This window comes from Pseudomonas sp. TH37, from assembly GCF_016650735.1.
Lineage (GTDB): Bacteria > Pseudomonadota > Gammaproteobacteria > Pseudomonadales > Pseudomonadaceae > Aquipseudomonas > Aquipseudomonas farris.
In genome coordinates, this window is the sequence record NZ_JAEKFD010000006.1 from 57,672 (window position 1) to 173,014 (window position 115,343).

Sequence of the window (115,343 nt, forward strand, 5' to 3'; positions counted from 1 at the left end):
TGCGCGACAAAGGTCGCAACGTGTACCAGGTGGCCATCGCCAACAGCGAAGAAGTCAAACGCGGCACCTTCGTGATGCCGACCCTGATCGAACTGGAAAGCTTCGACGAACTGCAACGGGAGATCTTCGGCCCGGTTCTGCACGTGGTTCGCTACAAGCGCAAAGAGATCGATCAACTGATCGGCCAGATCAACGCTTCCGGCTACGGCCTGACCCTGGGCGTACACACTCGCATCGACGAGACCATCGCCAAGGTGATCGACAACGTCAACGCCGGTAACGTCTACGTGAACCGCAACATTGTTGGTGCTGTGGTCGGCGTGCAACCGTTCGGCGGTGAAGGCCTGTCGGGTACTGGCCCGAAAGCCGGTGGTCCGCTGTACCTGTACCGCTTGCTGTCGACACGTCCTACCGATGCGATCGAACAATCCTTCGCCCGCGGCGACGCTATCGCTGCACCGGACGTCCGCCTGCGTGATGCCATGAGCAAACCGCTGACCGCGCTGAAAGCCTGGGCTGACAGCAATAAGTTCGCAGACTTGAGCACCTTGTGCGTACAGTTCGCGGCGCAATCGCAAAGCGGGATCACCCGTGTTCTGGCGGGCCCGACCGGTGAGCGCAACAGCTACGCCATCCTGCCGCGCGAACACGTGCTGTGCCTGGCGGAAGTCGAAGGCGATTTGCTGACCCAACTGGCTGCGGTATTAGCCGTGGGCGGCTCGGCGATATGGCCGGACGCTGAACCGGCCAAGGCCCTGTTCGCACGCCTGCCGAAAGAAATCCAGGCGCGGATCAAGCGGGTTACCGACTGGACCAAGGACGAAGTGGTGATTGATGCGGTTCTGCATCATGGCCATTCCGACCAGTTGCGTGCGGTCTGCCAGCAAGTGGCCAAGCGTGGCGGTGCGATTGTTGGGGTTCATGGTTTGTCGCAAGGCGAGACCAACATTGCGTTGGAGCGTCTGGTGATCGAGCGTGCATTGAGCGTTAACACCGCTGCGGCGGGGGGTAATGCCAGTTTGATGACGATCGGCTAAACCGCAATAAGACCGGGCACCTGCAATGGGTGCCTGGTTACACAATACCTGTGGGAGCGGGCTTGCCCGCGATAGCGATGTATCAGTCACTGATGATATTGACTGGTCTGACGCCATCGCGGGCAAGCCCGCTCCCACAGTTGCTTGTATCGCCTGCTAAGCCGCCGCTCTGCTCCACCATCACGCTCATCAATCATCCTTTCAGCCCACCCTCCTCCCGCCTAGACTCGGTCCATTCCAAAAAAAGGTAGGCCGCCATGTCCGAGACGTTGCTCAGTTCCCGTAATCTGGCTTTCGAGCTGTATGAAGTCCTTGATGCCGAGGGCCTGACCCAGCGTGAGCGGTTTGCCGAGCACAACCGCGAGACGTTCGACGCGGCCATTGGCACGGCCCGCAGCATTGCCGAGAAGTTCTTTGCCCCGCACAACCGCAAGGGCGACGAGAACGAACCGCGCTATGAGGACGGTCAGGCGATTCTGATTCCGGAAGTGAAACCGGCGGTGGATGCCTTCCTCGAAGCAGGTTTCCTCAACGCCGCGCGCAGTTTCGATGCCGGCGGCATGCAACTTCCTACGCTGCTGTCGCAAGCGTGCTTTGCGCACTTTCAGTCGGCCAACGCGGCATCGACCTCTTATCCGTTCCTGACCATGGGCGCGGCGAACCTGATTGAAAGCTTCGGCACCGAGGAGCAGAAACAGCGCTTCTTGCAACCGATGATCGACGGCCGTTTCTTTGGCACCATGGCCCTCACCGAGCCGCATGCCGGCTCGTCGTTGTCGGATATTCGTACACGCGCCGAACCCGCGTCCGACGGCACCTATCGACTCAAGGGCAACAAGATCTTCATCTCTGGCGGCGATCACCCGCTGTCGGAAAACATCGTGCACATGGTGCTGGCCAAACTGCCGGACGCACCGGCCGGGGTGAAGGGCATTTCGCTGTTTATCGTGCCCAAGTTTCTGGTCAACGATGACGGCAGTCTCGGCAAGCGCAACGACGTATTGCTGGCCGGGTTGTTCCACAAGATGGGCTGGCGCGGCACTACGTCCACCGCGCTGAATTTCGGCGACAACGGCGAGTGTGTCGGCTATCTGGTGGGCAAGCCGCACCACGGTTTGAGCTACATGTTCCAGATGATGAACGAGGCGCGGATCGGCGTCGGCATGGGCGCGGTGATGCTGGGTTACGCCGGTTATCTGTACTCACTGGAATACGCCCGCGAACGTCCGCAAGGTCGAGTGCCGGATAGCAAGGATCCGACCACCGCACCGGTGGCGATCATTCAGCATGCCGACGTCAGACGCATGCTGCTGACCCAGAAAGCCTACGTCGAAGGCGCGTTCGACCTCGGGTTGTACGCGGCGCGGCTGTTCGACGACACCACGACCCTTGAGAACGAAGCCGAGCGCAAACAGGCCCATGAGCTGCTGGATCTGCTGACGCCGATCGTCAAATCCTGGCCGTCGGAGTTTTGCCTGAAGGCCAATGAACTGGCGATCCAGATTCTCGGTGGCCACGGTTATACCCGTGAGTACCCGGTGGAGCAGTACTACCGCGACAACCGCCTGAACCCGATTCATGAAGGTACTCACGGCATTCAGTCGCTGGACTTGCTGGGGCGCAAGCTGGCCCAGAACGGGGGCGCGGGGCTCAAGCAACTGATCCGCCTGATCGCCAACACCGCCGAGCGAGCGCAGGCGTATGAATCACTGACGCCGCTGCGTGAATCGCTGGAGAAACTGGTGGCACGCCTGCAAACCGTGACCATCGGCCTGCTGACCGATCTGGCTCAGGGCAAGGTCAACAGCAGCCTGGCGAACTCGGCGCTGTATCTGAAAGTGTTCGGGCATATGGTGATTGGTTGGCGTTGGCTGGAACAGGCGATTCGCGCCGAGGAAGGATTGGCCAAGGGGAATGCGGCGGATGAGAGCTTTTATAAAGGCAAGCTGCAGGCGGCGCGGTATTTCCTGACGTGGGAAGTGCCGGGTTGTCACCATGAGCTGGCGATTCTTGAGGCGCGGGATGATGTGTGCCTGGCGATGCGGGATGAATGGTTCTGACCGAAGCTTTGTGGCGAAACTGGCATCCAATCGCGGGCAAGCCCGCTCCCACAGGGATCTCTGTTGTTCACAGATAATGTGTTCAACACCCAAATCCTGTGGGAGCGGGCTTGCCCGCGATGGCGTCAGTACAGGCAATACATTTATCAGCTCAACCGAAACCCACCCATCTGCCGCGCCAGATCATCCGCCAAGCGCTGCAACGTCTGACAGTCTTCCCGACAAGCCCTGACTTCCCCCGCCGTAGCCCGCGCCAAATCAGAAATCCCCTGCACGTTGCGGTTGATCTCTTCCGTCACCGCCGACTGCTCTTCCGTCGCCGTGGCCACCTGATGGTTCATGTCGCTGATGCGCTCGACCTGCCCGGTAATCGCCGTCAACGACGCCCCGGTGCGCTGACTCGACTCAACACCGGTGCCGGTCGCCGCTTGCCCGGCGTGCATGGAAGACACCGCATTCTCCGCGCCCTGCTTGAGGCTGCCGATCATCTGCTGGATCTCGTCGGTAGACGACTGAGTCCGCCGCGCCAGGGTCCGCACTTCATCGGCCACCACCGCAAACCCGCGGCCCATATCCCCAGCCCGCGCCGCTTCGATAGCCGCGTTGAGCGCCAGCAAATTGGTCTGCTCGGAAATCCCGCGAATCACCGCCAACACCTGATCGATTGACGCCACTTGGTGGGCCAACTCGCCCACCGCACCGGCAGCGATGCCGATCTCGTCGGACATGCTTTCGATATGCCGGATCGATCCGCCCACCACTTCCCGCGCCTGCAGCGCTTCATCCCGCGCGGTTTGCGAAGCGACGGCCGCGTTGCCGGCGTTTTGAGCGATTTCCTGCACGGTCAGGCCCATCTCGTGGACAGCGGTGGCGACCATGTCGGTCATTTCCTGCTGACGGCCTGAGCGTTCGGCCGTGTTGTCCACCACCCGCGCCACTTGGCCGACCGCCGTGCGCAAGCGCTCACTGGTGGCCAGGACTTCGCCGATCATGTCGCGCTGACTTTCCAGGAACCGATTGAAGCCGCGAGCGAGGTCACCCAGCTCATCGGCGCGGCTGGAATCTAACCTGTGGGTCAAATCTCCACCACCGCTACCGATGGCTACCAGCGCCGCCTTTACCTGACGAATCGGTCGCACCAATCCACGGGCCAGCAACACCACCAGCAACAGGCAAACCAGCGCCACCGCCAGACCGATGCCGCTGCTCATCCACATCGCGCGCCGGGCTTCGGCGTAGATCTGCGACTGCGGCACTTCGGCCACCAAGGTCCAGCCCAAATCACGCAGCGGCAGGCTCAATGCCAGAAAATCTTCGCCATCGCGGACAAAACTGCTGGTGGCGGACGCGGTGGAGGTAGAGAGCTGCCCCATGACCGCTTGCGCCGCCGGGGCGCCGATTTGCTCGACCAGCGTGCGTTTGCCGCTGAACTGCGTCTCGGGGTGAATCTGGATCAAACCGTCGGAGCGCACGAGATAGACCTTGCCGCGCTCACCGAAGTTGAAATTCTGGATCAACTCCGACAGCTCTTTCATGCTCAGGCCCAGCCCGGCGACGCCCACGACTTTGCCGGCCTGCTCGACCTTGAGGTCGATAAACAGCGCCAACTCACCGGTGGCGGTGTCATTGTCAATATTGAGGGTGCGCGGCTGGTTGCTGTCCAGGAAAGAATAGAACCAGGCGTCATTGGGATTGGAACGGCTGAGCGTCCGGTCCAGGCCTTTTTCAGTGATGTAATGGCTTGAAGCGGCCCCGATAATCAGCGCGGTAAAGGCTTTGTGCTCGGCGCGGATGCCTTCCAGATACTTCACAAATGTGGCGGTCTGGGCATTGTTCTCACCCCCGGCCAACCAGTCGCGCACCATGCTGTTACTGGCGATGTCCTTGGCGGCGGTGAGGGGTTGAACGAGGATTCGTTCGATGTCGTTGCGCATCGCCTCGATGCTCGACGGCAGCGCTTGTTCGACCAGATAGCGCTGGGCGAGGCGGTTGACCACGAGGGTATAAACGCCAACCACGATCAGAATACTGACCAGCAGGGCGGTGCCCATGCTCAGGATCAACTGCCATTGAATACTGCGTCGCCAGAAATGCATGGAGCACCCCCAAAGAATAAGAGGCTGAAACACTGCAACAGCCATGCCGATTGTATACAACGCAAGCGACAATTTATTCTTTGGTTGTGCGCAAAGCTGATCAGGCTTGATTGATTGTCTTGGCGATCACTTCAACCGTGGCGCTGACTTGCTCTTGGTAACGGTTGAGTTCCTCCTGATGACGCTTTTGCATTTCGATCTGCTGCGAGCACAGATTCATCGCCGCCAGCACCAGCAAGCGGTCACCGATCAGCGTCGGGTATTTCTTTTTAGTCTCGGCCAAGGCGGCCTTCAACATTAATGCGGCGTCCAGCAGGGTCTGCTCTTCCCCGGCCGGCGCCTTGATCGAATAGTCCTCCCCCAGAATCGAGACGACTTTTACCCCTGCGGCGCCGTAACTCATGCGCTGACAGGGCCGGCGCTGACGCGCTCAACCAAGGCCTGAATGCGTGCCGCGGTGGCGCCTTGCTTCTCTTCCTGTTCCATCAAGCTCAGTTGCAGGCTTTCGTTTTCATCCTTGACCTGGGCCAGTTCTGCACTCAGGGATTGATTGGTGCCGAGCAGGGTCTGGTTCTGCTGTACCAGGTCGCTGACCAGTTGTTCCAATTGGCTTAGGGATGCTTCCAACATTTTGATTTTCCGGGCATTTTCAAAGGGCGCGTACGATAAAGAAAAGTCACCACAGATGCCAGGGTTATGCAGGCGCAAGGCCTTGATTTTCCTGGCGGGCGACCTTCCTCGCGAGTTTTAAAGACTGTGATTGGCGGTTCTGGTTCCTGCACTTCGTCGCCGCGGCCCTTCTGCGACAAAAGCGCGCAGCGCCTCAAGACTTTAGTCGCATGACCGATAAGTCATGCATGCAACAGTCTCAGCCCCGCACAGATGTGCTTTTTTCGGTGAAAACCATGTCCTTACGAAATATGAATATCGCACCGCGGGCCTTCCTCGGTTTTGCCTTGATAGGCAGCTTGATGCTGGTTCTGGGGGTGTTCGCGCTGAACCAGATGAGCAAGATTCGCGGCGCCGCCGAGGAAATCACCTCGAACAGCGTACCGAGCATTAAAAGCCTCGACGAGTTCACTCAGCTAACCCTGCGCCTGCGTGTCCTGTCTTACCGTCTGTTGGTGAACCGCGAGCCGGACGTCCAGCAGAAAACCATGGACCTGCTGGAAACCCGTAACCAACAGATCCGAGCGGCTCAAGCCGTCTACGAAAAACTGATCGCCAGCCCGCAGGAACGTGCGGCCTATGATCAGTATGTGCAGCTGCTGGGGCAGTATCGCCAGATCGAAGACCGGATGAAGAGCCTGTCGCGCAACAATCAGCTCGACGAACTGCGCACATTGGTCAACACCGATTTGCTGAACAACTCTGAAGCCATCAACACCGTGCTCAACCGTTTGCTGGAGATCAACACTCAGCAGACCCTCGACACCAACCAGCAAGCTGCCGAGGAGTACTCATCAGCCTTCAACCTGACGGTGACCCTGCTGGTCATCGCCACCGGTCTTACCCTGCTGTTCGCCTGGCTGCTGACCAACAGCATCACCAAGCCAATTGCCAACGCCCTGAGCGCCGCCGAAGAAATTGCTGAAGGCAACCTGACACGCCCGATCATGGTCGATGGTGAAGACGAAGCCGGTCGCCTGCTGGCCGCGATGGCGAAGATGCAGGACAAACTGCGCGACACCCTGCAACGGATTTCCGGTTCGGCCACGCAACTGGCCTCCGCCGCGGAAGAGCTCAACAGCGTCACCGACGAAAGCGCCCGTGGCCTGACCCAGCAGAACAACGAAATCGAACAGGCTGCCACCGCCGTCAACGAAATGACCAGCGCCGTGGAAGAAGTTGCCCGCAACGCCGTGAGCACCTCCGAAGCCTCGAAAAACGCCACCACTTCGGCGGGTGACGGTCGTGACCTGGTACAGGAAACCGTGAGTGCCATCGAGCGCATGAGCGCCGACGTACAGAGCACCGCCACCCTGATCGGCGACCTGGCCAACGAGTCGCGAGACATCGGCAAAGTGCTGGACGTGATTCGCGGCCTGGCTGATCAGACGAACTTGTTGGCGTTGAACGCCGCCATCGAAGCAGCTCGTGCCGGTGAAGCCGGTCGTGGTTTCGCAGTGGTCGCCGACGAAGTGCGCGCCCTGGCCCATCGCACCCAGCAGTCGACCAGCGAAATCGAACGCATGATCGGCAGCATCCAGAGCGGCACCGAACACGCAGTGGATTCGATGCGCAACAGCACCGAGCGGGCTGAATCGACCTTGAATATCGCTCGCGGTGCAGGCATGTCGCTGGACACTATTAATAGCGCCATCGTCGAAATCAACGAACGCAACCTGGTGATCGCCAGCGCGGCCGAAGAACAGGCGCAAGTGGCCCGTGAAGTGGACCGCAATCTGGTGAACATTCGTGACCTGTCGGTGCAATCGGCCACCGGTGCCAACCAGACGAGCGCGGCCAGCAACGAGCTGTCGCGCCTGGCGCTGGACCTGAACAACATGGTTGGGCGGTTTAGTCTGTAACCCTGTGGCGAGGGGGCTTGCCCCCGTTCGGCTGCGCAGCAGTCGTAAAACCTGGGCCGCTACGCGACCCAACGGGGGCAAGCCCCCTCGCCACAGCAAGCTCCCTCGCCACAGTGGTCACACCCGGCTCAAGCGGGTGTACATCGTTAAAAGCTTTTTGACAGCATCACATTTCAACAGGTTAGAATCGCTGGCACGCAGACTGCATGGTCAGTTTGTGCCCGCCTTTAGCTTTCTGGAGTACTGCCTTTGAATGCGACGACCATCAACAGCCTGTTCTTGATCGGCGCGTTGCTGGTAGGTGCGAGCATTCTGGTGAGCTCACTTTCATCGCGCCTCGGTATCCCGATTCTGGTGATCATCCTCGCGGTGGGCATGGCGGCTGGTGTCGACGGTGCCGGCATTATTTTCGATAACTACCCAACGGCTTATCTGGTCGGCAACCTCGCCCTGGCAGTGATCCTGCTCGACGGCGGCTTGCGCACCCGGGTGGCGAGTTTCCGCGTGGCGTTATGGCCTGCGCTGTCGCTGGCTACAGTCGGGGTGTTGATCACCACGGGGCTGACCGGGATGGCGGCGGCGTGGTTGTTCGACCTTAATCTGATGCAAGGCCTGCTGATCGGCGCCATCGTCGGCTCCACCGACGCCGCGGCCGTGTTCTCGCTGCTGGGCGGCAAGGGCCTGAACGAACGGGTGAGCGCGAGCCTGGAGATCGAATCCGGCAGCAACGATCCGATGGCGGTGTTCCTCACCGTGACCCTGATCGACATGCTCGCCAGTGGCGAAACCGGGCTGCACTGGAATCTGCTCCTGCATTTGATGCGCGAGTTCGGCATCGGCGGTGTGATCGGCCTCGGCGGTGGCTGGCTCATGCTGCAACTGGTCAACCGTATCCACCTGGCCACCGGCCTTTATCCGATTCTGGTCATCGCTGGCGGTCTAGTGGTGTTTGCCCTGACCAACGCCCTGCACGGCAGCGGCTTTTTGGCGGTGTATCTGTGTGGCCTGGTGATCGGCAACCGCCCGGTCCGCAGTCGCCATGGCATTCTGCACATGCTCGACGGCATGGCCTGGCTGGCACAGATCGGCATGTTCCTGGTGCTGGGGCTGTTGGTTACGCCCCATGACCTGCTGCCGATCGCCCTGCCGGCGCTGGGCCTGGCGCTGTGGATGATTCTGTTTGCCCGTCCGCTATCGGTGCTGGTCGGCCTGTTGCCCTTCAAGGCGTTCCATGGCCGCGAAAAAGCATTCATTTCCTGGGTTGGCCTGCGCGGCGCAGTACCGATCATTCTGGCGGTGTTCCCGCTGATGGCGGGGCTGCCCAATGCTCAGCTCTACTTCAATCTGGCGTTCTTTATCGTCCTGGTCTCGCTGCTGGTGCAAGGCACAAGCCTGCCCTGGGTTGCCAAGCTCTTGAAAGTGACCGTCCCGCCGGAGCCATTGCCGATCTCTCGATCGGCGCTGGAAGTGCATGTCACCAGCGAGTGGGAGCTGTTCGTGTACCGCCTTGGTGCCGAGAAATGGTGCATTGGATCCCCTCTTCGCGAGCTGAAAATGCCCGAAGGTACCCGTATCGCAGCCCTGTTTCGTGGCCAACAACTGCTCCATCCGTCGGGTAGTACGGTGCTCGAAGTCGATGATTTGCTCTGCGTAATCGGCCATGAACACAACCTTCCGGCCCTCGGAAAACTCTTCAGTCAGGCACCGCAACGGGGTCTGGATTTGCGCTTCTTCGGCGACTTCGTACTTGAAGGAGACGCCCAGCTGGGCGCGGTTGCTGCCCTGTACGGGTTGAAAGTCGAAGGCATCGATCCGAACATGTCGTTGGGCCACTTCATTGCCCAGAAAGTGGGCGGTGCACCCGTAGTTGGTGACCAGGTGGAATGGAACAACACCCTCTGGACCGTCGCTGTCATGGAAGGGAACAAGATTGGTAAGGTAGGCGTCAGATTCCCCGAAGGAAGTCGCCCCGGACCGGGACTCTTCCTCTAAACTCCATTCTTCGCCTCGTTTTCGATCGGTCTCTATGTCAACCCTGCGCACTTTTATCATCATGGCCCTGCTGGGCTTGAGTCTTTCCATCAGCACGCTGCAAGCCGCCGAACCGCCGTCCAGCGAAGCCGTGCAGGCGAGCCTGAACAAGATCGCCGACCGCAAACTGCCGGAAGCCGATCAAAAGGCCCTGCAAGCGGTCTTGCAGAGCACGCTCACCCAACTCAACAACCAGAGCGATTACGATCAGAAGCTGGTTAATCTCAAGCAGCAGCTGACCAATGCGCCAAAGCAGAACATTGAGAACCAGCGCGAACTGACCCGTCTCAAGGCCACCAAAGTGGTTCCGGTGGCGCAACGCTATACCAAAGAGACCATTCAGCAGCTTGAGCAATTGCTGACCGAACGCTCCACCCAGCAAAGCGATCTGCAAAAAGCCCTGGCCGAGGCGAACAGCCTGATCATTACCGCCCAGACCCGCCCCGAGCGCGCCCAAGCCGAAATATCTGCCAGCCAGACGCGCATCCAGCAGATCAATAACATCCTCAAGCTTGGCAAGGACAGCGGCAAGACCTTGACCCCTGAGCAACGCGATCAGCTCAACGCTGAACTCGCGGCACTGAACGCCTTGATACCGTTGCGTCGCCAGGAACTGGCCGGCAACAGCCTGTTGCAGGATTTGGGTAACAGTCAGCATGACTTGCTCTCGGAGAAATCCGATCGCTTGGATCAGGAGATCCAGGAGCTGCAAACCCTGATCAACCAGAAACGCCTGGCCCAGTCGCAAGAGACAGTGACCCAGCAGTCCATCGAAGCGCAGAAGGCTGGCGGCAGCAGCCTGCTGGCTACCGAAAGCGCGGCCAACCTGAAGCTCTCCGACTACCTGCTCAAAAGCACCGATCGTCTCAACGAAGTCACCCAACAGAATCTGCAGACCAAACAGCAACTGGACAGCGTGACCCAGAGCGATTCGGCGCTGGACGAACAGATCAACGTGCTCAAGGGCAGCCTGCTGCTCTCCAAGATTCTCTACAAACAGAAACAGGCCCTGCCGCGCCTCAAGCTCGACCGCGATCTGGCCGACCAGATCGCCGACATTCGCCTGTATCAGTTCGAAGTCAGCCAGCAACGGGAACTGCTCAGCAACCCGACAACCTATGTCGATAACCTGCTGGCGACTCAACCGCCCGAGCAAGTCACCCCGCAACTGCGCAAGAGCCTGCTGGAACTGGCCACCACCCGCGCGGACCTGCTGGAGCGTTTGAATCGCGAACTGAGCGCGGTGCTCAACGAATCCATCACGCTGCAACTCAACCAGAAGCAACTGCTCAGCACCGCGCAAAGTCTGCGGGCTACGCTGGACGAGCAAATGTTCTGGATTCCCAGCAACAAGCCGCTGGACCTTGAGTGGATGCGCGGCGTGCCAGAACGCCTGGAACGTCAGGTCACCACCCTGCCTTGGGCCTCAAGCCTGAGCGAACTGACCGATGGCCTGACGCAGCGGCCGCTGCTGTTTCTGCCGCTGGCCTTTCTGATCGGAGCGCTGCTGTGGCGCCGCAAAAACCTCTATGCCCGCCTGAATAAAGTTCACCTGGACATCGGCCATTTCAAACGCGACAGCCAGTGGCACACACCGCAAGCGATTCTGATCAACATCCTGCTGGCGATGCCCGTCGCCCTGGGTTTGGCCTTGTGCGGCCTGGCGTTGCAAATCGACGCCCGCGGGCAGAACGCCAATATGGGCGCGGCGCTGCTGCAAATGGCCCAGGCCTGGCTGGTGTTCTATACCGCCTACCGTATCCTCGCGCCGGGCGGCGTCGCCGAATTGCATTTCCGTTGGGAAAAACCTCAGGTCGAATTCCTTCAAGGCTGGATACGCCGACTCGGCCTGGTGGTGATGGCTTTGGTGGCGGTAGTAGCAGTCGCCGAGTTGCAACCAGCGATTCTGGCCGATGACGTGCTCGGCATGCCGGTTGTGCTGACCTGCTACGCCTTGATGGCCTGGCTACTCAGCCGTCTGCTGGTTAGCAGCCCGACTCACCAGAACGCTTCACTGTTCCGCAAGGCCGTGGGAGTTCTGTTCACCGCCCTGCCAATCGCGTTGTTCGTCGCCGTGTGCTTTGGCTACTACTACACCGCGCTGAAACTCAGCGACCGGTTGATCAACACGCTTTACCTGCTGATGTTCTGGCTGGTGATCGAAGCGACCTTCGTGCGCGGCCTCAGCGTTGCGGCACGGCGCCTGGCCTATCAACGCGCACTGGCCAAACGTCAGGCAGCGAAAGAGGCTGGCGACGGCGAAGCGGTGATCGAAGAGCCGACCCTGGACATCGAGAAGGTCAACGAGCAGTCCCTGCGACTGATCCGTCTGGCCCTGCTCGGCGGTTTCATCGCGGCGTTGTATTGGGTCTGGTCCGATCTGATCTCGGTATTCTCATACCTGGACAACATCACCCTCTACGAATACACCAGCGGCACCGGTGCCAACATGAGCATGGTGCCAATCAGCATCGGCGACATGCTTGGCGCGTTGATCATCATCGGTATCACCTTTGCACTGGCGCGCAACTTGCCGGGTTTGCTGGAAGTGTTTGTGCTGTCGAAGCTGAACCTGGCTCAGGGCAGTGCCTACGCCACGACCACGCTGCTGTCCTATGTGATCGCCGGCATCGGTTTCGTTTCGACCCTGTCCACGCTCGGCGTGAGCTGGGACAAGTTGCAATGGCTGGTGGCGGCACTGTCGGTCGGTCTCGGTTTCGGGATGCAGGAGATTTTCGCCAACTTCATCTCCGGCATCATGATCCTGTTCGAGCGCCCGGTGCGGATCGGCGACACCATCACCATCGGCAACCTGTCGGGCACGGTGAGCAAGATCCGCATCCGCGCCACGACCATCACCGACTTCGACCGCAAGGACATCATCGTCCCGAACAAGACGTTCATCACCGGGCAACTGATCAACTGGTCCCTGACCGACACCATCACCCGGGTGACCCTCAAGCTCGGTGTCGACTACGGCTCGGACCTGGACCTGGTGAAAGAGCTGCTGCTCAAGGCTGCCCGGGACAACCCGCGCGTACTGAAGGATCCAGAGCCTCACGTGTACTTCCTGAACTTCGGCGAAAGCACTCTCGACCACGAGTTGCGCATGCACGTGCGCGACCTCGGCGACCGTAACCCGGTGCTCGACGAGGTCAACCGCTTCATAAATCGTGAGTTCAAGAAGCAGAAGATCAACATCTCGTTCCGGCAAATGGAGGTCTACCTCAAGAACCTTCACGGCCAGGAGTACAAGATGGTGCCGGTCGAGCCGGAAACCAAAACCATCGTGCCGCTGGCCGATGGCAAACCGCGGCACGAGCCGCCACCTGTCGAACTCGACTAACCGCTCTATCCCTAGCAGAATGCTCGGACATTCTGCTGGAGATGGCCGTTGAAAGCCCTCGACGAACTGACCTTCGACAATCGCTTCGCCCGCCTGGGCGATGCGTTCTCAACCCATGTGCTGCCCGAGCCCATCGCCGCGCCACGCTTGGTGGTCGCCAGCCCCGCCGCCATGGCGTTGCTGGACCTGGACCCGGCCGCGGCCGAAACACCGGTGTTCGCCGAGCTGTTCGGTGGCCACAAGCTCTGGGCCGAAGCCGAGCCTCGGGCAATGGTCTATTCCGGGCATCAGTTCGGTTCCTACAACCCGCAGTTGGGTGACGGTCGCGGCCTGTTACTGGGCGAGGTCTACAACGAGGCCGGCGAGCATTGGGACCTGCACCTCAAGGGCGCCGGCCAGACGCCTTACTCGCGCATGGGTGATGGACGGGCGGTGCTGCGTTCGTCGATCCGCGAGTTTCTCGCCTCCGAAGCCTTGCATGCCCTGAACATTCCCACCACTCGCGCACTGTGCGTGATCGGCTCCGACACGCCGGTCTGGCGCGAGAAACAGGAACGCGCGGCCATGGTCTTGCGCCTGGCACCGAGCCATGTGCGCTTCGGGCATTTCGAATTTTTCTACTACACCAAGCGCCCCGAGCAGCAGAAAGAACTCGGCAACCACGTGCTGGCCATGCATTTCCCACACTGCCTGGAACAACCGGAACCGTACCTGGCGATGTTCCGCGAAATCGTCGAGCGCAACGCCGAGCTGATCGCCAAATGGCAGGCCTATGGGTTCTGCCACGGAGTGATGAACACCGACAACATGTCGATCCTGGGCATCACCTTCGACTTCGGCCCGTTCGCCTTCCTCGACGACTTCGACGCCCACTTCATCTGCAACCATTCCGATGATCAGGGTCGTTACTCCTTCAGCAACCAGGTGCCGATCGGCCAGTGGAACCTCAGCGCCCTCGCCCAGGCCCTGACGCCATTCATCAGCGTCGAAGCCCTGCGCGAAACCCTCGGCCTGTACCTGCCGCTCTTTCAGGCCCACTACCTGGACCTGATGCGCCGCCGCCTCGGCCTCACCACTGCCGAAGATGACGACCAGAAACTGCTGGAACACCTGCTGCAACTGATGCAGAACAGCGGCGTCGATTACAGCCTGTTCTTCCGCCGCCTGGGGGATGAGTCACCCGAAATGGCCATCAGCCGCTTGCGCGATGACTTCGTCGACATCAAGGGCTTCGATACGTGGGGCGAGCTCTACATCGCCCGGGTTGCTCGTGAAGGTGGGGTTGACCAGGAACAGCGCCGCAAACGAATGCATGCGGTCAATCCGCTGTACATCCTGCGTAACTATCTGGCGCAGAAAGCCATCGATGCGGCGGAAAGTGGCGACTATGCAGAAGTTCGTCGTTTGCACGCGGTATTGAGCAATCCGTTCGAGGAGCAGCCTGGAATGGAGAGCTATGCCGAGCGGCCGCCGGAGTGGGGTAAGCATCTGGAGATCAGTTGTTCGTCGTAGGCGGGTCAGATAAACGTCTCCACTGACACACCAAAGCGTTCGGCTAACCAGCGGATCTGCCGCAGGTTGAGCTGACGCTTGCCGCTCAATATCTCGGAAACCACCGACTGAGTGCCAACGCCGGGCAGGTCGCTCTGGCTGAGGCCGTGTTCGCGCATCATATAGCCGAGAACCTCTGCACCAGAGGCCTCGCGCATGGGGTGATGCTTGCGATCCCACTCCGCAATCCAGTCACCGATGATATCCACCAAGCTCATCAACGGGTGCGACTCATCATCCCCGGTCATCTCAAGCAATTCATCGAGTGCCTGCGCCAACCTGTCGTAGTCGTCTTCGTTTTTCGGTTTTCGAAGCAATGGCGAGACGAACTCCCAATGCTCGGCAGCCTTTTTGATCAGAACACTCATGACCTTCCCTCCTTCCATTTACCGCGGTCATATTCGCGGTGATCCAGCACATGCTTGATATAAAGCTTTTGAGACCGATACCTGACGAAAGCGATCAGCCGCAACTTGTTGCCACCGATGTCGAACACATGAAACTCGCCGACTTTGTCAGTCGCGGGAAAAATCGACTTCATCGCCGCGAAGTCTCTTGGGTTACTCCCTTTGGCAAGTCGATACCACTGCTCCAGTGCATTGGCTGCCCGCGGCCACTTTTCCTTGGCCTCACGGACTGGTTTTTCGGTGAACACATGCATGCAACATCCTTATCGCATTCTGCTATGGAGGTTAATCACAGATAAAAAATATCGCAAGTTGCGATAATTCTAAGCAGACCAACGGTGTCGCTCAGTACAACCCAGCCTAGTTACATCGCAGGTCGCTGCACGATTGAAAACATGAGCAAACGTCTCCAAATAGAAGTAATCGGCTTCTTAACAGGACCATCCTCATGACTGACCCACTCCTCATCCCCTGCCCCCATTGCAACGGGCTGAATCGCATTCCCGCCGAGCGTCTCAATGACCACCCAAAGTGCGGCCGCTGCAAGGCCGAAGTCCTGCTCAACAAGCCGTTCGAATTGAAGCAAGGCGATTACGCCAGTCAGATCAAGGGCGACCTGCCGTTGCTGGTGGACATGTGGGCGGACTGGTGCGGGCCGTGCAAGTCGTTTGCGCCGGTGTTCGAGCAAGCGGCGGGTCAGTTGGCGGGCAAGTGTCGGTTGGCCAAGCTGGACAGCGAGGCGAATCAGCAATTGTCGGCACAGCTGGGGATTCGCTCGATTCCGAGCCTGATTCTGTTCAAGAACGGCCGGGAAGTGGCTCGCCAGAGCGGGGCCTTCCCGTTGCCGCAGTTGATGAGCTGGCTGCGTAGCCAAGGGATTTAGAGTCACCACAAATAAATGTGGGAGCGAGCCTGCTCGCGAAGAGGGCTTCACATTCAACATCTCTGTTGACTGGACTTCCGCTTTCGCGAGCAGGCTCGCTCCCACAGTGGTTCGGTGTTGTTTGCAGGAATCAGGCGTTTTCGAGAAGGTTGTGCAGGTCAACAAACTGCTGGGTCAGTTTGTGCCGCGGGTCGAGGTGGATCAGCGGCGTGTTGGCCTGGTGGGATTCGCGCATGCGCACCGAGCTGGCCAGATACACCGGCAACACCGGTAGCCCTTCGGCGATCAGTTCGTCGAGGATTTGCTGAGGCAAACTGGCGCGGGCCTGGAACTGGTTGACGACGATGCCTTCGACTTCCAGCCCTTCGTTGTGGTCTTCCTTCAATTCTTCGATTTCCGCCAGCAGGCCATACAGCGCCTGACGCGAGAAACTGTCGCAGTCGAAGGGAATCAGTACACGATCAGCGGCGATCAAGGCCGAGACGGCATAGAAATTCAGTGCTGGCGGCGTATCGAGGTAGATTCGGTCGTAATCGCCGTCCAGCTCCTCGAGCAATTTACGCAGCTTGTTGATCTTGTGCTTGGCCTCAAGCTTGGGCTGCAAGTCCGCCAGCTCGGCGGTGGCGGTGACGACGTGAAGGTTGTCGAATGGGGTTTCGTAAATGTCGACCTGGTTTTTCTTCGAGAACGGCCCGGAGGACAAAGTCTGCTTGAAGAAGTCAGCGATCCCCATCGGGATATCATCACCGGTGAGTCCTGTCAGGTATTGAGTGGAGTTGGCCTGAGCATCGAGATCCACCAACAACGTACGATAGCCTTCGCTGGCGCTGACCGCCGCCAGATTACAGGCAATGCTTGACTTGCCCACGCCACCTTTCTGATTGAACACCACGCGCCGCATGTCAAAACCTCCGTGTATCAAAGAATGACCGAGTGTAGTAGTCCACGGCGCTGCTTAGCTACCTCGCCGGCATCGGGACTACACAGTCATTGGTAAATATCCGTCGGAAAAAACCGCCAACTCGTCCATCGACAGCCGATAGAGCCGACAGACATGTCCGCTGCAACGTGGATAATGGCCAAACGACAGCTTTTTCGCGAACCAGACGGTACATTTCGTTGCGTAAAATGTAACCAGCATTTGCTACACGCCCGCCGCACCGGGATAATGCGCACCACTCGGCGTTAAGCGCCACGTAAGGTCAGCCGCGCTTTTTTGCGACTCACCGCGTCAAGGAAGCCCGCAGGGGCGGGATGAATGTCTGTGATCAATTTCAACATCGCCCAATGGCGCGCGTGGGCCCCTGGGCTTGAAAGCGTGGATGATTGGCAGGCCTGGAGCCGACAACCGGTCGTGCTCGAGCCCAGCGATGCCGCCCCCGATGTGTCGTTTTTGCCGGCTATGCAGCGTCGGCGACTCAGCCGTCTGGCGCGGATGGCATTCAGCGTTGGCTGGCCGTTGGCTGATGGTCGCCAGGACCTACCGTTGGTCTTTATTTCCCGCCACGGCGAAACCCCGCGCACTTTCGAAATTCTCAGCGATCTGGCGACTGACCAACCGTTGTCGCCCACTCAGTTCAGCTTGTCGGTGCACAACGCGGTCATCGGCCTATGGTCGATCATGCGCGGCGAAACCAGCGAAATGACCGCCCTCGCTGCGGCCGGTGATGGCCTTGAACACGGCATGCTAGAGGCGGCGGCATTGCTTGATGAAGGAGCGCCTGCGGTACTGCTGGTAGTGACGGAAGAGCAACCGCCCGCGGCCTACTCGGCCTGGATCGACGACGTGCCATTCCCTTATGCGGTCGGCCTGCTGATTACGCCCGGCAATCAGTGGCAGCTGTCGCTGAACAGCACCTCGCAAGCGTTGTCCAAAACCCACTGGCCCCATGCCCTGAATCTGTTGCGTACCCTGCTCGGCCAGCAGACCACCTGCCAACATGCCTGGAAAAATCGTCTATGGACCTGGCAACGCAACCTGTAACCGATAAAAACCGCGACGCCTATTACTGGCGCCTGCTGGCCACTGCCGCAAGCTTCACCCTGTTCGGGTTGGGCGGGCTATGCCTGCGACTGGTGGTGTTCCCGCTGTTGAGCTGCTTGCCGGGAGAAGCCCAAGCCCATCGTCAGCGGGCACGACAGACGGTGAGCCGCTGTTTCTGGTTTTTCATTCGGTTCATGGCTCGCACTGGCGTGCTGACTTATGACATTCAGGGTGCGGAAAAGCTCGGGCGCCCAGGCCAGATGATCGTCGCCAATCACCCTTCGCTGATCGATGTGGTGTTTTTGATCGGCCTGGTGGGCCACGCCAACTGCGTGGTCAAGAAAAGCCTCTGGGAAAATCCGTTCACCCGCGGCCCGCTACGCCGCACCGACTACATCAGCAACGACGGCAGCATGGACATGCTCGACGCCGCTGCCGACGCGCTGAAAAGCGGTCAGACCCTGATCATTTTCCCCGAGGGCACCCGCACTCAACCCGGCAAACCACCGGCATTTCATCGGGGAGGCGCGGCAATCGCTGTGCGCGGTGCGAAAATCCTCACCCCGGTGATTATCGAGGTCAATCCGACCACATTGACCAAGGCCGAACCCTGGTATCGGATTCCAAAACGCCGCGTGCACTTCAGTTTTCGTGTCGGGGCCGATATAGACCCACAGGCCTTCGCTACACAAGGACCTGCACCGCAGGCCTCGCGCAAGCTCAATGATTATTTGCACCATTACTTTATTAAGGAGCTCGCCGAAGATGAGCGATCTACACCGTGAAATCAAAGAACTGATCATTGACGCCCTGGGCCTCGAAGATATCAGCGTCGACGACATTGGCGATGACCAGACACTGTTTGGCGAAGGCTTGGGCCTGGACTCGGTAGACGCCCTGGAACTCGGCTTGGCGATTCAGAAAAAGTACGGCATCAAAATCGATGCCGACGCCAAGGACACCCGTAATCACTTCACCAACGTGGCGAGCCTTGCGGCGTTCGTCACTGCAAAACAGGCAGCTTGAGACCGGACCATGCAAACTCGTGACGATATTTTCAATACCCTGCGCGATGCTCTGGTCGAACTCTTCGAGCTGGAGCCCGAGCGCATCAGCCTGGGGGCCAACCTGTATCAGGATCTGGAAATCGACAGCATCGATGCGGTCGACCTGATCGATCACATCAAACGCCAGACCGGCAAGAAAATCGCCGCCGAAGAATTCAAATCGGTGCGTACCGTCAGCGACGTGGTCGAGGCGGTCTACCGTCTGGTTCAACCCGCCGCATGAGCCGATTGATCGGCCTGGGCCTGCTGCTGGCAGGCCTGTTGTACCCCTTTGCGGTGTATTTCGGCATGGAGCATTTTGCCCCGTGGCAGTTCGGTCTGCTGCTGGGTAGCCTGTGGCTGGCGCGAGCGCTGACCGGCGAGCGGCGCCCCGGAAGCCTGTGGATGGCCACGGTCGCCATCGGGTTTTGCCTGCTGCTGGCGCTCTTCGACAGCCCGGTACTGCTGCGCTGGTACCCGGTGTTGATCAGCGGATTCATGCTGGTGCTGTTCGGCCTGAGCCTGAAATACGGCCCACCGATGATTGAACGCCTGGCCCGTCTGCGAGAGCCGGAATTACCGGCCAGGGCCATTCGCTATACCCGCCAGGTGACGATTGCCTGGAGCGTGTTTTTTCTCTGCAACGGCTTGTGCGCCGCCGCCCTGACCCTTTGGGCGCCGCTGAGTTGGTGGATGTTGTACACCGGCCTGATCTCCTACGGATTGATCGGCCTGATGTTTGCCATTGAATGGCTGATACGACAACGGGTAAGAGGCCGCCCATGAATTGGATAACACTTGAGCAACTGTTGCTCAAGGCTCAGCCGGACCGTGCCGTGACGGCCGAACCGGCGTTGAATCACGCGCAATTGTGCGAACAGGCCCTGAGCCTGGCTGCCGGCCTGCAAGCACAAGGCGTGCAGCGCATCGCCGTGCACCTTGAGGACGCTGCCGACCTGGCCATTGCCCTGCTCGGCGCCTGGCGTGCCGGGGTCAGCGTGCTGCTGCCCGCCGACCTGCAAGCGCAGACTCGCCAGCGCTGGTCGACCGAGGTCGATCTGTGGCTGACCGATCAGGCCGACGATGCGCACCTGAGCGATTATCGCCATTCACCGCTGCCGGCCAGCCCGCTGGATCTGGATCGCTGTCAGCTGAGCCTGTGCACCTCCGGCTCCAGTGGCGAACCCAAGCGCATCGACAAAACCCTGCGCCAGCTGGCCAATGAAGTCGAAGCGCTGGAGCACCTGTGGGGCGCAGATTTGGGCGAGGCCTGCATCATCGGCAGCGTCGCCACTCAACACATCTACGGCTTGCTGTTTCGGGTGCTGTGGCCGCTGTGCGCCGGGCGCTCGTTCGTGCGTAAACAACTGGCCTTCCCGGAAGACCTGCAGCGCGCCAGCCGAGAACACCCGGCCTTCGCGTGGGTCGCCAGCCCAGCGCTGCTCAAACGCATGGGCGACAACCTCGACTGGCCAGCGCTGAGCGCGGTGCGCCGAGTGTTTTCCTCCGGTGGTGCGTTGCCCGTCGAAGCGGCGCAAAGCCTGCATGAACGCCTGCAACAATGGCCGACAGAAATCTTCGGCAGCTCGGAAACCGGCGGCATCGCCTGGCGTCAGGGCCAGAATCTCTGGCAGCCCTTCGCCGATGTTGCGCTGAGCCAGGACAGCGATGGCGCCTTGCTTATCGCCTCACCTTACTTGCCGGCCGGCCATATTGAACACACCGCCGATGCCGCGCGCATCGCCGCCGACGGCCGTTTCGAGCTGTTGGGACGGCTGGACCGAATCGTCAAACTGGAAGAAAAACGTATCTCGCTACCGATGCTCGAACAAGCGCTGATGACCCATGAGTGGGTCGCTGAAGCGCGGCTTGGCGTCGTCCAGGAAAACCGTGCTTCGCTGGGCGCGCTGCTGGTGTTGAGTGAGCAGGGTTTGCATGCCTTGCGCAATCAGGGTCGACGTACTCTTACTCAGGAGTTGCGCCAACACCTGAGCCTGCATTGCGAAGCACTCGCCCTGCCCCGTCGCTGGCGCCTGTTGCGACAATTGCCACTGAACGCTCAAGGCAAACTGCCTCAGGCCGAAGTGGAGAACATATTGCTGGCGCCACGCCCAAAGGCGCCGGAAGTGCTGGAACAGATCGACACCGATGGCGAGTGGAGCCTGCAACTGGCTGTCCCGCCAGACCTGGCGTATTTCAGCGGACACTTTCCCCGAGCGCCGGTATTGCCCGGCGTGGTGCAGGTGGATTGGGCGCTGAGCCTGGGTCAGCAATTGATGGACCTGCCGGCAAAATTCGCCGGTATGGAAGTGCTGAAATTTCAGCAACTGGTGCGTCCCGGTGATGAAATCCAGTTGCACCTGCGCTTCGACTCGGCGCGCAGCAAGTTGTATTTCGCCTATCGCAATGAAACCGCCACCTGCTCCAGTGGGCGGATTTTGCTGGAGGCCCCAGGCGATGCATAACCCCTGCGCCGTAATCCCGGTCTACAACCACGAAACCGCAATCACTGCCGTGGTCGATGCGCTGCTTGCCAGCGGCCTGCCGTGCATTCTGGTGGACGACGCCAGCAGCCCGGCCTGCGCCAAGGTCCTTGATCAACTGGCCCAGCGTGACCGGGTTTACCTGATCAGGCTCACCATCAATCAAGGCAAGGGCGGCGCGGTAATGACCGGTTTGCGGGAAGCCTCGCGCCTGGGCTTCAGCCATGCCTTGCAGGTGGACGCCGACGGCCAGCACGATCTGCAAGACGTAAAAGTCTTCATCGAGCATTCGCGCACCCATCCCGAGGCGGTGATCTGCGGTTATCCGCAATACGACGCCAGCGTGCCGAAGGGCCGGTTGTACGCCCGCTACCTGACGCACGTCATGGTGTGGATCAACACCCTGTCGTTGCAGATTCGCGACTCGATGTGCGGCTTCCGTGTCTATCCATTGCCGCCGACCCTGGCACTGATCGACTCGGCCAGGATCGGCAAGCGCATGGACTTCGACTCCGACATCCTGGTGCGCCTGGCCTGGCGCAATCTGCCGATGCAGTGGCTGAAAACCAGGGTCCATTACCCTTCGGATGGCGTCTCGCATTTCCGCCTGTTCCACGACAATGTACTGATTTCGAGCATGCACACCCGGCTGTTCTTCGGCATGTTGCTGCGGGCACCAGTAATCCTCTGGCGACGGTGGCGAGCATGAGCGACAACGCAGACAAACAGCACTGGGCCGACCGCCAGGAGCGTGGCAGCTTCTGGCTGATGAAGTTCACCGCGCTCTGCGCAAAAGTCTTGGGCCGTCGGTTGTTGAGCCCGCTGCTGTACGGCATCGTGCTGTACTTTTTCCTGTTCGGGCGCAACGCCCGCCAAAGCGCCTGGCAATACCAGCAGCGGCTTGCCGACTGGAGCGGTCGTAGCGAATTGCGCCCGAGCCATTGGCGGGTGTTCGGCCAGTTCATGGCCTTCGCCGACTCCATGCTCGACAAACTCGATGTGTGGAACGGCAAGCTGAGCATCGATCAGATCGAAATCATCGACCCGGCGCTGCTGCGCAATAAACTGCGCGGCACACGTGGGCAAATGCTGGTGGGTGCGCACCTGGGCAATCTCGAGGTCTGCCGGGCGCTGGCCGAGATCGGTGAGAAAGTCACCATGAACGTGCTGGTGCACACCAAGCACGCCGAACAATTCAACCGTCTGCTGGGCGAAGCCGGGGCGACCAATCTGCGGCTGATCCAGGTCAGCGAGCTGGACCCGGTGATCATGCTGCAACTGCATGAACGCCTCGAGCGCGGCGAATGGCTGGCGATTGCCGGCGACCGCGTGCCGCTGCATGGAGGACGCAGCGTGAGCGTGGATTTCCTCGGCCATCAAGCCGCGTTCCCTCAGGGCCCATGGTTGCTGGCCGGTCTGCTGAAATGCCCGATAAACCTGATGCTGTGCCTGAAGAAACCCGCTGGCGACTATCGGCTGACCCTCGAACCGTTCGCCGACGCCATCGTGTGGAAACGCAGCGACCGCGAACAGGTCATTCATCAGTGGGCCTCCCGCTACGCCGAACGCCTGGGTCACTATTGCCTTGAAGCGCCCCAACAATGGTTCAACTTTTACCCTTTCTGGAAGACCGATGACGACGCCAACGCTTGAGCCGGTAACCTTCGGCGAACTCCCTTTGCGCATCGAAGACGTGCTGGCCCTGGCCAACCGTCAGGTGCCGACGCAGTTGCAGGGCGACGCTGAGTTTCGCCAGCGCATCGCCAAGGGCCCGCAGTTCCTTGATTCCCTGTTGGACAAGGAAGGCGTGATCTACGGTGTGACCACCGGTTATGGTGATTCTTGCGTGGTAGCGGTGCCGCTGCACCACGTCGAAGCCCTGCCCCGTCATTTGTATACCTTCCACGGTTGCGGCCTGGGCAAACTGCTCGACGCCCAAGCCACCCGCGCGGTGCTGGCGGCGCGTTTGCAATCGCTTTGCTACGGCGTGTCCGGGGTACGCGTGGAGCTGCTGGAGCGTCTGCAAGCCTTCCTCGAACACGACATTCTGCCGCTGATTCCGGAAGAAGGTTCGGTGGGCGCCAGTGGTGATCTGACGCCGCTGTCCTACGTCGCCGCGACTTTGTCCGGCGAGCGCGAAGTGATGTTCCGTGGTGAGCGTCGACAAGCCGCCGATGTGCACAGCGAACTGGGCTGGGAACCGCTGGTATTGCGCCCCAAAGAAGCGCTGGCGCTGATGAACGGCACCGCCGTGATGACCGGCCTTGCCTGCCTGGCTTACGCCCGCGCTGATTACCTGCTGCAACTGGCCACGCGTATCACTGCGCTGAACGTGGTCGCTTTGCAGGGCAATCCGGAGCACTTCGACGAGCGCCTGTTCGCGGCCAAACCCCATCCAGGGCAGATGCAAGTCGCCGCGTGGTTGCGCAAGGACTTGGCGATCGATGCGCCGACCGCGCCGCTGCATCGCCTGCAAGACCGCTATTCCCTGCGTTGTGCGCCGCACGTGCTCGGTGTATTGGCCGACAGCCTGAACTGGCTGCGCTCGTTCATCGAGATCGAACTCAACAGCGCCAACGACAACCCGATCATCGACGCCGAAGCCGAACGCGTGCTGCACGGCGGGCACTTCTACGGCGGCCATATCGCGTTCGCCATGGACAGTCTGAAAACCCTGGTGGCGAACGTCGCCGACTTGCTCGACCGTCAGCTCGCGCTGCTGGTGGACGAGCGTTACAACCATGGCTTGCCGAGCAACCTGTCTGGCGCCACCGCCGACCGCGCAATGCTCAATCACGGTTTCAAGGCGGTGCAGATCGGCACCAGCGCCTGGACCGCCGAAGCCCTGAAAAACACCATGCCGGCTAGCGTCTTCTCGCGTTCCACCGAGTGCCACAACCAGGACAAAGTCAGCATGGGCACCATCGCCGCCCGCGACGCCATCCGCGTGTTGGAGCTGACCGAACAAGTCGCTGCTGCCACGCTGCTGGCCGCCAACCAAGGTGTCTGGCTGCGCGGCCAGGCTGAAGACGCGCGCCCGCTGCCACCAGCACTGGCCGCGATGCACGAAGAATTGGCCAAGGACTTCCCGCCGGTCATCGAAGACCGTGCCTTGGAAGGCGAGTTGCGCCTGTGCCTGCAACGCATCGCCGAACAACACTGGAGGCTGCATGCGTAGCAAGGGAGTGCTTCACACCGACACGGAAATCCTCGTACCGTTCTTTGACGTCGACACCATGAACGTGGTCTGGCACGGCCATTACGTCAAATACCTGGAAGTCGCCCGCTGTGCGCTGCTGGACAAGATCGGCCATAACTACGACGCCATGGTGGCGTCAGGTTACGCGTGGCCGGTGATCGACTTGCAGCTGCGCTATGTGCGTGGCGCCGTGTTCGGCCAGAAGCTGAATGTGCGCGCCAGCCTGGTGGAGTGGGAAAACCGCCTGAAGATCAGTTACCTGATCAGCGATCTGGCCACCGGCGAGCGCCTGACCCGCGCCTGTTCCGTGCAGGTCGCCGTCGACATGAGCAGCCGCGAAATGCTGTTGGCCTCACCGAAGGTGTTCACCGACGCGGTTGAAAGGATGCTGCCATGAACCTGCTGAAAACCCTCTGTAGCAGCTGGCGAAGCCTGCGTTCGGCGGCGCAGCAGTCGCCCTGCGTTTCTTCTGATGTATCGCATTTTCAGGTTTTACGACGGCTTCGCCGCCGGACGCAGCCTCGCAGGCTCGGCAGCTGCTACCGGATTGCGTTGGGCATGTTGATGGTGAGTTTTACTTCGCTGGCGCAGGCTTTCGATCTACAGCAACTCAGCGATCAACTGGCCAAACCCGATGTGATCCACGGCAGCTTCATCCAGGAAAAACACCTGCGCGCCCTGCCCCAGCCGCTGACCAGCAAGGGCACCTTCGTTTTGGCGAAGAATCACGGCCTGCTCTGGCTGCTGAAAACCCCGCTGCAACAGGACTATCGCATCAGCGACAAGGGCATTGCCCGGCGTGATGCCAACGGTTGGCAAATGCTGCCGAACAAGAGCGCCGGCGCCGAACAGAACCGCTTGTTCCTCGCGGTGCTGCAAGGCGACAGCAGTGGCCTGCAACGGGATTTCGAGCTTTCGCTGAGCGGCGACGCACAAAACTGGAAACTGACCCTGACCCCGCGTTCGATGCTGCTCAAGCAGGTGTTCAATCAGATCAACATTGACGGCGGCGAACTGGTGCACAGCATCGAGCTGCTCGAAACCCAGGGTGACCGAACCCTGTTGCGCATGCAGGACAGCACTAGCGCACAACCTTTGAGCGATGCGGAGCAACATGACTTTGCCGAGTGAACGGATGCTGCCGCGGCTGTTTCTGATCCTGCTGCTGGCAGTGCTCGCGCTCGCCGGCTGGCAATGGCGTGACAACGCGCCGCTGTCGGCCAACCTGATGGAACTGGTGCCTGGTACCGCGCCGGACGCGTTGGAACTGCGCGCCGAACAACGCATGCAAGAACCGCTGAACCGGGAAATGCTGGTACTGGTCGGCCATAAAGACCGCCAGCAAGCCATCGCCATGGCGCAAAAGCTGGGCGAGCAATGGCAGGCCAGCGGCGTATTCGAAAAGGTCCAGTGGAACCTGCAGGCCGACTTGCCGGCGCTACGCACGCAATTGCTGCAAGGCCGCCTGGCGATGCTGTCCGCGGCCGACCGGCAGCAACTCATCGAGCACCCCGACGCCTTTATTCAGCAACGGGTACAAGCCCTGTTCGACCCTTTCACCGGCTTCAGCCTGGTGCCGAGCCAGGACGACTGGCTCGGCCTGACCGGGCGCATCCAGAACAGCCAGCCACAGCACGGCTCGGTGCAACTGGACATCGGCAGCGGTGCGCTGGTTGCCGATGCCGACGGCATGAGTTGGGTGATGCTGCGGGCGCGAACCGTCGGCAACGCGTTCGACATGAACCTCCCACTGCAAGTGGCTGACCTGCTCCAGCACAGTCGTGAAGAAGCCGCCCGGTCGGACGTGCAACTACTCGCCGCCAGCGGCCTGTTGTACGCCGCCAGCGGTCAACGGCAAGCCGCTCGCGAAATGACCTGGGTCGGCGGCGGCGCCACGGTCGGGATTCTGTTGCTGCTGTTGCTGGCCTTCCGGCGTTGGCGGGTGTTGCTGGCGTTCGTCCCGGTGCTGGTGGGCATGCTGTTCGGTGCGGTGGCTTGCGTGGCGCTGTTCGGTCACATGCATGTGATGACGCTGGTGCTGGGCTCAAGCCTGATCGGCGTGGCGGTGGATTACCCGCTGCATTACCTGTCCAAAAGCTGGAGCCTGAAACCCTGGCACAGCTGGCCGGCGTTACGCCTGACCCTGCCGGGGCTGACGCTGAGCCTGATCACCAGTTGCATCGGCTACCTGGCCCTGGCCTGGACGCCGTTCCCGGCCCTGACCCAAATTGCCGTGTTCTCCGCCGCCGGCCTGCTTGGCGCCTACCTGTCGGCAGTGTGCCTGTTGCCGGCGCTGCTCAAGGGCGTGGTTCTGCGGCCAGCACAATGGCCGATGCGCATCGCCGAGAAGTTGCTGGAGCTGCGTGAAACGTTGCTCAAATACGTACGCACGCCGGTATTGCTGGCGCTGTTGATCGCCTTCTGTGTCGGCGGTCTGTTGCAGCTGCAGAGCAAAAACGACATTCGCCAATGGGTCGGCACGCCGCAGCAACTGACTGACGAAGCCCAGACCATCGCACGCATCACCGGCTATCAACCCACCAGCCAGTTCTTCCTGGTGCGCGCGACCAATCAGCAGGAATTGCTCGAACGCCAAACGACATTGAGCGAGCGTCTGGATCAATTGGTCAATCTGGAAAAACTCCAGGGCTATCTGTCGCTCAATCAACTGGTCAGCCAGCCGAGCGAACAGCGCAAAGTGCGTGAAGCATTGAGCAAGCTGCCGCAGTTCTGGCAACCGTTGCTCGACCTCGGCGTGCCGGCCGCCGCGTTGCAGGCCGAATTGGCAACGTTGCAGGCGCTGCCCATTGAAGACATCGACGCAGCGCTAGCCGGACCATTGGCGGAACCCTATCGCACGCTGTGGCTGGGGCCGACCGATGACGGCGTGGCTGCGATGGTCAGCCTGCAAGGCTTGAACAATCCCACGCTGCTGCGGGTCCAGGCGCTGGACTTGCCGGGCGTGGAACTGGTGGATCGCCTCGGCGAACTGAACCAGGTTTTCGCCGCCACTCAAATCAGCGCCGCTGAATTGAAACTCGCTTCCTGCGTGCTGATCGTGCTGGTGCTGATCCTGCCATTCGGTCTCGGTGGCGCGCTGCGAATTGTCTCTCTGCCATTGCTGGCGGCCCTGTGCAGCCTGGCAAGCCTCGGTTGGCTCGGTCAGCCGCTGACGCTGTTCAGCCTGTTCGGCCTGCTGCTAGTGACGGCCATCAGCGTCGATTACGCGATCCTCATGCGTGAACAGATCGGCGGCGCCGCGGCGAGCCTGCTGGGCACTTTGCTGGCAGCAGTGACTACCTGGCTGTCGTTCGGCCTGCTGGCGGTGTCCAGCACGCCGGCGGTGAGCAACTTCGGCCTGTCGGTGAGCCTCGGCCTGGCGTTCAGTTTCATCCTGGCGCCATGGGCAGGACGCCAAGTCCACATCGCACCGATTACGGAGCCGGCAGCATGATGGTCGCTGCGTTCTGGTTGATGGCCCTGGTGCTGTTCGCCATGGCCACCCGTATCGGTCGTCATTTCGGTCTGATTCCGATCGTCAGCCAGTTGCTGCTGGCGACCTTCGGCCTGCCGTTGCTGATGTACTTCTGGATCGAACCGGGCTGGCACTTGAGCGGCGCCGACCTGATCTCGCCGGACTGGCTGAAGAACCTCTACAGCCTGAGCTTTGCCTTGCTGCTGGGGCACATCCTCAGCGACGTGATTGACCTGCGACTGGAACGTCAGAGCCTGAAAATCGCCCTGCCGAGTTTCTGCATTCCATTTGCCTGCGGGCTGGTGACCGCGGTCTGGCTGTTGCCGCCGCAGCCATGGATCAGCTCGCTGGCGGTCGGTCTGCTGTTCGCCATCACCGCGATTCCGGTGCTGTATCTGTACCTGCGACACATCATCTACCCGCCCGCTGCCACCCGACGCCTGGTGCAGACCGCGATCCTGATCGACCTGACCTGCTGGACTCTGTTCGCATTCGCCCAGGGCAGCCTGCACCTGAGCAGCCTTTTGCTGCCGCTGGCCGGCGCCTGTCTGCCGTTGTTGCTGCGACTGCTCGGGTTGCGCCAACCGTTGCTGCACAGCGGCTGCTTCTTCGCGCTGCTGGTGGTCGCCGAACACTTCAAACTCAATGCGCTGATTTTCGGCATCGGCTATCTGCTGTGCATGGCCACGCTCAAGGTGCCATTGGTGCTGCCATTGTCGGCGGCGTGGATGAGCCGTTTGCAGACCTGGATCGCCATCCCGCTGATCCTCACGTTCGGCATCGTGCAGATCAACGTGCACAACGCCATCGACAGTCTCAGCGGGATGCAACTGGCCGCTCTCCTGCTGTTGCCAATCGCCAGCAAACTGTTGGGCAACTGGCTGGGCCTCGGCTGGGCTGGCGCCTCGTTTGAAGGTGCCAGCCGCTGGCGGGAAAGCCTTTTACTGAATATTCGCGGCTTGAGCGAGATCGTCTTTCTCAACCTGCTGCTGCAACAACAGCTTATCAGCCCGGCGTTGTATTTCGCGCTGATGTTGATGGGCCTGATCGCAACCCTGCTGCCGGCACTCGCCGGCATGCACCGAATCCCTTTGAACATCGCCGCCCCGGCAAGGAGCACCCGTGCCAACAGTTGAAATGGAACGTCGTCAGGTACTGGTGATCGGCGCAGGCCCCTCGGGCGCCATCGCCGCCGCGTTGCTCAAGCGTAAAGGTCATGATGTGCTGATGATCGAGCGTCAGCATTTCCCACGGTTTTCCATCGGTGAAAGCCTGCTGTCCCACTGCCTGGATTTCGTCGAAGAAGCCGGCATGCTCGAGGCGGTGAACGCCGCCGGTTTCCAGCGCAAGAACGGGGCGGCGTTCGCTTGGGGCGATCAATACAGCGCCTTCGATTTCGGCGACACGTTCAGCAACGGCAAGCCGACAACGTTCCAGGTCCAGCGCGCCGACTTCGACAAGCTGCTGGCCGATCAGGCTGAACTGCAAGGTGTCGATGTCCGTTACGGCGAAGCCATCGTCAGTGCCGATTTCAGCCTGCCGAAACCGCAGCTCGACGTGCTTCGCGAAGACGGTAGCCAATACCGCGTCGAAGCCGACTTCGTGCTCGATGCCAGCGGCTACGGTCGCGTGCTGCCGCGCTTGCTGAACCTTGAAGCACCGTCGAACTTCCCGGTGCGCCAGGCCGTATTCACCCACGTCGAAGACTGTATCGACAACCCGGCTTTCGACCGGGAGAAAATCCTCATCACCACCCATCCGACCCAGCGCGATATCTGGTTCTGGACCATCCCGTTCAGCAACGGCCGTTGCTCGGTGGGCGTGGTGGCAGCCGCCGAACACTTCGAAGGCCGCACCGAGAATCTGGACAACTGCCTGCGCGGCTTCATCGCCGAAACCCCAAGCCTGGCCGGTGTGCTGAACAACGCCGTGTGGGATACGCCCGCGCGGACCATCGGCGGCTATTCGGCCAACGTCAAAACCCTGCATGGCCAAGGTTTCGCCCTGCTGGGCAATGCGGCGGAATTTCTCGACCCGGTGTTCTCCTCTGGTGTGACCATCGCCATGCGTTCGGCGAGCATGGCCGCCGGTGTGCTGCACCGCCAACTGCAAGGTGAAAGCGTCGACTGGCAGACCGAGTTCGCCGAACCGCTCAAGCGCGGCGTCAACACCTTCCGTTGCTACGTCGAAGGCTGGTACGCGGGGACCTTTCAGGATGTGATTTTCTATCAGGGCGGCACAGCGGATATCCGCCGCATGATCAGCTCGATCCTCGCGGGTTACGCCTGGGATGAACGCAACCCGTTTGTCAGCGAACCCAAGCGTCGACTGCGGATGATCTCGGACCTGTGCGCACAGGATCCGACATGAGTTATTTGAGCGACAACTACGTCGAAGAAACCCGTTTCGGTTTCTGGTTCCTGCGCAGTCACACCTGGCAGCACCATGTATTGCGAGTGGCGATCAATGATTTGCGCGATCTGTTCAGCGCGCCATTGCCCGACAATCCGGTATTGCTGGATGCCGGTTGCGGCCAGGGCAAGTCGTTCCAGTATCTGCGCCAGACCTTCGCGCCTCGGCGCCTGATCGGGCTGGATGCCGACCCTCACAGCCTGAACCTGAGCGGCGAAGAAGCTGCCCGCCAGGGCATGGATGTAGAACTGATCGGCAGTGACTGCGCGAGCATCAAAATACCGGACGCCAGCGTCGATCTGCTGTTCTGTCATCAAACCTTCCATCACCTTGTCGAACAGGATCAGGCCCTGGCCGAGTTCTATCGAGTGCTCAAGCCGGGCGGCTATTTGCTGTTCGCCGAGTCCACCGAGGCTTACATTGATACGTGGGTGATTCGCTGGCTGTTCCGCCACCCGATGCACGTGCAGAAGAGCGCCGCCGGCTACCTGGACATGATTCGTCGGCAGGGTTTTGAATTCGGCCCGCAGAACGTGTCTTACCCTTACTTGTGGTGGAGTCGCGCCAAGGATTTCGGCCTGCTCGAACGCTTCGGCCTGCGCCAGCCCAAAACCTTTGGCCAACGGGAAGAAACCCTGGTCAATGTAGTCGCGCGCAAGCCCGTTGAAGGGTGTGCCTGATGATCCGTTTCCTGCTTCTGGGTTGTGTCCTGTTGCTGAGCGCTTGCGCCAGCCAGGCACCGCTGCCCGAGCAAACTCCGAACCTGGCATTGCCGCTGCAATTGCACATCGAACGGCAGATGGCCGAGCAACGTCAGGACTGGCTGCTGGTGATCCAGCGTGAAGACCCAGGCATTCGCTGGTCGATGATGGACCCTTTGGGGATTCCCGTGGCACGGCAGAAACTGATCGATGGCCAATGGCAGGCCGACGGCCTGCTGCCGCCCAATCCGGAAGCCCGGGAGCTGTTCGCGGCCTTATTGTTTGCGTTGACCCCTGCGGGCGAGTTGCATCGCAACTATCCCGCCGCCCGGCAGGATGGCGGGCAACGATCCTTGTCACCACGCTGGAACATCCGCTATTCACAACCACTGAGCTTTGAATTGAACGTATCCCAAGGCCCGCACTATCGCGTCACTCCGTTAGGCGAGCACACGCCATGACGGCTTATCTGAATGCCCTCGGGGTGGTCTGCGCCCTGGGCCGCGACAAGCAGGAAGTCGCCCGCAACCTGTTTGCCGGCGATTGCTCGGGCATGCGCAGCGAGGCCGACTGGGTGGCGGAACGCACGCTGCCGGTCGCGGCGGTGCGCGGTGAGCTGGCGCCGATTCCGGCTGAGCTCGCGCATCAGAGCAGTCGCAACAATCAATTGCTGCTGGAGTCTGCGCTGCAAATTCGCGAAGACATCGAGCAAGCGATCCAGACCTACGGCCGCGACCGTATCGGCGTCATTCTGGGCACCAGCACCTCGGGCATTCACGAGGCCAGCAGCGGTCTGGCCCATTACATCCGAGAGCATCAGTTCCCTGCCGATTATGACTATCAGCAACAGGAACTCGGCGCGCCGGCGACGTTTCTCGCCGACTGGCTGCAATTGAGCGGTCCGGCCTATGTGATTTCCACCGCCTGCACCTCCAGCGCCCGTGCGCTGATGAGTGCTCAACGACTGCTCGATCTGGGCGTGTGCGACGCCGTGTTGTGCGGCGGTGTCGACAGTTTGTGCAAGCTGACTCTCAACGGTTTCTCGGCCCTGGAAGCGGTGTCCGAGCAGCGCTGCAACCCGTTTTCAGCCAACCGTAACGGCATCAACATCGGCGAAGCAGCGGTGCTGTTTCTGATGAGCAAAAGCGCCGGCAATAGCCAACCGATTGCCCTGCTGGGCAGTGGCGCCAGCTCCGATGCACATCATATTTCCGCGCCGGAACCGACCGGCCGTGGCGCCCTGCAAGCGATGCGCAAATCCTTGAGCCGCGCAGGGCTGCAACCGCAGCAGATCGGTTATCTGAACCTGCATGGCACCGCCACGCAACATAACGACGCCATGGAAAGCCTGGCGGTGACGACGCTATTCCCGGAAGGCGTGCCCTGCTCGTCGACCAAACCGATGACCGGCCATACCCTCGGCGCTGCCGGTGCTCTGGAGGCGGCGTTCTGCTGGTTGAGCCTGAGCGCGGACAACAGCGAACATGCCTTGCCGCCCCACATCTGGGACGGCCAGCCCGACCCCGAATTACCGGCCCTGCATTGGGTGACCCCGACTGACCACCTGACGTCCATTGCACCTCGCTACCTGATGAGCAATTCCTTTGCCTTCGGTGGCAATAACGTCAGCCTGATTATCGGAGACGCCCCATGATTACCTGGCCGCTCGCCGAACTGCTGCCGCATGCTGGCGACATGATCCTCATCGAGCAGATCCTGTCGTTCGATGACGAGCAAATTCACACCCGACTCACCGTCAAACCCGACGGCCTGTTCAATCGCCCCGACGGCAGCCTGCCGGCCTGGGTCGGCATCGAGCTGATGGCCCAGAGCGTCGCCGCGTACGCCGGTTGCCATGCGCGCCAGAAAGGCAATGCGGTGGAGTTGGGTTTCCTGCTCGGCACCCGAAAATTCGAATGCAACGTGGAACACTTCCCCGCCGGCACCGAGTTGACCATCCATGGGATACGCTCGCTGGAAGACGACAACGGCATGGGTGTGTTCGAATGCCACCTCACCGCGCCCGGCATCCACGCCACCGCCCGGCTGAACGTGTTTCGCCCACCTCAGGCCGCGCAATATCTTCATGAACCCCAAGGAGTCGAGTGATGACTGAATCCGTACTGGTCACCGGCTCCAGCCGTGGTATCGGCCGCGCCATTGCGTTGCGTCTGGCCCGGGCCGGGCATGACATCGTGCTGCACTGCCGCAGCGGCCTTGCGGATGCCGAAGCCGTCAAGATCGAAGTCGAGGCCCTGGGCCGCAACGCGCGCATCCTGCAATTCGACGTGTCCGACCGTGCTCGTTGCAAAGCTATTCTTGAAGCCGATGTCGAAACCCACGGCGCCTATTACGGCGTGGTGCTCAACGCTGGCCTGACCCGCGACGGTGCTTTTCCGGCCCTGAGCGAGGAGGATTGGGATTTGGTGATGCGCACCAATCTCGACGGTTTCTACAACGTGCTGCACCCGGTGATGATGCCGATGATCCGTCGTCGCGCCGCCGGGCGGATTGTCTGCATCACTTCAGTTTCCGGGTTGATCGGCAATCGCGGCCAAGTCAATTACAGCGCGTCCAAGGCCGGTTTGATCGGCGCAGCCAAGGCGCTGGCGATCGAACTGGGCAAGCGCAAAATCACGGTTAACTGTGTCGCACCCGGCCTGATCGACACGGCGATGCTCGACGAAAACGTGCCGGTGGAAGAACTGATGAAAATGATCCCCGCACATCGCATGGGCACCCCGGAAGAGGTGGCTGGCGCGGTGAATTTCCTGATGTCGGCGGAAGCGTCGTACATCACCCGGCAGGTTCTGGCCGTCAATGGAGGCCTGTGCTGATGAAGCGCGTCGTCGTCACCGGCATGGCCGGCATCACCTCACTGGGCAGCGACTGGGACACCATCGCCGGCAACTTCGCCGCCAATCGCAGCGGCATCCGCCGTATGGACGAGTGGGATCGTTTCACTGAACTCAACACGCGCCTGGCCGGGCCGATCGATGACTTCAAAGTGCCAAGCCACTGGACCCGCAAGCAACTGCGCAGCATGGGCCGCGTCTCGCGGCTCGCTGTTGGTGCTGCTGAGCAAGCGTTGGCGGACGCCGGTCTGCTGGGTGACGAGTCGATCAAGGACGGGCGCATGGGCGTTTCCTGCGGCTCGTCCACCGGCAGCACCGACGAGATCAAGGCGTTCGGCAATATGCTGCTCAACTCGGTGGCCGAAGGCTTGAACGCCAACTCCTACGTGCGGATGATGCCGCACACCACAGCGGCCAATGTCAGCATCTTCTTCGGCCTCACCGGCAGGCTGATCCCGACCTCCAGCGCCTGCACCAGCGGCAGCCAGGGCATCGGTTATGCCTACGAATCGATCAAGTTCGGCCGCCTGCCGCTGATGCTCGCCGGCGGCGCCGAAGAGCTGTGCCCGACCGAAGCCATGGTGTTCGATGCGCTCTACGCCACCAGTCTGAAAAACGATGCCCCGCAAACCAGCCCTCGCCCTTACGACACCGGCCGCGATGGCCTGGTGATCGGTGAAGGCGGCGGCATGCTGGTGCTCGAAGAGCTCGAACACGCCCTGGCACGCGGCGCACATATCCATGCCGAGATCGTCGGTTTCGGCAGCAACGCCGACGGTCAGCACGCCACCCGTCCGGAGCAGCTCACCATGCGCCGGGCCATGGAGCTGGCGCTGGAAGATGCCGGGCTGCAGCCTTCCGACATCGGCTATGTGAACGGTCACGGCACCGCTACAGAACAGGGCGACATTGCCGAAACACTGGCCACCAGCGCGTTGTTCGGCGAACACATGCCAATCAGTTCGCAGAAGAGTTTCCTTGGTCACACCCTGGGAGCCTGCGGCGCGCTGGAGTCCTGGTTCAGCATCGAAATGATGAACCGCGATCAGTACGTGCACACTTTCAACCTCGATGAGGTCGATCCGAAGTGCGGCAAGCTCGATTACCTGCGCGGTGAATTCCGGCAGATGAGCAACCAGTATGTGATGAACAACAATTTCGCTTTTGGCGGGGTCAACACCTCGTTGATTTTTCGCCGCTGGTCGTAATCGAATTACTCAGGGTCAAGGAGACCTCCATGCACTTCAAGAAACTCGCTGCCGCCGCCACCCTGCTGATCTGCACGTTGCCGGGCATCAGCCAGGCCCGTGACACCGCGGTGTATCTGCCTTTTGACAAAGCAGTCGCCGAAGCAACCCGCGCCGGCAAAATCGATGGCAGCGTGAAGTTCTACCTGGCAGGCAACACACCGACTGGCAACGTCACCGTAGTCAGCTCGGGGGCCGTGACCAACAAGAAAACCAACGCCTTCAACAAGTCTGACGAAGTGGCCTGCGAATGGGTCGCGCAATCGGCAATCATCAGCCTGCACCAGGCAGCGAAGAATGCCGGCGCCAACGCCGTGACCAATATCGTCAGCTTCTACAAAAGCAACGAGCGCAAGGATGCCAAGAACTATGAGTGCCACGCTGGGGCGCTCATGGCGGGCGTTGCGTTGAAAGGGGATTTGGCGAAGGTTCAGTAACGCCTGACGCGGAGTAGCCGCGACACACTCAGGTATTACCGAGGATCAAAACATCGCAGCCTTCGGCAGCTCCTACATAGATCGGTGTAGGCGCTGCCGAAGGCTGCGATCTTTTAAACGCTTTACGCGCCAGCAACTTCTCGCCACATCTGAGTCCTCGGCACATAAATGAAACATAGGAAAACGGAGTGTATCACTTCGGAAAGTTCCTACAGCCAGCCTCGTGATTTCAATATATAGGCAAACCCAAACAACCAACACATCTAAAACAAGCGCGACGAAGTATTACTTCGAAAAAACGCCGAACCATTACAATTCATTACCCCGCTATTGCCCCCCTCACTCCCAGCCTATACTTTTCACGCATTGAATTTGGATAATCAATAGCGAGCAACCAACAAAAGCAGATAAGGAGTTATCCGCATGCAAAAGAACAATATTACTTCTACATGCCTACTTCTTGCGGCATTGTTCTGTCCCCTGGGTAGTTTTGCGCAACAAGCCCCCGCCACTGCCGAGACTCGGGCTCTGGCATCTTCTCCTCGATGGCTGACAACCAAGGTCTATATAGAGGGCGCACCACAAACGGACGTAAAAGCGAATTATCCTGGCGTGGTCGGAATATCGACGTGGGATCCCGAACGCAATCGCTATGAATTCTTTTACACCGATACGGGAAAATCAAAGTACGACAATGGAGGTGGAGGTTACTTCTTTGTCACTGGCGATCAAAAAAGCCACATTTTAGTGCCCGATGTCGGGCCAACCAAAACTGTAGTCAGGCGATTGGAAAAGTTGAATCCAAATGAATTCACCTATTCTCGCGAAGTGCCTCACGACATGATAGCCAATAACCCTCTGGTGCGTATCTATGTAGTTCATGCCCCCTACACTGGAACAGTGGAAACAAAGTCCACCATTAAGTCAGATACTAATATCACAAACTGAAACCAGTCGCCCATAGCACACTAAATGACTCAGGTAGTTCCGCTGGAGTAGCGTTACCGCTTGAAATCAATTTTGCCGCCTAATAAAACATGGAATTTCAACATGCAGAAATCACTCAAAACACTCCTTGCATCTACGCTTTTGATAACCTCGGCCTTCTGCGGCGCTGTCAATGCGCAGTCCACAACAAATTCCCCTGCAAAAAATGCCGTTGCCACGCCAGATAATGCCGTCATGCTGACCGTATTTTTAAAGCACGATCAATCACGGCCATTGGGCGAATTAAAGGCTCAACTTGCCAAACAAGGATTCTATAAGGCATTTCCACCTGCGGGAGTAGAGGTTGTCAGTTGGAACATAATGATGGGTATCGGACAAGTCGTCACAGTGCGCTTCCCGGCCTCCCGTCTTGCTGAAGTAAACCTTGCACTTGAAAATACAGCGTGGGGAAGTTACAAAACCGAGTTCTATCCGACCTATGACTTCAAAGCGATAGCACAGGCAGAACAAAACAAAGCGCAGCAAATGCAAACTGCCCAGTGATGCTAGTTGGCGCGAGTGTTAGCGAATTCAATGCGCGATGGTTGCGATTTGATGGATGTCATCGGGCGACGATTGCTGGTGCAGGTTTCGGTGTAGTGCCTGGTAAAAAAACGGGTGACCTCACTGGGGTCACCCGTAGTTACGGCTTCAAAGGTTCAACCTTACGCGTCAACAACTCCACAAACGCCCTGGCCATCGGCGATTTCTGATCCTTGCGCTGCACCAGCCACACTGCCGACACGGCCGTCGGATCGAGTAGAGGGCGGTAGACCACGCCATCGATGCGCATCCGCTGATACGACGCCGGCAATACCGACACTCCCAGACCTGCCGCCACCAGCCCGATGATGGTCATCGCCTCGCCAGCCTCTTGCGCGAAGTGCGGGCTGAACCCGACATCCCGGGCCAAGCTGAGCAGCTGTGCGTACAAACCACTGCCATAGCTACGTGGGAAAAATACGAAGGGTTCGAGGGCCAGCGCCGAGAGGAATAAACCGTCTTCGCTGCCGCTCACCAACGGATGCTTGGAGCTAAGCACCGCCACCAGTGGCTCGCGCATCAGTTCCACCACGCTGAGTGAGTCCGGCAAGCCCAGCGGCCGCATGATGCCGACTTCAATCGACTCGTCCACCAATGCATCGGCCACTTGGGTGCTGCTCATTTCCCGCAGATTCAGGTGCACCGCCGGGAAACTCTGGCGAAACGAGAAAATCGCCTGAGGAATGGTCGAGTTGAACGGGGCCGACGAGGTGAAGCCGATCTTCAGTTCACCCAACTCTCCGAGTTGTGCCCGCCGCGCAACGTCCGCCGCTTTGTCGACCTGAGCCAGCACCAACCGCGCCTCTTCCAGAAACAGCCGACCGGCCTCACTGAGTTCGACCCGACGATTGGTACGCTCGAAAAGCCGCGCACCGATCTCCTGCTCCAGCGCCTGAATCTGCTGGCTCAGCGGCGGTTGCGAGATGCCCAGCACTTGCGCGGCGCGGCCGAAATGCAGTTCTTCGGCGACGGCGATGAAGTAGCGCAGGTGGCGCAATTCCATGAAAACTCCATTAGGTCGTAAAACCTATCAAACAGGTCGAACAATATATTGGATTGAATCATTAGGCAGCTATATGATTTTTTCATTGCCTGACCGGCTGCGCCCCTCCGAGGTCTGAAGTGAAAACTGCTGCCGCTCCACTCGCCCATGAAATTCCGCCCACTCCGCTGGACGACGTCGTCACTGAGCTAAGCGAGATCTACATCGAGAAAGGCACACCGATGTTTATGCGCACGGTGCTGGCGCTGTTCTCGGGCGGTTTCGCGACCTTTGCCCTGCTGTATTGCGTGCAGCCGATGATGCCGCTGCTGTCCCACGAGTTTTCCATCAACGCAGCCCAGAGCAGCCTGATCCTGTCGGTCGCCACCGGCATGCTCGCCATTGGCTTGCTGATCACCGGTCCCATCTCTGATCGCATCGGGCGTAAACCGGTGATGGTCGCCGCGCTGTTCGCCGCAGCGCTGTGCACCATGGCCAGCGCAATGATCCCGAGCTGGCAAGGCGTGCTGGTGATGCGAGCGCTGGTGGGGCTGTCGTTGAGCGGTCTGGCGGCGGTCGCGATGACTTACCTGAGCGAAGAGATCCATCCACAGCACCTTGGCCTCGCCATGGGCTTGTACATCGGTGGCAATGCCATCGGCGGCATGTGTGGACGATTGATCGTCGGGGTACTGATCGACTTCGTCAGCTGGCACGCGGCGATGCTGGTCGTCGGTGGCCTGGCGCTGATTGCCGCAGCGGTGTTCTGGAAAATCCTCCCGGAATCGCGCAACTTCCGCGCCCGCTCATTGCATCCTCGCAGCTTGCTGGACGGCTTCAGCATGCACTTTCGCGATGCAGGTCTACCACTGCTGTTCCTTGAGGCTTTCGTGCTGATGGGCGCGTTTGTCACGCTGTTCAACTACATCGGCTATCGCCTGCTGGCCGAGCCGTATCACATGGATCAGGCCTTCGTCGGGCTGCTTTCGGTGGTGTACCTGTCGGGCATCTACAGCTCGGCGAAAATCGGCGCCCTGGCCGACCAACTCGGCCGGCGCAAAGTGCTCTGGGCAACCATTGTGGTCATGCTCGCGGGCATCGCCCTGACCATGTTCACGCCGTTACCGCTGGTGATTCTCGGCATGCTGATCTTTACCTTCGGCTTCTTTGGTGCGCATTCGGTGGCCAGTAGCTGGATTGGCCGTCGTGCGATCAAGGCCAGAGGACAGGCGTCGTCGCTGTACCTGTTCAGCTATTACGCCGGGTCGAGTATCGCGGGTACGGCGGGCGGTGTGGCCTGGCACTTGGGTGGCTGGAACGGGATCGGGTTATTTATTGGCGGGTTGTTGGTGATTGCGTTGTTGGTGGCGTTGAAGCTGGCGAAGTTACCGCCGTTGGTAAATTTGAAGGCATGACGCACAACCCTGTGGGAGCGGGCTTGCCCGCGATAGCGATGGTCGGTCCAGCACATGTGTTGTATGAGACGACGCCATCGCGGGCAAGCCCGCTCCCACAATGAATGGCATCCACTTCTCATTTTCTGAACCACAAACAAAAACGCCCGGCATATGCCGGGCGTTTTTTATTGGGCCACGATTACTCGTGATACTGCGCCGACAGTTCATGTACCGCGCGCAGGAAGGCGCCAGCATGCTCTGGGTCGACTTCCGGCGTGATGCCATGGCCGAGGTTGAACACGTGACCGCTGCCTTTGCCGTAGCTGGCGAGGATCCGGCCGACTTCGGTGCGGATGGCTTCTGGCTTGGCGTAGAGCACGGTTGGGTCCATGTTGCCTTGCAGGGCGACTTTGCTGCCGACGCGTTGGCGGGCTTCGCCAATGTCGCAAGTCCAGTCCAGGCCCAGCGCATCCGCGCCAGCGTCAGCGATGCTTTCCAGCCACAGGCCGCCGTTCTTGGTGAACAGGATGACCGGAACCTTACGGCCTTCGTGCTCGCGGATCAGGCCGCTGACGATTTTGCGCATGTAGGCCAGGGAGAACTCCTGGTAGGCCGCTGCGGAGAGGTTGCCACCCCAGGTGTCGAAGATCTGCACCGCTTGCGCGCCGGCCATGATCTGGCCGTTGAGGTAGCTGGTGACCGACTGCGCGAGTTTATCCAGCAGCAAGTGCATGGCTTGCGGGTTGTCATAGAGCATGGCCTTGGTCTTGCGGAAGTCTTTCGACGAGCCGCCTTCGACCATGTAGGTGGCCAGGGTCCATGGGCTGCCGGAGAAGCCGATCAGCGGCACGCGGCCGTTCAGTTCGCGACGGATGGTGCTGACTGCGTCCATGACGTAGCCGAGGTCTTTGTGTGGATCAGGAATCGGCAGGGCTTCGATGTCGGCCAGGGTGCTGATGACTTTCTTGAAGCGCGGACCTTCACCGGTTTCGAAGTACAGGCCTTGGCCCATGGCGTCCGGGATGGTGAGGATGTCGGAGAACAGGATCGCCGCGTCCAGTTGCGGATAGCGGTCGAGCGGCTGCATCGTGACTTCGCAAGCGAACGCCGGGTTCATGCACAGGCTCATGAAATCACCGGCCTTGGCACGGCTGGCGCGGTACTCAGGCAGGTAGCGACCGGCCTGACGCATCATCCACACAGGGGTGACGTCTACGGGTTGCTTGAGCAGGGCGCGAAGGAAACGGTCGTTCTTCAGGGCAGTCATGTCGGCATCCGGAAAAAAAGTGCGGGCATTTTCTCAGAGCGCGACGCAAAAGGCACGGCAAGAGCCGTTCCTTTTGTCTATCGGGTCAATTTGTCGCGGTTGAATGCCGTTTTGGCCACACCAAAAAACACTGTGGGAGCTGGCTTGCCTGCGATGCGGCCACCTCGGTCTTTCAGTTAGACCGAGGCAATGCTATCGCTGGCAAGCCAGCTCCCACAGGAATTGCATTCCAATGTTGGAATACGGTTAAACGCCCAGGTAATCCAGGATCCCTTCAGCGGCATTGCGGCCTTCGAAGATCGCCGTTACCACCAGGTCGGAACCACGAACCATGTCGCCACCGGCGAAGATTTTCGGGTTGCTGGTCTGGTGCTTGTACTGGCCTTGCTCCGGTGCCACCACGCGGCCCTGGCTGTCGGTCTGGATGCTGAACTGCTCGAACCACGATGCCGGGCTTGGACGGAAACCGAAGGCGATGACCACGGCGTCGGCCGGGATGATCTCTTCGGAGCCCGGGATCGGCTCGGGGCTGCGACGGCCACGGGCGTCCGGCTCGCCGAGACGGGTCTCGACCACCTTCACGCCTTCGACGCGGTCTTCACCCACGATAGCGATCGGCTGGCGGTTGTAGAGGAATTTCACGCCTTCTTCCTTGGCGTTCTTCACCTCTTTGCGCGAGCCCGGCATGTTCGCTTCGTCACGACGATACGCACAGGTCACCGACTTGGCGCCCTGACGGATCGAAGTACGGTTGCAGTCCATCGCCGTGTCGCCACCGCCCAGCACCACGACCTTCTTGCCTTTCATGTCGACGAAATCTTCCGGCGACTTTTCAAAGCCCAGGTTGCGGTTGACGTTGGCGATCAGGAAATCCAGCGCGTCATACACGCCCGGCAGATCTTCACCGGCAAAGCCGCCCTTCATGTAGGTGTAGGTGCCCATGCCCATGAACACGGCATCGTATTCTTCGAGCAGTTGCTCGATGGTCACGTCCTTGCCGATTTCGGTGTTCAGGCGGAACTCGATGCCCATGCCGGTGAAGACTTCGCGGCGATTGCTCAGCACGGTCTTTTCCAGCTTGAATTCGGGGATCCCGAAGGTCAGCAGGCCGCCGATTTCCGGGTTCTTGTCGAACACCACCGGGGTCACGCCACCACGTACCAGCACGTCGGCACAGCCCAGGCCGGCAGGGCCCGCGCCGATAACCGCGACACGCTTGCCGGTCGGTTTGACCTTGGACATGTCCGGGCGCCAGCCCATGGCGAACGCGGTGTCGGTGATGTACTTCTCCACCGAACCAATGGTCACCGCACCAAAACCGTCGTTAAGGGTGCAGGCCCCCTCGCACAGACGATCCTGGGGACAAACCCGGCCGCAGACTTCCGGCAGGGTGTTGGTCTGGTGCGACAGCTCGGCGGCCTGGAGGATGTTGCCCTCGGCCACCAGCTTGAGCCAGTTGGGAATGAAGTTGTGCACCGGGCACTTCCATTCGCAATACGGGTTACCGCAACCCAGGCAGCGGTGGGCCTGGTCGGCCGACTGCTGGGGTTTGAACGGTTCGTAGATTTCCACGAACTCTTTCTTGCGTTGACGCAACAGTTTCTTCTTCGGATCTTTGCGCCCGACATCGATGAACTGGAAGTCGTTATTCAGACGTTCAGCCATTGTTAAAACCTCATCAAACTCTTCAGGCGCATATCACTGCGGGTTGGCACGGGTGCTGGAAAGCAACGATTTCAGGTTGGCAGCCTTGGGCTTGACCAGCCAGAAACGACGCAGATAGTCATCGAGGTTTTCAGCGAGGTTACGACCCCACTCGCTGTCGGTTTCCTCGACGTATTCGTTCAGCACGCGTTGCAGGTGGCTGCGATAGGCTTCCATTGCCTCACCGCTGATCCGCTGGATTTCCACCAGTTCGTGGTTGACCCGGTCAACGAAGGTGTTGTCCTGGTCGAGCACGTAGGCGAAACCGCCGGTCATGCCTGAGCCGAAGTTGTAACCGGTCTTGCCCAACACGCAGACGAAACCACCGGTCATGTACTCGCAGCAGTGATCGCCAGTGCCTTCCACGACAGTGTGAGCACCGGAGTTACGCACCGCGAAACGCTCGCCCGCGGTACCGGCGGCGAACAGCTTGCCCCCGGTGGCGCCATACAGGCAGGTGTTGCCGATAATGGCGCTGTCCTGAGTCTTGTAGATGCTGCCCTTCGGCGGAACGATGACCAGTTTGCCGCCGGTCATGCCTTTGCCGACGTAGTCGTTGGCGTCACCTTCCAGGTACATGTTCAGGCCGCCGGCGTTCCACACACCAAAGCTCTGACCGGCAGTGCCTTTGAAGCGGAAGGTGATCGGCGCGTTAGCCATGCCCTGGTTGCCATGCTTGCGAGCGATTTCACCGGAGATCCGCGCGCCGATGGAACGGTCGCAGTTGCAGATATCCAGGGCGAAATCGGCGCCGCTCATGTCGTTGATGGCCGAAGTGGCCAAGTCGACCATTTTCTCGGCCAGCAGGCCTTTGTCGAACGGCGGGTTGCGGTCGACCTGGCAGAACTGAGGCTTGTCTGCCGGGATGTGATCGCTGCCCAGCAACGGGGTCAGGTCCAGATGGTTCTGCTTGGCGGTCTGGCCTTCGAGGATTTCCAGCAGATCGGTGCGGCCGATCAGCTCTTCGAGGGAGCGCACGCCCAGCTTCGCCAGCCACTCACGGGTTTCTTCGGCGACGTAGGTGAAGAAATTCACCACCATGTCGACGGTACCGATGTAGTGATCCTTGCGCAGCTTCTCGTTCTGAGTCGCAACGCCGGTGGCGCAGTTGTTCAGGTGGCAAATACGCAGGTATTTGCAGCCCAGGGCGATCATTGGCGCGGTTCCGAAGCCGAAGCTTTCAGCGCCAAGGATCGCTGCCTTGATCACGTCGAGGCCGGTTTTCAAGCCGCCGTCAGTCTGCACACGGACCTTGCCGCGCAGGTCGTTGCCGCGCAGGGTCTGATGGGTTTCGGCCAAACCGAGTTCCCACGGTGCGCCCGCGTATTTGATCGAGGTCAGTGGCGATGCACCGGTGCCGCCGTCGTAGCCGGAAATGGTGATCAAGTCCGCGTAAGCCTTGGCCACACCGGCAGCGATGGTGCCGACGCCCGCTTCTGCTACCAGCTTCACCGAGACCAATGCCTTCGGGTTGACTTGTTTCAGGTCGAAAATCAGCTGCGACAAGTCTTCGATCGAATAGATGTCGTGGTGCGGCGGAGGCGAAATCAGGGTCACACCCGGCACTGCGTAACGCAGCTTGGCGATCAGACCGTTGACCTTGCCGCCCGGCAGCTGACCACCTTCGCCGGGCTTGGCGCCCTGAGCAACTTTGATCTGCAGCACTTCAGCGTTAACCAGGTATTCCGGGGTCACACCGAAACGGCCAGTGGCGACCTGCTTGATTTTCGAGCTTTTGATGGTGCCGTAGCGTGCCGGGTCTTCGCCGCCTTCGCCGGAGTTGGAACGCGCACCGAGGCGGTTCATGGCTTCGGCCAGGGCTTCGTGAGCTTCCGGCGACAGTGCGCCCAAAGAGATGCCCGCGGAGTCGAAGCGCTTGAGCACCGATTCCAGCGGTTCGATCTCGCTGATGTCCAGCGGCGTATCCAGGGTCTTGACCTTGAACAGATCGCGGATCATCGACACCGGACGGTTGTCCACCAGCGCCGTGTATTCCTTGAACTTGCTGTAGTCGCCCTGCTGCACAGCCGCTTGCAGGGTGCTGACCACGTCCGGGTTGTAGGCGTGATATTCGCCACCGTGGACGAACTTCAGCAGGCCGCCTTGCTGGATCGGCTTGCGCGGGCTCCAGGCTTCGGTCGCCAAGGCTTTCTGCTCGGCTTCGATGTCGACGAAACGCGCGCCCTTGATGCGGCTTGGCACACCACGGAAGCTCAGGTCGCAGACTTCTTCGGACAGGCCGATAGCCTCGAACAGTTGCGCACCGCGGTACGAAGTAATGGTCGAAATCCCCATCTTCGAGAGGATCTTGAGCAGGCCTTTGGTGATGCCTTTGCGGTAGTTCTTGAACACCTCATAGAGGTCGCCCAGCACTTCACCGGTTCGGATCAGGTCGCCCAGCACTTCGTAGGCCAGGAACGGATAAACGGCAGAGGCGCCGAAACCGATCAACACTGCAAAGTGGTGCGGATCGCGCGCAGTGGCGGTCTCGACCAGAATGTTGGAGTCGCAACGCAGGCCTTTTTCGGTCAAGCGATGATGCACTGCGCCGGTAGCGAGCGAAGCGTGGATCGGCAACTTGCCCGGGGCGATGTGACGGTCACTCAGTACAATCTGGGTGCGACCGGCGCGAACGGCTTCTTCAGCCTGATCGGCAACATTGCGCACCGCCGCTTCGAGGCCAACGCTCTCGTCGTAGTTGAGGTCAATGATCTGACGCTCGAAGCCTGGGCGGTCGAGGTTCATCAACGAGCGCCACTTGGCCGGGGAAATGACCGGCGAACTGAGGATCACGCGCGAGGCGTGTTCCGGCGACTCCTGGAAGATATTGCGTTCGGCGCCGAGGCAGACTTCCAGCGACATGACGATCGCTTCGCGCAGCGGGTCGATCGGCGGGTTGGTCACCTGCGCGAACTGCTGACGGAAATAGTCGTACGGCGTGCGCACGCGCTGGGACAGCACGGCCATCGGCGTATCGTCGCCCATCGAGCCAACGGCTTCGTAGCCTTGTTCGCCGAGCGGACGCAGCACCTGGTCGCGCTCTTCGAACGTGACCTGATACATCTTCATGTATTGCTTGAGCTGATCGACGTCGTAGAAAGCCGAACCGTGATCGTTGTCTTCCATGGTCGCCTGGATGCGCAGGGCATTCTTGCGCAGCCATTGCTTGTACGGATGACGGGACTTCAAGCGGTTGTCGATGGCATCGGTGTCGAGGATCTGACCAGTTTCAGTGTCCACGGCAAAGATCTGGCCCGGACCGACACGGCCCTTGGCGATCACGTCTTCAGGCTGGTAGTTCCAGACACCGATTTCCGAGGCCAGGGTAATGAAGCCGTTCTTGGTGGTAACCCAACGCGCCGGACGCAGACCGTTACGGTCGAGCAGGCACACCGCGTAACGACCATCAGTCATTACTACGCCGGCCGGGCCGTCCCACGGCTCCATGTGCATCGAGTTGTATTCGTAGAACGCGCGCAGATCCGGGTCCATGGTTTCGACGTTCTGCCACGCAGGCGGAATGATCATCCGCACGCCACGGAACAGGTCGATGCCACCGGTGACCATCAACTCGAGCATGTTGTCCATGCTGGAGGAGTCAGAACCTACACGGTTCACCAGCGGGCCGAGTTCTTCCAGATCCATCAGATCGTTGGTGAACTTGGTGCGACGGGCCTGGGCCCAGTTGCGGTTGCCGGTGATGGTATTGATCTCGCCGTTGTGGGCGAGGAAGCGGAACGGCTGAGCCAGCGGCCATTTCGGTAAGGTGTTGGTGGAGAAGCGCTGGTGGAACACGCAGATTGCGGTTTGCAGGCGCTGGTCGCTCAGGTCTGGATAGAAGGCGGTCAGGTCCGCCGGCATCATCAGGCCTTTATAAATGATGGTCTTGTGGGAAAAGCTGCAGATGTAGTGATCGACGTCGGCGGCGTTGGACACAGACGAACGACGACGGGCGCTGAACAGCTTGATCGCCATGTCCTGATCGCTCAGGCCTTCCCCACCGATGAACACTTGTTCGATCTGCGGCAGGCGCTCAAGGGCCAGGCGGCCAAGGACGCTGGTGTCGATCGGCACTTTGCGCCAGCCGACCAGGGTCAGGCCTTCGGCCAGGATCTCGCGGTTCATGTTCTCGCGAGCGGCTTCGGCTTTGACCGGGTCCTGGTTGAAGAAGACCATGCCCACAGCATATTGCTTGGGCAGTTCGACGCCGAAGGTTTCCTGGGCAATCGCACGCAGGAATACATCCGGCTTTTGAATCAGCAAACCGCAACCGTCACCGGTCTTGCCGTCGGCGTTGATCCCACCGCGGTGGGTCATGCAGGTCAGGGCCTCAATGGCCGTTTGCAAAAGGGTATGACTGGGCTCGCCCTGCATATGGGCTATCAGGCCGAAACCGCAGTTATCCTTGAATTCATCTGGTTGGTACAGACCTGCTTTCATAGACACTTTCTCACCAGGCTGCCTCTTATCGAGGCAAATTTCTTTTCAATTCAGCCAGTTACCATCCACGCCGAACGTACGCCAGCTTTGCGGGGGCAAAAGGGAGGTCATTGTACACACCGACACTGAGGCTCACAAATTTGACGACGAACTGTCGCAAATCTATGTCGCATTTGTGAAAGGTTTAAAGCGATATGCTGTGCTAGTCAAAACTTTTTTAATTTTGACCGCAACGACTCAAAGACCACTGTGACGCAGACACCACAAGGCACGCGGCCTGTAGAGACGGCATGCGCTTGCAGAAATTTTGAGGTGCTTGGAGAGGCGGCCTGGGTAAGGCCGCCGAATCTTCAGCGAGTTGTTGCCAGTTCCTGTTGGACGCTGGCGACAGTGCGAGGCCAAGGTTTACCAGCCTGAACCTTCGCTGGCAAGGCCTTGATGGCGGTAACGGCTGCATCGCGGTTGGCGAAGCTACCGTAGGTGATGACGTAAAGCGGCTTGCCGTTGAGTACTTTCTTGAAATAACGGTACTCGCCGCCCTGCTCCTTGACGAAGCTTTGGGCGGCCGATTCGGAGCTGGTGCCAAGGATTTGCACCACGTAGTTACCCGGCGCCTGGCCTGCGTACCAGCTGCCACCGGCGGCTTTAGCCACGGTGGCTGGCTTCTCGGCAGGTTTGGCGGCGGCGACCGGCTTGGCGGGCGCTGGAGCCGGTTTGGCAGCAGGTGCAGGTGCTGGCTTGGCTGTCGCGACCTGAGTCGGCGCTGGAACCGGTTTGGCGGCAGGTGTTGGCGCAGGTCCCGGCTGGATGCCGGCAGGTGGTGCAGTGGTGGTCACGGTTGGCGGTGTAGCGCTGGAACCTTCGACCGGCACGCCGTCGTCGCCTTCGGTGATACCACCGGCCGCTTCAGCCAATGGGCCTCGCATCACCGGCTGCGAGTTGCCGACCAACGGCAACGGCATCGGTTGCGAATTACCGGCGAATTCGACGGATGGAGCGCCACCGCTGTCAGGTTGTGGCGTGCCCTGGCCCAGCGGCAGTTGCGCCTGTTCGTTGGCAGGTGCGCCGGTGGTCGGCGCTTTGCTGCGACCCGGCATCAACCAGGCGGCGGCTACCGCGACCACGACAACGGCGGAAATCGCCAATACGTGTTTCTTCGGCATGTTGAACCCCATACTTGGACGCTTCACCGCTGAGCGGCTGGCAATCATGGCTTCGATCATTGCATCGCGGGCGACCTGGTTGATGGTGCCAGGCCAGCCGTCGGAGCTTTCGTGAATATCAGAGATCTGATCCGCGGTAAAAAGTTCGATACCCCGACCGGCGCCTTCAAGACGCTGGTCCAGGTATTCGCGGGTTTCTTCTTCGGTATAAGGCTGCAATTCGATGACGTGGAAGCGCTCTTCCTCAAGGCTCAGCGCTTCAAGTTGGGCAATCAGCGAGGACTCCCCGAACAGAAACACGTGCGGGCGACCTTCCGGTGCACCAGCGGCCAACGCCAGCAAGGCTTCCAGGGCAGATTCATCGAGTTGCTCGGCATCATCCAACAGCAAATAGACTTCCTGCCCCGTGAGGGCAAGCTGTACCACTTGGGCCAGGATCGCGCCGATTTCGGCCTGCTCGACGTTCAGCGCCTGAGCCACCTGACGCAGCACACCGGCTGCATCGCCGGCGCCACGGGCGGAAACCACCACGCTCTGCACTGACTGTTTGTTGGTGCTGGCCACCAGGGCCTGACGCAACAGGGTCTTGCCACTGCCTTGCGGACCGGTGACCACCAGCAACAACTGGCTATAACGGGCCAGATGATGCAGCTGACCCAGCACCGGTTTGCGCTGAGCCGGGAAAAATTTGAAGCCAGGCACCCGTGGAGCGAAAGGGTCATGACTTAACTGGTAATGGCCGAGGAAAGCCTCGTCGGCATGCAAACTAGTCATCGGGATCTTATTAACCTTTAAGCTGAGCCAGGGCGCGGTAATCCGCTCCCAGCGTGGCCTGTAAAATCTCTTTCGGATAATCGTCGGTCACCACTGCTTCGCCCATGTGGCGCAGCAGCACCAGGCGCAAACGACCGTCGATCACTTTCTTGTCAATTGCCATGTGTTCGAGAAAATCGGCTTCGGTCATCTCTTCCGGCGGAATGACCGGCAGGCCGGCACGCTGGAACAGACGAATACCGCGATCACGTTCCTGTTCGCTGATCCAGCCCAGGCGCGCGGACATCTCCAAAGCCATTACGGTGCCAGCAGCAACTGCTTCACCATGAAGCCAGACACCATAGCCCATATGGGTTTCGATCGCGTGGCCGAAGGTGTGGCCCAGGTTCAACGTGGCACGTACGCCCGTCTCTTTTTCGTCGGCACCGACCACCGCAGCCTTGGCCGCGCAGGAGCGTTCGATGGCGTAAGTCAGGGCGGTCTGATCGAGCGCTCGCAAGCGATCGACGTTTTCTTCGAGCCAGGTCAGGAATGGCTCGTCGCAGATCAACCCGTATTTGATGACTTCCGCCAGCCCGGCAGACAGCTCACGGGGCGGCAGGGTGTTGAGGGTGGCGGTATCGATCAGCACCACGTTGGGCTGATAGAAGGCGCCGACCATGTTCTTGCCCAGCGGGTGATTGATCCCGGTTTTGCCGCCCACCGAGGAGTCGACTTGCGACAACAACGTGGTCGGTATCTGGATGAAATCGACGCCTCGCTGGTAGCAGGCGGCCGCAAAACCGGCCATGTCACCGATTACACCGCCACCGAGGGCGATTACCGTGGTGCGGCGATCATGCCGTGCAGTCAGCAGGCCGTCGAATATCAGTTGCAGGGTTTCCCAGGTCTTGAAGGCTTCGCCGTCGGGCAGCACCACGGAAATCACCGAGAACTGCGCAAGACTGCGGGTCAGACGCTCGAGGTAGAGCGGCGCGACGGTCTCGTTGGAGATGATCGCCACCTGCCGCCCGCGGATATGCGGGACCAGCAGCTCAGGCTGATCCAACAAACCTTCGCCAATATGAATCGGGTAGCTGCGCTCGCCTAGATCGACCTTGAGTGTCTGCATGTGTCCCCACAGTGAAGATGGAATCAGGCATCCCGCCTTGAGTTTACGAATTCCATGGCGTCTGCTGGTGTGACGCCGTTCGGTAGCCAGCCGCCACAACCTTGAGCGGCTGCGACAGGACGCCGAGGATAGCGCATTTCGCGCCGCACATTAACGGGGCGGTAGTTGCTGCAAGCGGTCGAGAATATCAAGTACCACCATTCGCGGCGGCCGCTCATCGGTTTCCACCACCAGGTCGGCGATCTCCCGATACAGCGGATCACGGATCGCCAGCAAGTCCCGAAGGGTCTTGGCCGGATCAGCGGTGCGCAGCAGTGGCCGATTGCGGTCGCGAGCGGTTCGGCCGACCTGCTGCTCGACAGACGCATGCAGATAGACCACCCGACCACCGGCGTGCAGCGCTCGACGATTGGCTTCGCGCATCACGGCGCCGCCACCGGTCGCCAACACCACGCCGTCGAACGCACACAGCTCGGCAATCATCGCCTGCTCGCGGTCACGAAAGCCCGGTTCGCCTTCCTTATCGAAAATCCACGGGATATTGGCGCCCGTGCGCAATTCAATTTCCTTATCGGAATCTTTGAACGGCAGGCGCAGCTCTTTGGCCAGCAAACGGCCGATGGTGCTTTTTCCAGCCCCCATCGGTCCAACAAGAATCAAATTTCGCACAGAATCAATGACTCACAGCAATCGCCTGATTGTTCATGATACGCGGAGTGAGAAATACCAGCAGCTCGGATTTTTTCTCCGAAACCACGTCACGCCGGAAAAGGCGGCCAAGATACGGCACATCACCGAGAAATGGCACCTTATCTACAACCTTGCTCTGAGTATTTGAGAAAACCCCACCAATGACGATGGTCTCGCCGTCGTTAACCAACACCTTGGCGTTGACCTCGTTTTTCTTGATCGGCGGTACATCCTGCACTTTGTTCAGGTAGTCCGGTTCGTCCTTGGTGACCTTGACCTCCATGATGATGCGGTTGTCTGGGGTGATCTGCGGGGTCACTTCCAGGGACAGCGAAGCTTCCTTGAACGACACCGAGGTGGCGCCGCTGGAGCTGGCTTCCTGATAGGGAATCTCAGTGCCCTTGAGGATTTTCGCGGTTTCCTTGTCGGACGTGACCACCTTGGGCTGCGAGACGATTTCCCCGTTGCCGGTTTTCTCCATGGCCGAAAGCTCAAGGTCCAGCAGCACGTTGTCGGTAATGAAGGCGATACCGATCCCCGAAGTATTGCCAGAGGTCCCCAAGTCGACGAACGGCGAGTTGGTACTGGTGCTGCCCGGCGTACCAATGGTGGTCGAAGAGCCGTTGACCCCGGACGTGTTCCAGTTGCCCTTCTGCGCCGAACCGCCCCAGCGTACGCCAAGACTTTTGTCGTAATCGACGTTGGCCTCAACGATGCGCGCCTCGATCATCACCTGACGCACCGGAATATCCAGTTGCGCAACGATACGACGCAGTTCGTCGAGCCGATCCTGGGTCTGGTAGGCAATGATGTTGTTGGTTCGCTCATCGACAGTGATTGATCCTCGCTCGTCGACTTTCGCTTCGGCGCTGGTCACTGACTGGAACAGCTTGGCGATATCGGCGGCCTTGGCGTAGTTGACCTGTAACAGCTCGCGACGCAGAGGCGCCAGCTCGGATATCTGCTTCTGCGACTCCAGTTCCTGACGCTCTCGGGCAGCGATTTCATCAGCCGGCGCCACCAGCAGCACGTTACCGATCTTGCGTTTATCCAGACCTTTGGTTTTCAACACCAGGTCCAGCGCCTGATCCCACGGCACATTCTGCAGACGCAACGTGATGCCGCCCTGCACCGTGTCGCTGGCCACCAAATTGAGGTTGGTGAAATCGGCGATCAGTTGCAGCACCGAGCGCACATCAATGTCCTGAAAATTCAGCGAGAGTTTTTCGCCGGTGTAGGCAAAGCGTTCAGTGTTGCGCTTCTGCAAGTCATCGACAGTCATCGGCCGGATGCTGACGGTCAATTTGTTGTCGGTCTGATAGGTCGAATAATCGAAGGCGCCACTGGGCTCGATACTGATAATGGCCCGGTCGCCCGTGGCGCTGGCGTTGACGAACTGCACCGGCGTGGCGAAATCCTTGACGTCAAGCCGTACACGCAACCGTTCAGGCAGTTGGGTCTTGGTGAAACCGACGATGATTTTGCCATCGCGTTCCTGGATGTCCGGGGCGATGGACGGATCCGACAGATCAATAACCACATTGCCCTCACCCTGGGTGCCGCGCTGGAAATCCACGCCCCGGATGGCTTTGCCCACCGGCGCACTGACCCTGGCCGGTGCTGGCGTCGCAGTGGCTGTGCGCGGTGCGACGGCGGCCGGCTTAGGCGCCTTGTTACCGGCCCCTTGTCCGACGACCACGAACAGATTGTTGCCTTCGACGCGGGCGTTGTATGGCGTTAATTGAGTCAGGCTGATGATCAGCCGTGTGCGGTCCTTGGCCTCCACCACCGTGGCGCTGCGGGCATTGCCGCCGCCCAGGTCCCGACTCTTGTTCGCCAGCTGACTGGTGACCCCCGGCAGGTCCAGCGCAATCCGCGCAGGCTGCTCTGTCGTGTAACCGTGAGGCTGCGGCGGCGGCCCATCGAACGACAACTTCAACTCGACACGGTCACCGGGCAGCGCGGCGACATCCAGCGCTTTGAGGTTGGCCGCCACTACCATCGGCGACAGAAACGCTATCCATAGCGAAATACCGAAGGTTGAGAAAATCCTGTTCATTATTCGAGTTCCACTATGAGTGCTCTTTCAAAGGGATGGTTCGCGGCCGTTCCAGCCAGGCACCTTCGCCATCGGGAACGATTTCGACCACGTCAACTTGCGAACCGCTGATGGCGACGATCCGCCCATCGTTACGCCCCAGGTAATCGCCGACTTTCAACCGATGTACGCCGCCCGCCCCGCGCAACAGCGCAAAGGAACCGGTTGCATTGGAGATGGTGCCGACCATTTCAAATTGCTCGATGTTGAAACCTTCGAGGTACTGCTTGACCCGGTTGGGGTCGGGTTTGACGTTACGCGAGCCGTGCTTCTGGCCGGCCAGATCGACTCTGACCTGCCGGGAGAACGGGCTACGCAGGTTGGCAGCGTTGTAGGTGAATGTCGGGTAAGAGCGGAATGTCGGCGTTGGTTCAATTTTGCCGGGGGCACGCAGGCGCACTTCGTTCAAATAGGCGTCCAGGTCGCTGAAATCATTGTCGCCGCCACAACCGGCCAGGATGACCAGACACATAACCATCGACAGGCAACGAATCGGGCTCATTTCTGCACCCCCTTGTCGTTGTAGCGATAGGTCTTGGCCAGGATGCTCATGCGCAACTTCGGACTATCAGGATTGGCTGGCGCCAGGTCGAAGTCATGCAGAGTGACGATCCGCGGCAACCCGGCCACGCCGCTGACGAAAGTCGCCAGGTCGTGATAGGCGCCGGTGACGGTGATCCGGATAGGGAGCTCGATGTAGAACTGCTGGGTGACCTCCGGGAGCAGCTTGATTTCTTCGAACTCCAGGCCGCTGCCCAAGCCGGTGCGGGTGATGTCCTCCAGCAGGCCGGGCACTTCGGTGTCGCTGGGCAATTGCCGTAATAGCATGCCGAAGGAGTTCTCCATTTCCTTCATCTGCTGGGTATACAGCTCCAGATTCGCCGCCATATTGGCCTTGGTCGCGAATTGCTCCCTGAGCGTCGACTCTTCCTCGCGCCTGAGCTCCAGATGGTTTTGCAGATCGCTGATCAAGAAGGTGTAGCCCAGGGCCAGCACCAGAGCCATCAGCAGGACACTCGCCACGACCTTGATCGCAGGTGGCCAGGACCCCATGTTGTTGGTATCCAGATCGTTGATGTCGATCTGACGTAACCCTTCGAACCATTCGGACAGCTTCATTTCACACCCCCCACAACGGCGGGCTGAGTCTGACGGACGGTCAACTGAAAAACATTGGCCTGATCCAGCTGACCGGCGGTGGTCGCTTTGACTTCCGTGAGGTTGGGCGCATCGAACCAGTCGGAAGCATCAAGATTGCGCATCAGATCCGAAACACGATTGTTGGACTCCGCCGCGCCGGTGATGGACAACGTCTTGCCGACCATTTTCACTTCGGTGAAATAAACTCCGTCCGGCAAAGTACGCGCCAATTGATCGAAAATCCTCCCACTGATCGGCCGGTTGCCTTGCAGATCCTGAATAATGCGCATGCGCTCGACGAGTTGCTGTCGACGGGCCTTCAGGTCGCTGATCTGTTTGATCCGCTCGTCGACCACGGCAATCTGCTTGCTGATGTAATCGTTACGGGCGACTTGCCGATTAATGGCAGTGCTAATGACCTGGTCCGCGATCAGCAGCGCACCCACCGACCCCACCAGCACACCGACCAACGCCAGTAAAAAGCGTTTGCGACGCCCTTCACGCAACTCTTCGCGCCAGGGTAAAAGATTGATCCGCGCCATCAGTCGAAACTCCTGAGGGCCAGCCCGCAGGCGATCATCAGTGCCGGGGCATCGCTCGCCAAGGCACCGGCGTTGACCTTGCTGCTCAGGGTCATGTTGGAGAAAGGATTGGCGACCTGGGTCGGCGTACCCAGTCGCTGCTCGATCAATCGCTCCAGTCCCGGGACCGAGGCGGTGCCGCCGGCCAGGAGGATGTGATCGACTGAGTTGTACTGGCCGGAGGCAAAGAAGAACTGCAATGAACGCGACACCTGCTGCACCAACGCATCACGAAATGGCTGCAAGACCTCGCTGACGTAATCGTCCGGCAAACCGCCCTGCTTCTTCGCCAGCCCCGCCTGCTCGACGGTCAGGCCATAACGACGCTGGATCTCTTCCGTCAGTTGACGGCCGCCGAACAATTGTTCGCGGGTGTAGATGATCCGCCCGTTGTGCAGCACGCTCAGGGTGGTCATGGTGGCGCCGATATCGACCACCGCCACGGTCAGACGCTCCTGAGAAGCGGCCAACTGGGTTGCCAGCAGGCCGAACGATCGCTCCAGGGCATAGGCTTCGACGTCGACCACGCGCGCGGTCAGCCCGGCCAGAGCCAGGGCCGCTTCACGGACTTCGACGTTTTCCTTGCGACAGGCCGCCAGCAGTACATTGACCCGCTCGGGGTTGCGCGCCGACACGCCCTGCACTTCGAAGTCGATCGCCACTTCGTCCAGCGGATAAGGGATGTACTGATCGGCCTCGATCTTCAGCTGGTTTTCCATCTCGTCGTCGGAAAGACCGGCATCCATCTCGATGGTCTTGGTGATCACCGCCGAACCGGCCACCGCCACGGCAACGTTCCTGAGGCTGGTTTTGGCCTTGGATAGCACCCGCGCAAGAGCCTGCCCCACGCCTTCGAGCTCGGCGATATTTTTCTCGACCACAGCACTGGCGGGCAGCGGTTCGACCGCATAGGCCTCGACCCGATAGCGGTCGCCCTGGCGACTTAGCTCCAGTAGCTTCACCGACGTGGAGCTGATGTCGATCCCCAAAAGCGTATTGGCTTTTTTATTGAAGAGTCCTAGCACTACCAATTCCCTATGACTATCCGTGAGTTACGGACTCTGTAATATCCATTGCGTTCAATACCCCCCGTCTTGACAGAAGCGCAAATGACGCCCCCGGCGGAAAAATGCTTATAATGCCGAGCGTTTTTTCCGCTTTCACTGCAAGCGCAGGTCATTCTCTGTATAGCCTGAACCCTGATGCCTAATTCATTCTTTGCCCTGGATATCCAAAAGCCTTGATTCGTCTGCTGAAATTTTTCGGTTGGTCCATCGTCGCCGTTTTCTGCGGACTGCTCCTGGGTCTGAGCGGCGCTTTTCTTTACCTTAGCCCCGGATTGCCATCCGTGGAGGCGCTGAGAAGTATTCAGTTGCAGATTCCTTTGCGGGTGTACAGCAGCGACAACAAATTGATCGCAGAATTTGGCGAAATGCGCCGTACGCCAATCCGTTTCGCCGACATTCCCCCCAATTTCATTAATGCGTTACTAAGTGCTGAAGACGACAATTTCGCCAACCACTACGGCGTCGACCCCAGCAGCCTGATGCGTGCCGCTACCCAGCTGGTAAAGAGCGGACACATTCAGTCCGGCGGCAGCACCATCACCATGCAGGTGGCGAAGAACTTCTTCCTGACCAGCGAACGCAGCTTCTCGCGCAAAACCACCGAAATCCTCCTGGCCCTGCAGATCGAACGGCAGTTGACCAAGGACGAGATCCTCGAGCTGTACGTCAACAAGATCTATCTGGGCAACCGCGCCTATGGCATCGAGGCGGCGGCACAGGTCTATTACGGCAAGTCGATTCGTGACGTCAGCCTGGCGCAGATGGCGATGATCGCCGGCCTGCCAAAAGCCCCGTCACGCTTCAACCCGCTGGCCAACCCGGCCCGCAGCAAGGAGCGTCGCGACTGGATCCTGGGGCGCATGTATAAGCTCGGCAAAATCACCGAAGCCGACTACACCACTGCGATCAATGAGCCGCTGAACGCCAGCTACCATGTGCCGACGCCGGAAGTGAACGCACCGTACGTCGCCGAAATGGCCCGCGCCGAAATGGTCGGCCGCTATGGCAGCGATGCGTACACCGAAGGTTTCCGTGTCACCACCACCGTGCCGAGCGATCTGCAGGAAATGGCCAACACCGCGGTTCACGAAGGCTTGATGACCTACGATCAACGGCACGGTTATCGCGGCCCCGAGTCACGCCTGCCGGGTAAAACCCGAGAGGCCTGGGCCCTGGAGCTGACCAAGCAGCGGACCATCAGCAGCCTGGAACCGGCGATCGTGACCCAGGTCGACAAGAACGGCGTGCAGGTGTTGACCCGCACGGGTACCGGCGAAGAGCACATCGCCTGGGACACCATGAAGTGGGCTCGTCCGTTCCTGAACACCAACAGCATGGGCGCCAATCCGAAGCAGCCGTCGGATGTCGCGCAGGTCGGTGATCTGATTCGCGTGCAGCGTCAGCCAGACGGTTCGCTCAAATTCAGCCAGATTCCGCAGGCCCAGGGCGCACTGGTCTCCCTCGATCCGCAGAACGGTGCCATTCGTTCGCTGGTCGGCGGTTTCGCCTTCGAGCAGAGCAACTACAACCGCGCCATGCAGGCCAAGCGTCAGCCGGGTTCGAGCTTCAAGCCGTTCGTCTACAGCGCCGCCCTGGACAACGGCTACACCGCCGCCAGCCTGGTGAACGACGCACCGATCGTGTTCGTTGACGAATACCTGGACAAGGTCTGGCGTCCGAAGAACGACACCAACACCTTCCTCGGCCCGATCCGCATGCGTGAAGCGCTCTATAAGTCGCGCAATCTGGTATCGATCCGCCTGCTGCAAGCGCTGGGTGTCGACCGCACCATCGACTACATCAGCAAGTTCGGCTTCAACAAGCAGGACCTGCCGCGCAACCTGTCCCTGGCCCTGGGTACCGCGACCCTGACGCCAATGGAAATCGCCACCGGCTGGGCTACCTTCGCCAACGGCGGCTACAAGATCACCCCGTACATCATCGACAAGATCGAAAGCCGCAACGGCGACACGCTATTCGTCGCCAACCCGCCGAGCGTTCCGAAAGGCACCGTAGTCAGCGATGGCATCGCCATGCCGGCCTCCGACACCTTCACGGTCAACGCCACCCCAGGCGAAGCACCGAGCGCCCAACCAGCACCACAAACGCCGGCCGTGGCCGAGCGCATCGTCGATGGGCGCACCACTTACATCCTCAACAGCATGCTTGAGGACGTGATCAAACTCGGTACCGGCCGCCGTGCACTGGCCTTGGGTCGCAGCGACATCGCGGGCAAGACCGGCACCACCAACGAATCCAAGGACGCCTGGTTCTCCGGCTACAACGCCGATTACGTGACCACCGTCTGGACCGGCTTCGACCAACCGGAAAGCCTGGGCAAACGTGAGTTCGGCGGCACCGTTGCCTTGCCGATCTGGATGAACTACATGGCGGCGGCCCTTAAAGACAAGCCGCCTCACACCCAGGCGGAGCCGGAAGGCATTCTCAGCCTGCGAGTTGACCCGATCAGCGGCCGTGCAGCCACCCCAAGTACGCCAGGCGCCTACTTCGAACTGTTCAAGGCCGAAGACACACCACCGTCGGTGAACGAGCTGGGTAACGGCAATGTGCCGGGCAGCCCGCTGCCAGCGGATGAGGCAGCGCCGATCGATTTGTTCTGATCCCGTAGCGCAACGCAAAAGCCCCGTTCTTCTCTAGAAGACGGGGCTTTTTGTTGCGCCTGGAATTTAGGGTTGCCTGTCAGGCCGCCTTCGCGAGCAAGCCCACATTGGAATGCATACCCCTGTGGGAGCGGCTTGCTCGCGAAGAGGCCCTCAAAGACACCACAAAAACCGCAGACAATAAAAAGCCCCGACTCGCGAGAGCCGGGGCTTTTGGTTGAAGCGTTACAACGGCTTAGCCGTTGAACACGTCATCCACGCTTTTCAGCGGGTAGTTCTTCGGATACGGCAGGGTCGCCACACCGGTCTCGATCGCAGCCTTGGCCACGGCATCGGAGATCAGGGTGATCAGACGGGCATCCATTGGTTTCGGAATGATGTACTCACGACCGAATTCCAGCTTGATGCCGCCGTAGGCGTCGCACACTTCCTGAGGCACTGGCAGCTTGGCCAGTTCACGCAGGGCGTTGGCGGCAGCCACTTTCATTTCTTCGTTGATGCGCTTGGCGCGAACGTCCAGGGCACCACGGAAGATGAACGGGAAGCCCAGTACGTTGTTGACCTGGTTCGGGTAGTCCGAACGGCCGGTGGCCATGATCACGTCGTTACGGGTGGCGTGAGCCAGTTCCGGGGAGATTTCCGGATCCGGGTTCGAGCACGCGAACACGATCGGGTTGGCCGCCATGGATTTCAGGCCTTCAGCGCTCAGCAGGTTCGGACCGGACAGGCCAACGAACACGTCAGCGCCTTCCAGCGCGTCAGCCAGGGTGCGCTTCTCGGTCGCGTGAGCGAACACAGCCTTGTACTGGTTCAGGTCGTCACGGCCGGAGTGGATCACACCGGTACGGTCAACCATGTAGATGTTTTCGATGTTGGCGCCCATGCTCACCAGCAATTTCATGCAGGAGATGGCCGCAGCACCGGCGCCCAGGCAGACGATCTTGGCGTCAGCCAGGGTTTTGCCAGCGATTTCCAGGGCGTTGATCATGCCGGCCGCAGTAACGATTGCGGTGCCGTGCTGGTCATCGTGGAATACCGGAATATCGCACTGCTCGATCAGAGCGCGTTCGATCTCAAAGCACTCAGGTGCCTTGATGTCTTCCAGGTTGATGCCACCGAAGGTAATGGAGATACGCTTGACGGTGTCGATGAAGGCTTGCGGGCTTTCGGAGTCGACTTCGATGTCGAACACGTCGATGCCGGCGAAGCGCTTGAACAGCACGCCCTTACCTTCCATAACCGGCTTGGAAGCCAATGGGCCGAGGTTACCCAGGCCGAGAATCGCGGTGCCATCGGAAATGACTGCAACCAGGTTGCCCTTGCCGGTGTATTTGTAGGCCAGTTCAGGATCGCGGGCGATTTCGCGTACTGGTTCGGCTACGCCGGGGCTGTAGGCCAGCGACAGATCGCGGGCGGTAGCGGTGGCCTTGGTGAGCTCGACACTCAGCTTCCCTGGACGGGGATGGGCGTGATATTCGAGAGCGGCAGTTTTCAAATCAGACATATGGGCATTCCGCTTTTTACTGTTGGACAGACGGACCGCCGAGGATACTCGCCTCGCAAAGTCCTCACAAGACTGACCAGTCACCCCTGTCAAGCGCCCGGCCCTACGACTTTGGGCCAAGAGCCACGGAACACAAGGGATAGACTGTTCACAATCGATAGAAAAAATGTCTACAACTTTTTCTTACGGCGCCGTCTGCAACATCGCCGGATCGGTCAGCGACAGAAGCCAGCGCGCCTGCCCCGGTTTCAACCCACCGCGGCGCGAACGATCCACCACCCAGCCACGAGCCTCGATTTGCTTGCCTTTGAGCTTTTCAAGCGATGCAACATCGAATTGGTCCAGCATATTGGGTGCAACCCGCAATACAACCGAATCCTGCAACTCGATCCAAACCCCGCCGCGATTGCGCTGAACCTTGCTCACACGACCACTGAGCACGGCGAAGCCGGACGCGCTGATCTGCTCCGCTTTCAGTACAGGTGATTGTCGCCATAGCCCAAGACCGGCCCGACGAGCACTGCGTTCTGCCGCTTGCTGGCAGGCGACCAAATCGACATTCGGTGCTACCGCCACCTGAAAACCGAGGCCCTCGGCGAGCATCTGCGCTTCGAGGTTGGCACCATCGACGCCATAGACATGGGCCAGAGTCCGGCCGTAATGGTCCTTGCTTTCTTTACCCGGCAGCAAACCGACCTGCCCGTCGCTGGCGGCCACCAGTGCTTCAAGGCGTTTGCGCGCGGCCACGGCGAAAGGCTCGTCTGAACGCCCCTGCTTGCCCAGCTCCGGCGTATTCAAACCGATCATGCGCACGCTGCGGCCATCGCGCAGACGCAAGGTGTCGCCATCCACTACCCGCTGCACCGCGACCGACGTCAGCCCGCTCGGCACCGGGCAGAAGGCCTGGGCACCGGAAAGCCAAATCGCGGACACAAAAAAGGCGCCCGCGAGGGACGCCTTTTTCATCAGCAAGGAAAAGCCCATCGGGCCCTTCAACCTTACTCTGCAGCAGCTGGAGCTTTCTTGCCGAAAGCGCCGAAACGGTCTGCAAAGCGCTGTACACGACCGCCAGTATCCAGAGTCTTCTGCTTACCGGTGTAGAACGGGTGGCATTCGTTGCATACGTCGATCGCCAGAGGCTTGGCCAGGTTCGAACGAGTTTCGAACTTGTTGCCACAGCTGCAGGTAACTGCGGTGATTTCGTATGTTGGATGGATATCGGCTTTCATGATGTATTCCTCAGGCTAGCGTGCCGCCACTCAACACCATTGTTGAATACCGCACGTAATTAGGCCGCGGATTCTACCAGACCTTTGCAATCACGCAAGCTGTCGCTTAAACCAGTCGTCTGCTAGGCTCCCGGCCTTCTTCATCGCCCTCTCATCGAGAAAACAATCGCGTGCCCAACGCCATTTTGCGCCTCGCCCTGCCTTCGCCCCTGCGCCGCCTGTTCGATTACCGTGCCCCGGCCGGAGTCCTGCGCGCCCAGTTGCACCCGGGCATGCGCTTGCGGGTGCCGTTCGGTCGGCGGGAGATGATCGGGATTCTGGTGGAGGTCACCGACACCAGCGAAGTACCGGCAGAAAAGCTCAAACCGGCCCTGGCGCTGCTCGACGTCACGCCGCCGCTACCGCCCGCGCTGTTCAAGCTGTGCCTGTGGACCTCTCAGTATTACCAGCACAGCCTCGGCGACACGTTGAGCTGGGCACTGCCGGTATTATTGCGTCAGGGTGAACTGGCCGAAGCACGCCAGGAACGCTTCTGGTCCGCCGCGCCCGGCGCCAGCCTTGATGACCCGCGCATCGCTCGTGCCCCGCGTCAACGCGAGGCCCTGGCAACCCTGGCCCAGCATCCCCATGGCGTCGCTCATCAGCTGTTGAGCAAACTGATGCTGAGCAAGGACAGCCTCGATCTGTTGCTGGCCAAGGATCTGGTGCAAGTAGAAATCCGCAAGCACGCGCCCGGTGTGCGCCACGAACACTGGCTGGCGCAACCGGAATTGCCGCTCAACCCGGAGCAGCGCGCCGCCTACGAAGCGATTCGCGCCGGATTCGACAGTTATCACGCGTTCCTGCTGGCCGGCGTCACCGGCAGCGGCAAGACCGAAGTCTATTTGCAGCTGATCCGCGAAACCCTCGAGGCCGGCAAACAAGCCCTGGTGCTGATCCCGGAGATCAACCTCGGCCCGCAAACCCTGGCGCGCTTCGAGCAGCGCTTCAATGCGCGCATCGCGCTGATCCACTCGGCAGTCAATGACCGCGAACGCCTGGAAGCCTGGCTGGCGGCACGGGATGGCGAGGCCGACATTATTATCGGTACCCGTTCGGCGCTGTTCACGCCAATGAAGAACCCTGGCCTGATCATCATCGATGAAGAGCACGACGGCTCTTATAAACAGCAGGAAGGCCTGCGCTACCACGCCCGCGACCTGGCGCTGGTCCGCGCCCGGCAGGAAAACATCCCGATTGTCCTCGGATCCGCCACGCCTTCGCTGGAAAGCCTGCAAAATGCCTACACCGGTCGTTACGGCCTCTTACGCCTGAATGAGCGGGCCGGTGGCGCCAAGCAACCGCGCTTCCTGCGTCTGGACGTGAAAAGTCGCCCGCTGGACAGCGGCATTTCAGGACCGATGCAGCAAGCCATCGGTCAGACCCTGGCCGCCGGCCAGCAAGTGCTGGTGTTCCTCAACCGCCGAGGGTTCGCCCCGACGCTGCTCTGCCACGACTGCGGCTGGATGTCTGAATGCCAGCGCTGCGACGCGCGAATGACCGTGCACCAGCGCTCCGGCGAACTGCGTTGTCACCATTGCGGCTACGTTGAACGCGTGCCCCGCCACTGCCCTAAGTGCGGCAAGGTCGATTTGCGACCCGTGGGCGCCGGTACCGAGCGCGCCGAAGAACGCCTGGGGATTCTGTTTCCAGACGTCCCGGTGCTGCGAGTCGACCGCGACAGCACTTCACGCAAAGACGCGATGAATCAACTGTTCGCCACCATTCAGAAAGGCCAGCCATGCATTCTGGTCGGCACACAGATGCTTGCCAAAGGGCACCACTTCCCTCGGGTAACGCTGGTGTCGATTCTGGATGCCGACGGCGGACTGTTCTCCGGCGACTTCCGCGCCAGCGAACGCATGGCGCAATTGATCGTCCAGGTCGCCGGGCGCGCGGGGCGGGCCGAAGAGCCGGGCAAAGTGATCATCCAGACGCATTTGGCAGACCATCCACTGCTGGTGCAACTGACTGAGCAAGGCTATTTCGCCTTTGCCGAACAGGCGTTGAGCGAACGCCGCTCCGCAGGGCTTCCGCCGTTTGCGCATCTCGCGCTGCTGCGGGCCGAAGCGCATAAACCGGGGCAAGCCGAAGGTTTTCTTGATGAGGCCTGCAGTGAGGCCGAACGTTTGCTGGCCGAGCAGAACTTGACCGGTATTGAGTTGCTGGGGCCAGTGCCTGCGCCGATGGAGCGCCGAGCCGGGCGATATCGTGCACAGTTGTTGCTGCAAGCCACGGCCCGGGCGCCGCTGCATCGTTTGCTGAGCAGTTGGTTGCTGGTTTTGGAGCAGATGCCGAGTGGGCGGGCGGTGCGTTGGTCGCTGGATGTCGATCCGGTCGATTTGTATTGAATTCAAGATCGCTATCGCGGGCAAGCCCGGCTCCCACAGGGATTTGCGTTGTTCACATGCTCTATGTCCTACCACTTACCCTGTGGGAGCGGGCTTGCCCGCGAAGGCGGCCGAATTGTCACCACATATCCATAACCTGCCCGCTATAGTTGGCAAGCCCGTCTTCGCCACGGATAATACCCAGTTTTTCCACTAGCGCATCGAAGCGCCGCCGCGCTTGCGGTCGACAGAGAACACCATGAAAGACACCATTCGCCAGCTGATCCAACAAGCCATCACCCAACTCGTCAACGAAGGTGTGTTGCCTGAAGGCCTGTCGCCGGCGATCCAGGTGGAAAACTCCCGTGACAAGAAAAACGGCGACTTCGCCAGCAACATCGCCATGATGCTGGCCAAGCCTGCGGGCATGAAGCCGCGCGACCTGGCCGAGAAAATCATCGCCGCGCTGCCGGCTGACGAGAACGTCTCCAAAGCCGAAATCGCCGGCCCTGGCTTCCTGAACTTCTTCCAGAACACTCAAGCCCTGGCGACCCGCCTGGACGCGGCACTGGCCGACGACCACATCGGCGTGCGCAAGGCCGGCCCGGTGCAGCGCACCGTGGTAGACCTGTCGGCCCCGAACCTGGCCAAAGAAATGCACGTCGGCCATTTGCGTTCGACCATCATCGGCGACGGCGTGGCCCGGGTTCTGGAATTCCTCGGCGACGAAGTGATCCGCCAGAACCACGTTGGCGACTGGGGCACCCAGTTCGGCATGCTGATGGCTTATCTGCAGGAAAACCCGATCACCAGCGATGAGCTGTCGGACCTGGAAAACTTCTACCGCGCCGCCAAGCAACGCTTCGACGAGTCCGAAGAATTCGCCGATCGCGCCCGTGGCCTGGTGGTCAAGCTGCAAGCCGGCGACCCGGACTGCCTGGCGCTGTGGACCAAGTTCAAAGACATCTCCCTGTCGCACTGCCAGAAAATCTACGAACTGCTGAACGTCAAACTGACCATGGCCGACGTGATGGGTGAAAGCGCCTATAACGACGACCTGATCAATGTGGTCAACGACCTCAAGGCCGCCGGCCTGCTGGTCGAAAGCAACGGCGCTCAATGCGTATTCCTCGACGAGTTCAAGAACGCCGATGGCGACCCACTGCCGGTGATCATCGTCAAGGCTGACGGCGGCTACCTCTACGCCACCACCGACCTCGCGGCAGTGCGCTACCGCAGCGGCGTGCTGAAGGCCGATCGTGCGCTGTACTTCGTCGACCAGCGTCAGGCCCTGCACTTCCAGCAAGTGTTCCAGGTCGCGCGCCTGGCCGGCTTTGTGACGCACCCGATGGAAATGGAGCACATGGGCTTCGGCACCATGAACGGCGCCGATGGCCGTCCGTTCAAGACCCGTGACGGCGGCACCGTGAAGCTGATCGACCTGCTGACCGAAGCCCAGGAACGCGCCTACACCCTGGTGAAAGAGAAAAACCCGACGCTTGCCGAAGACGAGTTGCGCAACATCGCCAAGGTCGTGGGCATCGGCGCCGTGAAATACGCCGACCTGTCCAAGCACCGCACCAGCGACTACAGCTTCAACTTCGACCTGATGCTGAACTTCGAAGGCAACACCGCGCCATACCTGCTGTACGCCTACACCCGGGTGGCCGGTGTGTTCCGCAAACTCGGCAAGGATTTCAGCGAAGTCGAAGGACAGATCGTCCTCGAAGCCGCGCACGAACATGAGCTGGCGGCGAAACTGGCGCAGTTCGGCGAAATTCTGAATAACGTGTCCGACAAAGGCACGCCGCACATCCTCTGCACCTACCTGTACGATGTCGCCGGCCTGTTCTCCAGCTTCTATGAGAACTGCCCGATCCTCGGCGCCGACACCCCGGCGCAAATGCAGAGCCGCCTGCGCCTCGCCGCGCTGACCGGCCGCACTCTCAAGCAAGGCCTGGAACTCTTGGGTCTGGAAACTCTGGAGCGTATGTAAGTTGGCTGCCAAGAAAAAACCTGCACCCAAGCGTGGCGCCAGCCGTTACCAAGCTCCTGCAAAGCAACCGATCCCGGGCTGGCTGTGGATGGCCATCGGCCTGACGGTCGGTGCGTTCATTGTATTCCTGATGAAGCTGGAGCCGGGCAAGGGCAGCGATACCGTCAAGCGCGAGAAGATCGAACAGCAGAAAGCCACCAAGATCGCCGAGGCCAACAAGACCCCGCCAAGCCCGACGCAACCGGTGAAGCCGAAGTACGACTTCTACACTTTGCTGCCGGAATCGGAAGTCATCGTGCCGCCGGACGCGGTGCCGGAGAAAACCCTGCCGACACCACAAGTGCCGGCCATTCCGACCACGCCGGTGACGCCTGCGGAAGCGGCGAAGATCGACACGGCCCGGGCTCAAGCGGCATTGGCCGGCATCACCCCGCCGCCAGCGCCACCCGTGGCGAAAGCTGCGCCGGTGACCAAGTTCTTCCTGCAGGCCGGTTCGTTCCGCAAGGAAGCCGATGCCGACAAGGTGCGTGCGCAGATCATTCTGCTGGGTCAGGCCGTGGCGGTTGAATCCGGCACCGTGAAGGACGAGACCTGGTATCGGGTTCTGGTCGGCCCGTTCAGCAACCGCGAACAGCTGACCACCGCTCAGAAACAACTGGCTGGCAGCGGCTTCAGCAACCTGTTGTTACAACAACGCCAGAGTCGCTGATTTCCCGACAGGGTAGCCGCGTCATCGTTCATCGCGGGCAAGCCCGCTCCCACAGGGTTGGCGCATATCCTGTGGGAGCGGGCTTGCCCGCGATGGCGTCATCAGCGACACCGCCTCCTCCACCTGCCCTACACCGCTCGTCCCCCGCCGCGTCCTACAGTTGAAAAACGATCCACCACCCCCATATGAGTTGGCATAAGGCATTTTCGCCCCGCTGCGTGGAGACTCTCCCTTGACCACCATCGTTTCAGTTCGCCGCCACGGCAAAGTCGTCATGGGCGGCGACGGCCAGGTTTCGCTCGGCAATACCGTGATGAAAGGCAACGCGAAGAAAGTTCGCCGCCTCTACCACGGCCAGGTTATCGCCGGTTTTGCCGGGGCCACCGCTGACGCCTTCACCCTCTTCGAGCGTTTCGAAGGCCAGCTCGAGAAACATCAGGGCCACCTTGTTCGTGCCGCCGTCGAACTCGCCAAAGAATGGCGCACCGACCGCTCCCTGAGCCGCCTCGAAGCCATGCTCGCGGTCGCCAACAAAGATGCCTCCCTGATCATCACCGGCAACGGTGACGTGGTTGAGCCCGAAGAAGGCCTGATCGCCATGGGTTCCGGCGGCGGCTACGCCCAGGCTGCCGCGAGTGCCCTGTTGAAGAAAACCGATTTGTCGGCGCGGGAAATTGTCGAAACAGCGCTCGGCATCGCCGGCGACATCTGCGTATTCACCAACCACACCTTCACCATTGAGGAGCAGGACCTCGCCGAGTAAGCCTGTTTCGGCCTAGTGCCACGGCTCACTTTTGCTTGAGGACCGCCAATTATTATGCCCATGACCCCCCGTGAAATCGTCCACGAACTCAATCGCCATATCATCGGCCAGGACGATGCCAAACGCGCCGTTGCCATCGCGTTGCGCAACCGCTGGCGCCGGATGCAGCTGCCCGAAGAGCTGCGCGTCGAAGTCACCCCCAAGAACATCCTGATGATCGGCCCGACCGGTGTCGGTAAAACCGAGATCGCCCGTCGCCTGGCCAAGCTCGCCAACGCGCCGTTCATCAAAGTCGAAGCGACCAAGTTCACCGAAGTGGGCTACGTCGGCCGTGACGTCGAATCGATCATTCGTGATCTGGCCGACGCTGCGATCAAGCTGCTGCGCGAACAGGAAATGACCAAGGTTCGTCACCGCGCCGAAGACGCCGCCGAAGAGCGCATCCTCGACGCTTTGCTGCCACCGGCACGCATGGGCTTCAGCAACGAGGACTCCGCCTCGTCCCAGGATTCCAACACCCGTCAGCTGTTCCGCAAACGCCTGCGTGAAGGTCAGCTGGATGACAAGGAGATCGAAATCGAAGTGGCCGAAGCGACCGGCGTCGATATCTCCGCACCACCGGGCATGGAAGAAATGACCAACCAGCTGCAGAGCCTGTTCGCCAACATGGGCAAGGGCAAGCGCAAAAACCGCAAGCTCAAGGTCAAGGAAGCGCTGAAACTGGTTCGCGACGAAGAAGCCGGTCGCCTGGTCAACGAAGAAGAATTGAAGGCCAAGGCCCTGGAAGCCGTTGAGCAGCACGGTATCGTGTTCATCGATGAAATCGACAAGGTCGCCAAGCGTGGCAATTCCGGTGGCATCGACGTGTCCCGCGAAGGCGTACAGCGCGACTTGCTGCCGCTGATCGAAGGCTGCACCGTCAACACCAAACTGGGCATGGTCAAGACTGACCACATCCTGTTCATCGCTTCTGGTGCGTTCCACCTGAGCAAGCCAAGCGATCTGGTGCCGGAGCTGCAAGGTCGCCTGCCGATTCGGGTCGAGCTCAAGGCCCTGAGCCCGGAAGATTTCGAGCGCATCCTCAGCGAGCCGCATGCATCGCTCACCGAGCAGTACTGTGCACTGCTGAAAACCGAAGGTCTGCTCATCGAATTCCTGCCGGACGGCATCAAGCGTCTCGCCGAGATCGCCTGGCAGGTCAACGAGAAAACCGAAAACATCGGTGCCCGTCGCCTGCACACCCTGCTCGAACGTCTGCTCGAAGAGGTGTCGTTCAGCGCCGGTGATCTGGCCAGCACCCACGAGGACAAGCCGATCCTGATCGATGCCGACTACGTCAACAGTCACTTGGGCGAATTGGCGCAGAACGAAGACCTCTCCCGTTATATCCTGTAGGTCACCTACTCTCCTGTGAGAACGTAACACCTGTAGGAGCTGCCGCAGGCTGCGATCTTTTCCGGCTGATGCCGAAGATCAAAAGATCGCAGCCTGCGGCAGCTCCTACACAACGTTCCACATAGACGGACGACCGGCCATGACCCAACTCCCCACCGACATCAAACTCCACAAAGCCTCAAAAACCCTGACGCTCAAATACGCGTCCGGCGAGGAATATCACCTGCCCGCCGAGTTCCTTCGCGTGCATTCTCCTTCCGCTGAAGTCCAGGGCCACGGCAAACCCATCCTGCAATTTGGCAAGATCGGCGTCGGCCTGAGCAAGGTCGAACCGGCCGGTCAGTACGCACTGAAATTGACCTTCGACGACGGCCACGACAGCGGCCTGTTCACTTGGGAATATCTGTACCAGCTGGCAGTGCGCCAAGAAGATCTCTGGAACGATTATCTTGCGGAACTCAAAGCGGCTGGAAAGACCCGTGATCCGAATGAGTCGGTCGTCAAGCTGATGCTCTAAATCAGCCCTCTGGCTATTTAGAGGGCATTTTCTAATTCCATCTGTTTGAATGCTTGGCTGCCGGGTCAACGATTGGCCCGCTTGCGAAAAAAATTAAACTCGGGTAACCAATGGAGCTGGCAAGTTCCGTGCATTTGTAGCTATGCGCAATTAACGGTCACCCGAGCAGTAGTACCTGGCGTTGTTGTGTGACTACACAGCTGGGCTCAGGTACTCGCCTCAGGACAATGGAGCGTCGTAGATGAGTAACAAGCAAAACGATGACCTGAAATTCCAGGCTTCAGAAAATACCTTGGGACTGAATCCTGTTGTTGGGCTGCGTAGAAAGGATCTACTGGGTTCTGCTCGAATGGTGCTGACCCAGGCCATCAGACAACCCATCCACAGCGCCAGGCACGTCGCCCATTTCGGCATCGAACTCAAGAACGTGCTGTTCGGAAAATCCGAGCTTCAACCGCAAAGTGATGACCGTCGCTTCCTTGACCCGGCGTGGAGTCAGAACCCGCTCTACAAACGTTATTTGCAAACTTATCTGGCGTGGCGCAAGGAGCTTCACGCGTGGATCGATGACAGCAACCTGTCGCCCAAGGACGTCGCTCGCGGTCATTTCGTGATCAACCTCATGACCGAAGCCATGGCCCCGAGCAACACGGCGGCCAACCCGGCGGCGGTCAAACGCTTCTTCGAAACCGGTGGCAAGAGCCTGCTCGACGGCCTCTCCCATCTGGCCAAGGATCTGGTGCACAACGGCGGTATGCCGAGCCAGGTCAACATGGGTGCATTCGAAGTCGGCAAGAGCCTGGGCGTGACCGAAGGCGCAGTGGTGTTTCGCAACGATGTGCTGGAGTTGATCCAGTACCGACCGATCACCGAGCAGGTGCATGAACGCCCGCTGCTGGTGGTGCCGCCACAGATCAACAAGTTCTACGTTTTCGACCTGAGCCCGGACAAGAGCCTGGCGCGCTTCTGCCTGCGCAACAACGTGCAGACGTTCATCGTCAGCTGGCGCAACCCGACCAAGGAGCAGCGCGAGTGGGGTCTGTCGACCTACATCGAAGCGCTCAAGGAAGCGGTCGATGTCGTCACCGCGATTACCGGCAGCAAAGACGTGAACATGCTCGGTGCCTGCTCCGGCGGCATCACCTGCACCGCCCTGCTGGGTCACTACGCAGCGATCGGCGAGAAGAAGGTCAACGCCCTCACCCTGCTGGTCAGCGTGCTGGACACCACCCTGGACAGCGATGTGGCCCTGTTCGTCGACGAGCAGACCCTCGAAGCCGCCAAGCGCCATTCCTACCAGGCCGGTGTTCTGGAAGGTCGCGACATGGCGAAAGTTTTCGCCTGGATGCGCCCCAACGACCTGATCTGGAACTACTGGGTCAACAACTACCTGCTGGGTAATGAGCCGCCGGTTTTCGACATCCTGTTCTGGAACAACGACACCACCCGGTTGCCCGCGGCGTTCCACGGCGACCTGATCGAGATGTTCAAAAACAACCCACTGATCCGCTCCGATGCCCTGGAAGTGTGCGGAACGCCGATCGACCTCAAGCAGGTGACCGCCGACATCTTTTCCCTGGCCGGTACCAACGATCACATCACTCCGTGGAAGTCCTGCTACAAATCCGCGCAGCTGTTCGGCGGCAAGGTCGAGTTCGTGCTGTCCAGCAGCGGACACATCCAGAGCATTCTGAACCCTCCGGGTAATCCGAAAGCGCGCTACATGACCAGCACCGAAATGCCGGTCAAAGCCGAAGAGTGGATGGAAAATTCCACCAAGCACACCGATTCCTGGTGGTTGCACTGGCAGGCGTGGCAGGCCGAGCGTTCGGGCAAACTGAAGAAATCCCCCGCCAACCTTGGCAACAAGGCCTATCCCGCGGGCGAAGCTTCGCCGGGTACCTACGTGCATGAACGTTGAGCTTCAAATAACTCGCAGTCCGCGGCACTGGGAGGTGCCGCGATCTCTATCGATTACTCTCGAGGCCAACCTCGAACATTCTGCGACGGCCCGGGACGGCTCGATCAGCGTTTAAAACCTACAGGGCTCTGTGCATGCCGCAACCGTTCGTCTTTCGTACCGTCAACCTGGATGGCCAGACCCTCCGCACCGCGGTACGCCCCGGCAAGCCTCACTTGACGCCCTTGCTGATTTTCAACGGCATCGGCGCCAACCTGGAGCTGATATTCCCGTTCGTCCAGGCTCTGGATCCGGACCTGGAAGTCATCGCCTTCGACGTACCCGGCGTCGGCGGCTCATCGACTCCCAACCGCCCGTATCGCTTTTCGGGCCTGGCGAAACTCACGGCGCGAATGCTCGACTATCTCGATTACGGGCAAGTCAATGTGATTGGCGTTTCGTGGGGTGGCGCTCTGGCGCAGCAGTTCGCCCATGACTATCCCGAGCGCTGCAAGAAGCTGGTGCTGGCTGCCACAGCGGCTGGCGCCGTGATGGTTCCGGGCAAGCCGAAAGTGCTGTGGATGATGGCCAGCCCACGGCGCTACATCCAGCCATCCCATGTGATCCGCATCGCACCAATGATCTATGGCGGCTCGTTCCGTCGCGATCCGACCCTGGCTGCCAGTCACGCCGCCAGGGTCCGCTCGGCAGGCAAACTCGGTTATTACTGGCAGCTGTTCGCCGGCCTCGGCTGGACCAGCATTCACTGGCTGCACAAGATCAACCAGCCAACTTTGGTGTTGGCCGGCGACGATGACCCACTGATTCCACTTATCAACATGCGTATGTTGGCCTGGCGAATTCCAAACGCCCAACTGCACATCATCGACGACGGCCATCTGTTTTTGATTACCCGGGCCGAAGCGGTGGCACCGATCATCATGAAGTTTCTTGAGGAGGAACGTCAGCGCGCAGTAATGCATCCACATCCGGCGCCATCGGGCGGTTAACCGACCCCGGCTTTTGTTTACTAAAAGGAGTTGGCAGGACGCCGTGCCGCGCAACAACCCGCAACAGCGTCTATGGTGTTTTGTTCGGGTGTGTTTGTTTTTGGCCTGACGACGAAGGAGTGTTAACTCATGCGCGACAAACCAGCGAAGGGCTCATTGCCCACTCCCGCTGCATTCATCAATGCACAGAGTGCGGTTACCGGTCTGCGCGGCCGGGACCTGCTTTCGACCTTGCGCAGCCTGGCCACCCACGGCCTGCGCAATCCGGTGTATACGGCCCGGCATGCCTTGAAGCTGGGCGGCCAGTTGGGCCGCGTACTGTTGGGTGAAACCTTGCACCCGACCAACCCGCAGGACAGTCGCTTTGCCGACCCGACGTGGAGCCTCAATCCTTTTTATCGCCGCAGCCTGCAGGCCTATCTGAGCTGGCAGAAAGAAGTCAAAAGCTGGATCGACGAAAGCAACATGAGCCCGGAGGATCGTGCCCGCGCCCACTTCGCCTTTGCCTTGATCAACGACGCCGTGGCGCCATCCAACACCCTGCTCAATCCGCTGGCGATCAAGGAATTTTTCAACTCCGGCGGCAACAGTCTGGTGCGGGGTATCGGCCATCTGCTCGACGACCTCCTGCATAACGACGGCCTGCCCAGACAAGTCACCAAGCAATCGTTCGAGGTGGGCAAAACGGTTGCCACCACTACCGGCTCCGTGGTGTTTCGCAATGAGCTTCTGGAGCTGATCCAGTACAAGCCGATGAGCGAAAAACAGTATTCAAAGCCATTGCTGATCGTGCCGCCACAGATCAACAAGTACTACATTTTCGACTTGAGCCCCGGCAACAGCTTCGTCCAGTACGCCCTTAAAAACGGTTTGCAGACCTTCATTATCAGCTGGCGCAATCCCGATGTGCGTCATCGCGAATGGGGGTTGTCGTCCTACGTCGAAGCCGCCGAAGAAGCGATGAATGTGTGCCGGGCGATCACCGGCGCTCGCGAGGTCAACCTGATGGGAGCCTGCGCGGGTGGGCTGACCATCGCCGCGCTGCAAGGGCATTTGCAGGCCAAGCGGCAGCTACGACGGGTGTCCAGCGCGACCTACCTGGTCAGCATGCTCGACAGCCAGATCGACAGCCCGGCCACCCTCTTCGCCGACGAACAAACGCTGGAAGCGGCCAAGCGCCGCTCATATCAGAAGGGCGTTCTGGAAGGTCGCGACATGGCCAGGGTGTTTGCCTGGATGCGTCCCAACGATTTGATCTGGAATTACTTCGTCAATAACTACCTGCTGGGCAAGGAGCCGCCGGCGTTCGACATCCTCTACTGGAACAATGACAACACGCGCCTGCCGGCGGCGTTTCATGGCGACCTGCTGGATTTCTTCAAGCACAACCCGCTGAGTCATCCGGGTGGGCTGGAAGTGTGCGGCACGCCGATCGACCTGCAGAAAGTCACCGTCGACAGTTTCAGCGTGGCGGGCATGAATGATCACATCACCCCGTGGGATGCGGTGTATCGCTCGGCATTGCTGCTGGGTGGCGAGCGGCGCTTTGTGCTGTCCAACAGCGGTCATGTGCAGAGCATTCTGAACCCGCCCCACAATCCGAAAGCCAACTACGTCGAGAATCCGAAACTGAGCAGCGATCCGCGGGCCTGGTATTACGACGCCAAGCGCGTCGACGGCAGTTGGTGGACGCAATGGCTGGGCTGGATTCAGGAACGCTCCGGCGCACAACATGAAACCCAGATGGCCCTCGGCAACCAGAACTATCCACCGATGGAGGCGGCACCCGGTACTTACGTGCGCGTGCGCTGACGTTCAACGAACCACGGCCGCCAATGGCCGTGGCATGACTCGACCATTAAGAAGACTGGATGAAAACCCGCGACCGGATTCTCGAATGTGCCCTGCAGTTGTTCAATCAGAAGGGCGAACCGAATGTGTCCACCATGGAAGTGGCCAACGAAATGGGCATCAGCCCGGGTAACCTCTACTACCATTTCCACGGCAAGGAACCGCTGATCCTCGGGCTGTTCGAGCGCTTCCAGGCCGAGCTGACGCCCTTGCTCGATCCACCGTCCGATGTGGAATTGGCACCCGACGATTACTGGCTGTTCCTGCACCTGATCATCGAACGCCTGGCCCACTACCGGTTTCTGTTCCAGGATCTGTCGAACCTTGCCGGCCGCCTGCCGAAACTGGCCAAGGGGATACGCAACCTGCTCAATGCGTTGAAGCGCACACTGGCGTCATTGCTGGCACAGTTGAAAGCTCAAGGTCAGTTGGTCAGTGACACCCAGGCGCTGGGGCAGCTGGTGGAACAAATCACCATGACGTTGCTGTTCTCGCTGGACTATCAGCGGATTCTCGACCGTGAAGGTGAAGTGAGGCTGGTGGTGTATCAGATCATGATGCTGGTGGCGCCGCACTTGCTGCCGCCGATCAAGGTCGCGACCGAGCGGTTGGCGTTGCAATACCTCGAAGAGCATTAAGATCAAAAGACAAGCGACCCAAATCTTGAATCTTCAAAACAAAAACGCCCGACCTTTGCAGGCCGGGCGTTTTTTTAGTCCTGAAATCAGGACTGACTGGTTGGCGTCGATGGAGCCGGCGTAGCAGTCGGGGTTACAGCAGGGGTCGGTGCAGTGGCGGAGTTCGCCGTGCTGACCGGGGTTACCGGCTTGGCAGCAGCCGCTACTGGTTTCGGTGCAGCCGCTTTCGGGGCGACCGGTTTTCTCACTGCTGGCTTCTTCGCTGCGGCAGGTTTGGCTGCTGCGGTTTTAGCTGCAGGTTTGGCCGCCGGTTTAGCAGCTGGTTTGGCGGCAGGTTTTGCGGCCGATTTGGCTGCAGGTTTCGCCGCGGCAGTTTTGGTTGCCGGTTTAGCGGCAGCCTTGGCCAATGGTTTGGCTACGCTTTTGGCCGCTGGTTTGGCCGCCGCGGTTTTCGCCGCAACAGGCGCAACCTTGGCACCGGTGAGTTTTTCGATTTGCTTGGTCAGGGTATCGACCTTGCTGTGCAGTGCCTTGACCTCATTGCGGCTCGGTACACCCAGGCGCGAAATGGCGCTGTTCAGACGCTTGTCGAAAGCCCCTTCCAGCTCATCCCATTTGCCCAGTGCACGATCTTTCACGCCGCTGATGCGCGACTTGGCCGACGAAGCGGAGTCCTTGGCGGCATCGACTTTTTTGCCGACAGCGCTCTTGGTGAGCTTCTCGGCTTTCTCGCCGTCCTTAACCAATGTATCGAAGAGCTTGCTGCCGTCAGTGTCAATCTTCGAGTACACGCCTAAACCAGCCAGCCAGATCTTGCGGGAGTAGTCTTCGACCTTCCCGATCCACGAGCTGCCTTCTTTTTCAGTATTCTTTTTACCAGCCATCCCGTTCTCCTTAAGATTTACGCGCGACACGTTCGAGCAATGCCGTCAGCTCATCGAGCTTAGCAGAGAGTGTCTCAACGTCATGTTTAGACGGAATGCCGATACGATTCAAGGCACTTGCGATACGTGTATCGAAAGCCCTTTCGACTTTGTCGAGTTGAAGTTCGACTTTGCCTTTGAAAGTGCTCACTTCACTCTTGGCTTCATCGATCTCGGCATTGGCCGCTTCAAGTTTTTCAGTGACTACTTTTTTGCCTTTCTTTTCAACAGCTTGACCAGCTTTGATCAGCTCTTGAACGTACTCGCTACCCTCTTGGCCGACCTTGGTGTAAGCACCCAGACCAGCGAGCCAGATCTTGCGGGCATACGATTTGACGTCGCCCAGGGCGTTAGTCTCAACGTCGACTTTTTTCTTCAAAATAACTTTGGCCATGGTGCACCTCACGCGCAGAAGGGTCGAGGAACTGCCCGCAGAGAGTCGGGCTCAGGCACAAAGTAGTGAGAATAATTAGAAACGGCACCCTAACAAGTGACATAAACCTTTGGGCGCACCACAAACAAATGTGGGAGCGAGCCTGCTCGCGAAGAGGCAGGCACATTCAACATTGATGTCGACTGAAAGACCGCTTTCGCGAGCAGGCTCGCTCCCACAGGGACCGCATTCCACAGATGGAAGTGGATCAGGTCAGTGCTTTATCGAGCGCCCTTTCGATTTCCGATTTGATGGTGCCGCTCATGGCGGACATCAACAGGCCCAATTCGACATCGACCTTGATCGAGTCCTCGCCCACATATACCGCCCCTTTTACACCCGAGCGTCTGAGATTCAGGGTGTCGCCGGACCACTGCGGCTCCAGGCCATACTGTTCGGACAGTTTCTGCGCCAACTTGTCGGCCTTCTCGCGGGCCGCTTCCTTACCCAGGCCGTGGGCACGCTCAACACTAATACGGGCCATCGAATGACTCCTGCTTTATCGTGACTTGCTCAAGACATCTTGACCCTGCATGCGTCAAAACGTCCCGGTAGTTGCCTATCTTACCTTCAGCCTTGCCAAGACAAAGCAGGCCACCGGGATTAGAATGTCCCGCATTCTCTTTTGGTGACAGCGATATGACTGATCAGCGCAAAGGCAGCGATGCCGAACCCACCACTCACTTCGGCTTCAAAAACGTTCCGGAAAGCCAGAAAGCGGAAAAAGTCGCTGAGGTTTTCCACTCGGTAGCCGCCAAGTACGACCTGATGAACGACCTCCTGTCGGGCGGCATGCACCGTCTGTGGAAGCGTTTCGCGATCGAATTGTCGGGCGTGCGCACCGGTAACCGCGTGCTGGACATCGCCGGCGGCACTGGCGACCTGACCCGCAAGTTCTCGCATCTTGTGGGACCGACTGGCCAGGTAGTGTTGGCCGACATCAACGAATCCATGCTCAAGGTCGGTCGTGACCGCCTGCTGGATCTGGGTGTGTCCGGCAACGTCGAATTCGTCCAGGCCGACGCTGAAAAGCTGCCGTTCCCGGACAACCATTTCGATTGCGTGACCATCGCCTTCGGCCTGCGCAACGTGACGCATAAAGAAGACGCCCTGCGCTCGATGCTGCGCGTGCTGAAACCGGGCGGCCGTTTGCTGGTACTGGAATTCTCCAAGCCGACCAACGCGCTGATGTCCAAGGCCTACGACGCCTATTCGTTCGCCTTCATGCCGTTGATGGGCAAGCTGATCACCAATGATTCGGAAAGCTATCGCTACCTGGCCGAATCGATCCGCATGCACCCGAACCAGGAAACCCTGAAGTCGATGATGGTCGAAGCCGGTTTCGACCGCGTGACGTACCACAACATGACCGCAGGCATCGTCGCCCTGCACCGCGGCATCAAGCCCTGATGTTGCTGGCCGGCCTGCTCGCCAGCGTTGAACTCGGTTTGAACCGGGTGCTGCGTCTCGACAGCACAGCGCTGCCGCGGCTGGCGCATTTGAGTGGCAAGGTGATTGCCGTCGACTGCCGCAGCCCGGCGCTGCAAGTGTTCATCCTGCCCAGCGATGAAGGCCTGATGCTCGCCTCCCAGTGGGAAAGCGGTGCCGATTGCACCTTGCGCGCACCGGCCTCAAGCCTGCTGAAACTGGCGACGAGCAAGGACAAGACTTCGGTTCTGCATGCCCCGGAAGTCGAACTCGACGGCGACAGCGGCGTGCTGCTGGAACTGGCGACGATCCTTCAGGACCTCGAACTGGACTGGGAGTACGAACTCTCGCGCTGGCTGGGACCTGTGGCCACGCAACTGGTCGGCGGTCACCTGCGCAGTCGCGCACGCTGGTATCAGCAAGGGTTCGCCAGCCTGAATCAGAACCTGGGCGAATACCTGGCCGAAGAATCGCGCGCCCTCGTCGGTCAGCGCGAAGCTGACGCCCGTTTTAATGAACTGGACCAGATCAAGCTCGATCTGGAACGTCTCGAGGCGCGTTTCGAGCGCCTTTTCCGATCCCTCGACCCAAGCGATAACGCATGAAGCTGCTTGCCGTCCGCCGTTTGTTGCGCATCCAGCGCGTTGTGATTCGCTACCGCCTCGATGACTTGCTGTTCGCCCTGCCACTGCCCTGGTTTCTGCTGGCGCTGCGCTACGCCTTGCCGTGGCGCTGGTTTCCGCGCAAGACGCTGGACCTGAGCCGTGGTGCGCGACTGCGCCTGGCGTTGCAGGACCTGGGGCCGATTTTCATCAAGTTTGGCCAGATCCTTTCGACGCGCCGCGACCTGCTGCCCGAAGACATCGCCGATGAACTGATGAAACTGCAGGACCGCGTGCCGCCATTCGACTCGCAAGTGTCGGTCCGGCTGATCGAAGAGCAGCTTGGCAAAAAAATCAGTGAAGTCTTCAGCCGTTTCGACGTCGAGCCACTGGCCTCGGCCTCGGTGGCGCAAGTGCATGCCGCGCAGCTGAAAACCGGTGAAGAAGTAGTGGTCAAGGTGATCCGCCCGGGCCTCAAACCGATCATTGCCCAGGACCTGGCGTGGCTGTTCATTCTTGCCCGCGCCGCGGAAAAACTCTCGGCCGACGCTCGCTTGCTACACCCGGTGGACGTGGTCAGCGACTACGAAAAAACCATCTACGACGAACTCGACCTGCTGCGCGAGGCGGCTAACGCCAGCCAGCTGAAGCGCAATTTCGAAGGTTCGCCGCTGCTCTATGTGCCGCAAGTCTATTGGGACTGGTGCCGGCCGAAAGTGCTGGTGATGGAGCGCATCTACGGGATTCAGGTCACCGACCTCGCGACCCTGGCCGACCAGCGCACCGACATGAAAATGCTCGCCGAGCGTGGTGTGGAGATTTTCTTCACCCAGGTGTTCCGCGACAGCTTCTTCCACGCCGACATGCACCCCGGCAACATCTTCGTCAGTACCGTGCAACCGTGGAGCCCGCAGTACATCGCGATCGACTGCGGCATCGTCGGCAGCCTGACCCCGGAAGACCAGGACTATCTGGCGCGCAACCTGTTCGCGTTCTTCAAGCGTGATTACCGGCGTGTCGCGCAGTTGCACATCGATTCGGGCTGGGTGCCGGCGGAAACCAAACTCAACGAGTTCGAAGCAGCGATCCGTACCGTGTGCGAGCCGATCTTCGAAAAACCGTTAAAAGATATTTCCTTCGGCCAGGTGCTGATGCGCCTGTTCCAGACCGCTCGACGCTTCAACATGGAAGTGCAGCCGCAATTGGTCTTGCTGCAAAAAACCCTGTTGAACATCGAAGGCCTGGGCCGTCAGCTGTACCCGGACCTCGATCTGTGGAACACCGCCCAGCCGTTCCTCGAACGCTGGATGCGCGAGCGCGTCAGCCCCAAAGCCTTGTTAGGCAACGTGCAGAGCCAGTTCGAGCAGATCCCGCATCTGGCCAACATGGCCCGCGACCTGCTCGAGCGCATGTCCCAGCCCCACGCCAATGACCCGCCACCCCCTTGGCACAAGCGCAAGGACGACTGGTTCCTGCGGTTGCTCGGCACCGCTCACCTGGCGGGTGGCACGATACTCGCAGCCGGTGGCCCACTGAACGAATTGGGGCATTGGCCCGCCGGAATCATGGTGGCGGTCGGCTTGTATCTGGTCGTTCGCCGATAGCCAGTTGGATGATCGGCTGGCACACTGTTTGAACGCTGAATTTGAACATTGGCCTCAACTATTGAAGTAGAGCCCGCTGGAGTCGAAGATGAAAAACTGGCTGGACGAGATCAAGTGGGACGCCGATGGCCTGGTGCCGGCGATTGCCCAGGATCACAAGACCGGACGCGTCCTGATGATGGCCTGGATGAACCGCGAAGCACTGGAATTGACCGCCGCCGAGAACCGTGCCATTTACTGGTCACGTTCCCGTGGCAAGCTGTGGCGCAAGGGCGAAGAGTCCGGCCACGTGCAAACCCTGCATGAGATGCGCCTGGACTGTGACGCTGACGTGATCATCCTGATGGTTGAGCAGATCGGCGACATCGCCTGCCATACCGGCCGTCAGAGCTGCTTCTACCGCGTCTTCGAGAACGGCGACTGGAAAACCGTCGACCCGGTGCTGAAAGACCCGCACGCTATCTATTCCGCAGGACACAAACATGAGTGACACTTTGACCCGTCTGGCCCAGGTGCTGGAAGAGCGCAAAGGCGCCGCCGCCGATAGCTCGTATGTCGCCAGCCTGTACCACAAGGGCTTGAACAAGATTCTGGAAAAAGTCGGCGAAGAGTCGGTCGAAACCATCATTGCCGCCAAGGATGCCGCCATCAGCGGTGACTGCAGCGATGTGATCTACGAGACCGCCGATTTGTGGTTCCACAGCATGGTCATGCTCGCCCAGCTGGGGCAGCATCCACAGGCTGTGCTCGATGAACTGGACCGTCGCTTCGGTCTGTCCGGACATGCCGAGAAAGCCTCTCGCCCGTCCGCCTGAACAACTATTTAGAGAGGAACGCAACATGGGCATTTTTGACTGGAAACACTGGGTCGTCATCCTGGTTGTCGTGGTGCTGGTGTTCGGCACCAAGAAACTGAAAAACCTCGGCACTGACGTGGGCGAGTCGATCAAGGGCTTTCGTAAAGCCATGAACGACGACGAGAAACCGGCTGACCCGACAGCGACCCCGGCCCAACCGGTTCCACCTGTTCAGCCACAGACCACACAGTCCGTGAACCCGCCGCACACCATCGACGTGCAGGCGCAAAAAGTCGAAGAGCCGATCCGCAAAGACTCGTGAGCACTGACTAATGTTTGGTATCAGCTTCTCTGAATTGCTGCTTGTCGGCCTCGTCGCCCTGTTGGTGCTGGGCCCCGAGCGTCTGCCGGGCGCTGCGCGCACCGCCGGCCTGTGGGTTGGGCGGCTGAAGCGCAGCTTCAACGCGATCAAACAAGAAGTTGAACGTGAAATCGGTGCCGACGAGATTCGCCGGCAACTGCACAACGAGCACATTCTGTCCCTGGAGCAGGAGGCGCGGAAGATTTTCACGCCAACTCAGCAGGAGCCGACGCTGGTGGAACCTGTCGCGACGCAGACGATTCATGCGCCAGCGGCTGAGGCTATGCCGGTGGCTGCAGCCGCTGAACCTGCACCTGCACCTGCACCTGCAACTCCAGTAGAACCTGTTGCTCCTGCCGCCGCGCCGACAACACCGGCGCCTCACGACACCACTTTGCCGCCGCGAGCCCCATGAGCGATCTCCCCGAAAACGACCAGCACATGCCGCTGGTTTCGCACCTCACCGAGTTGCGCACTCGCCTGCTGCGTTGCGTAGCGGCGATCTTCATCATCTTCGCCGGGTTGTTCGCCTTCACCCAGCAGATCTACACCTTCGTCTCCACGCCGCTGCGTCAGTACCTGCCGGCCGGTGCGACAATGATCGCCACCGACGTGTCCTCGCCATTCCTGACGCCGCTGAAACTGACCATGATGGTCTCGCTGTTCCTGGCGATCCCGGTGATTCTGCATCAGATCTGGGGCTTCATCGCACCGGGCCTGTACAAGCATGAGAAGCGCATCGCCGTGCCCTTGCTGGTATCGAGCATCATGCTGTTCTATACCGGCATGGCGTTCGCCTATTACCTGGTGTTCCCGCTGATCTTCAAGTTCTTCGCCGCCGCCACCCCGGCCGGCGTGGAAATGATGACCGACATCAGCAGCTACCTCGATTTCGTCATGACGCTGTTCTTCGCCTTCGGCGTGGCGTTCGAGATTCCGGTGGCTGTGGTGCTGCTGGTGTGGATCGGCGTGGTCAACGTCGCCTACCTGAAGAAAATCCGCCCGTACGTGATCATTGGCTGCTTCGTGGTCGGCATGATTCTGACGCCACCGGACATCTTCTCGCAGACGCTGTTGGCCGTACCGATGTGGCTGCTGTTCGAGATCGGCATCCTGTTCGGTAGCCTGATCAGCAAGCGCGGCGAACACCCGGACGATCAGCCGGCTGACGATCACAACGACCAGCCGCCAGCGACTCAAGCGTGAACCTGCTGCTCCTCGAAGAGGCCGACTTCATTGCGGCCGACCGGGCGATTCTGCGCGATCGCCGGTTGACTCATATGCAGGAAGTCCACCGCTCGGTGGTGGGCGACAGCCTGCGGGTCGGGCGTATCGGCGGCCTGATGGGCTCGGCCGAGTTGCTGCGCCTGGACGCCGATGAAGCCGAGTTGCGCGTCACCCTCGACCAGCCGCCACCGGCCAAGCTGCCACTGACTTTGGTGCTGGCGCTGCCGCGACCGAAAATGCTCCGTCGGGTGTTTCAGACCGTGGCCGCCATGGGTGTGCCGCGCATCGTGCTGGTGAACAGCTATCGCGTTGAGAAGAGCTTCTGGCAAACCCCATTCCTGGAACCCGAGGCGATTCGCGAGCAGTTGATCCTGGGTCTTGAACAGGCTCGCGACAGCGTGCTGCCGGAAGTCGTCATCGAGAAGCGCTTCAAGCCCTTTGTCGAAGATCGTTTGCCGGCCATTACCGAAGGCACCCTCGGTCTGGTCGGCCATCCCGGTAACTACCCGCCCTGCCCTCGTGGCCTGAACGAACCCGTGACCCTGGCCATCGGCCCCGAAGGCGGCTGGATTCCCTACGAAATCGATTTGCTGGGCAAGGCCGGCCTGCAACCGGTGCAACTTGGCGACCGCATCCTGCGAGTCGAAACCGCGGTCACTGCGCTGCTGGCACGCCTCTTCTAACCCCAGACACTTACCCTGTGGCGAGGGAGCTTGCTCCCGCTCGGCTGCGAAGCAGTCGTAAAACCGGTGAATGCGGTCTTGCTGGTAAAAAGCGGTGGCCGCTTCGCGCCCAAGCGGGAGCAAGCTCCCTCGCCACAAGTGTTTACTCGCCTACAGATCCCTGCCAGCCGGCCGATACAGTTCCCATAAAACCGATTAATGGTCCGAGGGAGTTGCAGCATGTACCGTTGGCTAGCCGAGAAACTGGGAAACGTAAGCGTCAATCGCAAACTAGGTATCGGCTTCGGTCTGGTGCTGCTTCTGACCTTGTTGATCACCTTCACCGGCTGGACCGGTCTGAGCGGTGTGATCAGCCGTGGCGATACGCTTGGGTTTATTTCCAGCCTCAATGAGCTGACCAAAGACCTGCGCCTCGCCCGCATGGATTACGACATGCGCCGTGGCGAACAAGGCCCGGGCGCTGTCAACGAGCTGATCGGCCAACTCGAAACCGGCCTGAAAACCGCCCGCACGCTGATCGAACAGCCTGCCGACGTGGCAATGATCGACCAACAATTGGCCGCGGTCAGCGAATACAAACGCGCCTTCGCTGATATGACTCAGGCCACCGCTACCCGCGAAAATGCTCGCAGCAAACTGGGCGCCACCGCCGATAACGCCGTGGCCCGTGTCGCCGAAGTCGAAAATTCCTTGTTGCAAGGCGACAGCGTCGCTCAGTTCAACAGCGTGATCGACCTGAGCAAGCTGATCCAGCAAGCGCGTTTCCAGGTCCGCGGCTATACCTACAGCGGCAAACCCGAGGCCGAGCAGCCTGCGCTGGACGCCATTGGCAACGCTCTGAAAAACCTCGAAAGCCTGCCGTCTCAACTGCCGGAACAACACATCGATAACCTGCAACAGGCGACCGACTCACTCAAAGCCTATCGCGCGGCTGTCAGCCAGTTCCGCGACTCCCAGGTCGCCAGCGCTGCCGCCCTCAAACGCATGAGCACGCAAGGCGACATTCTGCTCGACCTCAGCAAAAAGCTCACAGTCTCGCAAACCGTCGTGCGTGACACCGATGCGGCACACGCCAAAAACTTGTTGCTGATGGCCACCGTCCTCGCGTCGGCCTTTGGCTTGTTCGCGGCTTGGGCCATCACTCGCCAGATCGTCATTCCGCTGAGCCAGACCCTCAAAGTGGCCGAGCGTGTCGCCGCGGGCGACCTGACTCACAACCTGACGTCCGAACGCCGGGACGAACTGGGTCAGTTACAGCGCGCCATGCAGAGCATGACCCTGGGCCTGCGAGATCTGATCGGTGGCATCAGCGATGGCGTGACCCAAATCGCCAGCGCCGCTGAAGAGCTGTCCGCCGTCACTGAGCAGACCAGCGCCGGGGTCAACAGCCAGAAGGTCGAGACCGATCAGGTGGCCACCGCCATGCACGAAATGACCGCCACGGTGCAGGAAGTCGCGCGTAACGCCGAGGAAGCATCCGAAGCTGCCGTCGCCGCCGACCAGCAGGCCCGCGAGGGTGACCGGGTGGTTGGCGAAGCCATCGCCCAGATCGAGCGCCTGGCTACCGAAGTCGGTAACTCCACCGAAGCCATGGGGCATCTGAAGCGCGAAAGCGACAAGATCGGCAGCGTGCTCGACGTGATCAAGTCCGTGGCCCAGCAAACCAACCTGTTGGCGCTCAACGCCGCCATCGAAGCCGCCCGCGCCGGTGAAGCCGGGCGCGGTTTTGCGGTGGTCGCTGACGAAGTCCGCAGCCTGGCCCAGCGCACCCAGAAGTCCACCGAAGAAATCGAAGAGTTGATCGTCGGCCTGCAAACCGGCACTCAGCAAGTCGCGACCATCATGGACAACAGCCGCAGCCTGACCGACAGCAGCGTCGAACTGACCCGTCGCGCCGGCAGCTCGCTGGAAAGCATCACCCGCACCGTGTCGGCGATCCAGTCGATGAACCAGCAGATCGCCGCCGCTGCCGAGCAACAGAGCGCAGTGGCCGAAGAGATCAACCGTAGCGTGCTGAACGTGCGTGATGTGTCCGAGCAGACCTCGGCCGCCAGTGAAGAGACCGCGGCCTCCAGCGTCGAACTGGCGCGGTTGGGGACGCATTTGCAGATGCTGGTGGGGCGGTTCAAGGTTTGAGCTGATGCGGGCATCCCGGTTCGCTTGAAACCGGGGTGATGCAATCGCGGGCAAGCCCGCTCCCACAGGATCTGTGCCGAACACAAAGTTGGGTTCAGTCAGATCAACTGTATGAGGCGTTCCCGGCAGCGCGTGGGAATGATCATCAGCCAAAAAAAAACCCCGCTTTCGCGGGGTTTTTCATTAGGCCAACTGAGGCTGCACGCTCACAGGCTTGAGCGGCAGCAGCGGCGCATGGGGATCGGCATCCACCGATGTGCGCCAGGCTTGTAGCCACTCGGCATGACCTTCGTTCCAGACTTGCTCATGCAAGCGACCCAGTGCCACCGGATCGCTCAGCAGGGCCACACGCTCGTCGTTGGTCAACCCGGCAGGCCCGACCTTCATCGCATGGCGAACCCGCTCGATACGCAGCCATTCGATCGGCTCTGCCTGACGGTGACGGGACGTCGCCAGCGCGCACGCCAAGGCGTTCTGTTGTGGATCGACCACTGCCCGGACGAAGCCGTCGTTCAGCGCATGCCAACGGTTTTCGTGGGTGTACTTATCGGTCGCCAGCAACGCCTGTGGCGGATTGTATTCCTCAGGGATCAGGAACAGGCTTTCGTCACGGGACTTGAGGCCCAGGCCGACACGGCTGGAGATCACCGATACCGGGATCGACAGCATCAGCGAACCGACAATCGGCACCAGCCACCAGAGGAAGCTCGGGTTCAGCCAGATCACCAACAGCGCCCAGAAGAAGCCCAGCAAGGTTTGCGGACCGTGGCGTTTTACCGCTTCGCTCCATGGCGTGGAGTCATCGTCACGTTGTGGCGAGTTCCAGGTCGCGGCCCAGCCGAGGAACGCGGCGAGTACGAAACGGGTGTGGAAAATCATCCGCACCGGCGCCAGCAGCATGGAGAACAACATCTCCAGCAGCATCGACAGCGTCACCTTGAACTTGCCACCGAACTCTTTCGCGCCCTTGGCCCAGATCAGGATGATGCTCAGCAACTTCGGCAGGAACAGCAGCACGATGGTCGTCGAGAACAGCGCAATCGCCTTGTCCGGCTGCCATTGTGGCCACAGTGGATAGAGCTGACGCGGTTCCAGGAAGTATTGCGGCTCCATCAACGTGTTGACCGCCAGCAAGGCCGTCGACAACACCAGGAACAAGAACCACAACGGCGCAGACAGGTACGACATCACGCCGGTCAGGAACACCGCACGGTGCACCGGGTGCATGCCCTTGACCAGGAACAGCCGGAAGTTCATCAGGTTGCCGTGGCACCAGCGACGATCACGCTTGAGTTCGTCCAGCAGGTTCGGTGGCAGTTCTTCGTAGCTGCCCGGCAAGTCGTAGGCAATCCATACGCCCCAGCCGGCACGGCGCATCAGCGCAGCTTCGACGAAGTCGTGGGACAGAATCGCACCGGCAAACGCGCCTTTACCGGGCAACGGCGCCAGGGCGCAGTGCTCGATGAACGGCTTCATGCGGATAATCGCGTTGTGACCCCAGTAGTGGGATTCGCCCAACTGCCAGAAGTGCAGACCGGCAGTGAACAGCGGACCGTACACACGCGTGGCGAACTGCTGCATACGCGCATAAAGGGTGTCCATGCCCGACGCACGCGGCGCGGTCTGGATGATCCCGGCGTCCGGCGTGGCTTCCATCAGGCGCACCAGACTGCTCAGGCATTCGCCGCTCATCACGCTGTCGGCGTCGAGTACGACCATGTACTTGTAGTCACCGCCCCAACGACGGCAGAAGTCGTCGAGGTTGCCACTTTTACGTTTTACGCGGCGGCGACGGCGACGATAGAAGATCTTGCCGAAGCCTTTGCCTTCACGGCAGACATCCAGCCAGGCCTGCTGCTCGGCAACGCAGATGTCGGCGTCATTACTGTCGCTGAGCACGAAAAAGTCGAAGCGATCCAGATTACCCGAGGCCGCAACCGACTCGAAGGTCGCCCGCAAACCGGCGAACACCCGCGGCACGTCTTCGTTGCAGATCGGCATCACCAGTGCGGTGCGTGCGTCTTTGGCGATCGGCTCGTTACCGGCGCTGGCGCCGGAAATGCGGTACTTGTCACGGCCGGTGATCAACTCAAGGAAGCCCATCAGCGCGGTCCAGAAACCAGCCGAAACCCAGCAGAACAGAATCCCGAACATAATCAGAATGCTGGTTTGCAAGGCATATGGCAGCACCTGCGTGGCGGTTTGGGTCAGAGGTTGATGCAGGACTTCTTCAAGATCGACGAACGACCAACCCTGGTACGGCATGATGCCTTTCATGTACCAACCGGCGACGATCGTCTGACCGAGCATCAGCACCAGCAGAATGTAGCGTCGGATCGAACCGACGGTGCGCCAGCGAGCCGCTGGCAGCACGTTCTCATCCTTCGGCGGGGCCGGCGGATTGGTGCGCCCCGTCAGCCGACGCCAGCCACGCACCAGAATGTTGGTGCGCCACGGCTCGGGCACGACTTTGGTCCGACGGATCGGTGGGGTTGCCTTGAGGCAAACCCGACCGCTGGCGTCGAGCACCAGCATTTCTGCGTCCGCCAGTTCTTCGGCGGTGTTCAGGGTCAGGCGCCGGCCGACCGAGGCTTGAGCAGCCTCGGTCGGCGCGTCGAACGTCGAGGACGAAAGACGTTCGTGCAGTTCACTGAAAGACTTGCAGCCCGCGAGTTCCGCGCGCTGCTCGTCGCTCATCGGCAAATGCGCCAGATATTCGGCAAGCGTTTGTGGCTGTACTTGTGAATTACTCATCGGCGGGCAACTGATAGCTCCAGGTCTCGGTCAGGACTTGTTCAGTCGGTGCCGATTCCGTTGTGGCTGGGGCCGCTTCGGCAGCGACAGGCTGCTTGGCGTCTTTGTTGTCCTTGTCCTTTGTATCCTTGACTTGCTGGGCTTGTGTTTCAGCCTGCTTGGCTTCCTTGTCCTTCTTCTCCTGCTGCCGGGCGGCGATCTTGTCGGCCTTGGCAACGGAAGAACTGGACGCTGGTGCCGCGGTCTTGAGCGCCTCGGCAGGCGTGATGTTCTTGACCAGTGCTGCGCGCATCTCGGTGGACTTGCTTGGATCCTTGATCTTCATCCGCAGGGTCAGGCGCCAGCCCTTGGTTTCAGGGTTGTAACGGACGCTGTTCTCGACCAGTTCTGCGTTGTCACCAACACTCACCTGGCTACGCACTTCAGCATTTTCCGGCAGGACTTGCAGGGACGGGCCTTCGAAATCCACCAGATAGGCCACGCTGCCGTCCGGCTGACGAATCAGGTTCGACTGCTTGACGTCACCCGTGGAACGCAGGGTCTGTTGAACCCAGGCGCTGTCCGGCGAATGCAGGGAGGCTTCGTCGATGGTCCAGTGCATGCGGTATGCAACGTCCAGGGACTGGCCAGGCTCAGGCAGTTTTTCCGGGCTCCAGAAAGCGACAATATTGTCGTTGGTTTCGTCAGCGGTAGGAATCTCTACCAGATCGACGGAGCCTTTGCCCCAATCGCCTTTCGGTTCGATCCAGGCACTTGGGCGCTTGTCGTAGCGGTCATCGAGGTCTTCGTAGTGACTGAAGTCACGGCCACGTTGCAGCAAGCCGAAACCGCGCGGGTTCTCGATCGAGAAGTTACTCACGGACAGGTGTTTCGGATTGTTCAGTGGACGCCAGATCCATTCGCCGTTACCAGCATGAATCGACAGGCCGCTGGAATCGTGCAGTTCGCGACGGTAGTTCAGCACTTTCGACGGCTGGTTGGCGCCGAACAGGAACATGCTGGTCAGCGGCGCAACGCCGAGTTTGGCGACCTTGTCACGCAGGAACATCCTGGCCTTGACGTCGACGACCGTGTCGCTGCCCGGACGCAGGGTCAGGCGATAGGCACCGGTGGCACGCGGCGAATCCAGCAGGGCGAAGATCACCAGGTGCTTGTCGCCCGGCTTCGGCTGTTGAATCCAGAACTCGGTGAAGCGCGGGAACTCTTCGCCGGATGGCAACGCGGTATCAATGGCCATGCCGCGAGCGGACAGACCGTAGGTTTGCCCCTTGCCGATGACGCGGAAATAACTCGCGCCAAGCATCGTCATGATTTCGTCTTGCTTGTCGGCCTTGTTGATCGGGTACAGCACACGGAAACCGGCATAACCCAGCTGTTCAGTGGCTTTAGGATCGAACTTCACGTCGCCGAAATCGAAACGACTTGGGTCGTATTTGATCTCTTCGACGGTGTTGGCCGTGATTTCGTTGATCTTCACCGGCGTATCGAAGTGCATACCCTGGTGATAGAACGAAAGCTTGAAGGGGGTTTTCTGGTTCGCCCATTCGGCTTTTTCCGTGAGGAACCGAATTTTTTGATAGTCAGCGAATTTCATTTCGCGAAATTCATTCGGCAGGTTACTGCGCGGGGCTTCGTACTTTTGCCCGGCCAGCTCTTTTGCCTTGACCGATACGTCATCCAGATTGAATGCCCAAAGTTGGCCGGCGCTGAACAGGCAGAGCAGTGCAGAGCCTGCTACCAGAGCGCTTCGAAACCGTTTGGCAGACAATTTTGGTGCATTACAGGGACTAACAATCACGAGCAACCCTCGCCGAAAACAGATCAAAAAACCAACGGCCAGTTAAAGTGCCAGCACGGTGTGCGGTGGAAAAAAACCGACCCTGCGAACGACTCTTGCCAAGTTGGCGAGCATTGTTCCGACTCCTATGGGGCAAAATGATTCCCCAACAGGTCTCGGACAAGTCTCTACCTAAGTCAAAACGGACCAACGAACGCCGATCCCCGTAGCGCGCGATTATCTAGCAGGCCGCGTTACAACGCATCAGGGGGAACCAAGTATTTATCGGGAAAAGCCCCCGTTTTCAGTCGAAATGCCCTTAAAAAGATGTTTCAAGTGCTTTCACGTCTGTAACAGGAAGGTTACCGGGCCATCATTGACCAGGTGCACCTGCATATCCGCGCCGAATCTACCTGATGCCACAGTGCCATGCACCTGTTTCGCTTTACCCAATAGATAGTCGAACAGCTCCTCACCCAAAGCAGGAGGTGCCGCGGTCGAAAAACTGGGGCGCAACCCGTTTTTGGTGTCGGCGGCCAGGGTGAACTGCGAGACCAGCAGCAACCCACCGCCTACGTCCGCCAGGGACAGATTCATCTTGCCCTCGGCGTCACTGAATACTCGATAGTTAAGCAGTTTATGCAGAAGTTTGTCGGCGCTGGCCGGAGTATCGTCGGGCTCGACCGCCACCAGCACCAGCAACCCCTGATCTATCGCCCCAACCACCTCCCCCGCAACCTCGACTCGCGCGCCACGCACGCGTTGCAGCAGGCCCTTCATGCTTCGTCAGGCGACAAGTTGAGCATACGACGGGCCATCAGATCAGCGGCGCGTACCAAGGCATCGGTGATACCCGATTCGGACGCTGCATGACCGGCGTCGCGAATCACCTGCAATTCGCTGTTCGGCCAGGCCTGATGCAATTCCCAGGCGTTGTCCAACGGACAGATCACGTCATAACGACCATGGACGATAACGCCAGGCAGGTGGGCGATCTTGGCCATGTCACGAATCAGTTGGTTCGGCTCGAGGAAAGCATTGTTGGTGAAGTAGTGGCACTCGATACGGGCGATGGACAACGCACGCTGAGGCTCGGAGAAGCGGTCGACCACCAGCGGATTCGGCCGCAGGGTGGCGGTGCGGCCTTCCCACATGGACCAGGCTTTGGCCGCGTGCATCTGGGCGATCTGATCGTTGCCGACCAGGCGTTTGTGGAACGCCGAGAGTAAGTCGTGGCGTTCGTCCTGCGGGATCGGGGCGATGTAGTCCTGCCAGTAATCGGGAAACAGGCGACTGGCGCCACACTGGTAGAACCACTCGATTTCCTGGGGACGGCAGAGAAAAATCCCGCGCAGAATCAAACCGTGCACGCGTTCCGGATGGGTTTGCGCGTAGGCCAGGGCCAGGGTCGAACCCCAGGAGCCGCCGAACAGCACCCATTTGTCGATGCCCAGGTGCTTGCGAATCCGCTCGAGGTCGGCGACCAGATCCCAGGTGGTGTTGTTTTCCAGGCTGGCGTGGGGCGTGGAGCGACCGCAACCACGCTGGTCGAAGGTGACAATGCGATACAGGTTCGGATCGAAATACCGGCGGCTCTGGGCATCACATCCGGCGCCAGGGCCGCCGTGGATGAACACCACCGGCAAACCTTCCGGCGAACCGCTTTCGTCGACATACAGCGTGTGGGTTTTATCGACAGCCAGATCGTGCCGGGCGTGGGGTTTGATCTGCGGGTACAAAGTCTGCATTGCGCGCTCCGTAAGGGGTCGAGGTCATCCCTGGGGGGACTTCTATTATTCTGCCGTCCGGCATCATAAACCCGAATTACTTCAATGAGCATGCCCCTTGCAGCGTCAGAGTTTGTCAGCTCGTTTTCTCAGCCAAATAGCCGAGCAGGGTTTCATAGAGTCGGTCGACCTCGGCGACCTGCCCCCGCGCCCGCAAACAGCCGTGAACCAGCCCTTCCCCGCAATAAAGCGTTGCGCTCACGCCTGCTGTGTTGAGTCGCTCGGCGTAAAACACGCCGTCATCGCGCAGCGGGTCGAACTGCGCCACTGCGATCAACGCCGGTGGCAGACCGCTGAAATCGTCGGCGAGCAAGGGCATCGCATAGGCACCCGGTTGTCGGGTACCGCCTAAATACAACGCGTGATAACAATCCAGATCGCTGCTGCTGAGCAATGGTGCATCGGCGCATTCGCTTCGCGACGGCAATCGGTGATCGCCGCCCAGTCCCGGATAGATCAGAACTTGCGCGCATGGCATTGGCTCGTTGGCATCGCGCAAAGCGAGGCACAACGCAGCGGCGAGATTGCCGCCAGCGCTGTCGCCTGCCACCAGGGTCCGCGCAGGGTCGAGTTGAAACGGTCCCGCGCGCAGCGCGCGCCAGACACTCAGGCAGTCCTCGAACGCCGCCGGGAACGGACGCTCCGGCGCCAACCGATAATCGACGGCGATTACCATCACCCCGAGCACTGACGCCAGTTCGGCGCAGATGAAGGCGTGGGAATCCAGATCCCCCACCACCCAACCGCCGCCGTGCAGATACACGATGCACGGCCAACCGTTGGTCGACGGCGGGACCGGCGGTTGCCAAGAGCGTACGGCCACGCCTGCCAATTGGAAGTCGACCACCTCAAGCCCCGCAGGACACGGTGGGGTAAACGCCCGGCACATCTCGCTGTAGGCCTGACGCAGGCCGGTGAGGCTGCTGTCGGTGCTGTTGAAACTGAGGGTTTTCTCGACGAAAGCCGCCATGTGTTCAGAGAGTGGATAAGGAGCCATGAGCCTGCAGCCAGCCAAATAGAGGAAATCAAAAAATTTGAACGACGCAAATCCTGTGGGAGCGTGGCTTGCCCGCGAAGAATGCACCGCGGTTTTTCAGGTATTACGCGTCATCGTTCTTCGCGGAGCCACGCTCCCACAGGTTCTGCGCCCCCTCGCCACAGTGATCCCGCTCGACCAGTCAGTTTTTCAAACTGGCCTGAACGGTTGCTACTCCCTCCTTGCCATCAAAACTGCTGACACCTGCCAGCCAGCGCTGAAGATCTTCGGGATGATCACGCAGCCACTGTCTGGCGACATCCTGCGGCGTCTTGCGCTCCATGATTGGCACCATTAATTGGCTTTCCTGGGCCGCGGTAAAGGTCAGGTTTTCCAGCAGGCGGTTCACGTTCGGGCAGCGCTCGGCATAGTCCGGCGCGGTCACGGTGGAAACGGTCGCCGCACCTTCGTTCGGTCCGTAGACGTCTTCGCTGCCGGTCAGGTAGGCGATGTTCATGTTGATGTTCATCGGATGCGGGGTCCAGCCGACGAACACCACGAACTCCTTGCGATTGACCGCCCGCTGAACGGCGGCAAGCATGCCGGCCTCACCGGACTCGATCAGCTTGAAATCCTTCAAGCCAAATTGATTGGTCTCGATCATGGTTTTGATCGTGGTGTTAGCACCGCTGCCCGGTTCGATGCCGTAGATCTTGCCGCCAAGCTGATCCTTGAATCTGGCGATGTCGGCGAAGGTTTTAAGGCCCGCCGCCGCAACGTAGTCAGGCACGGCAAGGGTCGCCTGGGCATCCGAGAGGCTCGGTTTGTCCATGACCTTCACTTGATTGGCGGCCACGAACGGCGCGATGTTTTTATCCATCGCCGGTTTCCAGTAACCGAGGAAGATATCGAGGCGTTTGTCGCGGATGCCGGCGAAGATGATTTGCTGCACGGCGCTGGTTTGCTTGCTTTCGTAGCCGAGGCCGTTGAGCAACACGTCAGCCATGCCGCTGGTGGCGATGACGTCGGTCCAGTTGACCACGCCCATGCGTACGGTCTTGCAGGAAGCGGGGTCGTTGGCGAAAACGCTGGTGCTCAGGAGAGCCGTGCCGCAGAGGATTGAGAGACAGCGGGTGAACAGTCTTTTCATCGGGAGAGTCTCGTGCGGCAGATTATTGTGAGGGCCGGTGTCTTCGTGCACCGTGCCCAGAACATTACGCAGCGTCGAGAGGGTAAAAGCGCCCTGTGGCGACCGTGTTTTGCACGGTGGCGACTGTCCTGATGCGTTATCAAGGCGAACACCAATCTGTGGCGAGGGAGCTTGCTCCCGCTGGGTTGCGAAGCAGCCCCCAAACCATTCAACCGAGTTTTATCAGATACGCCCGACCAGCCAGGTTTACGACGGCTTCGCCGCCGAGCGGGAGCAAGCTCCCTCGCCACAAAGGCCCGCTCGCCACAGGGTTATGCGCTGTAGTGCTTTGCGCCCCACGCCAGCAGCCCTTGCAGCAATTCCCTGAGCACCACTTGCGTCGGCGCCGCCAGGTCCGGGCGATAGCGGAATGGCTCGAACTCTTCCATGTACGTGCACTGACCCAACTCCAGTTGCACCGCATGGATGTTCTCGGCCGGGTTACCGTAATGCCGGGTGATGTGCCCGCCCTTGAAGCGACCGTTCAGCACATGGCTGTAATCGAGGTGCTTCGCGCAGATCGCTTCGAGTTGAGTGGCCAACTGTGGATCGCAACTGGCGCCGTTGAAGGTGCCGAGGTTGAAGTCCGGTAGCTTGCCGTCGAACAGGTGCGGGATGATCGAGCGGATCGAGTGCGCATCGAATAGCAGTGCGTAGCCGAACTCGGCTTTCAGCCGCGCCAGTTCTTCCTGCAAGGTCCGGTGATACGGCGCCCAGATCTGCTCCAGATAAGTCGCCCGCTCTGCGGCCGATGGCTCCAGCCCTTCGCGGAACAACGGAATACCGTCGAACAGCGTCGCCGGGTACAGACCGGTGGTGGCGCCAACGTACAAAGGCTTGTCGTCGGACGGTCGGTTCAGGTCGATGACAAACCGCGAGTACTCGGCCGCCAGGGTGCTGGCGCCCAGCTCGGCGGCGAATTCGTAAAGCCGGGGGATGTGCCAATCAGTGTCCGGCAGGCTTTTCGCGTCGGGAATCAATCCCGCTTCGACCACTGGGGTCAGGCGCAGGCCGGCGTGGGGCATGCTGATCAGCAGCGGCACGCGGCCTTGTTTGAAGTTCAGAACCTTATCCACAACTGCTCTCCTAAACGCTTATTTCGACGCCGTGACGCACGACGCGCTTTTCCAGGTCGCCGCCCAGCCAGTACGACAGGTCGGCCGGTCGATCAATCTGCCAGGCGACGAAGTCTGCGACTTTGCCGGCTTCCAGCGAACCGTGAGTCTCGGCCATGCCCAGCGCGGTGGCGGCATGAATCGTTGCGCCAGCCAGGGCTTCTTCCGGGGTCATGCGGAAACAGGTGCAGGCCATGTTCAGCATCAAGCGCAACGACAGCGCCGGCGAAGTGCCCGGGTTGAGGTCGCTGGCGATGGCGATTTTTACGCCGTGTTTGCGCAGGGCTTCCATCGGCGGCAATTGGGTTTCCCGCAGGAAGTAGAACGCGCCGGGCAGCAATACCGCGACCGTGCCGGACTTGGCCATGGCGATGGCGTCGTCTTCGGTCATGAATTCCAGATGATCGGCGGACAATGCGTGGTAACGCGCCGCCAGGCTCGAACCGTGCAGCGACGACAATTGCTCGGCATGCAGCTTCACTGGCAAGCCGAGGTTCTGCGCGGCGACGAAAACCCGTTCGACCTGTTCCGGCGAAAACGCCAGGTACTCGCAGAAAGCGTCCACCGCATCCACCAGCCCTTCGGCCGCCAGGGCCGGAAGCATTTCGCTGCAGATGTGATCGATGTAAGCGTCGGCGCGATCAACGTATTCCGGCGGCAAGGCGTGGGCAGCCAGGCAAGTGCTGCGCACGTTGACCGGCAGCTCGGCGCCAAGACGGCGGATGACCCGCAGGATCTTGCGTTCGCTGGCCAGGTCCAGACCGTAGCCGGACTTCATCTCGACCGTGGTCACGCCGTCGCGCATCAGGCTCTTCAGACGCTTGGCAGCGCTGGCGAACAGCTCGTCTTCAGTCGCCGCGCGAGTAGCGCGCACGGTGCTGGCGATGCCACCACCGGCCGCTGCGATTTCCGCGTAGCTGACGCCTTGTAGACGTTGCTCGAATTCATCGCTGCGGTTGCCGCCGAACACCGTGTGGGTGTGGCAGTCGATCAGGCCCGGAGTCACCCAGGCCCCTTTAAGATCATTGACTGCCGGGTACTCGCCTGACGGCAGTTCGCCGCGCGGACCAATCCACTCAATGTGCGCACCTGACGTCACGATAGCCGCATCCTCGATAATCGAGTAGACGCCTTGCGCCATGGTTGCGACGTGGCAGTGTTGCCAGAGAGTTTTCATCCTTGGCCTCCGTTAGGTTATCGATGAGAAAAAGAAGGTTCCCGCTCCACCAGTACTGCCTTCCCTGCCGCCGGTTTCACCCACGTCAGGTACGCCAGCACCAGCAATACAATCCAGACCACGCCGACGATCAGAGCCGCCTGGGTATCCGGGAAATAGCCCAGCACACCGAAAATGAACAGCATGAAAGCAATCGCCGCCATCGGCGCATAAGGCCAGAACGGCACCGGGAATTTCAGTTGTGCGACCTGCTCGGCGTTCATGGAACGACGCATCGCCACCTGGGTGAACAGAATCATCAGCCAGACCCACACCGTGGCGAAGGTTGCGATGGAGGCGATCAACAGAAACACGTTTTCCGGAATCAGGTAGTTCAGCAGCACGCCCAGCAGCAGCGCGGCACTCATCACCACCACGGTCATCCATGGCACGCCATTGACCGACAGGCGGGCGAAGCCCTTGGGCGCATGCCCTTGCTGGGCCAGACCGTACATCATCCGGCCCGCGCCGAAGATGTCACTGTTGATGGCCGACACCGCCGCCGAGATCACCACAATATTGAGGATGGTCGCCGCCGAACTGATCCCGAGGTTGTCGAAAATCTGCACGAATGGACTGCCCTGGCTGCCAATCTGCTGCCAAGGAAAGATCGACATCAGCACAAACATCGTCAGCACGTAGAACAGCAGGATACGCAACGGTACGGCATTGATCGCCCGGGGCAGCACGTGCTGCGGGTCTTTGGCTTCACCCGCCGTTACGCCGATGATTTCAATGCCGCCAAACGCAAACATCACCACGGCAAACGAAGCGACCAGGCCACCTACGCCGTTGGGCATAAAGCCGCCATGGCTCCAGAGGTTGCTGATGTCGGTCGCCTGGGCGCCGGGCGCGGTGCTGATACCGAACAGCATGATGCCGAAGCCACCCAGGATCATCGCAACGATGGCCGCGACCTTGAGCAGCGACAACCAGAATTCCATTTCACCGAAGACTTTGACGTTGCACAGGTTCAAGCCGCCGACCACCGAAACGATGCCGAGTACCCAAATCCAGCGAGCGACTTCCGGAAACCAGAAGCCCATGTAAATACCGAACGCGGTGACGTCGGCCATACCGACGATGACCATTTCGAACGCATAGGTCCAACCGAGGATGAAGCCTGCCATCGGCCCCAGATAGGTGCTGGCGTAATGGCCGAAAGAGCCGGCCACCGGGTTATGCACCGCCATCTCGCCGAGGGCGCGCATGACCATGAACACCGCCGCGCCACCGATCAGGTAAGCGAGCAATACCGCAGGCCCGGCCATTTGAATGGCCGAGGCAGAACCGTAGAACAGCCCGGTGCCGATAGCCGACCCCAGCGCCATGAAGCGAATATGTCGGGCAGAAAGCCCGCGTTTCAATCCCTTTTCTGGCTGTTGCATTTCTCGTCCTTAATTATTTTTATTGGCGACATGATCGTTCCCACGCTCTGCGTGGGAATGCAGGCCCGTGACGCTCCGCGTCACTGGACGCGGAGCGTCCCTAGAGGCATTCCCACGCGGAGCGTGGGAACGATCATCAGAGAAGGAGCCATTACAGGCTAGGCAACAACTTCGCCGTAACCAGCTCATTCAGGCAACGCGTGGCCAACAACTCGCTCGCCGCATTGATGTCCGGTGCAAAGAAACGGTCTTTCTCATAAAACGGCACTTCAGCCCGCAAAATCGCCCGGACCTTTTCCAGTTTGGCCGAGGTTTTCAGACCTTCACGCAGGTCGAGACCCTGAGCCGCCGCCAGCCATTCCACTGCCAGAACCCCACGCGTGTTTTCCGCCATTTCCCACAGACGCTTGCCCGCCGCCGGTGCCATGGACACGTGGTCTTCCTGGTTGGCCGACGTCGGCAGACTGTCCACCGAGTGCGGATGAGACAGCGCCTTGTTCTCACTGGCCAATGCCGCCGCGGTCACCTGGGCGATCATGAAGCCGGAGTTCACGCCGCCATTGGCCACCAGGAATGGCGGCAGTTGCGACATGTGCTTGTCCATCATCAGCGAGATGCGGCGTTCGCTCAGGGAACCGATTTCAGCGATGGCCAAAGCCATGTTGTCGGCGGCCATGGCCACCGGCTCGGCGTGGAAGTTACCGCCGGAGATCACGTCACCTTCAGCGGCGAACACCAGCGGGTTATCGGAGACAGCGTTGGCTTCGATGGCGAGCACTTCGGCGGCCTGACGGAACTGGGTCAGGCAGGCGCCCATGACTTGCGGCTGGCAGCGCAGGGAGTACGGGTCCTGGACCTTTTCGCAGTTCTGGTGCGAGTCGGATACTTCGCTGCGCTCGCCCAGCAGATCGCGGTAAGCGGCAGCGGCGTCGATCTGGCCTTTCTGACCGCGTGCGGCATGAATGCGTGCATCAAACGGCGAGCGCGAGCCCAGCACCGCTTCAACAGTCATACCACCAATGGCCAGGGCACCAGCAAACAGATCTTCGCCTTCAAACAAGCCACGCAGAGCGTAAGCGGTAGAAACCTGAGTACCGTTGAGCAGCGCCAGACCTTCTTTGGCAGCCAGGGTCAATGGGGTCAGACCGGCGACTTTCAGCGCTTCGGTTGCTTCCATCCACTCGCCTTTGTAGCGCGCCTTACCTTCGCCCAGCAGCACCAGCGACATGTGGGCCAAAGGCGCCAGGTCACCGGATGCACCCACCGAACCTTTCAATGGAATGTGTGGGTAAACCTCGGCGTTGATCAGGGCGATCAGCGCGTCGATCACTACGCGACGAATGCCGGAGAAACCACGGCTCAGGCTGTTGACCTTGAGCACCATGACCAACCGCACCAAGGCGTCGCTGATCGGCTCGCCAACACCGGCGGCGTGGGACAGCACCAGCGAGCGCTGGAGGTTTTCCAGGTCTTCGCTGGCGATGCGGGTCGAAGCCAGCAGGCCGAAACCGGTGTTGATGCCGTAAGCAGTGCGGTTCTCGGCGAGGATCTGTTCCACGCAGGCAACGCTGGCTTCGATCTGGGCCGAGGCACTGTTGTCGAGGGTGATTTTGACCGGTTGCTGATAAACATCACGCAGTTGGGCAAGGCTCAGTTGGCCGGGAATCAGGTTTAGCGCAGTCATTTCGTGCTCCTTTTGAGAGTTTGTCATTAACTCACCAGACGCTCCGGAGATGTCCGTTGTCCGTCGCGTCTCGCCTTCTGGGGAGCCGCGCCTTGGCACGCTGGTGTGGTGGAAATCAGTTCAGGTTCGGTAACACTTTGTGCAGCAAAATCGGGTCTTTCAAAACGGCGGCGGCACTGGCGATGTCCGGTGCCAGCCAGCGGTCCTGGTCGTAGGCCGGAACTCGTTCGCGCAGCAGACGCCACGCGGCATCGGTACCGGCGCCGAAGCGTTGTTCTTTGAGGAATTCAAACGCCTGGGATGCCAGCAAATACTCAATGGCGAGGATCTGCGTGCAGTTTTCCAGCGCGCGATGCAGCTTCAGCGCCGCGTTGGTGCCCATGCTCAAGTGGTCTTCCTGCAAGCCCGAGGTGACGTAGTTATCGAGCACCGCCGGTTGCGCCAATTGACGGTTTTCCGCACACAGGGACGCGGCAACGTACTGGACGATCATCATCCCGGAATTCACCCCGGGGTTGGCCACCAGAAACGCCGGCAGACCGCTGACATGCGGGTTGATCAAGCGGTCCAGCCGACGCTCGGCGATGGAGCCGATTTCGGCCATGGCGATCGCCAGCAAATCCGCCGCCAATGCCACTGACTGACCGTGCGGGTTGGCTTGGGATACCACCCGGAAGTTGTCCGGCGTGCCCAGCAACATCGGGTTGTCGGTGACAGAATTGAGTTCGGTTTCGATCTGCTTTTTCGCGTGCTCAAGTTGATCGCGAGCGGCGCCGTGGACTTGCGGGATCGAGCGGATGCTCAATGCATCCTGAGTACGAATACCTTTGCTGCTGGCAATCACTTCACTGCCATCAAGCAACGCCCGCAGGTTGATGCCGACTTGCTGCATGCCTGGATGAGGTTTGAGCGCGATGATCTCGGCATCGAACGCGGCGATCTGACCGCGCTGGGCTTCGAAGCTCATGGCACCGATCACATCGGCCCACTGCACCAGACGCGTCGCATCGGCAATTGCCAGACAGCTGAGACCGGTCATGCATGGCGTGCCGTTGACCAGGCACAAGCCATCTTTGGCGCCGAGCTGAACCGGTTGCAGACCTTCCTCGCTCAACGCCTGCTGCGCGGAAACGATCTGTCCGCGATAGCTGACATTGCCGACACCCAGCAGCGTGATTCCGATGTGGGCCATGTGGGTCAGGTAGCCCACCGAACCCTGGGACGGCACTTGCGGGGTGATGCCACGATTGAGCAGAGCCAACAGGCCTTCGACCACTCGGCGATGAATGCCGGATTTGCCATGGCTATAGTTGCGAATAGCGGCGCAGATGATTGCGCGGGTCTGTTCGTCGGCCAATGGCGCGCCGACGCCACAGGCGTGACTGAGCAAGGTGTTGCGCGACAATTGGCTGAGTTGTTCGCCTTTGAGCGAGACGTTGCACAAGGCGCCCAGGCCGGTGTTGACGCCGTAGGCACGCTCGCCGCTGGCGACAATGCGCTGGACGATCGCCTGGGCGTTTTCGATCCGCGCCCAGATCTGGGGCGACAGCTCGAGCTGCGCGCCGTGACGAGCGACTGCGACCACATCCTGCCAGCGCAACGGGGCGTCGGCGATAACGATTTTTTCAGCCTGGGACATCATTAACCTCGTGCGTACAACCTGAATATTGATGCAGCTTTACCGGCGCCATCGCGGGCAAGCCCGCTCCCACAGTGCTCTGTTGTGTGAAGAAAATTTGTGCAACACAACCAATCCCTGTGGGAGCGGGCTTGCCCGCGATGAGGCCCGCCCGATCACCGCAAATTTCTCAAACCACCGCAGCTCGCCGCTGTACAAACCGGTCCACATACTCATCCGCCGGCGAATGCAGGATCTCTCGTGGCGTGCCGACCTGAATCAGGCGGCCATCCTTGAGGATCGCGATGCGGTTGCCGATACGCACAGCCTCGTCGAGGTCGTGAGTGATGAAGACGATGGTCTTGTGCAGGGTCTTTTGCAGTTCCAGCAATTGGTCCTGCATCTCGGCACGGATCAACGGGTCGAGGGCGCTGAACGCCTCGTCCATCAGGATGATGTCGGTGTCAGCCGCCAGGGCGCGAGCCAGGCCCACACGCTGGCGCATACCGCCGGAAAGCTGATGCGGGTATTTGTTTTCGTAGCCCTTGAGGCCCACGGTGTTGATCCAGTGCAGCGCACGCTCGGAGCACATTTGCTTGGTCTCGCCACGCACTTTCAGGCCGTAGGCGACGTTATCCAGCACGGTCTTGTGCGGCAGCAGGCCGAAGCTCTGGAACACCATGCTGATCTTGTGCCGGCGAAATTCGCGCAGGGCTTCCATGTCGTATTGCAGGATGTCCACGCCGTCCACCAGGATCGCGCCGCTGGTGGGGTCGATCAGGCGATTGAAGTGGCGCACCAGGGTCGACTTGCCGGAACCCGACAAGCCCATGATCACGAAGATCTCGCCGGTGCCGATGCTCAGCGACAGGTCGTTCACGCCAACCACGCAGCCGGTTTCGGCCAATACCTGGTCTTTGGTCTTGCCTTGGCCAATCATGCCCAGCGCATCCTTGGAGCGGCTGCCGAAAATCTTGAAGACGTTTTTGACTTCGATCTTGCTGATGGCTTCGTTGCTCATTTGCTCACCTCATGCCGTGGCCGACCATACGCCTGAGTAATGCGGTCGATGACCACTGCCAGAATCACGATCGCCAGACCGGCCTCAAGCCCACGTCCGACGTTGAGGGTCTGAATCCCCACCAACACATCTTCACCCAAGCCACGGGCACCGATCATCGAGGCGATCACCACCATCGACAGGGCCATCATGGTGGTCTGGTTGATCCCGGCCATGATGCTCGGCAGAGCCAGCGGCAGTTGCACGCCAAACAGTTGTTGCCAGCGATTGGCGCCGAAGGCGTTGATCGCTTCCATCACTTCACCGTCGACCTGACGAATACCCAGATCGGTCAGACGGATCAGCGGCGGCGCGGCGTAGATCACCGTGGCGAAAATCGCCGGGACCTTGCCCAGGCCGAACAGCATCAATACCGGAATCAGGTACACGAAACTCGGCATGGTCTGCATGATGTCCAGCAGCGGCATCAGCACCGAACGCAAGCGATTGCTGCGCGCCGAGAGAATGCCCAACGGAATGCCGATCAGCACCGAGATGACCGTCGCCACCATCATCAGCGCCAGGGTCTGCATCAGCTTGTCCCAGAGGCCGACCGCACCCACCAGGAACAGCAGACCGACGATGACCGACGTGGTCACGACTTTGCGGGTCGCGTGCCAGGCAACGCCCGCCACGATCGCCAGCATCAGCCACCAAGGCGCCGCACGCAGCAGCCCTTCGAGATTGACGATGGCCCACAACAGGGTGTCGGAGATGCTGCGGAACACATCGCCGTAGTTGGTGACCAGCGAATCGACCCAACTGTTGACCCAGTCGGCGATGGAAAAGGTAAAGCTTTCGGGAAACATAAAAAGACTCTCAATCAAGGGGTTGCGATCAAGCATCCGACTGCCGTTGCCGACAGTCGGAGAGACTCAACCTACAAGGCCGCGTCGATCTTTTTGGCTGCGTCTTCGCTCACCCACGCGTGCCAGACTTCAGGATGTTCCTTCAAGAAGATCTTGGCCAGTTTTGGCGATTCGATCCGCTCTTTGGCCATGCGCCCGAGGTTCTGATTCAGCAGGTCGATTGGCAGGTTGACCTTTTCCAGCACAGCCACCAGTTCCGGGGCTTGCTCGTGGAAGGTCTTGGACAGGCCGACCTTGATGGTCACTTCCTTGTTCACGCCTGGTTTCTCTTCGAGTTTCACCAGGTCAACCTGGCCCATCAGCGGGGTTGGCGACCAGTAGTAGAACAGGATCGGCTCGCCACGTTTGTAGCTCGACAGCACCGCGGCATCCAGTGCCGGACCGGTGCCCGGACGGAAGTTCGTGTAGGTGCTTTCCAGACCGTAGCTTTTCAGCATTTCGCTGTTGTCCAGCTCACAGGTCCAGCCGGCCGGGCAGTTGTAGAAACGGCCCTTGGATGGCTCTTCCTGATCCTTGAACACGGCAGCGTATTTGCCCAGATCGGCGATCGCTTTCAGGTCTGGGGCTTTTGGCTCCAGCTTGCGCTTGGTGTCGCCTTCGATCACGTAACGCGGCACGTACCAGCCTTCGACAGCACCCACGACAGGCGCGCCGACACCGACAACCTTGCCGGCCTTCTCGGCCTTGTTCCAGACCTCGCTACGACCGACCCACTCTTCGGCAAACACTTGAATGTCGTTGCTGCTCAGGGCGTTTTCCATGGTGATGGAGTTGCCTGGCAGGCTGTCGGTCTTGCAGTCGTAGCCTTTCTCCAAGACGATTTGCATCACGTCGGTCAGCAGCATGGCGCTTTCCCAGTTCAGGCCGGCGAACTTCACCGGTTTGCCTGATTCGCACCAGCCAGCCGCCTGAGTGGCACCAGCACTGGCCAACAGGCCCATGGAAAGCAATGTGGTCAGCAGGGTCTTGTTCGATTTCATTGTTTGACGCTCCTAATCATGAGTTGGCTTACGGCAGTCAAGAGGCATCCAGCCCTGTCCACGTCCAATCAGGCCTGCGCCGCAGCGCGACCGGCCCCGCTTGTTATAGGTGCTGCATCGCTGTCCTGCTCGACTGGCAGAATCAGGTGATCGGGTACTGCGCTGTGCCATTTTTTTGCGCACACGTAATACAGGCCTGCGGGAAGCACCAGACCGATGATCCAGGAAATATCCACACCCCCAAGGGCGTCCACCAGCGGACCGGTGTAGAACTTGGTAGAGATGAACGGCAGTTGCACCAGCACACCGAAGACATAGACGCTGATACCGAGAGGGTTCCAACGGCCGTAGCGACCGTTCGGATCGGCCAGCGCCGGCACGTCATAGCGCTCGCGAGTGATGCAGTAGTAGTCCACCAGGTTGATCGCGCTCCATGGCGTGAAAAAGGCCAGCAAAAACAGGATGAAGGACTTGAACGCACCGAGGAACGAGTGCTGACCGAGCAATGCGATCAGGGTCGCAGTGCCGACGATGACCAGCACGAAGACCAGACGCTGCAAGCGCGTTACCCGCAGGTCACCACGGAAACCGCTGATGACGGTCGCAATGCACATGAAGCTGCCGTAGGAGTTCAGCGTGGAGATGGTGACCTTGCCGAACGCGATGCTGAAGTACAGCAGCGCAGCGGTGGCACCGGTACCGCCCAGACCCACGATGTAGGCCACTTCGTGGCCGGCGAACTGCCCGTTGGCCGAGGCGGCCGCAAGCACGCCGAGGATCATCGCCACCTGTGCGCCAATGACCGAACCGGCGCCAGCGGCGAAAAAGGTCTTCACCGAGGAAGTCTTGCTCGGCAGGTAGCGTGAATAGTCAGCCACGTAGGGGCCGAAGGCGATCTGCCAGGACGCTGCGAGCGACACCGCGAGCAGAAAGCTGGTCCAGCTGAAGTGGCGGATTTGCAGGAGTGCGCCGACGTCAGTCTGGCTCATCAAGCGACTGAACAGGTAAACGAAGGCAATCACGCCAATGACGCTGGCGACACGGCCGATGAAATGAATCACTCGATAACCGAGCACCGTGACCAGCACGATGACGCTGGCGAAGATGAGGATCCCGACGCTGTCGCTGACGCCAAACAACTGGCCCAGCGCCTGGCCGGAAAGCACCGTGCCCGTTGCGGTGAAACCGAGGTACATCAGACACACCAGCACGATCGGGATGGCCGCGCCATACACGCCGAACTGTACCCGGCTGGAGATCATCTGCGGCAGGCCAAGCTTGGGCCCTTGCGCCGCATGCAGCGCCATTACGCCACCGCCGAGCAGTTGACCGATCAACAGACCGATCAACGACCAGAACACATCACCGCCCAGCACCACGGCCAGGGCCCCGGTGACAATCGCGGTGATTTGCAGGTTGGCACCCATCCACAGGGTGAACTGGCTCAACAGACGACCGTGTCTCTCCGCTTCCGGGATGTAGTCGATCGAACGTTTCTCGATCAACGGTTTACTGCCTGCACGATCGCTGTTAACAGCCATGATTCAACCTCTGTGGATTGTTATTCGGTGTTGGTTGTTTCTCTGTAGGAGCTGCGTAGGAGCTGTCGAGTGAAACGAGGCTGCGATCTTTTCAAGATCAAAATCAAGATCAAAAGATCGCAGCCTTCGGCAGCTCCTACAGGGCAAGCATTACTTGCCGGTAATCATTGGCAGGTTCAGACCCTGCTCCTTGGCGCAGTCGATTGCGATCTGGTAACCCGCATCGGCGTGACGCATGACACCGGTAGCCGGGTCGTTGTGCAGTACGCGAGCGATACGCTCGGCCGCTTCGTCAGTACCGTCGCAGACAATCACCATGCCCGAGTGCTGGGAGAAGCCCATGCCGACGCCGCCGCCGTGGTGCAGGGAAACCCAGGTCGCGCCGCTCGCGGTGTTGAGCAGAGCGTTGAGCAGTGGCCAGTCGGACACGGCGTCGGAACCGTCCTGCATCGATTCGGTTTCGCGGTTCGGGCTGGCTACCGAACCGGAGTCCAGGTGGTCGCGACCGATCACGATTGGCGCGGACAATTCACCGCTGCGAACCATTTCGTTGAACGCCAGACCGAGCTTGGCGCGCAGGCCCAGGCCAACCCAGCAGATACGTGCCGGCAGCCCCTGGAAGCTGATGCGCTCACGGGCCATGTCCAGCCAGTTGTGCAGGTGGGCGTCGTCCGGAATCAGTTCTTTTACTTTGGCGTCAGTCTTGTAGATGTCCTGCGGATCGCCCGACAGCGCAGCCCAACGGAATGGACCGATGCCACGGCAGAACAGCGGACGGATGTAAGCCGGTACGAAGCCTGGGAAGTCGAACGCGTTCTCGACGCCTTCTTCCTGAGCCATCTGACGGATGTTGTTGCCGTAGTCGAAGGTCGGAATACCCATTTTCTGGAAGTCGAGCATCGCTTTAACGTGCACGGCCATGGACTGCTTGGCGGCTTTGACCACGGCAGCAGGCTCGGTCTTGGCACGAGCGCGGTACTCTTCCCAAGTCCAACCGGCCGGCAGGTAGCCGTTGAGCGGGTCGTGGGCGCTGGTCTGGTCGGTGACCATGTCCGGGCGCACGCCGCGCTTGACCAGTTCAGGCAGAATTTCAGCCGCGTTGCCCAGCAGGGCGATGGAAATCGCTTTGCCTTCTTTGGTGTATTTGGCGATGCGGGCCAGCGCGTCGTCGAGGTCGGTGGCTTGCTCATCGACATAGCGGCTGTTCAGGCGGAAATCGATGCTGACCTGCTGGCATTCGATGTTCAGCGAGCAAGCGCCGGCCAGGGTTGCGGCCAATGGTTGCGCGCCACCCATGCCGCCGAGGCCTGCGGTCAGGACCCAACGACCTTTCAGGTCATCGTTATAGTGTTGGCGACCGGCTTCGACGAAGGTTTCGTAGGTGCCCTGAACGATGCCCTGGCTGCCGATGTAGATCCAGCTGCCGGCAGTCATCTGGCCGTACATGGCCAGGCCTTTGGCGTCGAGTTCGTTGAAGTGTTCCCAGCTCGCCCAGTGTGGCACCAGGTTGGAGTTGGCGATCAGTACGCGCGGGGCGTTGCTATGGGTCTTGAACACGCCGACCGGCTTGCCGGATTGCACCAGCAGGGTCTCGTCGTCGTTCAGGTTGGTCAGGCTTTCGACGATCTTGTCGTAGCATTCCCAGTTACGTGCCGCACGACCGATACCACCGTAAACCACCAGTTCTTTAGGGTTCTCGGCGACTTCCGGGTCGAGGTTGTTCATCAGCATGCGCAGCGGCGCTTCAGTCAGCCAGCTTTTGGCGGTCAGCTTGTTACCGCGGGCAGCGCGGATTTCGACGTCACGGTATTTAGTGGGCTTATTGTCAGTCACGAAAAAGACTCCTCATCAATCAATCCAAACCAACCCTGGCGGTGGGCAAGCCAGCCTGTGCGCGTCAAAGCGACACAAGCGAATCAGTGGACGTTGCGAGGAGTCTCGATCGACTCATACGCATACGTCTTTACTTGTACATACAAGCATATGCAATCAAGCGGCCAACTTGCTGAATGGGTGTTCAAGAAAAGTTTTGAAGGGGCTGGAAAGCCCGTAGATCAAGGGTTTTAACGGAGATGAAATTTTTCGGGGGGATTTTGCGCGAGGACGACGGCTGTTACTTGAGCGTGGTTTTGCGCCACGCTGGGGCGTTCGGTAACAAAGTGGTGCGCGATGGGAAACGCTGAAAAGCAAAAGATCGCAGCCTTCGGCAGCTCCTACAGATTCAATGTCCATCCACAATATTTGCGGCGAACATGATCAATGTAGGAGCTGCCGAAGGCTGCGATCTTTTAAGGATTTTGGATCAGCGTGCGATCAACTCGATCACACAGCACTGCCCCTTGATAGAGATATCCAGCAGGCCAACGTTACCGTCCAGTTGCAGACAATCATGGCGTCCTAGCTGAGAGGCGTTGTTACCCACCGTCACTTCAAGCTGTTCAACCACACTGAACACCAGCACGGTGCCGGCCGAACTGAAAAACCGCTGCTCGCCCTCCAGCCACTGCAATCGCGCGTGGTAACGGTCCGGCGCATAAATCAGGTTGAAATCGCGAATCGGTCCGCCGAGCAATGTGCAGGACACATGACTCTCGCCACTGAAAGCAAACGGGTCCAGCGGTAACAACGACCGCGTGTCCTGACCGTCGACGCGCAAGGTCATGCCCTCGCCTTGCAGCACGGTGATCACCCGCTCATAACCGGCAAAGGTGGAAAACCCGCCCGACTCACCGATATCGGCAATCGACAGGCGCCAGCCAAAACCATCAAGGCCCACACCGGTATCGCGGGTGATTTCTTCGGTACTGCCACCGCCGTTTTTCCACGGCATGCGCGGGTAATCTGCCGCGCGTAACACTTTCAACTGGCTCATTTATGGCTCTTTATTTATGGAACCGTCCTTCCAGACGATGACGGGAACCGGGGTGGATCAAACGGGCGGCGGTCACGGGCTGACGGCCGGACCAGGTGCGGCGACGAATCAGCAGGCAAGGTTCGCCCTTCTCAATCTGCAGCAACTTGCATTCGGACGGCTCGGCGAGAATCGCTTCGACCACGTGCTCGCCTTCGGTCAACGGCGCGACCTGATTCAGATAGGCGTAGGGCGTTTGCAGGGTGAAGTCTTGCTTGAGGTAGTCCGGTGCCACCAGCGCGTTGACGAAACGATCTTCGATTTGCACCGGAATATCGTTTTCGAAATGCACGATCAGCGAGTGGAAAACCCTCTGGCCTTCGCGCATGTCCAGGGCCAGAGCCCGCTCGGAACCTGCGGCCTCTTCTTCGAGGGTGATCACCTTGCAAGTGTGACGATGGCCACGGGAGGCGATCTCATCGGCGATGTTGTGCACTTCAAACAGCGCTGACTGACTTTTCGGCTCGGCGACGAACGTACCGACACCCTGCATGCGCACCAGTAAGCCGTCAGCGGTCATCTCGCGCAGTGCGCGGTTGATGGTCATGCGGCTGAAACCCAGCTGGCTGACCAACTCGCTTTCCGACGGAACGCGGTAGTGCGGCGGCCAGTTTCCACTGTCGATTTGCTGGGTGATCATCTGTTTGACGCGGGCGTACAAGGGCGCCGGACTGTCGCCCAGATTGGCGCTCAGATTGGCATTCGGCGGCAATGTGGCAGACGGAGTTGGCACGGTTAATCCTTGTTCATTTGTTGAGGGCTACTAGCTTGCCGGAGTTTACCGAGCAGGCAAACGTCTGTATATGTATATACAAATAACACACGATGGGGTGCTGAACCATGTCCGCCTTCTTTGCCGAACGCGCGCTGCTGCCTAGTGGATGGGCCAACAATGTACGTCTTGAGGTCAGCGCCGATGGCGTACTGACCCATATCCAGGCCGATTCTCATGCAGATGACGCCGAACGGCTGAGCGGTCCGCTACTGCCGGGAATGCCGAACTTGCACTCTCACGCCTTCCAGCGGGCCATGGCCGGGTTGGCGGAAGTGGCGGGTAATCCGAATGACAGTTTCTGGACCTGGCGCGATTTGATGTACCGGCTCGTCGGAAAAATCAGCCCGGACCAACTCGGCGTCATCGCCCGTCAGCTGTACATCGAAATGCTCAAGGCCGGTTACACCTCGGTCGCGGAATTTCATTACGTACACCACGACACAAGCGGCCAACCGTACGCAGACCCAGCCGAACTGGCGCTGCGCATCAGTCAGGCCGCCAGCTCTGCCGGTATCGGTTTGACCCTGCTGCCGGTGCTCTACAGCCACTCCGGTTTCGGCGGCCAGACCCCGAACGAAGGTCAGCGCCGCTTTATCAACAGCACTGAAAACTACCTGAAACTTCAGTCGCGCTTGCAGCCGATCCTGGCACAGCAACCGGCGCAGGCCCTGGGTTTGTGTTTCCACTCGTTGCGCGCGGTCACCCCGCAGCAGATCAGTGAAGTGCTGGCAGCCAGCGACAAGCAGTGCCCGGTACACATTCACATTGCCGAACAGCAGAAGGAAGTCGATGACTGCCTGAGCTGGAGCGGTCGCCGTCCGCTGCAATGGCTGTACGAAAACACTGAAGTCGATCAGCGCTGGTGCCTGGTCCACGCAACTCACGCCAACCCGGAAGAAGTCACGCTCATGGCCAAGAGCCGCGCCATCGCCGGCCTGTGCCTGACCACCGAAGCTAACCTCGGCGACGGGATTTTTCCGGCGGTGGATTTCCTGGCACAGGGCGGGCGCATGGGCATCGGTTCTGACAGTCACGTGTCGTTAAGCGTGGTGGAAGAATTGCGCTGGCTGGAATACGGCCAACGTCTGCGTGATCAGCGGCGTAATCGTTTGTATGGCGCGGATCAGCCGATGGTCGGCCGCACACTGTACGACGCCGCGCTGGATGGCGGCGCCCAGGCGCTGGGGCAGCCGATTGGCGCCCTGGAAGTCGGCAAGCGTGCGGATTGGTTAGTGCTCGATGGCAACGATCCGTACCTGGCGACGGCCAGTGGCGACGGGATTCTCAATCGTTGGCTGTTTGCCGGCGGTGATCGCCAGGTACGGGATGTGCTGGTCAACGGCCAGTGGGTTGTGCGTGACGGGCGGCATGCCGGGGAAGAAGAGAGTAATCGGGCGTTTACCCAGGTTCTGCGCGAACTGCTCGGTTAACCGAAAAAGCAAAAGATCGCAGCCTTCGGCAGCTCCTACCTTGGTCCGGTTGGCCGCAATAATGCGGATCAACACGGACTCTGTAGGAGCTGCCGCAGGCTGCGATCTTTTTCGGCCGCGCCGCTAGTTCGAAGTCTTGGCCATCTTGGTATCCGACGTGCGCCAGATCAGTCGCGTCGTGTCATAACCCTGCTGACGCGCCTTGCTCAGCAGTTCTTCTCGCACTACACCATTGACCGCCGGGGTGCGTGACAACAGCCAGAGGTGACGGCGGCTCGGGTCGCCGACAATCGCGGTCTTGTAATCATCGCTGACGTACAACACCCAGTACTCTCCCTTCGCCACACCAGGTATCAGTCGCGAGAACCAGGTATCGAACTCGACCCACAGCTTGTCGGCCTTGCCGGGCACCTGTGGATAAGCCGTGCCTTTGGCCTCTTCCCATTGCCAGTCCGACGTCAGACAGCGGTTCAGCACCGCCATGTCACCTTCAGGCTTGAGGCTGTAATGGGCTTCGGATTGCGCGCAGTTGCGCTGGAAATACACCGGCAGACGCGCCAGTTCGTACCAGGTTCCCTGGTAGCGCTTGAGGTTGACCGTGTTGACGGTCTTGGGTGCCAACGGATCTACGCCAGAAGTGGCGCAGCCGGCCAATACCAGGCCGGCAAAAAGTACGATCAGTAACCGCTTCATTATTTTTTTCTCCCGCGGGCGCATAGCCCCGGTTTACTTCAGGCCTTGGCCAGAAAACATCAGCACTTTGTCACCGGCATACTGCACGCTGATAAAGCTGTTTTTGTCGCCCCAGGTGCAACTGGACATGCCGAGCGCGCCCGAGCAATCGGTCGGTTTGCCCAGCAAGGTTTCAACCTCGGCCTTGGGCATGCCGGTCGACAGCTTCGAGTAATTTTCCTGATTGATCTTGCCGCACGCTGCCAACAACACGCAGAACGAGAGCAAGGCGATAGAACGCAGCGACATGGTGTAACTCCTGGGGCGAAGGGAATGGCATGGCTGCCAAGCTGAAGCTTAGAAGAGAAAACCTCTCTCTGGTTCCCTGAGCATTCGGCTATTTGTTTGGCCACCCGTCAGCCTTTTGTCGATAAATCAGCCACTTTTTCACGCCGCTGAGTATTTCGTCGGTTTTCGCTGAAGCCGCCTAATCTTTGGCGCTGGCCAGTCGACATAGAAGCAGCGCAAAGCCTTCCACTGTGGCAAATTGACACCCCTTGTTGACCAGCCCCTTCGCGGTAGCTCATTTAATGACCAGAAACATGAAGTTCAGCCACAAAATACTGTTGGCAGCCGCTCTTGTGGTGGCCGTTGCATTCGCCTGCTTCATCCTGTTCAACGATTACCGCCAGCGGCAGACCCTACGCAGCAGTACCGAGTCCTCGATGCAGGAACTCGGCAGCCTGACCACCAGCAATATCCAGACCTGGCTGGAAAGCCGCATCCAGTTGCTGCAATCGCTGTCCCAGCAGATCGCCGTGGACGGCAGCGCCCAAGCCAACCTCAAGCGCGCCATCGACCTGCCGGCCTATACCAGCAACTTCCAGCTGAGCTACTTCGGCGGCACCGATGGCGTGATGTTCTCGGTCCCGGCCGGCAACCGCGCCGCAGACTACGACCCGCGCGCGCGTGGCTGGTACAAGGCGGCCAACAATGCGCAACAGACCATTGTCACTGAACCCTACATTGCGGCATCGTCGGGAAAACTGGTGATTACCGTTGCCACGCCAGTGAAGCATCAGAATCAAATGATTGGCGTCGCCGGCGCAGACATTGATCTGTCCAGCGTCAGCGCGATCATCAACTTGCTGAATTTCGGCGGTCATGGCCATGCATTTATTGTCAGCGCCGACGGCAAGATCCTGATCCACCCGGACAGCAAACTGGTGCTCAAGAACCTGGCCGACGCCTATCCCAACGGCGCGCCGAAAATCAGCCCGGGCCTGAAGGAAGTCGAGCTGGACGGCAAAACCCAGTTCATCTCCTTCACTCACGTCAATGGTGTGCCGTCTGCCGACTGGTACGTGGCGCTGGTGCTGGATAAAGACACCGCGTTCTCGATGCTCAGCGAATTCCGCACCTCGGCAATCATTGCCATGGTCATCGCCGTGGTGATCATCATCGCACTGCTGAGCATGTTGATCCGCGTGCTGATGCAACCGCTGCTGACCATGGGCCGCGCCATGCATGACATCGCCGAGGGCGAAGGTGACCTGACCAAGCGTCTGACCATTCACGGCCAGGATGAATTCGGCGCACTGGGCACCTCCTTCAACCGTTTCGTGGAACGTATTCATACCTCGATCCGCGAAGTGTCCTCGGCTACCGGCCAGGTCAACGAAGTCGCCTTGCGAGTCGTCGCGGCCTCCAACTCGTCGATGTTCAACTCCGATCAGCAAGCCTCACGCACCAGCAGCGTGGCTGCAGCAATCAACGAACTGGGCGCCGCCGCCCAGGAGATCGCCCAGAACGCCGCCCTCGCCTCGCAGCATTCGAGCGACGCCCGCGCCTTGGCCGAAGACGGTCAGCAAGTGGTGGATAAAACCATTGCTGCCATGCAGCAGCTGTCGGCAAAAATCAGCGATTCGTGCGGCAACATCGAAACCCTGAACAGCAACACGGTAAACATCGGCCAGATTCTGGAAGTGATCACCAGCATCTCGCAGCAAACCAACCTGCTGGCGCTCAACGCGGCCATCGAAGCAGCCCGTGCCGGTGAAGCCGGCCGTGGTTTTGCCGTGGTCGCGGATGAGGTGCGCAACCTCGCCCACCGCACTCAGGATTCGGCGCAGCAAGTGCAGAAGATGATCGAAGAACTGCAAGTCGGCGCCCGGGAAGCGGTCAGCACCATGACCGACAGCCAGCGCCAGAGCGAAAGCAGCGTCGGCATCGCCAACCAGGCGGGCGAACGCCTGGGCAGCGTGACGCAGCGCATCGGTGAGATCGACGGGATGAACCAGTCCGTGGCGACCGCGACCGAGGAGCAAACCGCTGTGGTGGAGTCGATAAACGTCGACATCACCGAGATCAACACGCTGAACCAGGAAGGTGTGGAGAACTTGCAGTCGACGTTGCGTGCGTGTGCTGACCTTGAGCAGCAGGCGGCGCGGTTGAAGCAGCTGGTTGGAAGTTTCAGGATCTAAGGCGCTTTCACCAGCCTCATCGCGTGCAAGCCCGCTCCCACAATAATCCTCGGTGGACACAAATTTTGTGTACGACAGAGATCACTGTGGGAGCGGGCTTGCCCGCGATGGCGTCATCAGCGACAACGAAAAACTAGAAGCGGGATCCAGGCCCTGAAAGAAACTCAATTTCTTCAGCCGTAGATTCGCGCCCCAACACCGCATTGCGATGGGGAAACCGCTCAAACCGCGCAATGATCTTCTGATGCCGCTCGGCATAATCCAGGTTGTCAGCAAACACCGCCCGATCCGCCTCCGGTTGCTGTTCAACCAGATCAAGAAACCGCGAAACCGCTTCGTTCTGTACTGCCAGATTTTCGCAGTGCTCGAACACCAGATAGATAAACACCCGCTGGATCGGTCGCAGTTGCCGATCGAAATCCGCAGCAATGCCTTGCGCTACCAGTGCCTGAGCCCTGAGGTCGCCTGAAAAGGATTTGGGGGTATCGCGAAAGATCATTCGCGGAAGTTGATCGAGTAGCAGCACCAGGGCCAGCCAACCTTCAGGGTGTTGCACCCATTCGGTCAATCCGCCGGCCAGTGCCTGCTCGACCTGGTCCCCGAAACGCTCGCGCGCTTCGAGGTCCTGGCTGTCGCGCTTGCCGAACCATAACTTGCCCTTGTCAGCCGATATCTCGTTGGGTGATTCGAAAGATCCGAACCACCATTCGAGCAACGGCTGCCAGGGCGCGGTCATGGTTTATTCCTTGTGGTAAGCCGTGACGCGGGCAACTTCTTCTTTCGAACCGAGGAACACCGCAACACGCTGGTGCAGGCCTTCCGGCTGGATGTCGAGGATGCGCTGATGGCCGTCAGTGGATGCGCCACCCGCTTGTTCAACCAGGAACGACATCGGATTGGCTTCGTACATCAGGCGCAGTTTGCCCGGCTTCGACGGCTCGCGGCTGTCGCGTGGGTACATAAACAGACCGCCGCGGGTCAGGATGCGGTGCACGTCAGCCACCATCGCGGCGACCCAACGCATGTTGTAGTTCTTTTTCAGCGGGCCTTCTTCGCCTGCCAGTAATTCGCCCACGTAGCGCTGTACCGGAGCTTCCCAGTGACGCTGGTTGGATGCGTTGATGGCGAATTCCTGGGTGGTTTCAGGAATGGTGATGTCTTCATGGGTCAGGACGAAGCTGCCCATTTCACGGTCCAGGGTGAAGCCTTTCACGCCGTCGCCCAGGGTCAGCACCAGCATGGTCTGCGGGCCGTAGATGGCATAACCGGCGGCTACCTGCTCGGTGCCTGGCTGCAGGAAAGCCTTTTCGTTCAGAGGTTCGTTCTGGCTCAGGTATTCGTTCGGGCAACGCAGCACCGAGAAGATAGTACCGACCGGTGCGTTGATATCGATGTTCGACGAACCGTCCAGTGGGTCGAATACCAGCAGGTAGGCGCCTTTCGGGTATTTGCCCGGGATCTGGTAGGCATTGTCCATTTCTTCGGACGCCATGCCGGCCAGGTGACCGCCCCACTCGTTGGCTTCAAGCAGGATCTCGTTGGACAGCACGTCGAGTTTCTTCTGCACTTCGCCCTGGACGTTTTCAGTGCCCATGCTGCCCAGGACACCACCCAGGGCGCCTTTGGACACGGCGTGGCTGATTTCCTTGCAGGCACGCGCCACCACTTCGATCAGGAAGCGCAGATCGGCAGGAGTGTTGTTGCTACGGGTCTGCTCAATCAAATAGCGACTCAAGGTAACGCGGGACATGGAAGGCTCCGGTGGAATGGGGGGGCTAAAAACCCGCGCAGTTTAGCGCGAGTCGGGGCGCATTTCCTCCTATCAGACGTGATACACCCAATAGAGTTCATGTGCGGGGTTGAGCGTAGTTCGAAATGGGCATTTTTACCGACCGATAAATCGCTATCGCGAGCAGGCTCGCTCCCACACTGATCGCAATCCTCTGCGGGAGCGAGCCTGCTCGCGATTGGGTGCAAAGCACCCGCTTTCAGGATTTGATGGGGGGCTTGCGCAGCAAGCTGAAGGCCATGCCCCCCAAAACCAGCACACTGAGCAACAGCACCGCCCACAACCCGAATTTCTTCCAGTTTGTGTCCGCCACCGTTGGCACGGTCGCCGCAGGAGTCACCACAACCCCACCCTCCACCGTCGCCTTGCCCAACGCCGCCAGCTTCGCAGCGCTGTAATCCGGAATCAGCGTCGACAATGGCAAGCTCGCCGCCTTCACCGTCGCACTCCCCAGCGCCAGCGTATAAGGCCCGGCCCCGCGCGCCAGGAACACCAGTTGCGTGGAGCGCACGGCAAATCGGACGGTCGGCGCTTCGGCGCCCAGGCCACCGCCGCGCTCATCCACCGTCAGCTTCAATTGCTGCACGGTCTGGCCCGGCAGCTGCAATTCGTTCTGCACCACGTCCTGGCCGTTCTGGGTCAAGCGGTAGAGCAAACCGCTGGTCAACGTTTGCCACGGCAGGCTGGTTTCCCGGCGCCCCGACAACGTCACCGGTGCCAGGCTATTGGGTTGATTCAGCTCGATCTGCAAACGCTGGACGTTCAATCCCATCGGCAATTGCCAGATGTACTCACCGGCTTTCACGCTGGTGCCAGCCAACGGTTGCGACCAGACCAACGGCAGCGGCAAGGTGCGAGGGTTAGTGCTTTCCAGTTGCGCCGACGTCAGCACTGGCGCCGATTGAGGT

General features: G+C 60.0%; 101 protein-coding genes (2 of these 101 cut by a window edge). 54 read left to right on the forward strand and 47 right to left on the reverse strand.

The window, feature by feature from the left end; all coding sequences use genetic code 11:
- Both putA and JFU11_RS16750 read left to right on the forward strand, forming a co-directional pair.
- On the forward strand, positions 1–1,037 hold the end of the coding sequence (putA, locus tag JFU11_RS16745) for a trifunctional transcriptional regulator/proline dehydrogenase/L-glutamate gamma-semialdehyde dehydrogenase (protein WP_201061410.1). Its footprint begins 2,917 nt before the window's first position; 1,037 of the gene's 3,954 nt are visible here — the last part of the coding sequence; the start codon falls outside the window, past its left edge; the stop codon is at positions 1,035–1,037.
- A gap of 257 nt (positions 1,038–1,294) precedes the next feature.
- Positions 1,295–3,097, forward strand: a complete 1,803-nt coding sequence (locus JFU11_RS16750) for an acyl-CoA dehydrogenase (RefSeq protein ID WP_201061412.1) — start codon at positions 1,295–1,297, stop codon at positions 3,095–3,097.
- A 146-nt stretch (positions 3,098–3,243) separates the two neighbouring features.
- On the opposite strand, the gene JFU11_RS16755 is transcribed toward JFU11_RS16750, so the two are convergent.
- The 3 genes from JFU11_RS16755 to JFU11_RS16765 form a co-directional block, all read right to left on the reverse strand.
- On the reverse strand, positions 3,244–5,193 hold the full coding sequence (locus JFU11_RS16755) for a methyl-accepting chemotaxis protein (RefSeq protein ID WP_201061414.1): 1,950 nt from the start codon (positions 5,191–5,193) through the stop codon (positions 3,244–3,246).
- A gap of 100 nt (positions 5,194–5,293) precedes the next feature.
- On the reverse strand, positions 5,294–5,596 hold the full coding sequence (locus JFU11_RS16760) for a cell division protein ZapA (protein ID WP_048396096.1): 303 nt from the start codon (positions 5,594–5,596) through the stop codon (positions 5,294–5,296).
- Entirely contained in the window at positions 5,593–5,823 is a 231-nt protein-coding gene (locus JFU11_RS16765) for a hypothetical protein (RefSeq protein ID WP_007903194.1), read from the reverse strand. Before JFU11_RS16765 ends, JFU11_RS16760 begins: the two co-directional genes overlap by 4 nt.
- A 275-nt stretch (positions 5,824–6,098) precedes the next feature.
- Here JFU11_RS16765 and JFU11_RS16770 point away from each other — a divergent pair, with 275 nt between their 5' ends.
- The 4 genes from JFU11_RS16770 (at position 6,099) to selO (ending at position 14,613) form a co-directional block, all read left to right on the forward strand.
- On the forward strand, positions 6,099–7,724 hold the full coding sequence (locus tag JFU11_RS16770; RefSeq protein WP_201061417.1) for a methyl-accepting chemotaxis protein: 1,626 nt from the start codon (positions 6,099–6,101) through the stop codon (positions 7,722–7,724).
- A gap of 249 nt (positions 7,725–7,973) precedes the next feature.
- The gene (locus tag JFU11_RS16775) at positions 7,974–9,716 is read left to right on the forward strand and encodes a potassium/proton antiporter (RefSeq protein ID WP_201061419.1); all 1,743 of its coding nucleotides are present in this window, start codon (positions 7,974–7,976) and stop codon (positions 9,714–9,716) included.
- Positions 9,717–9,750: 34 nt separating this feature from the next.
- On the forward strand, positions 9,751–13,101 hold the full coding sequence (gene mscK, locus JFU11_RS16780) for a mechanosensitive channel MscK (RefSeq protein WP_123721550.1): 3,351 nt from the start codon (positions 9,751–9,753) through the stop codon (positions 13,099–13,101).
- 48 nt (positions 13,102–13,149) lie between these two features.
- Positions 13,150–14,613: a protein adenylyltransferase SelO gene (gene selO / locus JFU11_RS16785; protein WP_123721551.1), complete on the forward strand. Its 1,464-nt coding sequence runs from the start codon at positions 13,150–13,152 to the stop codon at positions 14,611–14,613.
- A 5-nt stretch (positions 14,614–14,618) separates the two neighbouring features.
- Here the strand turns inward: selO and JFU11_RS16790 are convergent, their stop codons facing one another.
- Both JFU11_RS16790 and JFU11_RS16795 read right to left on the reverse strand, forming a co-directional pair.
- On the reverse strand, positions 14,619–15,020 hold the full coding sequence (locus JFU11_RS16790) for a transcriptional regulator (protein ID WP_123721552.1): 402 nt from the start codon (positions 15,018–15,020) through the stop codon (positions 14,619–14,621).
- Positions 15,017–15,313: a type II toxin-antitoxin system HigB family toxin gene (locus JFU11_RS16795; protein ID WP_123721553.1), complete on the reverse strand. Its 297-nt coding sequence runs from the start codon at positions 15,311–15,313 to the stop codon at positions 15,017–15,019. Before JFU11_RS16795 ends, JFU11_RS16790 begins: the two co-directional genes overlap by 4 nt.
- A gap of 194 nt (positions 15,314–15,507) precedes the next feature.
- On the opposite strand from JFU11_RS16795, the gene trxC reads away from it, so the two are divergent.
- Complete coding sequence (gene trxC / locus JFU11_RS16800) at positions 15,508–15,942, forward strand: thioredoxin TrxC (RefSeq protein WP_201061421.1); 435 nt, start codon at positions 15,508–15,510, stop codon at positions 15,940–15,942.
- Positions 15,943–16,072: 130 nt separating this feature from the next.
- Here the strand turns inward: trxC and JFU11_RS16805 are convergent, their stop codons facing one another.
- Entirely contained in the window at positions 16,073–16,843 is a 771-nt protein-coding gene (locus tag JFU11_RS16805) for a ParA family protein (protein WP_008009127.1), read from the reverse strand.
- Positions 16,844–17,200: 357 nt separating this feature from the next.
- Between JFU11_RS16805 and JFU11_RS16810 the strand changes: the two genes are divergently transcribed.
- From JFU11_RS16810 to JFU11_RS16920, 23 genes are all read left to right on the forward strand, one after another.
- Entirely contained in the window at positions 17,201–17,926 is a 726-nt protein-coding gene (locus JFU11_RS16810; protein ID WP_123721554.1) for a beta-ketoacyl synthase chain length factor, read from the forward strand.
- A complete protein-coding gene (locus tag JFU11_RS16815) occupies positions 17,902–18,711 on the forward strand; it encodes a lysophospholipid acyltransferase family protein (RefSeq protein WP_201061423.1) in 810 nt (269 codons plus the stop codon). Before JFU11_RS16810 ends, JFU11_RS16815 begins: the two co-directional genes overlap by 25 nt.
- Positions 18,692–18,952 carry a phosphopantetheine-binding protein gene (locus JFU11_RS16820; RefSeq protein WP_123721556.1) on the forward strand — a complete coding sequence of 87 codons (261 nt, stop codon included), beginning with the start codon at positions 18,692–18,694 and terminating at the stop codon, positions 18,950–18,952. The genes JFU11_RS16815 and JFU11_RS16820 overlap by 20 nt, the downstream gene beginning before the upstream one ends.
- A 9-nt stretch (positions 18,953–18,961) precedes the next feature.
- The gene (locus JFU11_RS16825) at positions 18,962–19,216 is read left to right on the forward strand and encodes an acyl carrier protein (protein WP_123721557.1); all 255 of its coding nucleotides are present in this window, start codon (positions 18,962–18,964) and stop codon (positions 19,214–19,216) included.
- Positions 19,213–19,758 (forward strand): membrane protein, encoded by a 546-nt coding sequence (locus tag JFU11_RS16830; protein ID WP_038978633.1) that lies wholly within the window; start codon positions 19,213–19,215, stop codon positions 19,756–19,758. The genes JFU11_RS16825 and JFU11_RS16830 overlap by 4 nt, the downstream gene beginning before the upstream one ends.
- Positions 19,755–21,437, forward strand: coding sequence for an acyl-CoA synthetase family protein (locus JFU11_RS16835; RefSeq protein ID WP_123721558.1), 1,683 nt, complete (start codon positions 19,755–19,757; stop codon positions 21,435–21,437). Before JFU11_RS16830 ends, JFU11_RS16835 begins: the two co-directional genes overlap by 4 nt.
- Complete coding sequence (locus JFU11_RS16840; RefSeq protein ID WP_201061425.1) at positions 21,430–22,164, forward strand: glycosyltransferase family 2 protein; 735 nt, start codon at positions 21,430–21,432, stop codon at positions 22,162–22,164. The genes JFU11_RS16835 and JFU11_RS16840 overlap by 8 nt, the downstream gene beginning before the upstream one ends.
- A complete protein-coding gene (locus JFU11_RS16845; RefSeq protein ID WP_123721560.1) occupies positions 22,161–23,108 on the forward strand; it encodes a glycosyl transferase in 948 nt (315 codons plus the stop codon). The genes JFU11_RS16840 and JFU11_RS16845 overlap by 4 nt, the downstream gene beginning before the upstream one ends.
- Entirely contained in the window at positions 23,089–24,633 is a 1,545-nt protein-coding gene (locus JFU11_RS16850; RefSeq protein WP_123721561.1) for an aromatic amino acid ammonia-lyase, read from the forward strand. Before JFU11_RS16845 ends, JFU11_RS16850 begins: the two co-directional genes overlap by 20 nt.
- A complete protein-coding gene (locus tag JFU11_RS16855) occupies positions 24,626–25,051 on the forward strand; it encodes an acyl-CoA thioesterase (RefSeq protein WP_123721562.1) in 426 nt (141 codons plus the stop codon). The genes JFU11_RS16850 and JFU11_RS16855 overlap by 8 nt, the downstream gene beginning before the upstream one ends.
- A gap of 161 nt (positions 25,052–25,212) precedes the next feature.
- Positions 25,213–25,785 carry an outer membrane lipoprotein carrier protein LolA gene (locus JFU11_RS16860; protein WP_201061427.1) on the forward strand — a complete coding sequence of 191 codons (573 nt, stop codon included), beginning with the start codon at positions 25,213–25,215 and terminating at the stop codon, positions 25,783–25,785.
- Complete coding sequence (locus tag JFU11_RS16865; protein ID WP_201061429.1) at positions 25,769–28,108, forward strand: MMPL family transporter; 2,340 nt, start codon at positions 25,769–25,771, stop codon at positions 28,106–28,108. Before JFU11_RS16860 ends, JFU11_RS16865 begins: the two co-directional genes overlap by 17 nt.
- On the forward strand, positions 28,105–29,265 hold the full coding sequence (locus JFU11_RS16870) for a hypothetical protein (protein WP_201061432.1): 1,161 nt from the start codon (positions 28,105–28,107) through the stop codon (positions 29,263–29,265). Before JFU11_RS16865 ends, JFU11_RS16870 begins: the two co-directional genes overlap by 4 nt.
- Entirely contained in the window at positions 29,252–30,499 is a 1,248-nt protein-coding gene (locus JFU11_RS16875) for a tryptophan 7-halogenase (protein WP_201061434.1), read from the forward strand. The genes JFU11_RS16870 and JFU11_RS16875 overlap by 14 nt, the downstream gene beginning before the upstream one ends.
- On the forward strand, positions 30,496–31,221 hold the full coding sequence (locus JFU11_RS16880; RefSeq protein WP_123721565.1) for a class I SAM-dependent methyltransferase: 726 nt from the start codon (positions 30,496–30,498) through the stop codon (positions 31,219–31,221). The genes JFU11_RS16875 and JFU11_RS16880 overlap by 4 nt, the downstream gene beginning before the upstream one ends.
- A complete protein-coding gene (locus tag JFU11_RS16885; protein WP_123721566.1) occupies positions 31,221–31,703 on the forward strand; it encodes a hypothetical protein in 483 nt (160 codons plus the stop codon). The genes JFU11_RS16880 and JFU11_RS16885 overlap by 1 nt, the downstream gene beginning before the upstream one ends.
- Positions 31,700–32,896: a beta-ketoacyl-[acyl-carrier-protein] synthase family protein gene (locus tag JFU11_RS16890; RefSeq protein ID WP_123721567.1), complete on the forward strand. Its 1,197-nt coding sequence runs from the start codon at positions 31,700–31,702 to the stop codon at positions 32,894–32,896. The genes JFU11_RS16885 and JFU11_RS16890 overlap by 4 nt, the downstream gene beginning before the upstream one ends.
- Positions 32,893–33,351, forward strand: coding sequence for a hotdog family protein (locus JFU11_RS16895; protein ID WP_201061436.1), 459 nt, complete (start codon positions 32,893–32,895; stop codon positions 33,349–33,351). Before JFU11_RS16890 ends, JFU11_RS16895 begins: the two co-directional genes overlap by 4 nt.
- Complete coding sequence (gene fabG, locus JFU11_RS16900) at positions 33,351–34,079, forward strand: 3-oxoacyl-ACP reductase FabG (protein WP_201061439.1); 729 nt, start codon at positions 33,351–33,353, stop codon at positions 34,077–34,079. The genes JFU11_RS16895 and fabG overlap by 1 nt, the downstream gene beginning before the upstream one ends.
- On the forward strand, positions 34,079–35,305 hold the full coding sequence (locus JFU11_RS16905) for a beta-ketoacyl-ACP synthase (RefSeq protein WP_201087434.1): 1,227 nt from the start codon (positions 34,079–34,081) through the stop codon (positions 35,303–35,305). The genes fabG and JFU11_RS16905 overlap by 1 nt, the downstream gene beginning before the upstream one ends.
- 29 nt (positions 35,306–35,334) lie before the next feature.
- Positions 35,335–35,781: an excinuclease gene (locus JFU11_RS16910; RefSeq protein WP_123721570.1), complete on the forward strand. Its 447-nt coding sequence runs from the start codon at positions 35,335–35,337 to the stop codon at positions 35,779–35,781.
- Positions 35,782–36,204: 423 nt separating this feature from the next.
- Positions 36,205–36,729: a DUF4822 domain-containing protein gene (locus JFU11_RS16915; protein WP_201061441.1), complete on the forward strand. Its 525-nt coding sequence runs from the start codon at positions 36,205–36,207 to the stop codon at positions 36,727–36,729.
- A 102-nt stretch (positions 36,730–36,831) separates the two neighbouring features.
- Positions 36,832–37,272 (forward strand): hypothetical protein, encoded by a 441-nt coding sequence (locus JFU11_RS16920; protein WP_123721572.1) that lies wholly within the window; start codon positions 36,832–36,834, stop codon positions 37,270–37,272.
- Between the two features lie 139 nt (positions 37,273–37,411).
- Here JFU11_RS16920 and JFU11_RS16925 read toward each other — a convergent pair whose 3' ends face one another.
- On the reverse strand, positions 37,412–38,314 hold the full coding sequence (locus tag JFU11_RS16925; RefSeq protein WP_201061443.1) for a LysR family transcriptional regulator: 903 nt from the start codon (positions 38,312–38,314) through the stop codon (positions 37,412–37,414).
- 119 nt (positions 38,315–38,433) lie between these two features.
- Here JFU11_RS16925 and JFU11_RS16930 point away from each other — a divergent pair, with 119 nt between their 5' ends.
- Complete coding sequence (locus JFU11_RS16930) at positions 38,434–39,708, forward strand: MFS transporter (protein ID WP_123721574.1); 1,275 nt, start codon at positions 38,434–38,436, stop codon at positions 39,706–39,708.
- 181 nt (positions 39,709–39,889) lie between these two features.
- On the opposite strand, the gene hemE is transcribed toward JFU11_RS16930, so the two are convergent.
- From hemE to JFU11_RS16985, 11 genes are all read right to left on the reverse strand, one after another.
- Complete coding sequence (gene hemE, locus JFU11_RS16935; RefSeq protein ID WP_052965076.1) at positions 39,890–40,957, reverse strand: uroporphyrinogen decarboxylase; 1,068 nt, start codon at positions 40,955–40,957, stop codon at positions 39,890–39,892.
- 246 nt (positions 40,958–41,203) lie between these two features.
- Positions 41,204–42,622: an FAD-dependent oxidoreductase gene (locus tag JFU11_RS16940; protein WP_048396075.1), complete on the reverse strand. Its 1,419-nt coding sequence runs from the start codon at positions 42,620–42,622 to the stop codon at positions 41,204–41,206.
- 33 nt (positions 42,623–42,655) lie between these two features.
- A complete protein-coding gene (gltB, locus tag JFU11_RS16945; protein ID WP_123721576.1) occupies positions 42,656–47,101 on the reverse strand; it encodes a glutamate synthase large subunit in 4,446 nt (1,481 codons plus the stop codon).
- A gap of 350 nt (positions 47,102–47,451) precedes the next feature.
- Entirely contained in the window at positions 47,452–49,038 is a 1,587-nt protein-coding gene (locus tag JFU11_RS16950; protein WP_123721577.1) for an AAA family ATPase, read from the reverse strand.
- Positions 49,039–49,048: 10 nt separating this feature from the next.
- Entirely contained in the window at positions 49,049–50,149 is a 1,101-nt protein-coding gene (gene aroB, locus JFU11_RS16955; protein ID WP_201061445.1) for a 3-dehydroquinate synthase, read from the reverse strand.
- A 150-nt stretch (positions 50,150–50,299) separates the two neighbouring features.
- The gene (aroK, locus tag JFU11_RS16960) at positions 50,300–50,818 is read right to left on the reverse strand and encodes a shikimate kinase AroK (protein ID WP_201121330.1); all 519 of its coding nucleotides are present in this window, start codon (positions 50,816–50,818) and stop codon (positions 50,300–50,302) included.
- A gap of 4 nt (positions 50,819–50,822) precedes the next feature.
- Complete coding sequence (pilQ, locus tag JFU11_RS16965; protein WP_123721579.1) at positions 50,823–52,898, reverse strand: type IV pilus secretin PilQ; 2,076 nt, start codon at positions 52,896–52,898, stop codon at positions 50,823–50,825.
- A gap of 13 nt (positions 52,899–52,911) precedes the next feature.
- A complete protein-coding gene (locus JFU11_RS16970; protein WP_123721580.1) occupies positions 52,912–53,439 on the reverse strand; it encodes a pilus assembly protein PilP in 528 nt (175 codons plus the stop codon).
- Positions 53,436–54,056: a type 4a pilus biogenesis protein PilO gene (pilO, locus tag JFU11_RS16975; protein ID WP_201061449.1), complete on the reverse strand. Its 621-nt coding sequence runs from the start codon at positions 54,054–54,056 to the stop codon at positions 53,436–53,438. Before pilO ends, JFU11_RS16970 begins: the two co-directional genes overlap by 4 nt.
- Entirely contained in the window at positions 54,053–54,619 is a 567-nt protein-coding gene (locus tag JFU11_RS16980) for a PilN domain-containing protein (protein ID WP_123721582.1), read from the reverse strand. The genes pilO and JFU11_RS16980 overlap by 4 nt, the downstream gene beginning before the upstream one ends.
- On the reverse strand, positions 54,619–55,683 hold the full coding sequence (locus tag JFU11_RS16985) for a pilus assembly protein PilM (protein ID WP_123499947.1): 1,065 nt from the start codon (positions 55,681–55,683) through the stop codon (positions 54,619–54,621). The genes JFU11_RS16980 and JFU11_RS16985 overlap by 1 nt, the downstream gene beginning before the upstream one ends.
- A gap of 215 nt (positions 55,684–55,898) precedes the next feature.
- Between JFU11_RS16985 and JFU11_RS16990 the strand changes: the two genes are divergently transcribed.
- Positions 55,899–58,346: a penicillin-binding protein 1A gene (locus tag JFU11_RS16990; RefSeq protein ID WP_201121331.1), complete on the forward strand. Its 2,448-nt coding sequence runs from the start codon at positions 55,899–55,901 to the stop codon at positions 58,344–58,346.
- Between the two features lie 235 nt (positions 58,347–58,581).
- Here the strand turns inward: JFU11_RS16990 and JFU11_RS16995 are convergent, their stop codons facing one another.
- The 3 genes from JFU11_RS16995 to rpmE all read right to left on the reverse strand — a co-directional run bounded on the left by JFU11_RS16995 (position 58,582) and on the right by rpmE (position 61,079).
- Positions 58,582–59,850, reverse strand: coding sequence for a malic enzyme-like NAD(P)-binding protein (locus JFU11_RS16995; protein WP_007899225.1), 1,269 nt, complete (start codon positions 59,848–59,850; stop codon positions 58,582–58,584).
- Between the two features lie 183 nt (positions 59,851–60,033).
- Positions 60,034–60,834 carry a thermonuclease family protein gene (locus tag JFU11_RS17000; protein ID WP_201121332.1) on the reverse strand — a complete coding sequence of 267 codons (801 nt, stop codon included), beginning with the start codon at positions 60,832–60,834 and terminating at the stop codon, positions 60,034–60,036.
- A 14-nt stretch (positions 60,835–60,848) separates the two neighbouring features.
- On the reverse strand, positions 60,849–61,079 hold the full coding sequence (gene rpmE / locus JFU11_RS17005; RefSeq protein WP_007899231.1) for a 50S ribosomal protein L31: 231 nt from the start codon (positions 61,077–61,079) through the stop codon (positions 60,849–60,851).
- Between the two features lie 170 nt (positions 61,080–61,249).
- Here rpmE and JFU11_RS17010 point away from each other — a divergent pair, with 170 nt between their 5' ends.
- The 10 genes from JFU11_RS17010 (at position 61,250) to JFU11_RS17055 (ending at position 74,227) form a co-directional block, all read left to right on the forward strand.
- On the forward strand, positions 61,250–63,469 hold the full coding sequence (locus JFU11_RS17010; protein ID WP_201061454.1) for a primosomal protein N': 2,220 nt from the start codon (positions 61,250–61,252) through the stop codon (positions 63,467–63,469).
- Positions 63,470–63,707: 238 nt separating this feature from the next.
- Positions 63,708–65,444 (forward strand): arginine--tRNA ligase, encoded by a 1,737-nt coding sequence (gene argS / locus JFU11_RS17015; protein WP_052965061.1) that lies wholly within the window; start codon positions 63,708–63,710, stop codon positions 65,442–65,444.
- Between the two features lies 1 nt (position 65,445).
- The gene (locus tag JFU11_RS17020; RefSeq protein WP_030129222.1) at positions 65,446–66,153 is read left to right on the forward strand and encodes an SPOR domain-containing protein; all 708 of its coding nucleotides are present in this window, start codon (positions 65,446–65,448) and stop codon (positions 66,151–66,153) included.
- 232 nt (positions 66,154–66,385) lie between these two features.
- Complete coding sequence (hslV, locus tag JFU11_RS17025) at positions 66,386–66,916, forward strand: ATP-dependent protease subunit HslV (protein ID WP_007899242.1); 531 nt, start codon at positions 66,386–66,388, stop codon at positions 66,914–66,916.
- Between the two features lie 54 nt (positions 66,917–66,970).
- Positions 66,971–68,311, forward strand: a complete 1,341-nt coding sequence (gene hslU, locus JFU11_RS17030; RefSeq protein ID WP_123721588.1) for an ATP-dependent protease ATPase subunit HslU — start codon at positions 66,971–66,973, stop codon at positions 68,309–68,311.
- Between the two features lie 139 nt (positions 68,312–68,450).
- Positions 68,451–68,828 (forward strand): DUF971 domain-containing protein, encoded by a 378-nt coding sequence (locus JFU11_RS17035; protein WP_019581848.1) that lies wholly within the window; start codon positions 68,451–68,453, stop codon positions 68,826–68,828.
- Between the two features lie 241 nt (positions 68,829–69,069).
- Entirely contained in the window at positions 69,070–70,749 is a 1,680-nt protein-coding gene (phaC, locus tag JFU11_RS17040; RefSeq protein WP_123721590.1) for a class II poly(R)-hydroxyalkanoic acid synthase, read from the forward strand.
- Positions 70,750–70,883: 134 nt separating this feature from the next.
- The gene (phaZ, locus tag JFU11_RS17045; protein WP_030129227.1) at positions 70,884–71,738 is read left to right on the forward strand and encodes a poly(3-hydroxyalkanoate) depolymerase; all 855 of its coding nucleotides are present in this window, start codon (positions 70,884–70,886) and stop codon (positions 71,736–71,738) included.
- Positions 71,739–71,867: 129 nt separating this feature from the next.
- On the forward strand, positions 71,868–73,550 hold the full coding sequence (phaC, locus tag JFU11_RS17050; RefSeq protein WP_123721591.1) for a class II poly(R)-hydroxyalkanoic acid synthase: 1,683 nt from the start codon (positions 71,868–71,870) through the stop codon (positions 73,548–73,550).
- A gap of 59 nt (positions 73,551–73,609) precedes the next feature.
- Positions 73,610–74,227: a TetR/AcrR family transcriptional regulator gene (locus JFU11_RS17055; RefSeq protein ID WP_048396070.1), complete on the forward strand. Its 618-nt coding sequence runs from the start codon at positions 73,610–73,612 to the stop codon at positions 74,225–74,227.
- Positions 74,228–74,313: 86 nt separating this feature from the next.
- On the opposite strand, the gene JFU11_RS17060 is transcribed toward JFU11_RS17055, so the two are convergent.
- The 3 genes from JFU11_RS17060 to JFU11_RS17070 form a co-directional block, all read right to left on the reverse strand.
- The gene (locus tag JFU11_RS17060; protein WP_201061457.1) at positions 74,314–75,111 is read right to left on the reverse strand and encodes a phasin family protein; all 798 of its coding nucleotides are present in this window, start codon (positions 75,109–75,111) and stop codon (positions 74,314–74,316) included.
- A 10-nt stretch (positions 75,112–75,121) separates the two neighbouring features.
- The gene (locus tag JFU11_RS17065) at positions 75,122–75,544 is read right to left on the reverse strand and encodes a phasin family protein (protein ID WP_007899266.1); all 423 of its coding nucleotides are present in this window, start codon (positions 75,542–75,544) and stop codon (positions 75,122–75,124) included.
- 247 nt (positions 75,545–75,791) lie between these two features.
- Positions 75,792–76,067, reverse strand: a complete 276-nt coding sequence (locus JFU11_RS17070) for a polyhydroxyalkanoic acid system family protein (protein ID WP_030129232.1) — start codon at positions 76,065–76,067, stop codon at positions 75,792–75,794.
- A gap of 155 nt (positions 76,068–76,222) precedes the next feature.
- On the opposite strand from JFU11_RS17070, the gene ubiE reads away from it, so the two are divergent.
- From ubiE to JFU11_RS17120, 10 genes are all read left to right on the forward strand, one after another.
- Positions 76,223–76,993: a bifunctional demethylmenaquinone methyltransferase/2-methoxy-6-polyprenyl-1,4-benzoquinol methylase UbiE gene (ubiE, locus tag JFU11_RS17075; protein WP_008005057.1), complete on the forward strand. Its 771-nt coding sequence runs from the start codon at positions 76,223–76,225 to the stop codon at positions 76,991–76,993.
- The gene (locus JFU11_RS17080; RefSeq protein ID WP_050683117.1) at positions 76,993–77,616 is read left to right on the forward strand and encodes an SCP2 domain-containing protein; all 624 of its coding nucleotides are present in this window, start codon (positions 76,993–76,995) and stop codon (positions 77,614–77,616) included. Before ubiE ends, JFU11_RS17080 begins: the two co-directional genes overlap by 1 nt.
- Entirely contained in the window at positions 77,613–79,217 is a 1,605-nt protein-coding gene (gene ubiB / locus JFU11_RS17085; RefSeq protein WP_123499973.1) for a ubiquinone biosynthesis regulatory protein kinase UbiB, read from the forward strand. The genes JFU11_RS17080 and ubiB overlap by 4 nt, the downstream gene beginning before the upstream one ends.
- A gap of 88 nt (positions 79,218–79,305) precedes the next feature.
- A complete protein-coding gene (gene hisI / locus JFU11_RS17090; RefSeq protein ID WP_007909357.1) occupies positions 79,306–79,707 on the forward strand; it encodes a phosphoribosyl-AMP cyclohydrolase in 402 nt (133 codons plus the stop codon).
- Positions 79,700–80,032 carry a phosphoribosyl-ATP diphosphatase gene (locus tag JFU11_RS17095; RefSeq protein ID WP_007899279.1) on the forward strand — a complete coding sequence of 111 codons (333 nt, stop codon included), beginning with the start codon at positions 79,700–79,702 and terminating at the stop codon, positions 80,030–80,032. The genes hisI and JFU11_RS17095 overlap by 8 nt, the downstream gene beginning before the upstream one ends.
- A 25-nt stretch (positions 80,033–80,057) precedes the next feature.
- Positions 80,058–80,336 (forward strand): twin-arginine translocase TatA/TatE family subunit, encoded by a 279-nt coding sequence (locus JFU11_RS17100; protein ID WP_123721592.1) that lies wholly within the window; start codon positions 80,058–80,060, stop codon positions 80,334–80,336.
- Positions 80,337–80,346: 10 nt separating this feature from the next.
- On the forward strand, positions 80,347–80,790 hold the full coding sequence (gene tatB / locus JFU11_RS17105; RefSeq protein ID WP_201061459.1) for a Sec-independent protein translocase protein TatB: 444 nt from the start codon (positions 80,347–80,349) through the stop codon (positions 80,788–80,790).
- Positions 80,787–81,581, forward strand: a complete 795-nt coding sequence (tatC, locus tag JFU11_RS17110) for a twin-arginine translocase subunit TatC (protein WP_123721594.1) — start codon at positions 80,787–80,789, stop codon at positions 81,579–81,581. The genes tatB and tatC overlap by 4 nt, the downstream gene beginning before the upstream one ends.
- Positions 81,578–82,285 (forward strand): 16S rRNA (uracil(1498)-N(3))-methyltransferase, encoded by a 708-nt coding sequence (locus tag JFU11_RS17115; protein ID WP_201061461.1) that lies wholly within the window; start codon positions 81,578–81,580, stop codon positions 82,283–82,285. The genes tatC and JFU11_RS17115 overlap by 4 nt, the downstream gene beginning before the upstream one ends.
- A gap of 219 nt (positions 82,286–82,504) precedes the next feature.
- Positions 82,505–84,421 carry a methyl-accepting chemotaxis protein gene (locus JFU11_RS17120; RefSeq protein ID WP_123721596.1) on the forward strand — a complete coding sequence of 639 codons (1,917 nt, stop codon included), beginning with the start codon at positions 82,505–82,507 and terminating at the stop codon, positions 84,419–84,421.
- 183 nt (positions 84,422–84,604) lie between these two features.
- On the opposite strand, the gene mdoH is transcribed toward JFU11_RS17120, so the two are convergent.
- The 18 genes from mdoH to hutC form a co-directional block, all read right to left on the reverse strand.
- On the reverse strand, positions 84,605–87,175 hold the full coding sequence (gene mdoH / locus JFU11_RS17125) for a glucans biosynthesis glucosyltransferase MdoH (RefSeq protein WP_201061463.1): 2,571 nt from the start codon (positions 87,173–87,175) through the stop codon (positions 84,605–84,607).
- Positions 87,168–88,973 (reverse strand): glucan biosynthesis protein G, encoded by a 1,806-nt coding sequence (locus JFU11_RS17130; protein ID WP_201121333.1) that lies wholly within the window; start codon positions 88,971–88,973, stop codon positions 87,168–87,170. Before JFU11_RS17130 ends, mdoH begins: the two co-directional genes overlap by 8 nt.
- 321 nt (positions 88,974–89,294) lie before the next feature.
- On the reverse strand, positions 89,295–89,732 hold the full coding sequence (dtd, locus tag JFU11_RS17135) for a D-aminoacyl-tRNA deacylase (protein ID WP_123361149.1): 438 nt from the start codon (positions 89,730–89,732) through the stop codon (positions 89,295–89,297).
- Positions 89,729–90,700 carry a prolyl aminopeptidase gene (pip, locus tag JFU11_RS17140; protein WP_048396065.1) on the reverse strand — a complete coding sequence of 324 codons (972 nt, stop codon included), beginning with the start codon at positions 90,698–90,700 and terminating at the stop codon, positions 89,729–89,731. Before pip ends, dtd begins: the two co-directional genes overlap by 4 nt.
- Before the next feature lie 115 nt (positions 90,701–90,815).
- Positions 90,816–91,736 carry an alpha/beta hydrolase gene (locus JFU11_RS17145; RefSeq protein ID WP_201061465.1) on the reverse strand — a complete coding sequence of 307 codons (921 nt, stop codon included), beginning with the start codon at positions 91,734–91,736 and terminating at the stop codon, positions 90,816–90,818.
- 181 nt (positions 91,737–91,917) lie between these two features.
- Positions 91,918–92,865 (reverse strand): choline ABC transporter substrate-binding protein, encoded by a 948-nt coding sequence (locus JFU11_RS17150; RefSeq protein WP_123721599.1) that lies wholly within the window; start codon positions 92,863–92,865, stop codon positions 91,918–91,920.
- A 311-nt stretch (positions 92,866–93,176) separates the two neighbouring features.
- A complete protein-coding gene (gene hutG, locus JFU11_RS17155; protein ID WP_201121334.1) occupies positions 93,177–93,980 on the reverse strand; it encodes an N-formylglutamate deformylase in 804 nt (267 codons plus the stop codon).
- A 10-nt stretch (positions 93,981–93,990) separates the two neighbouring features.
- Entirely contained in the window at positions 93,991–95,196 is a 1,206-nt protein-coding gene (hutI, locus tag JFU11_RS17160) for an imidazolonepropionase (protein ID WP_201061467.1), read from the reverse strand.
- Between the two features lie 17 nt (positions 95,197–95,213).
- Positions 95,214–96,623: an amino acid permease gene (locus JFU11_RS17165; protein WP_201061469.1), complete on the reverse strand. Its 1,410-nt coding sequence runs from the start codon at positions 96,621–96,623 to the stop codon at positions 95,214–95,216.
- A gap of 151 nt (positions 96,624–96,774) precedes the next feature.
- On the reverse strand, positions 96,775–98,307 hold the full coding sequence (gene hutH, locus JFU11_RS17170; protein ID WP_201061471.1) for a histidine ammonia-lyase: 1,533 nt from the start codon (positions 98,305–98,307) through the stop codon (positions 96,775–96,777).
- Between the two features lie 115 nt (positions 98,308–98,422).
- Positions 98,423–99,946: a histidine ammonia-lyase gene (hutH, locus tag JFU11_RS17175; RefSeq protein WP_201061474.1), complete on the reverse strand. Its 1,524-nt coding sequence runs from the start codon at positions 99,944–99,946 to the stop codon at positions 98,423–98,425.
- 169 nt (positions 99,947–100,115) lie between these two features.
- Positions 100,116–100,946, reverse strand: coding sequence for a glycine betaine/L-proline ABC transporter ATP-binding protein (locus JFU11_RS17180; RefSeq protein ID WP_201061476.1), 831 nt, complete (start codon positions 100,944–100,946; stop codon positions 100,116–100,118).
- Positions 100,943–101,794: a proline/glycine betaine ABC transporter permease gene (locus JFU11_RS17185; protein ID WP_030129253.1), complete on the reverse strand. Its 852-nt coding sequence runs from the start codon at positions 101,792–101,794 to the stop codon at positions 100,943–100,945. Before JFU11_RS17185 ends, JFU11_RS17180 begins: the two co-directional genes overlap by 4 nt.
- 71 nt (positions 101,795–101,865) lie before the next feature.
- Positions 101,866–102,834 carry an ABC transporter substrate-binding protein gene (locus JFU11_RS17190; RefSeq protein WP_123721606.1) on the reverse strand — a complete coding sequence of 323 codons (969 nt, stop codon included), beginning with the start codon at positions 102,832–102,834 and terminating at the stop codon, positions 101,866–101,868.
- Between the two features lie 68 nt (positions 102,835–102,902).
- Entirely contained in the window at positions 102,903–104,375 is a 1,473-nt protein-coding gene (locus JFU11_RS17195; protein ID WP_201061477.1) for a cytosine permease, read from the reverse strand.
- A gap of 150 nt (positions 104,376–104,525) precedes the next feature.
- The gene (hutU, locus tag JFU11_RS17200; RefSeq protein WP_123721608.1) at positions 104,526–106,208 is read right to left on the reverse strand and encodes a urocanate hydratase; all 1,683 of its coding nucleotides are present in this window, start codon (positions 106,206–106,208) and stop codon (positions 104,526–104,528) included.
- Between the two features lie 469 nt (positions 106,209–106,677).
- Complete coding sequence (locus JFU11_RS17205; protein WP_123721609.1) at positions 106,678–107,247, reverse strand: HutD family protein; 570 nt, start codon at positions 107,245–107,247, stop codon at positions 106,678–106,680.
- Positions 107,248–107,257: 10 nt separating this feature from the next.
- The gene (hutC, locus tag JFU11_RS17210; RefSeq protein WP_201061667.1) at positions 107,258–107,926 is read right to left on the reverse strand and encodes a histidine utilization repressor; all 669 of its coding nucleotides are present in this window, start codon (positions 107,924–107,926) and stop codon (positions 107,258–107,260) included.
- Between the two features lie 200 nt (positions 107,927–108,126).
- Here hutC and JFU11_RS17215 point away from each other — a divergent pair, with 200 nt between their 5' ends.
- Positions 108,127–109,491, forward strand: coding sequence for a formimidoylglutamate deiminase (locus JFU11_RS17215; protein WP_123721611.1), 1,365 nt, complete (start codon positions 108,127–108,129; stop codon positions 109,489–109,491).
- Between the two features lie 123 nt (positions 109,492–109,614).
- On the opposite strand, the gene JFU11_RS17220 is transcribed toward JFU11_RS17215, so the two are convergent.
- The gene (locus JFU11_RS17220; RefSeq protein WP_201061480.1) at positions 109,615–110,184 is read right to left on the reverse strand and encodes a lipocalin family protein; all 570 of its coding nucleotides are present in this window, start codon (positions 110,182–110,184) and stop codon (positions 109,615–109,617) included.
- A gap of 33 nt (positions 110,185–110,217) precedes the next feature.
- Positions 110,218–110,472 carry a hypothetical protein gene (locus JFU11_RS17225; protein WP_007907841.1) on the reverse strand — a complete coding sequence of 85 codons (255 nt, stop codon included), beginning with the start codon at positions 110,470–110,472 and terminating at the stop codon, positions 110,218–110,220.
- A gap of 281 nt (positions 110,473–110,753) precedes the next feature.
- Here JFU11_RS17225 and JFU11_RS17230 point away from each other — a divergent pair, with 281 nt between their 5' ends.
- Entirely contained in the window at positions 110,754–112,646 is a 1,893-nt protein-coding gene (locus JFU11_RS17230) for a methyl-accepting chemotaxis protein (protein ID WP_201061482.1), read from the forward strand.
- A gap of 133 nt (positions 112,647–112,779) precedes the next feature.
- Here JFU11_RS17230 and JFU11_RS17235 read toward each other — a convergent pair whose 3' ends face one another.
- From JFU11_RS17235 to JFU11_RS17245, 3 genes are all read right to left on the reverse strand, one after another.
- Complete coding sequence (locus tag JFU11_RS17235; protein ID WP_201061483.1) at positions 112,780–113,382, reverse strand: DUF924 family protein; 603 nt, start codon at positions 113,380–113,382, stop codon at positions 112,780–112,782.
- A gap of 3 nt (positions 113,383–113,385) precedes the next feature.
- Positions 113,386–114,396 carry a class 1 fructose-bisphosphatase gene (locus JFU11_RS17240; protein ID WP_123721615.1) on the reverse strand — a complete coding sequence of 337 codons (1,011 nt, stop codon included), beginning with the start codon at positions 114,394–114,396 and terminating at the stop codon, positions 113,386–113,388.
- A gap of 238 nt (positions 114,397–114,634) precedes the next feature.
- Positions 114,635–115,343 carry the 3' portion of a DUF3999 domain-containing protein gene (locus JFU11_RS17245; RefSeq protein WP_201061485.1) on the reverse strand. Its footprint extends 659 nt past the window's final position, so 709 of the gene's 1,368 nt are visible here — the last part of the coding sequence; the start codon falls outside the window, past its right edge; the stop codon is at positions 114,635–114,637.

What these genes read in the sequence shown, in the direction of transcription:
- JFU11_RS16750 (WP_201061412.1), top strand. Translation starts at nt 1,295, where the DNA reads ATGTCCGAGACGTTGCTCAGTTCCCGTAATCTGGCTTTCGAGCTGTAT.
- JFU11_RS17035 (WP_019581848.1), top strand. Translation starts at nt 68,451, where the DNA reads ATGACCCAACTCCCCACCGACATCAAACTCCACAAAGCCTCAAAAACC.
- hutI (WP_201061467.1), bottom strand. Translation starts at nt 95,196, where the DNA reads ATGAAAACTCTCTGGCAACACTGCCACGTCGCAACCATGGCGCAAGGC.
- JFU11_RS17150 (WP_123721599.1), bottom strand. Translation starts at nt 92,865, where the DNA reads ATGAAAAGACTGTTCACCCGCTGTCTCTCAATCCTCTGCGGCACGGCT.
- hisI (WP_007909357.1), top strand. Translation starts at nt 79,306, where the DNA reads ATGAAAAACTGGCTGGACGAGATCAAGTGGGACGCCGATGGCCTGGTG.
- JFU11_RS17240 (WP_123721615.1), bottom strand. Translation starts at nt 114,396, where the DNA reads ATGTCCCGCGTTACCTTGAGTCGCTATTTGATTGAGCAGACCCGTAGC.
- JFU11_RS17080 (WP_050683117.1), top strand. Translation starts at nt 76,993, where the DNA reads ATGTTGCTGGCCGGCCTGCTCGCCAGCGTTGAACTCGGTTTGAACCGG.
- pip (WP_048396065.1), bottom strand. Translation starts at nt 90,700, where the DNA reads ATGCAGACTTTGTACCCGCAGATCAAACCCCACGCCCGGCACGATCTG.
- JFU11_RS16840 (WP_201061425.1), top strand. Translation starts at nt 21,430, where the DNA reads ATGCATAACCCCTGCGCCGTAATCCCGGTCTACAACCACGAAACCGCA.
- JFU11_RS16910 (WP_123721570.1), top strand. Translation starts at nt 35,335, where the DNA reads ATGCACTTCAAGAAACTCGCTGCCGCCGCCACCCTGCTGATCTGCACG.
- hutC (WP_201061667.1), bottom strand. Translation starts at nt 107,926, where the DNA reads ATGATCACCCAGCAAATCGACAGTGGAAACTGGCCGCCGCACTACCGC.
- trxC (WP_201061421.1), top strand. Translation starts at nt 15,508, where the DNA reads ATGACTGACCCACTCCTCATCCCCTGCCCCCATTGCAACGGGCTGAAT.
- JFU11_RS16995 (WP_007899225.1), bottom strand. Translation starts at nt 59,850, where the DNA reads ATGTCTGATTTGAAAACTGCCGCTCTCGAATATCACGCCCATCCCCGT.
- JFU11_RS16870 (WP_201061432.1), top strand. Translation starts at nt 28,105, where the DNA reads ATGATGGTCGCTGCGTTCTGGTTGATGGCCCTGGTGCTGTTCGCCATG.
- JFU11_RS17180 (WP_201061476.1), bottom strand. Translation starts at nt 100,946, where the DNA reads ATGAGCAACGAAGCCATCAGCAAGATCGAAGTCAAAAACGTCTTCAAG.
- JFU11_RS16760 (WP_048396096.1), bottom strand. Translation starts at nt 5,596, where the DNA reads ATGAGTTACGGCGCCGCAGGGGTAAAAGTCGTCTCGATTCTGGGGGAG.
- JFU11_RS17055 (WP_048396070.1), top strand. Translation starts at nt 73,610, where the DNA reads ATGAAAACCCGCGACCGGATTCTCGAATGTGCCCTGCAGTTGTTCAAT.
- JFU11_RS16970 (WP_123721580.1), bottom strand. Translation starts at nt 53,439, where the DNA reads ATGAGCCCGATTCGTTGCCTGTCGATGGTTATGTGTCTGGTCATCCTG.
- JFU11_RS16940 (WP_048396075.1), bottom strand. Translation starts at nt 42,622, where the DNA reads ATGGCTGAACGTCTGAATAACGACTTCCAGTTCATCGATGTCGGGCGC.
- JFU11_RS17095 (WP_007899279.1), top strand. Translation starts at nt 79,700, where the DNA reads ATGAGTGACACTTTGACCCGTCTGGCCCAGGTGCTGGAAGAGCGCAAA.
- mdoH (WP_201061463.1), bottom strand. Translation starts at nt 87,175, where the DNA reads ATGAGTAATTCACAAGTACAGCCACAAACGCTTGCCGAATATCTGGCG.
- JFU11_RS16905 (WP_201087434.1), top strand. Translation starts at nt 34,079, where the DNA reads ATGAAGCGCGTCGTCGTCACCGGCATGGCCGGCATCACCTCACTGGGC.
- JFU11_RS16845 (WP_123721560.1), top strand. Translation starts at nt 22,161, where the DNA reads ATGAGCGACAACGCAGACAAACAGCACTGGGCCGACCGCCAGGAGCGT.
- JFU11_RS16920 (WP_123721572.1), top strand. Translation starts at nt 36,832, where the DNA reads ATGCAGAAATCACTCAAAACACTCCTTGCATCTACGCTTTTGATAACC.
- JFU11_RS16835 (WP_123721558.1), top strand. Translation starts at nt 19,755, where the DNA reads ATGAATTGGATAACACTTGAGCAACTGTTGCTCAAGGCTCAGCCGGAC.
- ubiB (WP_123499973.1), top strand. Translation starts at nt 77,613, where the DNA reads ATGAAGCTGCTTGCCGTCCGCCGTTTGTTGCGCATCCAGCGCGTTGTG.
- JFU11_RS16770 (WP_201061417.1), top strand. Translation starts at nt 6,099, where the DNA reads ATGTCCTTACGAAATATGAATATCGCACCGCGGGCCTTCCTCGGTTTT.
- JFU11_RS16810 (WP_123721554.1), top strand. Translation starts at nt 17,201, where the DNA reads ATGTCTGTGATCAATTTCAACATCGCCCAATGGCGCGCGTGGGCCCCT.
- hslU (WP_123721588.1), top strand. Translation starts at nt 66,971, where the DNA reads ATGCCCATGACCCCCCGTGAAATCGTCCACGAACTCAATCGCCATATC.
- phaC (WP_123721591.1), top strand. Translation starts at nt 71,868, where the DNA reads ATGCGCGACAAACCAGCGAAGGGCTCATTGCCCACTCCCGCTGCATTC.
- JFU11_RS17185 (WP_030129253.1), bottom strand. Translation starts at nt 101,794, where the DNA reads ATGTTTCCCGAAAGCTTTACCTTTTCCATCGCCGACTGGGTCAACAGT.
- JFU11_RS17190 (WP_123721606.1), bottom strand. Translation starts at nt 102,834, where the DNA reads ATGAAATCGAACAAGACCCTGCTGACCACATTGCTTTCCATGGGCCTG.
- JFU11_RS16950 (WP_123721577.1), bottom strand. Translation starts at nt 49,038, where the DNA reads ATGACTAGTTTGCATGCCGACGAGGCTTTCCTCGGCCATTACCAGTTA.
- JFU11_RS17220 (WP_201061480.1), bottom strand. Translation starts at nt 110,184, where the DNA reads ATGAAGCGGTTACTGATCGTACTTTTTGCCGGCCTGGTATTGGCCGGC.
- JFU11_RS16795 (WP_123721553.1), bottom strand. Translation starts at nt 15,313, where the DNA reads ATGCATGTGTTCACCGAAAAACCAGTCCGTGAGGCCAAGGAAAAGTGG.
- JFU11_RS17070 (WP_030129232.1), bottom strand. Translation starts at nt 76,067, where the DNA reads ATGGCCCGTATTAGTGTTGAGCGTGCCCACGGCCTGGGTAAGGAAGCG.
- phaZ (WP_030129227.1), top strand. Translation starts at nt 70,884, where the DNA reads ATGCCGCAACCGTTCGTCTTTCGTACCGTCAACCTGGATGGCCAGACC.
- JFU11_RS16865 (WP_201061429.1), top strand. Translation starts at nt 25,769, where the DNA reads ATGACTTTGCCGAGTGAACGGATGCTGCCGCGGCTGTTTCTGATCCTG.
- JFU11_RS17195 (WP_201061477.1), bottom strand. Translation starts at nt 104,375, where the DNA reads ATGGCTGTTAACAGCGATCGTGCAGGCAGTAAACCGTTGATCGAGAAA.
- JFU11_RS16915 (WP_201061441.1), top strand. Translation starts at nt 36,205, where the DNA reads ATGCAAAAGAACAATATTACTTCTACATGCCTACTTCTTGCGGCATTG.
- JFU11_RS16890 (WP_123721567.1), top strand. Translation starts at nt 31,700, where the DNA reads ATGACGGCTTATCTGAATGCCCTCGGGGTGGTCTGCGCCCTGGGCCGC.
- JFU11_RS16790 (WP_123721552.1), bottom strand. Translation starts at nt 15,020, where the DNA reads ATGAGTGTTCTGATCAAAAAGGCTGCCGAGCATTGGGAGTTCGTCTCG.
- JFU11_RS17145 (WP_201061465.1), bottom strand. Translation starts at nt 91,736, where the DNA reads ATGGCTCCTTATCCACTCTCTGAACACATGGCGGCTTTCGTCGAGAAA.
- hutH (WP_201061474.1), bottom strand. Translation starts at nt 99,946, where the DNA reads ATGTCCCAGGCTGAAAAAATCGTTATCGCCGACGCCCCGTTGCGCTGG.
- JFU11_RS17230 (WP_201061482.1), top strand. Translation starts at nt 110,754, where the DNA reads ATGACCAGAAACATGAAGTTCAGCCACAAAATACTGTTGGCAGCCGCT.
- JFU11_RS17120 (WP_123721596.1), top strand. Translation starts at nt 82,505, where the DNA reads ATGTACCGTTGGCTAGCCGAGAAACTGGGAAACGTAAGCGTCAATCGC.
- argS (WP_052965061.1), top strand. Translation starts at nt 63,708, where the DNA reads ATGAAAGACACCATTCGCCAGCTGATCCAACAAGCCATCACCCAACTC.
- JFU11_RS16860 (WP_201061427.1), top strand. Translation starts at nt 25,213, where the DNA reads ATGTTGATGGTGAGTTTTACTTCGCTGGCGCAGGCTTTCGATCTACAG.
- JFU11_RS16805 (WP_008009127.1), bottom strand. Translation starts at nt 16,843, where the DNA reads ATGCGGCGCGTGGTGTTCAATCAGAAAGGTGGCGTGGGCAAGTCAAGC.
- tatC (WP_123721594.1), top strand. Translation starts at nt 80,787, where the DNA reads ATGAGCGATCTCCCCGAAAACGACCAGCACATGCCGCTGGTTTCGCAC.
- JFU11_RS16825 (WP_123721557.1), top strand. Translation starts at nt 18,962, where the DNA reads ATGCAAACTCGTGACGATATTTTCAATACCCTGCGCGATGCTCTGGTC.
- JFU11_RS16765 (WP_007903194.1), bottom strand. Translation starts at nt 5,823, where the DNA reads ATGTTGGAAGCATCCCTAAGCCAATTGGAACAACTGGTCAGCGACCTG.
- pilQ (WP_123721579.1), bottom strand. Translation starts at nt 52,898, where the DNA reads ATGAACAGGATTTTCTCAACCTTCGGTATTTCGCTATGGATAGCGTTT.
- JFU11_RS17225 (WP_007907841.1), bottom strand. Translation starts at nt 110,472, where the DNA reads ATGTCGCTGCGTTCTATCGCCTTGCTCTCGTTCTGCGTGTTGTTGGCA.
- JFU11_RS16925 (WP_201061443.1), bottom strand. Translation starts at nt 38,314, where the DNA reads ATGGAATTGCGCCACCTGCGCTACTTCATCGCCGTCGCCGAAGAACTG.
- fabG (WP_201061439.1), top strand. Translation starts at nt 33,351, where the DNA reads ATGACTGAATCCGTACTGGTCACCGGCTCCAGCCGTGGTATCGGCCGC.
- mscK (WP_123721550.1), top strand. Translation starts at nt 9,751, where the DNA reads ATGTCAACCCTGCGCACTTTTATCATCATGGCCCTGCTGGGCTTGAGT.
- JFU11_RS16815 (WP_201061423.1), top strand. Translation starts at nt 17,902, where the DNA reads ATGGACCTGGCAACGCAACCTGTAACCGATAAAAACCGCGACGCCTAT.
- JFU11_RS16895 (WP_201061436.1), top strand. Translation starts at nt 32,893, where the DNA reads ATGATTACCTGGCCGCTCGCCGAACTGCTGCCGCATGCTGGCGACATG.
- hutH (WP_201061471.1), bottom strand. Translation starts at nt 98,307, where the DNA reads ATGACTGCGCTAAACCTGATTCCCGGCCAACTGAGCCTTGCCCAACTG.
- JFU11_RS16885 (WP_123721566.1), top strand. Translation starts at nt 31,221, where the DNA reads ATGATCCGTTTCCTGCTTCTGGGTTGTGTCCTGTTGCTGAGCGCTTGC.
- JFU11_RS16850 (WP_123721561.1), top strand. Translation starts at nt 23,089, where the DNA reads ATGACGACGCCAACGCTTGAGCCGGTAACCTTCGGCGAACTCCCTTTG.
- pilO (WP_201061449.1), bottom strand. Translation starts at nt 54,056, where the DNA reads ATGAAGCTGTCCGAATGGTTCGAAGGGTTACGTCAGATCGACATCAAC.
- JFU11_RS16880 (WP_123721565.1), top strand. Translation starts at nt 30,496, where the DNA reads ATGAGTTATTTGAGCGACAACTACGTCGAAGAAACCCGTTTCGGTTTC.
- rpmE (WP_007899231.1), bottom strand. Translation starts at nt 61,079, where the DNA reads ATGAAAGCCGATATCCATCCAACATACGAAATCACCGCAGTTACCTGC.
- JFU11_RS17215 (WP_123721611.1), top strand. Translation starts at nt 108,127, where the DNA reads ATGTCCGCCTTCTTTGCCGAACGCGCGCTGCTGCCTAGTGGATGGGCC.
- phaC (WP_123721590.1), top strand. Translation starts at nt 69,070, where the DNA reads ATGAGTAACAAGCAAAACGATGACCTGAAATTCCAGGCTTCAGAAAAT.
- hemE (WP_052965076.1), bottom strand. Translation starts at nt 40,957, where the DNA reads ATGACTGCCCTGAAGAACGACCGTTTCCTTCGCGCCCTGCTCAAGCAA.
- gltB (WP_123721576.1), bottom strand. Translation starts at nt 47,101, where the DNA reads ATGAAAGCAGGTCTGTACCAACCAGATGAATTCAAGGATAACTGCGGT.
- tatB (WP_201061459.1), top strand. Translation starts at nt 80,347, where the DNA reads ATGTTTGGTATCAGCTTCTCTGAATTGCTGCTTGTCGGCCTCGTCGCC.
- JFU11_RS17000 (WP_201121332.1), bottom strand. Translation starts at nt 60,834, where the DNA reads ATGGGCTTTTCCTTGCTGATGAAAAAGGCGTCCCTCGCGGGCGCCTTT.
- JFU11_RS16855 (WP_123721562.1), top strand. Translation starts at nt 24,626, where the DNA reads ATGCGTAGCAAGGGAGTGCTTCACACCGACACGGAAATCCTCGTACCG.
- dtd (WP_123361149.1), bottom strand. Translation starts at nt 89,732, where the DNA reads ATGAAGGGCCTGCTGCAACGCGTGCGTGGCGCGCGAGTCGAGGTTGCG.
- JFU11_RS16830 (WP_038978633.1), top strand. Translation starts at nt 19,213, where the DNA reads ATGAGCCGATTGATCGGCCTGGGCCTGCTGCTGGCAGGCCTGTTGTAC.
- ubiE (WP_008005057.1), top strand. Translation starts at nt 76,223, where the DNA reads ATGACTGATCAGCGCAAAGGCAGCGATGCCGAACCCACCACTCACTTC.
- JFU11_RS16980 (WP_123721582.1), bottom strand. Translation starts at nt 54,619, where the DNA reads ATGGCGCGGATCAATCTTTTACCCTGGCGCGAAGAGTTGCGTGAAGGG.
- JFU11_RS16820 (WP_123721556.1), top strand. Translation starts at nt 18,692, where the DNA reads ATGAGCGATCTACACCGTGAAATCAAAGAACTGATCATTGACGCCCTG.
- JFU11_RS17165 (WP_201061469.1), bottom strand. Translation starts at nt 96,623, where the DNA reads ATGCAACAGCCAGAAAAGGGATTGAAACGCGGGCTTTCTGCCCGACAT.
- JFU11_RS17235 (WP_201061483.1), bottom strand. Translation starts at nt 113,382, where the DNA reads ATGACCGCGCCCTGGCAGCCGTTGCTCGAATGGTGGTTCGGATCTTTC.
- JFU11_RS16755 (WP_201061414.1), bottom strand. Translation starts at nt 5,193, where the DNA reads ATGCATTTCTGGCGACGCAGTATTCAATGGCAGTTGATCCTGAGCATG.
- JFU11_RS17065 (WP_007899266.1), bottom strand. Translation starts at nt 75,544, where the DNA reads ATGGCCAAAGTTATTTTGAAGAAAAAAGTCGACGTTGAGACTAACGCC.
- JFU11_RS17205 (WP_123721609.1), bottom strand. Translation starts at nt 107,247, where the DNA reads ATGAGCCAGTTGAAAGTGTTACGCGCGGCAGATTACCCGCGCATGCCG.
- JFU11_RS17100 (WP_123721592.1), top strand. Translation starts at nt 80,058, where the DNA reads ATGGGCATTTTTGACTGGAAACACTGGGTCGTCATCCTGGTTGTCGTG.
- JFU11_RS17060 (WP_201061457.1), bottom strand. Translation starts at nt 75,111, where the DNA reads ATGGCTGGTAAAAAGAATACTGAAAAAGAAGGCAGCTCGTGGATCGGG.
- aroB (WP_201061445.1), bottom strand. Translation starts at nt 50,149, where the DNA reads ATGCAGACACTCAAGGTCGATCTAGGCGAGCGCAGCTACCCGATTCAT.